General features: G+C 64.8%; 93 protein-coding genes and 1 tRNA gene (2 of these 94 only partly in view). 41 read left to right on the forward strand and 53 right to left on the reverse strand.

All coding sequences use genetic code 11. The features are described from left to right. Nucleotides 1–183, forward strand: partial view of a leucyl/phenylalanyl-tRNA--protein transferase gene (gene aat / locus LZC95_44390; GenBank protein ID WXA93480.1) — the 3' end only. The gene continues 486 nt to the left of window position 1, outside the view; only the last 183 of its 669 coding nucleotides appear in the window; its start codon lies off the left edge, out of view; it ends in the stop codon at nucleotides 181–183. On the opposite strand, the gene LZC95_44395 is transcribed toward aat, so the two are convergent. The 9 genes from LZC95_44395 to LZC95_44435 form a co-directional block, all read right to left on the reverse strand. Continuing rightward, nucleotides 180–521, reverse strand: coding sequence for a type II toxin-antitoxin system PemK/MazF family toxin (locus LZC95_44395; GenBank protein WXA93481.1), 342 nt, complete (start codon nucleotides 519–521; stop codon nucleotides 180–182). The two genes, aat and LZC95_44395, sit on opposite strands and share 4 nt — an antisense overlap. Further along, nucleotides 505–741 (reverse strand): hypothetical protein, encoded by a 237-nt coding sequence (locus tag LZC95_44400; protein WXA93482.1) that lies wholly within the window; start codon nucleotides 739–741, stop codon nucleotides 505–507. The genes LZC95_44395 and LZC95_44400 overlap by 17 nt, the downstream gene beginning before the upstream one ends. A 73-nt stretch (nucleotides 742–814) precedes the next feature. Continuing rightward, nucleotides 815–1,564, reverse strand: a complete 750-nt coding sequence (locus tag LZC95_44405) for a DUF4142 domain-containing protein (protein WXA93483.1) — start codon at nucleotides 1,562–1,564, stop codon at nucleotides 815–817. A 152-nt stretch (nucleotides 1,565–1,716) separates the two neighbouring features. Then, a complete protein-coding gene (locus LZC95_44410; GenBank protein WXA93484.1) occupies nucleotides 1,717–2,667 on the reverse strand; it encodes a diacylglycerol kinase family lipid kinase in 951 nt (316 codons plus the stop codon). Further along, nucleotides 2,664–3,686: an NAD-dependent epimerase/dehydratase family protein gene (locus LZC95_44415; protein ID WXA93485.1), complete on the reverse strand. Its 1,023-nt coding sequence runs from the start codon at nucleotides 3,684–3,686 to the stop codon at nucleotides 2,664–2,666. Before LZC95_44415 ends, LZC95_44410 begins: the two co-directional genes overlap by 4 nt. Before the next feature lie 8 nt (nucleotides 3,687–3,694). Continuing rightward, nucleotides 3,695–8,359: an AMP-binding protein gene (locus LZC95_44420; protein ID WXA93486.1), complete on the reverse strand. Its 4,665-nt coding sequence runs from the start codon at nucleotides 8,357–8,359 to the stop codon at nucleotides 3,695–3,697. Between the two features lie 64 nt (nucleotides 8,360–8,423). Beyond that, nucleotides 8,424–8,600 (reverse strand): hypothetical protein, encoded by a 177-nt coding sequence (locus LZC95_44425; protein ID WXA93487.1) that lies wholly within the window; start codon nucleotides 8,598–8,600, stop codon nucleotides 8,424–8,426. Nucleotides 8,601–8,843: 243 nt separating this feature from the next. After that, nucleotides 8,844–10,433 (reverse strand): nickel-dependent lactate racemase, encoded by a 1,590-nt coding sequence (locus LZC95_44430; protein WXA93488.1) that lies wholly within the window; start codon nucleotides 10,431–10,433, stop codon nucleotides 8,844–8,846. Beyond that, the gene (locus tag LZC95_44435) at nucleotides 10,418–11,125 is read right to left on the reverse strand and encodes an HAD-IB family hydrolase (GenBank protein WXA93489.1); all 708 of its coding nucleotides are present in this window, start codon (nucleotides 11,123–11,125) and stop codon (nucleotides 10,418–10,420) included. Before LZC95_44435 ends, LZC95_44430 begins: the two co-directional genes overlap by 16 nt. 77 nt (nucleotides 11,126–11,202) lie before the next feature. On the opposite strand from LZC95_44435, the gene LZC95_44440 reads away from it, so the two are divergent. Beyond that, on the forward strand, nucleotides 11,203–11,913 hold the full coding sequence (locus LZC95_44440; GenBank protein WXA93490.1) for an alpha/beta hydrolase: 711 nt from the start codon (nucleotides 11,203–11,205) through the stop codon (nucleotides 11,911–11,913). Nucleotides 11,914–11,916: 3 nt separating this feature from the next. Here the strand turns inward: LZC95_44440 and LZC95_44445 are convergent, their stop codons facing one another. Further along, nucleotides 11,917–12,678: a lamin tail domain-containing protein gene (locus LZC95_44445; GenBank protein WXA93491.1), complete on the reverse strand. Its 762-nt coding sequence runs from the start codon at nucleotides 12,676–12,678 to the stop codon at nucleotides 11,917–11,919. 121 nt (nucleotides 12,679–12,799) lie between these two features. Continuing rightward, entirely contained in the window at nucleotides 12,800–13,630 is an 831-nt protein-coding gene (locus tag LZC95_44450) for an endonuclease/exonuclease/phosphatase family protein (GenBank protein WXA93492.1), read from the reverse strand. A 121-nt stretch (nucleotides 13,631–13,751) separates the two neighbouring features. On the opposite strand from LZC95_44450, the gene LZC95_44455 reads away from it, so the two are divergent. Then, nucleotides 13,752–14,291 (forward strand): hypothetical protein, encoded by a 540-nt coding sequence (locus LZC95_44455; GenBank protein ID WXA93493.1) that lies wholly within the window; start codon nucleotides 13,752–13,754, stop codon nucleotides 14,289–14,291. A gap of 167 nt (nucleotides 14,292–14,458) precedes the next feature. Here the strand turns inward: LZC95_44455 and LZC95_44460 are convergent, their stop codons facing one another. After that, entirely contained in the window at nucleotides 14,459–14,857 is a 399-nt protein-coding gene (locus LZC95_44460) for a hypothetical protein (GenBank protein ID WXA93494.1), read from the reverse strand. 171 nt (nucleotides 14,858–15,028) lie between these two features. On the opposite strand from LZC95_44460, the gene LZC95_44465 reads away from it, so the two are divergent. Next, entirely contained in the window at nucleotides 15,029–15,400 is a 372-nt protein-coding gene (locus LZC95_44465) for a biopolymer transporter ExbD (protein WXA93495.1), read from the forward strand. A gap of 14 nt (nucleotides 15,401–15,414) precedes the next feature. Here LZC95_44465 and LZC95_44470 read toward each other — a convergent pair whose 3' ends face one another. Continuing rightward, nucleotides 15,415–15,732: an FKBP-type peptidyl-prolyl cis-trans isomerase gene (locus tag LZC95_44470; GenBank protein ID WXB00272.1), complete on the reverse strand. Its 318-nt coding sequence runs from the start codon at nucleotides 15,730–15,732 to the stop codon at nucleotides 15,415–15,417. Between the two features lie 360 nt (nucleotides 15,733–16,092). Between LZC95_44470 and LZC95_44475 the strand changes: the two genes are divergently transcribed. Next, nucleotides 16,093–17,223 (forward strand): hypothetical protein, encoded by a 1,131-nt coding sequence (locus LZC95_44475; protein WXA93496.1) that lies wholly within the window; start codon nucleotides 16,093–16,095, stop codon nucleotides 17,221–17,223. Nucleotides 17,224–17,226: 3 nt separating this feature from the next. Here LZC95_44475 and LZC95_44480 read toward each other — a convergent pair whose 3' ends face one another. After that, complete coding sequence (locus LZC95_44480) at nucleotides 17,227–17,964, reverse strand: metallophosphatase family protein (protein WXA93497.1); 738 nt, start codon at nucleotides 17,962–17,964, stop codon at nucleotides 17,227–17,229. A gap of 98 nt (nucleotides 17,965–18,062) precedes the next feature. Here LZC95_44480 and LZC95_44485 point away from each other — a divergent pair, with 98 nt between their 5' ends. Then, nucleotides 18,063–18,782 carry a DUF6278 family protein gene (locus LZC95_44485; protein WXA93498.1) on the forward strand — a complete coding sequence of 240 codons (720 nt, stop codon included), beginning with the start codon at nucleotides 18,063–18,065 and terminating at the stop codon, nucleotides 18,780–18,782. Between the two features lie 115 nt (nucleotides 18,783–18,897). Here the strand turns inward: LZC95_44485 and LZC95_44490 are convergent, their stop codons facing one another. The 5 genes from LZC95_44490 to LZC95_44510 form a co-directional block, all read right to left on the reverse strand. Then, complete coding sequence (locus LZC95_44490) at nucleotides 18,898–19,290, reverse strand: RidA family protein (protein WXA93499.1); 393 nt, start codon at nucleotides 19,288–19,290, stop codon at nucleotides 18,898–18,900. 35 nt (nucleotides 19,291–19,325) lie between these two features. Beyond that, on the reverse strand, nucleotides 19,326–19,742 hold the full coding sequence (locus tag LZC95_44495; protein ID WXA93500.1) for a hypothetical protein: 417 nt from the start codon (nucleotides 19,740–19,742) through the stop codon (nucleotides 19,326–19,328). Next, on the reverse strand, nucleotides 19,739–20,122 hold the full coding sequence (locus tag LZC95_44500; protein ID WXA93501.1) for a VOC family protein: 384 nt from the start codon (nucleotides 20,120–20,122) through the stop codon (nucleotides 19,739–19,741). The genes LZC95_44495 and LZC95_44500 overlap by 4 nt, the downstream gene beginning before the upstream one ends. Before the next feature lie 230 nt (nucleotides 20,123–20,352). Continuing rightward, entirely contained in the window at nucleotides 20,353–21,591 is a 1,239-nt protein-coding gene (locus tag LZC95_44505) for a hypothetical protein (protein WXA93502.1), read from the reverse strand. After that, nucleotides 21,588–22,367 carry an HAD family hydrolase gene (locus LZC95_44510; GenBank protein ID WXA93503.1) on the reverse strand — a complete coding sequence of 260 codons (780 nt, stop codon included), beginning with the start codon at nucleotides 22,365–22,367 and terminating at the stop codon, nucleotides 21,588–21,590. The genes LZC95_44505 and LZC95_44510 overlap by 4 nt, the downstream gene beginning before the upstream one ends. Before the next feature lie 131 nt (nucleotides 22,368–22,498). Here LZC95_44510 and dnaJ point away from each other — a divergent pair, with 131 nt between their 5' ends. The 3 genes from dnaJ to LZC95_44525 are packed head-to-tail and all read left to right on the forward strand — an operon-like array spanning nucleotide 22,499 to nucleotide 26,392. Further along, entirely contained in the window at nucleotides 22,499–23,623 is a 1,125-nt protein-coding gene (gene dnaJ, locus LZC95_44515) for a molecular chaperone DnaJ (protein WXA93504.1), read from the forward strand. 4 nt (nucleotides 23,624–23,627) lie between these two features. Continuing rightward, complete coding sequence (locus tag LZC95_44520) at nucleotides 23,628–24,302, forward strand: hypothetical protein (protein WXA93505.1); 675 nt, start codon at nucleotides 23,628–23,630, stop codon at nucleotides 24,300–24,302. A gap of 56 nt (nucleotides 24,303–24,358) precedes the next feature. Continuing rightward, nucleotides 24,359–26,392, forward strand: coding sequence for a DUF2791 family P-loop domain-containing protein (locus tag LZC95_44525; protein ID WXA93506.1), 2,034 nt, complete (start codon nucleotides 24,359–24,361; stop codon nucleotides 26,390–26,392). Between the two features lie 9 nt (nucleotides 26,393–26,401). On the opposite strand, the gene LZC95_44530 is transcribed toward LZC95_44525, so the two are convergent. Together LZC95_44530 and LZC95_44535 are read right to left on the reverse strand one after the other, a co-directional pair. Then, nucleotides 26,402–27,016, reverse strand: coding sequence for a Uma2 family endonuclease (locus LZC95_44530; GenBank protein WXA93507.1), 615 nt, complete (start codon nucleotides 27,014–27,016; stop codon nucleotides 26,402–26,404). Between the two features lie 249 nt (nucleotides 27,017–27,265). Next, a complete protein-coding gene (locus tag LZC95_44535; protein ID WXA93508.1) occupies nucleotides 27,266–27,490 on the reverse strand; it encodes a hypothetical protein in 225 nt (74 codons plus the stop codon). Between the two features lie 39 nt (nucleotides 27,491–27,529). Here LZC95_44535 and LZC95_44540 point away from each other — a divergent pair, with 39 nt between their 5' ends. The 3 genes from LZC95_44540 (at nucleotide 27,530) to LZC95_44550 (ending at nucleotide 30,256) form a co-directional block, all read left to right on the forward strand. Further along, on the forward strand, nucleotides 27,530–28,630 hold the full coding sequence (locus LZC95_44540; GenBank protein WXA93509.1) for a hypothetical protein: 1,101 nt from the start codon (nucleotides 27,530–27,532) through the stop codon (nucleotides 28,628–28,630). Between the two features lie 34 nt (nucleotides 28,631–28,664). After that, entirely contained in the window at nucleotides 28,665–28,988 is a 324-nt protein-coding gene (locus LZC95_44545) for a thioredoxin family protein (protein ID WXA93510.1), read from the forward strand. A gap of 152 nt (nucleotides 28,989–29,140) precedes the next feature. After that, nucleotides 29,141–30,256, forward strand: a complete 1,116-nt coding sequence (locus LZC95_44550) for a metallophosphoesterase (protein WXA93511.1) — start codon at nucleotides 29,141–29,143, stop codon at nucleotides 30,254–30,256. On the opposite strand, the gene LZC95_44555 is transcribed toward LZC95_44550, so the two are convergent. Beyond that, nucleotides 30,235–31,128 (reverse strand): EamA family transporter, encoded by an 894-nt coding sequence (locus LZC95_44555; GenBank protein ID WXA93512.1) that lies wholly within the window; start codon nucleotides 31,126–31,128, stop codon nucleotides 30,235–30,237. The genes LZC95_44550 and LZC95_44555 overlap by 22 nt on opposite strands. An 81-nt stretch (nucleotides 31,129–31,209) precedes the next feature. On the opposite strand from LZC95_44555, the gene LZC95_44560 reads away from it, so the two are divergent. Next, a complete protein-coding gene (locus tag LZC95_44560) occupies nucleotides 31,210–32,112 on the forward strand; it encodes a LysR family transcriptional regulator (protein ID WXA93513.1) in 903 nt (300 codons plus the stop codon). A 567-nt stretch (nucleotides 32,113–32,679) separates the two neighbouring features. Here LZC95_44560 and sppA read toward each other — a convergent pair. The 3 genes from sppA to LZC95_44575 are packed head-to-tail and all read right to left on the reverse strand — an operon-like array spanning nucleotide 32,680 to nucleotide 36,844. After that, nucleotides 32,680–35,229 (reverse strand): signal peptide peptidase SppA, encoded by a 2,550-nt coding sequence (gene sppA / locus LZC95_44565; GenBank protein WXA93514.1) that lies wholly within the window; start codon nucleotides 35,227–35,229, stop codon nucleotides 32,680–32,682. A 15-nt stretch (nucleotides 35,230–35,244) separates the two neighbouring features. Next, nucleotides 35,245–35,754, reverse strand: a complete 510-nt coding sequence (locus LZC95_44570; GenBank protein WXA93515.1) for a DUF2505 domain-containing protein — start codon at nucleotides 35,752–35,754, stop codon at nucleotides 35,245–35,247. 49 nt (nucleotides 35,755–35,803) lie between these two features. Further along, the gene (locus LZC95_44575; protein WXA93516.1) at nucleotides 35,804–36,844 is read right to left on the reverse strand and encodes a hypothetical protein; all 1,041 of its coding nucleotides are present in this window, start codon (nucleotides 36,842–36,844) and stop codon (nucleotides 35,804–35,806) included. 352 nt (nucleotides 36,845–37,196) lie between these two features. Here LZC95_44575 and LZC95_44580 point away from each other — a divergent pair, with 352 nt between their 5' ends. Both LZC95_44580 and LZC95_44585 read left to right on the forward strand, forming a co-directional pair. Beyond that, complete coding sequence (locus LZC95_44580) at nucleotides 37,197–41,366, forward strand: hypothetical protein (protein WXA93517.1); 4,170 nt, start codon at nucleotides 37,197–37,199, stop codon at nucleotides 41,364–41,366. Nucleotides 41,367–41,595: 229 nt separating this feature from the next. Continuing rightward, a complete protein-coding gene (locus LZC95_44585) occupies nucleotides 41,596–42,273 on the forward strand; it encodes a hypothetical protein (protein ID WXA93518.1) in 678 nt (225 codons plus the stop codon). Between the two features lies 1 nt (nucleotide 42,274). Here the strand turns inward: LZC95_44585 and LZC95_44590 are convergent, their stop codons facing one another. Then, nucleotides 42,275–43,207 carry a hypothetical protein gene (locus LZC95_44590; GenBank protein WXA93519.1) on the reverse strand — a complete coding sequence of 311 codons (933 nt, stop codon included), beginning with the start codon at nucleotides 43,205–43,207 and terminating at the stop codon, nucleotides 42,275–42,277. A gap of 165 nt (nucleotides 43,208–43,372) precedes the next feature. Here LZC95_44590 and LZC95_44595 point away from each other — a divergent pair, with 165 nt between their 5' ends. The 9 genes from LZC95_44595 to LZC95_44635 all read left to right on the forward strand — a co-directional run bounded on the left by LZC95_44595 (nucleotide 43,373) and on the right by LZC95_44635 (nucleotide 57,019). Next, nucleotides 43,373–46,105, forward strand: coding sequence for a response regulator (locus tag LZC95_44595; GenBank protein ID WXA93520.1), 2,733 nt, complete (start codon nucleotides 43,373–43,375; stop codon nucleotides 46,103–46,105). Between the two features lie 115 nt (nucleotides 46,106–46,220). Beyond that, the gene (locus LZC95_44600; protein WXA93521.1) at nucleotides 46,221–47,180 is read left to right on the forward strand and encodes a hypothetical protein; all 960 of its coding nucleotides are present in this window, start codon (nucleotides 46,221–46,223) and stop codon (nucleotides 47,178–47,180) included. A 149-nt stretch (nucleotides 47,181–47,329) separates the two neighbouring features. Then, complete coding sequence (locus LZC95_44605; protein ID WXA93522.1) at nucleotides 47,330–48,619, forward strand: response regulator; 1,290 nt, start codon at nucleotides 47,330–47,332, stop codon at nucleotides 48,617–48,619. Then, the gene (locus LZC95_44610) at nucleotides 48,616–49,017 is read left to right on the forward strand and encodes a chemotaxis protein CheW (GenBank protein WXA93523.1); all 402 of its coding nucleotides are present in this window, start codon (nucleotides 48,616–48,618) and stop codon (nucleotides 49,015–49,017) included. Before LZC95_44605 ends, LZC95_44610 begins: the two co-directional genes overlap by 4 nt. Before the next feature lie 12 nt (nucleotides 49,018–49,029). After that, nucleotides 49,030–49,839, forward strand: a complete 810-nt coding sequence (locus LZC95_44615; GenBank protein WXA93524.1) for a methyl-accepting chemotaxis protein — start codon at nucleotides 49,030–49,032, stop codon at nucleotides 49,837–49,839. Further along, a complete protein-coding gene (locus LZC95_44620; protein ID WXA93525.1) occupies nucleotides 49,836–51,872 on the forward strand; it encodes an Hpt domain-containing protein in 2,037 nt (678 codons plus the stop codon). Before LZC95_44615 ends, LZC95_44620 begins: the two co-directional genes overlap by 4 nt. An 11-nt stretch (nucleotides 51,873–51,883) precedes the next feature. After that, nucleotides 51,884–52,408 (forward strand): ribosomal protein S18-alanine N-acetyltransferase, encoded by a 525-nt coding sequence (rimI, locus tag LZC95_44625; protein WXA93526.1) that lies wholly within the window; start codon nucleotides 51,884–51,886, stop codon nucleotides 52,406–52,408. 9 nt (nucleotides 52,409–52,417) lie between these two features. Further along, nucleotides 52,418–55,270, forward strand: a complete 2,853-nt coding sequence (locus LZC95_44630) for a tetratricopeptide repeat protein (GenBank protein ID WXA93527.1) — start codon at nucleotides 52,418–52,420, stop codon at nucleotides 55,268–55,270. A 132-nt stretch (nucleotides 55,271–55,402) separates the two neighbouring features. Further along, nucleotides 55,403–57,019 carry a long-chain fatty acid--CoA ligase gene (locus LZC95_44635; protein ID WXA93528.1) on the forward strand — a complete coding sequence of 539 codons (1,617 nt, stop codon included), beginning with the start codon at nucleotides 55,403–55,405 and terminating at the stop codon, nucleotides 57,017–57,019. Nucleotides 57,020–57,025: 6 nt separating this feature from the next. Here the strand turns inward: LZC95_44635 and LZC95_44640 are convergent, their stop codons facing one another. The 3 genes from LZC95_44640 to LZC95_44650 form a co-directional block, all read right to left on the reverse strand. Next, nucleotides 57,026–57,472, reverse strand: coding sequence for a hypothetical protein (locus LZC95_44640; protein ID WXA93529.1), 447 nt, complete (start codon nucleotides 57,470–57,472; stop codon nucleotides 57,026–57,028). A 194-nt stretch (nucleotides 57,473–57,666) separates the two neighbouring features. Then, a complete protein-coding gene (locus tag LZC95_44645; protein ID WXA93530.1) occupies nucleotides 57,667–58,278 on the reverse strand; it encodes a hypothetical protein in 612 nt (203 codons plus the stop codon). 74 nt (nucleotides 58,279–58,352) lie between these two features. Further along, nucleotides 58,353–58,955: a hypothetical protein gene (locus LZC95_44650; protein WXA93531.1), complete on the reverse strand. Its 603-nt coding sequence runs from the start codon at nucleotides 58,953–58,955 to the stop codon at nucleotides 58,353–58,355. A gap of 207 nt (nucleotides 58,956–59,162) precedes the next feature. Here LZC95_44650 and LZC95_44655 point away from each other — a divergent pair, with 207 nt between their 5' ends. Continuing rightward, a complete protein-coding gene (locus LZC95_44655; GenBank protein WXA93532.1) occupies nucleotides 59,163–60,110 on the forward strand; it encodes an HDIG domain-containing protein in 948 nt (315 codons plus the stop codon). A 201-nt stretch (nucleotides 60,111–60,311) separates the two neighbouring features. Here the strand turns inward: LZC95_44655 and LZC95_44660 are convergent, their stop codons facing one another. From LZC95_44660 to LZC95_44685, 6 genes are all read right to left on the reverse strand, one after another. Further along, complete coding sequence (locus LZC95_44660) at nucleotides 60,312–62,396, reverse strand: serine/threonine protein kinase (protein WXA93533.1); 2,085 nt, start codon at nucleotides 62,394–62,396, stop codon at nucleotides 60,312–60,314. Nucleotides 62,397–62,424: 28 nt separating this feature from the next. Beyond that, nucleotides 62,425–63,123 (reverse strand): hypothetical protein, encoded by a 699-nt coding sequence (locus tag LZC95_44665; protein ID WXA93534.1) that lies wholly within the window; start codon nucleotides 63,121–63,123, stop codon nucleotides 62,425–62,427. A gap of 11 nt (nucleotides 63,124–63,134) precedes the next feature. Further along, complete coding sequence (locus tag LZC95_44670) at nucleotides 63,135–63,698, reverse strand: hypothetical protein (protein WXA93535.1); 564 nt, start codon at nucleotides 63,696–63,698, stop codon at nucleotides 63,135–63,137. After that, entirely contained in the window at nucleotides 63,695–63,994 is a 300-nt protein-coding gene (locus LZC95_44675) for a hypothetical protein (GenBank protein WXA93536.1), read from the reverse strand. Before LZC95_44675 ends, LZC95_44670 begins: the two co-directional genes overlap by 4 nt. Nucleotides 63,995–64,264: 270 nt before the next feature. Next, nucleotides 64,265–64,468, reverse strand: coding sequence for a hypothetical protein (locus LZC95_44680; protein WXA93537.1), 204 nt, complete (start codon nucleotides 64,466–64,468; stop codon nucleotides 64,265–64,267). A gap of 1 nt (nucleotide 64,469) precedes the next feature. Next, nucleotides 64,470–64,673: a hypothetical protein gene (locus LZC95_44685; GenBank protein ID WXA93538.1), complete on the reverse strand. Its 204-nt coding sequence runs from the start codon at nucleotides 64,671–64,673 to the stop codon at nucleotides 64,470–64,472. A 331-nt stretch (nucleotides 64,674–65,004) separates the two neighbouring features. Here LZC95_44685 and LZC95_44690 point away from each other — a divergent pair, with 331 nt between their 5' ends. Together LZC95_44690 and LZC95_44695 are read left to right on the forward strand one after the other, a co-directional pair. Continuing rightward, nucleotides 65,005–65,853, forward strand: coding sequence for a tetratricopeptide repeat protein (locus LZC95_44690; GenBank protein ID WXA93539.1), 849 nt, complete (start codon nucleotides 65,005–65,007; stop codon nucleotides 65,851–65,853). Between the two features lie 107 nt (nucleotides 65,854–65,960). Next, nucleotides 65,961–67,223, forward strand: coding sequence for a deoxyhypusine synthase family protein (locus LZC95_44695; protein WXA93540.1), 1,263 nt, complete (start codon nucleotides 65,961–65,963; stop codon nucleotides 67,221–67,223). A 20-nt stretch (nucleotides 67,224–67,243) separates the two neighbouring features. Here LZC95_44695 and LZC95_44700 read toward each other — a convergent pair whose 3' ends face one another. Continuing rightward, nucleotides 67,244–67,570, reverse strand: coding sequence for a PilZ domain-containing protein (locus LZC95_44700; GenBank protein ID WXA93541.1), 327 nt, complete (start codon nucleotides 67,568–67,570; stop codon nucleotides 67,244–67,246). Nucleotides 67,571–67,741: 171 nt separating this feature from the next. Between LZC95_44700 and LZC95_44705 the strand changes: the two genes are divergently transcribed. Next, nucleotides 67,742–69,988, forward strand: a complete 2,247-nt coding sequence (locus tag LZC95_44705) for a TIGR02266 family protein (GenBank protein WXA93542.1) — start codon at nucleotides 67,742–67,744, stop codon at nucleotides 69,986–69,988. On the opposite strand, the gene LZC95_44710 is transcribed toward LZC95_44705, so the two are convergent. From LZC95_44710 to LZC95_44720, 3 genes are read right to left on the reverse strand one after another with little or no spacing between them, the layout of a single operon-like run. Then, nucleotides 69,985–70,389 (reverse strand): hypothetical protein, encoded by a 405-nt coding sequence (locus tag LZC95_44710; GenBank protein ID WXA93543.1) that lies wholly within the window; start codon nucleotides 70,387–70,389, stop codon nucleotides 69,985–69,987. The two genes, LZC95_44705 and LZC95_44710, sit on opposite strands and share 4 nt — an antisense overlap. 14 nt (nucleotides 70,390–70,403) lie before the next feature. Then, nucleotides 70,404–70,772 (reverse strand): hypothetical protein, encoded by a 369-nt coding sequence (locus LZC95_44715; protein ID WXA93544.1) that lies wholly within the window; start codon nucleotides 70,770–70,772, stop codon nucleotides 70,404–70,406. A 23-nt stretch (nucleotides 70,773–70,795) separates the two neighbouring features. Then, entirely contained in the window at nucleotides 70,796–71,854 is a 1,059-nt protein-coding gene (locus LZC95_44720) for a hypothetical protein (GenBank protein ID WXA93545.1), read from the reverse strand. A 267-nt stretch (nucleotides 71,855–72,121) separates the two neighbouring features. Between LZC95_44720 and LZC95_44725 the strand changes: the two genes are divergently transcribed. The 3 genes from LZC95_44725 to LZC95_44735 all read left to right on the forward strand — a co-directional run bounded on the left by LZC95_44725 (nucleotide 72,122) and on the right by LZC95_44735 (nucleotide 75,136). Further along, the gene (locus LZC95_44725; GenBank protein WXA93546.1) at nucleotides 72,122–73,381 is read left to right on the forward strand and encodes a sigma 54-interacting transcriptional regulator; all 1,260 of its coding nucleotides are present in this window, start codon (nucleotides 72,122–72,124) and stop codon (nucleotides 73,379–73,381) included. A 46-nt stretch (nucleotides 73,382–73,427) separates the two neighbouring features. After that, nucleotides 73,428–75,011 (forward strand): serine/threonine protein kinase, encoded by a 1,584-nt coding sequence (locus LZC95_44730; protein ID WXA93547.1) that lies wholly within the window; start codon nucleotides 73,428–73,430, stop codon nucleotides 75,009–75,011. Between the two features lie 51 nt (nucleotides 75,012–75,062). Next, nucleotides 75,063–75,136, forward strand: a tRNA-Gln gene (locus LZC95_44735). Between the two features lie 94 nt (nucleotides 75,137–75,230). Here the strand turns inward: LZC95_44735 and LZC95_44740 are convergent. After that, the gene (locus LZC95_44740) at nucleotides 75,231–76,097 is read right to left on the reverse strand and encodes a hypothetical protein (GenBank protein ID WXA93548.1); all 867 of its coding nucleotides are present in this window, start codon (nucleotides 76,095–76,097) and stop codon (nucleotides 75,231–75,233) included. A 337-nt stretch (nucleotides 76,098–76,434) separates the two neighbouring features. Continuing rightward, nucleotides 76,435–76,884: a hypothetical protein gene (locus LZC95_44745; GenBank protein WXA93549.1), complete on the reverse strand. Its 450-nt coding sequence runs from the start codon at nucleotides 76,882–76,884 to the stop codon at nucleotides 76,435–76,437. Nucleotides 76,885–77,087: 203 nt separating this feature from the next. Here LZC95_44745 and LZC95_44750 point away from each other — a divergent pair, with 203 nt between their 5' ends. The 3 genes from LZC95_44750 (at nucleotide 77,088) to LZC95_44760 (ending at nucleotide 84,520) form a co-directional block, all read left to right on the forward strand. Then, entirely contained in the window at nucleotides 77,088–79,283 is a 2,196-nt protein-coding gene (locus LZC95_44750) for a prolyl oligopeptidase family serine peptidase (protein WXA93550.1), read from the forward strand. Nucleotides 79,284–79,454: 171 nt separating this feature from the next. Beyond that, nucleotides 79,455–82,136 (forward strand): protein kinase, encoded by a 2,682-nt coding sequence (locus tag LZC95_44755; protein ID WXA93551.1) that lies wholly within the window; start codon nucleotides 79,455–79,457, stop codon nucleotides 82,134–82,136. 356 nt (nucleotides 82,137–82,492) lie between these two features. Beyond that, a complete protein-coding gene (locus LZC95_44760) occupies nucleotides 82,493–84,520 on the forward strand; it encodes a prolyl oligopeptidase family serine peptidase (GenBank protein WXA93552.1) in 2,028 nt (675 codons plus the stop codon). 40 nt (nucleotides 84,521–84,560) lie between these two features. On the opposite strand, the gene LZC95_44765 is transcribed toward LZC95_44760, so the two are convergent. Continuing rightward, nucleotides 84,561–84,893 (reverse strand): hypothetical protein, encoded by a 333-nt coding sequence (locus LZC95_44765; GenBank protein WXA93553.1) that lies wholly within the window; start codon nucleotides 84,891–84,893, stop codon nucleotides 84,561–84,563. A gap of 512 nt (nucleotides 84,894–85,405) precedes the next feature. Here LZC95_44765 and LZC95_44770 point away from each other — a divergent pair. Next, nucleotides 85,406–85,798, forward strand: a complete 393-nt coding sequence (locus tag LZC95_44770) for a DUF6184 family natural product biosynthesis lipoprotein (protein WXA93554.1) — start codon at nucleotides 85,406–85,408, stop codon at nucleotides 85,796–85,798. A gap of 13 nt (nucleotides 85,799–85,811) precedes the next feature. Here LZC95_44770 and LZC95_44775 read toward each other — a convergent pair whose 3' ends face one another. From LZC95_44775 to LZC95_44785, 3 genes are read right to left on the reverse strand one after another with little or no spacing between them, the layout of a single operon-like run. Next, the gene (locus tag LZC95_44775) at nucleotides 85,812–86,927 is read right to left on the reverse strand and encodes an acetate/propionate family kinase (protein ID WXA93555.1); all 1,116 of its coding nucleotides are present in this window, start codon (nucleotides 86,925–86,927) and stop codon (nucleotides 85,812–85,814) included. Beyond that, nucleotides 86,924–89,281, reverse strand: coding sequence for a phosphoketolase family protein (locus LZC95_44780; GenBank protein ID WXA93556.1), 2,358 nt, complete (start codon nucleotides 89,279–89,281; stop codon nucleotides 86,924–86,926). Before LZC95_44780 ends, LZC95_44775 begins: the two co-directional genes overlap by 4 nt. Before the next feature lie 14 nt (nucleotides 89,282–89,295). Then, complete coding sequence (locus LZC95_44785; GenBank protein ID WXA93557.1) at nucleotides 89,296–90,468, reverse strand: SRPBCC family protein; 1,173 nt, start codon at nucleotides 90,466–90,468, stop codon at nucleotides 89,296–89,298. Between the two features lie 124 nt (nucleotides 90,469–90,592). Here LZC95_44785 and LZC95_44790 point away from each other — a divergent pair, with 124 nt between their 5' ends. Both LZC95_44790 and LZC95_44795 read left to right on the forward strand, forming a co-directional pair. Next, nucleotides 90,593–90,736: a hypothetical protein gene (locus LZC95_44790; protein WXA93558.1), complete on the forward strand. Its 144-nt coding sequence runs from the start codon at nucleotides 90,593–90,595 to the stop codon at nucleotides 90,734–90,736. 15 nt (nucleotides 90,737–90,751) lie between these two features. Then, nucleotides 90,752–91,201 (forward strand): universal stress protein, encoded by a 450-nt coding sequence (locus LZC95_44795; GenBank protein ID WXA93559.1) that lies wholly within the window; start codon nucleotides 90,752–90,754, stop codon nucleotides 91,199–91,201. Nucleotides 91,202–91,231: 30 nt separating this feature from the next. Here LZC95_44795 and LZC95_44800 read toward each other — a convergent pair whose 3' ends face one another. Next, entirely contained in the window at nucleotides 91,232–91,663 is a 432-nt protein-coding gene (locus tag LZC95_44800) for a CBS domain-containing protein (protein WXA93560.1), read from the reverse strand. A gap of 61 nt (nucleotides 91,664–91,724) precedes the next feature. Then, the gene (locus LZC95_44805) at nucleotides 91,725–92,369 is read right to left on the reverse strand and encodes an HAD-IA family hydrolase (GenBank protein WXA93561.1); all 645 of its coding nucleotides are present in this window, start codon (nucleotides 92,367–92,369) and stop codon (nucleotides 91,725–91,727) included. A 92-nt stretch (nucleotides 92,370–92,461) separates the two neighbouring features. On the opposite strand from LZC95_44805, the gene LZC95_44810 reads away from it, so the two are divergent. The 3 genes from LZC95_44810 to LZC95_44820 all read left to right on the forward strand — a co-directional run bounded on the left by LZC95_44810 (nucleotide 92,462) and on the right by LZC95_44820 (nucleotide 97,157). Then, the gene (locus LZC95_44810; GenBank protein WXA93562.1) at nucleotides 92,462–92,902 is read left to right on the forward strand and encodes a pyridoxamine 5'-phosphate oxidase family protein; all 441 of its coding nucleotides are present in this window, start codon (nucleotides 92,462–92,464) and stop codon (nucleotides 92,900–92,902) included. A gap of 35 nt (nucleotides 92,903–92,937) precedes the next feature. After that, the gene (locus LZC95_44815) at nucleotides 92,938–93,597 is read left to right on the forward strand and encodes a CPBP family intramembrane metalloprotease (GenBank protein ID WXA93563.1); all 660 of its coding nucleotides are present in this window, start codon (nucleotides 92,938–92,940) and stop codon (nucleotides 93,595–93,597) included. A 143-nt stretch (nucleotides 93,598–93,740) separates the two neighbouring features. After that, a complete protein-coding gene (locus LZC95_44820) occupies nucleotides 93,741–97,157 on the forward strand; it encodes a serine/threonine protein kinase (protein WXA93564.1) in 3,417 nt (1,138 codons plus the stop codon). On the opposite strand, the gene LZC95_44825 is transcribed toward LZC95_44820, so the two are convergent. Next, complete coding sequence (locus LZC95_44825; GenBank protein WXA93565.1) at nucleotides 97,105–98,010, reverse strand: hypothetical protein; 906 nt, start codon at nucleotides 98,008–98,010, stop codon at nucleotides 97,105–97,107. The two genes, LZC95_44820 and LZC95_44825, sit on opposite strands and share 53 nt — an antisense overlap. A gap of 93 nt (nucleotides 98,011–98,103) precedes the next feature. Between LZC95_44825 and LZC95_44830 the strand changes: the two genes are divergently transcribed. Continuing rightward, nucleotides 98,104–99,597 (forward strand): glycosyltransferase family 39 protein, encoded by a 1,494-nt coding sequence (locus LZC95_44830; GenBank protein WXA93566.1) that lies wholly within the window; start codon nucleotides 98,104–98,106, stop codon nucleotides 99,595–99,597. On the opposite strand, the gene LZC95_44835 is transcribed toward LZC95_44830, so the two are convergent. The 5 genes in view from LZC95_44835 to LZC95_44855 are tightly spaced (at most 35 nt apart) and all read right to left on the reverse strand, a layout consistent with a single transcriptional unit that may run on beyond the window. Beyond that, entirely contained in the window at nucleotides 99,590–100,471 is an 882-nt protein-coding gene (locus LZC95_44835; protein WXA93567.1) for an SDR family NAD(P)-dependent oxidoreductase, read from the reverse strand. The genes LZC95_44830 and LZC95_44835 overlap by 8 nt on opposite strands. Before the next feature lie 6 nt (nucleotides 100,472–100,477). Further along, a complete protein-coding gene (locus tag LZC95_44840) occupies nucleotides 100,478–103,273 on the reverse strand; it encodes an SRPBCC family protein (protein WXA93568.1) in 2,796 nt (931 codons plus the stop codon). 14 nt (nucleotides 103,274–103,287) lie between these two features. Continuing rightward, nucleotides 103,288–104,739 carry a lipase family protein gene (locus tag LZC95_44845; protein WXA93569.1) on the reverse strand — a complete coding sequence of 484 codons (1,452 nt, stop codon included), beginning with the start codon at nucleotides 104,737–104,739 and terminating at the stop codon, nucleotides 103,288–103,290. Nucleotides 104,740–104,774: 35 nt separating this feature from the next. Further along, a complete protein-coding gene (locus LZC95_44850) occupies nucleotides 104,775–112,142 on the reverse strand; it encodes a polyketide synthase dehydratase domain-containing protein (GenBank protein ID WXA93570.1) in 7,368 nt (2,455 codons plus the stop codon). Next, nucleotides 112,132–115,343, reverse strand: the 3' portion of a protein-coding gene (locus LZC95_44855) for an SDR family NAD(P)-dependent oxidoreductase (protein ID WXA93571.1). Its footprint extends 2,791 nt past the window's final position; only the last 3,212 of its 6,003 coding nucleotides appear in the window; the start codon falls outside the window, past its right edge; it ends in the stop codon at nucleotides 112,132–112,134. Before LZC95_44855 ends, LZC95_44850 begins: the two co-directional genes overlap by 11 nt.

The following is a 115,343-nucleotide window of genomic DNA, read 5'->3' on the forward strand; positions in this document are numbered from 1 at the left end:
CGCACCGACGCCTCGAAAATCGCGTTTGCCACCTTGGCCGAACGCCTACGCCGCAACGGCTTCACCCTCTTCGACGTGCAAGTGATGAGCGATCATCTCGCATCACTCGGCTGCATCGACGTCTCCCGCAACGAGTACCTCCGCCGCCTCGGCCACGCGCTCGACGTCGACGCGGTGTTCTAGAGATCCAACAACGAGCGAAGGAGCTCGTCCACCGCCACCAGCGACTTGATGGAGAATCGACCAGCCATCTTGGGTTCGAATCGGCTTAGATAGGCACTCGTCAGATAGCTAGGCAACACGACTTGAGGATCCGAAGTCCCTGCTTCTTTTCCGGAGATTCGGATCGCCAGCGGATTGTTGTCGTAGACATCGAGTGCTTCGTCCAAAGGAGCGACAAAAACAGTATTGAGTACTTGCCGAAAGCTATTGGACTGGAGCACGACGAAACGTTCGAGCTTCGCCGAGGACTCGAAGCCGATCCGACGCCGAAAAACCAGAACATCACCGCGGCTCGCCACGCAACTCCTCGAGGGCGTCCATGATGACTTTCTCTCGGGCCAAGTACTCAGGCGTCCGAGCGGCCTTGATCCTCGCGATGAGATCTTGCCGCTCGGCATCGGCGAGAGCCTTGAGAACGAGCTCACGCAGGTATTCACCTTCGCGTTGCTTCGACTGTTTCGCGAGCCTTGCCAGGCGCTTTCGCGCTTCGGACGGGATGTTGAGGTTGATGCGCTCCATCGTGTCCATAAGGATAAGATGGAGGACATCTTCGAGGATGTCAAAAATGTCCCCGACTACGGACCTCAGCCGATCAACGTGCGCTCAAGGAAGCCTGAATCGACTGGGCCTCGCGGAGGTGGCCTTCGACTTTGGTGCGCACGGTTTGGAGGTGGGCGCGGACTTCGTTGTTCTTGGCGTTGGGTAGGAGCTGCTGGTCGATCGCATTGAGGACGTCCTTGTGCGCTTTGACTTGCGCGTCCATGTAGGAGCGATCGAAATCGGCGCCGCTTTGGCTGCGGAGTTCGACCAGGGTGCGCTGACCTTCGCTCTGGAGCTGCATCCCGATGGAGCTTTCGGCGGGCGTGAGCTTGAGGCTCTTGGCGATGTCGTAGCCCTTGGCGTCGGCGTCCAGGTGATCGTGCACCATCATGGCGGCGAACTGCTTCACACGCGGGTTCTTCGCCTTGGCTTGCGCGAGCTTGGCTTGATCGACCTCGCCCGTGTTGGCCACGTGCACGGCCTGGAGGATCTGGTCGTCCGCCATCGCGGTGGTCATCGCATTGCGATCGGCCACACCCCCGGTGGGAGGCAGCGCACGGCCGGCAGGATCTTGCGCGAGGTTCGAGTCGTATGGGCCCGGATTGGGGCTCACCGTGGGCGTCTCGGGCGGCGGCTGCTTCCAATTGGACTGCGGCGAATAGGTGCTTCCTGGCGTTTCCGCGCGCGGGCCGGTCGTGTCGGCGGACGTCGTCTCGGGCACTTTGGGCTGCGAGCGATCCTGGGAGCACGCGGCGAGCGTGAGTGCGATCCCCCCTAGGGATGCGTACCGAAGCAGAGTCATGTTGGCCTCCTCGAAATGGCGTTTTTCGCAATGTCGTGATGGCGACGCGCCCCATCGGTGCATATGCAGTGCCGCCGAGCGTGACCTCGCAAAACGAGGCGCCAACGCCGCGCACGGCATCGAGGAAAAATGCGACAGCGAGGCGCGAGTGCTCAGCAGCGCAAGGTGATCGCTTGCGGGCGCACTTCGATTTCGAGCGGGAGAACCCCCACGGGCTCGCCATCGAGATCGATGAGGAAGACGCTGCGTGCGTCTTCGTTTTCGAGGTCCATGAAAATCTTGTCGCAGGGCAAGTGCACGACGCCCGGCTTGCCCAAGTGCTCGCCTTGGTAAATCTTCTGCGAGGTCATCGCGAAGGCGAACTTCGACGGCCCACCGATGGAGACCACTTCGAAACGGCCATCGTCGATTTCGGCCATGGGCGCGACCTTCATGCCCGAACCGAAGTAGCGGCCGTTGCAGACGGCCAGCATGTAGCTCGCGATGCGGTGCTCCGAGGTCTCGCCGGCCCACGAGAGGCTGGTGCGCAGCCGCCCTTCGCGCGAGCGCGCCAATGCCCGCAGGGATGCGCCGAAGTACGCGGCTTTGCCGCCGAGGGCGCGTGAGGCGTTGGCCACGTACTGATCGACGAGACCGCCCATGCCCACGGAGAGAATGTTCACGAAGTAGCGCTCGCCGCGGGTGCCGTCGTGCTTCGTGTAGCGCGCGTAGCCCACGTCGACCTTGCGCGTGCGGCCCGACGCGATGGCGGCGATGTATCGGTCGAGCCGGTGCTCGATGCCGAGCACACGCAGGAGATCCCCACCGGTGCCCTGGCCGATGATGCCGACGGCCACGTGTTCGCGGCGCGCGGGATCGGCGGCAAGGACGCCATTGACGACCTCGTTGAAGGTGCCATCGCCTCCGACGGCCACGATGAGGGACGCGCCACCGTTGGCGGCATCACGCGCGAGCTCGATGGCGTGCCCGGCGCGCTCGGTGAAGACGGCCTCGATGGGGCCGAGCGCGTTTTCGATGGTGCGGCGCATCGCCGGAAAGGACTGGCCGGCGCGGCCGCCGCCGGCGCGAGGGTTCACCACGAGGACGGGGCGCGGATCGCTCACGACGGCGCCGCCCACGAGGAAGCTGGCCAGACCACGCCGCGCTCGCGCAAATCCTCCACGGTGTCCGCGAGGGTCTTCTGCGGATCGCGCACCTGAAAGCCGAGCACGGTCTCGGCCCGCGTCGCGTCGACGTACCAGTAGTACTGCGCCATGTCCAAGCTCACCGGGTCCACGGCCACGTCGAGTCCCAGGCGCGAGGACACGCGCCCGAGCATCTCGGCACCACGCCGCGCGAGCAAGGGCACACGCGGCGTGGGCAGCCACGGCGCCTTCACGCCGGAGGCGCGCTCGAGCCGCTCGAAGAAGGCGCGCAGGGTCAGGTTGATCGCCGAAAGCAGGTAACGCTGGCCGCCCTCGCCTTTCTCCATGGCGAGGCGCATGCCTTCCGCGGCGTCGCGCGCATCGACGAAGGAGAGACCGCCCGCGGGCACGGCCGGGATCTTCCGCTCGAGGAAGAGGCGCACGTCCTCCACCGAGGAGCCGCGCACGTCACCCGGGCCGAGCAGCAAGGTGGGATTCACCGACACGACGGAAAACGCGCCCTCGACGTGGCGCTCGAGGGCCGCCTGCTCGGCGAAGAGCTTGGAGCGATAGTACGGCCATCGGGAGATGAGCCCGAGGGGCGTCTCGTCTTCCTCGCTACCGACGTGCTCGGGATCCTCGCTCACCGCGACGGTGCCGCTGGTGGAAGCATGCACGACCTTGCGAACCCCCGCCTCTTTGCAGGCATCCAGCGTGATCTTCGTGCCCTCGACATGAAGGCGGCGCAGCTCCTCGGCGTCCTCGGGCTTGCGCGACACCTTGCCGGCGCAATGGAAGAGCCCTTCGCAGCCAACCGCCGCATCACGCACGCTGCCCGCGTCGAGCACATCACCGCGACGGACCACCACGCCCAGCGATGCAAGAGACGGCTCGTCGTGGCGGCAGAGCGCCACGACCTCGTGCCCGTGCCGAAGCAGCGACGTCACCAAGTGACGGCCGAGAAAACCGGTTGCACCCGTTACGAGATAGCGCGCCATGGTCGTCGTCAGGAAAGCTGGAAGGCCTTCTGGAAGGTGAAGAGCAGCGAGACGTCGTTCGATTTGACCGCGCCCGAGAGAAACTCGGCCGGCCCCGGCAGGTACGATTCGCGCACGATCCGCGTGAAAATTTCCGGCGTGGTCTTGAGGACGCAATCGGCCGTGCCGCCCTCGGGCTTGCCCAGTTTGATGCGGCACGATGCACCGTCGATGTGCACCGTCCACTTGGCGAACGCATCGCCGCCCAAGGTGAAATAGAAAGACACGGACTTGTCGACCTGCCCCGGGACGAAGCGCTCCTCGAGTTCGGAGAAGACGCCAACCAGGGGATGCTCGCGTTCCTTCTGCAGATCGCTCGCGGTGGAGCGCGCCAAGTCGAGCACCTGGCCATCGGAGAGCGCGAGCACGGCTTGGCGGGCCAGCTTGGCGACCTCGCGGGCGGCGTCCTGGGCGCTCATGCCCGCGGTGAGCCGGCGCATGTCCGCCACGGTGAGCGGCGGGCCAATGCGCGCGACGATGTTGCGGCGCGTGGGCAGGAAGGCGCCTTTCTTCATCGATTCGAAGGTGCCGCCCAGGTACACGGGAAGGATGTCTACCCCGTGGGTGAGGGCGAGGTAGCCGACGATGGGCTTGAACTCGCCAATCTCGCCGGTGGTGCTGCGCGATCCCTCGGGGAAGATGAGCACCGTGCGGCCGCGCTCGATGACGTCGGCCGCCTGACGCAGGCCCTGGCGCAGACCATTCTTGCGATCGAGCGCCTTCAGGTTGGTGAAGTTCTCGAAGAAAGCGCGCCGGAGCCCACCCTCGAAGAAGTAGTCCTGCGCCGCGAGCGAGACCACGTCCTCGCCGTATTTGCCGAGAGCGTGGCGCACGAAGCCCATGTCGAGGTGGCTCGAATGGTTCGCCGCCACGATGGTGTTGCGGTTGTGCGGGATGAAGGCTCGGCCGGTGACCCGCGGCTGCATGACTTGGCCGTAGAAGGCGTCTTGCAGCTTGCCGATGACGGCCTTCGCCGATTCCTGCACGGCGGGCGGCAGCACCAACGGCGCGGGCTCCGACTTCTCGATCTTCTTCGTGTCGCCCACACCGGCGCGACGCAGCGGCCCGGTCGTCGTGGTCTCGCCGGCGAGTTTCTCGATGTCGGCGACGGTGCGGCAGCCTTGCAGGGCCACCGGATCGAGCGTGCTGCCCTTCGACTCGAGGGCCTCGAGCAGCTCGGTGAGCATCAGCGAATCGAACCCGAGATCGCCTTGAAGCGCCGCCTGCGGCGTCACCTCGGTGATGCTTCGCCCGCTCACGGCGACGATGGCCTGGCGCACATGACCGGCAGCGGCGGTCGCCTCGTCCGGCGGGGCGGTGGCGGCGATCATGCGGCGCAGGATCGCTTCGACCTCGTTCCGCTTGATCTTTCGCGTCGAGGTGCGCGGCAACGGCGCATCGTACAGGTGCACGACGGAGGGCTGCTGCCCGTACGGCAAGGTGGCAATCGCCTCGCGCAGCGAACGCATCGCGCGATCGAGGCGCACGGCGCGCGGTGCATCGTCGTCCGGTGCGGGCACGGCGAGGCAGGCCACGCGCTCGCTGCCCTTCGACTCGACGCCCACGATGCAAAGCTCGGTCATGTGCGCCACGGGGCCGAGACGCCGCTCGACGTCCTCCGGGTACACGTTTTCACCCGTCGACGTGACGATGACGTCCTTGAGGCGCCCCACGATCTCCAGGCGGCCCCTTCGATCGAGCTTGCCCAGGTCCCCGGTGTGGAGCCAGCCGTTTTCATCGATCGCGCGACCCGTCGCCTCGGCGTCCGTGTAGCCGGCCATGACGTTCGGTCCGCGCGCGATGACCTCGCCCACGCCGTGGTCGTCCGGGTTCTCGATCTTGATCTCGACCCCCGGGATGGCCGTCCCCACCTGCCCGGCCGGCGAATTCGGCGACGACTTCGACACGGTGAGAACCGGCGCAGCCTCGGTGAGGCCGTAGCCCTCGGTGAGGCGTAGGCCGAGGCCCGAGAAGAGATCGTGCGTCTCCTTCGGAAGCGCGGCGCCGCCCGAAATGAGCCATTTGATGTTGCCGCCCAGCGCCTGGTGCACCGGCCCAAAGAGAATGCGCCCCGCATCGACGCCCAGCGTTTTGCCCAGGAGGCGATTGAGCTCCGTGGCCCACTCGAAGGCCGTCTCGGCAAAGGCGCCTTGTGCGCGCACCTGGCTCAAAATGCGCCGCTCGAGCATCTGCCAGAGGGCCGGAACGCCGACCATCGCGGTCACGCGGCCCGACTTGAGCCCCGTCGAGAGCCGGTCCGCGTTCAATTCGTCCAGGTACGCGATCTTCGCGCCGCGCGAGAGCGGCAGGAGCAAACCGCAGGTGAACTCGAAGGTGTGATGCAGCGGCAGAACGCTGAGCAGCCGGTCCCCCGCCTTCAGCGGAAAGATGGGCGCCAGCGCGGCAATCAGCGAGGTGAAGTTCGCATGCGAGAGCATCACGCCCTTGGGCGTGCCGGTGGTGCCGCTCGTGTAGATCAGGCTCGCGATGTCATCCGGCGTGATCTCCGGCGCATCCTCGGCGGCGAGCAGCTCGGCGCGATCGTCGGCGCATGCTTCGAACGATTCGTGCAAATTCCACACATCGAGCCGGTCGATGACCAGCTCGCGATCGGCCAGCGCAAAGCGCGCGCCGCTCTCGGTGACGATGTTCGCCACCATCGGCGTCTCCATCGCCGCATCCACGGGAACGGCCACCGCACCCGCGCACAGGATCCCGAAGTACCCGAACGCCCACGAGGGATCGTTCTTGCCCGTGAGGATGACGCGATCGCCTTTGTTCACGCCCGCCCGCACCAGGCGCAACGCCAGGGCACGCGCCCGATGGTGCAGCTCCCGGTACGTGAGGCGCGAGAAGCCATCCGCCTCGAGCCGCTGCAGCGCGGGAAGCAGATCGTGCCGCTTGGCCATCTGATCGAGCAACGTGACCAGCGTCTCGTGCGCGCGCAGCGGCTTGACCGGCCTTTTGAGCTTCTTCTCCATCTCGGGGAAGATCCACTTCTCGAGGCCGGGCATGTGGACCTTCATCATGTAGTCCGCCCAATCGAGCGACTCGGGATGCCAGAGAAGCTTCGCGCGGTCCGCCTCGGTGAGGCGCGCGTAGGCGGCCCGCGTGTTCGTGCAGTCGAACGGCCCGTTGTCCTCCGTGGTGAACGGGGCGTACAGGCGCATGATGTCCGCGATTTTTTGCTCGCGCGCCCTCACCTTGTCGAGCCCGACCGACGCCGGCTTGAGCGCGGGCACCTGCGCGAGCGCCTTGGAGAGGCCCCCCGCTGCCGCGGCAAGGAACGGAGAGCTGAACGTCTCGAACTCTTTCATCGGCACCGCGGTGAGCTCGAGGTGCGATTGCAGGAAGTTGAAGAAGGGATTTCCCTTGCCGCGCCGCTGGTAGTACTTGCGCTTGTAAAGCCCCGTAAGCTCGCCGAAGCGCGCCGCGGTGCACGGATTCCGATCCGACGCCCCGTATTGGTACACGGCGGGATTTTTTCCCTCGAGGAGCTCCGCCAAGGAGAGGATCATTCCCGAGGTGACCATATCGGTCGGGATGAAATCGAGCGGCGTCTCACGCGCCGGCGTCAGAACCTGGCCCTGAATCGCCATATAGATGATCGGCACCGAGGTGCTGATGCCCTCGTTCCAGCCGGTGAACGGAAAGCTCAACGTGGTTTCGCAGCACGCCGGGCGCCCGATGGTGAAGGGCAGCCCCGAGCGCGCGATGACCTGCTCGCCGATGCTCTTCGTGTAGGTGTAAATGTTCGGCCAGCCCCAATGGGTGGCGCGATCGGTGCCGGCCTCGATGAGGAGATCGCTGATGAACTTGCGCTTTACGCGCGCGAGCTCGTCCTCGAAGGCGGGCCCTTCGCTCGGTTCGCCGCGCTTCAACAGGTTCTTGCGCGCGTGCTCGGCGAATTCGCTCTGGCGGAAGGCGTCCTCGCAACGGTGCTTCGCTTGCGCAACGAGATCGAGGCACTCGGCGATCTCGCGCTCCGGATCCCAGAGTTCGGCACCGAGCTCCTCGGCCCGTGGGAAGGGGTACGTGCGCGGGTCGACTTCCTTGATGGGTCCGCGACGGCGACCCGCCACGTAGCAGGTGCTCGTATGGAAGAGGGGGCAGTCCCCGAGGGCGCGTGCGAGGGCAACCAGGTTTTGCGCGCCAAAAGCGTTGGCATCGAGCGCTTCGTCCAGCGGCGGGTTGAAATCGACCACCCCGGCCACGTTGACCACCGCATCGATGGTGCCACGCAGTTCGCGCACCAAGGCGTCGTCGATGCCGCAATGCGGACGTCCGACGTCTCCGTCGACGGGAACGACCTTGTCACGCAAAAACGATTCAAAGCGGCTGCCGTGTTTTTCGCGCAGTGGAGCGAGGGCGTCGGAGGTGGCCACTTTGGACCAAAAGCGCTCTTCGCTGGTCATCTCCTTCGACGACCGCACGAGGAGGAAAATCTTCCCAATCTCCGGGTAGCGGTCCAGGAGCATCACCCAAAAGACTTTGCCCAGGAAGCCGGTGCCGCCCAAAACGAAGAAGCGGGCGCCATCGAAGAGCGCGGCAATGTCGAGCGGAGCACGCTCGGCCGACTCGACATGGGTCGGTGTTATTCCGTTCTTGTAGGACTGCTCATTTTCGCTGTGCATACGGCGGCGGGGGATGTCCTACAACACCCATTTCAGCCTGGCAACGCCGCACCGGACACGCGCGTCAGGGGTATCGGTGCAGGTGCGCCGCATCCACGCGTCCCGTCCCCGCACCCATGCCCGTGCCCGTGCCCGTGCCCATGCCCGATCGCCCATGTTTTTCCGGTGCACGGGAGCCGGACACGGGCATGGACACGCGGGAGCAAAGATAGGTGTGGGTTGCATGTACCGAAACGGACATGCCGTGTAAGCCTCGCACCCCTCCGACCTGTTCCGATCGGTCGAGCCCTCGATCCGAAAACAGATCCTCTCCCCCCCGTTTACGGCGAACTCGAATCCCGATTAAGTAGTCGGCATTCACGATTTGCGATTTCGTCACTTTTTGCTCGAAGTGACCAATATCGCGACCATGGCCAGCACAGTGACCAGTTTGAATCGAGCGTAAAATCCCGACGCGAAGTGATATAGGACGCGTGCGTGATGCTCACGTGACGTCGGCGATCAGAATCGGTGCGTAGTGCATCAACGTGATTTCGGGAGAGGGCGGTGCCGTCTCCTTGGCCATGTCGATGGCATCGGTCATGGTGCGCGCGGTCTCGTAGCCGAGTAGCTTGGGGATGTATTCGTTGTCGGCGCCGACGACGATGACCCGCCCGAGGTGCTGCCGGCCTGCCTCGCCCCAGTACCACATGAAAAATGGGTGCGCAGGATGGTACGCGTGTCCGGTGCGGTACATCTGAATGTACGCCGGGTTGGCCGCGAACTTCGCCTCGTAGCGCTTGTGGAGCTCCATGGCATCGCGCGTTTCGGGCAGCAGGTTGTGCACGAATTCGATGTATGGCGCGTGGTGGTCTTTATCGAATTGGTCGGTGCACGGATGCGTGATGATGAGGGTGCCGCCCTTCTTCACCAGCGGCTTTCCGCGGTACGAATTGAATAGGTAGCCCTGCGCCATCACCTGCACGAGCAATGGATTCAAAAATGAATTGACGTTGTAAGGGCTGATATACGGAATACCGCTAACGAGGATATCCGCCTGGCCCTTAACAGGCACCGCGTACTGCTCGAAGCACTTGGCCAAGGTGCGCTCGTGCACCGCCTCCGTCTCGCCGGCGAACACGCCGGTGACGCCGTAGGGCGAGGGCACGCGGTTGAAAATCGCCTGGCGCGCGGGCTGCGGGACTTTCGACAAAGTAAAGACGAGCGCCTTCATCGCCGCGCGCTCGGCCGGCGAGAGATCGTCCTCGTTCTTGGCGAGGAACTCGAGCGGCGTGTCGAACATGCGGTTGTTGATGGTCGTCTCGATGGTGAACACGTTGAGGCTCTTGTTCACCAATCGGCCCATGCGCTCCACGCTGGTGTTCAGCGCGCTCGCCTTCGGGTCCATGTAGCTATGGCAATCGCGCATGATGCGCGGATTGTGGTGCGCGCGCAGGCTCTTGTACCCGCAGAGCCCCACGCTGACGGATTTGTGGCCGCCGTCCATGGGGACGAGGTTCAAATTGACGTAGATGAGGAGATCCGCTTCGACGGCCTTCTTATTGAGCTCGACGGTCTCACCGTGATCGGTGACGCCGACCTCCTTCATCCCGTGCGGATCCTCCGCGTCGTGGTTGTAGAGGCGGTCCGGGTAGTACGCGTTGAAGATGCGGTCGCCGACGATGTGACGGATCTCGTTCGCGGTCATGCGGCGGTGCACGGCGGTGGCGATGATCATCTCCACGTCCTCGACGCCGTGGTCGGCGAGCATGCTCAAGACCACGGTGAGGACGCGCTCGCGCACGTCGGGGCGGCGCATCGGCGGGAGCGGCAGCGAGATGTCGTCGATGGCGATGACCACCTTCATGCCCGGACGCAGGCGCGCGTGCAGCGGATCGGTGCCGTACGGATGATTGAGCGCGTAACGGATGGCCGCATCCACGTCCTTGAGCGGCGTCAGCGGCGAGCGCGGGTAGATGACCCGCGTGCCCGGGGGCATGTCGACCTCGACGAGGCGATCGCCGGCGAAGAGGGTGCGCGGGGCGCTCTTGCGATCGAGGGTGACGACGAGCGGATGACTCACGAATGCCTCCATGGAACGAGACGCGAAGTGCGGCGTGCATGCTTCGCCTCGAGAGAGATGACCGGCCAGCCGTACGTGTGCGCGAGGCGCTCGAGACGGCCATCGGGGTTCACGGCGGCGGGGTGACCCACCACCGACAACATCGGTACGTCGGAATAGCTGTCGGAATAAGCGAAGCAATGATCGAGATCGTGGCCGCCGGCACGCGCATGCTCGCGCACGAGGCGCGCTTTTTCCGGTCCCGCAACGACGGGCCGCAAGAGGCGCCCGGTGGCGTAGCCGTCCTTGATTTCGAGCCGGTTGGCGATGACGTGCGTGGCGCCGAGGTAGTCGGCCAAAAGCTTCATCAAGAAGTCGAGCGCGCCGGAGACGAGCACCACGTCGTGCCCCTGATCGCGGCATTTGCGCACGAGATCGCGTGCCTCGGGGTAGAGCGCAGGCTTGAGGACCTTGTCGAAGGCTTCGTCGGCCAAGACGAGCAGTCGGTCTTGGCTCATGTCCTCGTAGACCGAAAAGAGCAGCTCGTTGAAGGCGCGGCGGTCGCGCATCTCGGCGAGGACCATGCGCGGGCTCTGGATGGCGGCGCGCGCAAGCCGCCCGAGGCTATGCACCGGCGTCTTCTGATTGAGCAGGTAGAAGACGGTGGGGTGAACGAGGTTGGTCCGCACCAGCGTCCCGTCTACATCGAAATAACTTGCGGTCACGGCGCCGAGTTTCTCGCCCGCGCGCGCGGGGACGTCAATAGGCCTCGTGCCCGAGAGCGTGCGCTACAGTGCGGGGCATGACGGAGCCCGAGGAGCAAAAGGTCGGCGTGGGGGACGAGGCCGTGACGGCGATTCACTATGCCCCTGCGGCCGAAGCGCGCGCACGACTCATTCTGGCGCATGGTGCGGGGGCGAATCAGCGGCACCCGTTCATGGTGCGAACGGCGCGGGCCCTGGCCGGAATGGGGGTGGGGGTGACGACCTTCAATTTTGGCTACACGGAGCGCGGGCGCCGTGTTCCCGATCCCAAGGATGCGCTGGAACGGTGCTTCCGGCAGGTGCTGCACGCCGAGGCGCCGCGCGGACCGGAGGTTCGCGGCTTGCCGCGACCGACTTTCAACGCAGCGCCGATTTTCTTGGGCGGAAAGTCGATGGGGGGCCGCATTGCCTCGCAGGTGGTGGCCGCGGGCGGGCTCGAGGTGGAGGTGCGGGGGCTGGTGTTTCTGGGCTATCCGCTGCATCCGCCGAAGAAGCCGACCCAGCTTCGGGTGGCCCACTGGCCCGAGGTGAAGGTGCCGCAGCTTTTCGTGCAGGGAACGCGCGACGAATTCGGGACGGTGGAGGAGATCACGGTGCATGTGCCCAAATTGGGTGCACCTGCAACGATTTTTCCGATCGAGCAGGGAGACCATTCGTTCGCGGTGCCGAAGAAGCTGGGCATCCCGCAGGACGAGGTGTTCACGCGCGCCTTCGAGGCCATGGCGGCGTGGATGCTGGCGCGGGTCTAGCGCCTATTGGGGGTTGGCGGCGCCGGGGGTGGGGGTGCTGGTGAACTTCCAATCGGTGCCAGCGACGTTGGTGTCGCTGCCGTTGGGAACGCGGATCAGCGAGCCGACGGTGTCGTTGTTGTCCTGCGCCGTCGTTTCCGTGCCCTCGGACAGATTGCATGGCTCGGTGAGGGCCCCCTCGTAGGACAACGAGTCGATCACGCGGTGCGTGGCTCGGTCCATGATGGCGACGGCATCGCGCGGGCCATTTTGAATCGTGTTCGGATCGACCAGAAGGAACGGCGCGGTGGTTCCCGCATCGATGTTCCTCGTGCCGATGACCAGGTACCCGTCCTTCGGCAGCGTGCCGAGGGGAGTCAGGTCGATGTGCTTGTAGTCTTTGCCGCTGGCCTCTCCATTGAAGAAGACGACCTCGAGCCCGTCGAGGCTCCGCGGGGCGGCGCTTCGGTTGTAGATCTCGAGAAACTCCTGCCCTTCGTCGCTCCCCACGGAGTCGTAGTCGATCTCGTTGATGACGAGATCCTGACTGGGCCCGCTCGATGGCGTGCACGCGAACGAGCCCCCTTCCCCGGTGTCGTTCTGCGAATCGGTGCCCGTGTCGGCGAGGTTCGGATCGCCCGGGCCGCTGCCGCGATCCGGTTTGGTCCCCGTGTCGCCGTCGCCGTCGTCGTCCAGCGGGGGCGTGACGCCGCTGGCGGCGCATGCCGCGAACGCGACCAACGTGACCAGAACGGCGAAGGTCGGAAGGGAGCGTGAAAATCGCATGCGGAGACCTCGCGGGTGGCGCGGGTGGCGCGGGTAGGATGGTGCGGTGTGAGAACTTACACCGAGGCCAACCATAGCGCGCGAGCTCTGCGATGCACGCAGGTAAAGTCTCGCGAGATCTTTACGTCGACAGTGTCGTCGTCACGCCGAAGTGATCGCTCGCAAAGACGCCCTCGTGCGGCTCGCGAAAGCAGACCCGCGCCTCGAGCGGCTCGCCGCGCCCCTGTTCGTCGGGGCCGCGGACGAAGATGTAGTCGATGCGTCGATCCGGCTCCCGGGCGACGGCGGCGAACGGATTGGAGCGCACGAAGGTCGACCCCGGGCTCCCGTCGCCCGCGACGCCGAAGGCATCGGCAAAGTAGACGCTGGAGCCCCCGAGCGAGGTGCGTCCGCGCAGGAAGCGGATCTCGTCCGAGTCCGGCTCGGCGTTGAAGTCGCCCATCAGGATAGGGGGAAAGCCTTGGTTGGGGGCCACCAGGCCACGGATCTGATCCGTGATGTAGCGGACCTGCACCTCACGCACGTGACCTTCGTCGAGCTTCCAATTGAGATGCGTGCAGAATACAGGCACCGCGCCATAGGGCGATTTGATCTCGGCGAAGAGCAGGGACCGATGCTCGTCGGTCTCGACGCGCGGGAGCGGAAAAACCAGGGTGCGAAGGATGGGCCAACGCGAAAGGATGGCGTTGCCCATGGGGTACGGGCTCTCGACGTTACGGCCGAAGCAGGTGGCGTAGTCGAACCCTTCCGCAATGGCGCGCGCTTGATCGAAACCGAACTCGGTGGAGGCTTCGGCATCGGCCATGGCCGACGTCGGTTTGATCTGCACGACCTCCTGCAGACCGATGATGTCTGCATCGAGCGTGGCAAGTTCGTTACGAATGGTGACGAGCCTTTTGTCCCAAGGCTCCATTCGATTCCAAATATTGAGGGTGACGATTCGCAAAGACACGGCGGATCTTTCGAGTACGAGGCGCACGCGGTTCCGTCAAGCCGCGGCAGCCCCATCTTGCCCTGGAAGACGGATTTCAATGCGCGAGCATGGCACGGACACTGCTCTCTTTTCGAGTGTCATGAACGCTCTCGAGGTCCACCGCCACGTTCGCGCAGCGCTCACTGCCGCAGACGAACTAAGCCGCCATGAACATGCCGAGCAGGCGGAACGCGCGTCACAAACGCTGGCCGCGTTGCGCACCACCTTGGGTGGGATCGATCTTGCGCTAGGGCGCTCGCATCGAGCCAGCAATGAATTGGTGGACGAGCTTCACACGTTGACGTTGAAGCTGCGTCGGCTGCAAGAAGTCCACGACCGCGTGCACGTGAACGAGCTCCTCGACGAGGTTTCCATGCTGGAAAAGCGGCTTCGTGAGCGCGCCATGAGCCGCCCGTCGACCCCGAGTCCATTGCCGCTGGAAGATCGCGCGAGCAAGCCCGCGCAGCCCGCTGCCAAGCCGCGCGCCTCCCTGCTCGCGCGCCTGAGCCTCGGCCTCGTGCCCAATCGCCCGCTGCGCGAATTGGCTTTATGGCGCGTCCTCGGCCTCTGCGTCGTCTTCGTCGCCGCCACGGTGACGATGCTCGTCACCCGCCAACGCCAACGCCGCGACGGCCGCTAGAGAAGAAGAGAAGATTCACAGGGAGGCGGGGAGACGGGGAGTTTTTGTTGTTTGGATCCAACTGGGCCCAGTTGCGACGATCGTGCGGGTCTCCAACTGGCCAATCGCGCCGATCGATCCCCTAAAAACTCCCCGCCTCCCCGTCTCCCTGTGAATTTCTTCTAGCCTTACGCGCGGAGGGCGCGGCGTTCCGATACTGGGGCGAAGCGGGGTGGGATGACGATGCGGTCGATCAATTGGGTGAGGCTGCGCGGGTCGAAGATGCGCTCGGTGGTGGAGCCCGGACGGAAAACGGCGAAGTCTTGCCCGCGGGCGGCGATGATCAGGTACGCGATTTTCGAGAGCGAGGCGCTTCGTATCAACGTGGGATAGAGCGCGGTGGCTTCGGGGACGGCGGCGGAGACGAAAATCATGTCGGGAAGACGGCCGGCGGCGCGCAGCAACTCGAGCGCCTGCTCGGCGCTGGAGGCCGGACAGACGACGTACCCGGAGGCGCGCAGCAAACGCGTAAGTCGCTCGCGCGCGGGGACATCGTGGTCCACGACCATCAAATAGGCACGCTTCACGCGAACCTCCTTCTCTCGTCTCCCTTGAATAGCAACCGACGTTCCGCACTCCCCCAAGGTGCGTGTGCAAGCACAAAAGTGCTCTTTTTCCCAGGATGTCGGGCTCTGCCTTGTGGCAAGCTGCTACGCTCCGCTCAACCAACCGTGCGCGCGCATGGTACAGGTGTGCCGATGCAACGCCCCACCCGCTCCGGCAAAAGAACACACGTCAGCCGTGTGCTCGCGGCTGCAGCGTGCGCGTTTTCGCTGAGCGCTTGCGATGGCGCGCGCAAACCGTCTCCGGTGGAGGCCACGGGCGATCCGGACGCGCTGCACGTCTACGTCGGACGCGATGGGGTGACGTTCATCCAAGGAGAACCGCTCCTTACGGACGCCAAGATCCTCACCCGTGCCGAAGAGTTTCACGCGAAGAATCCGCATGGACGCGTGGTGGTGCAGTCGCACGAAGCCGCGGTCCACGGCCGCACGGTGCGCGTGCTCGATCTCCTCAAGGAGGCCGAGATTCAATACGTCGCCGTCGGCGTGCGGCCGCAGTCGCGCTAGTCGCGCTAGTCGCGTTAATCGCGAATGACGTCGACGAGCTCGATTTCGAAGACGAGGGTGGCGCTGGGCGGGATTTTCGGCGGGGAGCCCTGGCGTCCGTAGCCCAGTTCGGGCGGGACGGTCACCCTTCGCAGGCCGCCGACCTTCATGCCGGTGACCGCCGTGTCGAAGCCCTTGATGACGGCGCCGGTGCCAAGTTGAAACTCGAGCGGCGTGTCACGGCGGCGCGAGCTGTCGAACTCCGTGCCGTCGGGCAGGGTGCCGACGTAGTGGACCTTCACGGTGTCGCCGCGCTGCGCTTCCTTGCCGGTGCCCGGCTTGATGTCCGACATGAGAAGCTTCGGGCCGGCGGCGCGACCCGCCGATGCCGCTTTTTTCGAGCCGGGGCCGCTGCCACCGGGGGGGAGCGCCTCGTCGTTCGAAGCGGCCTCCATCTCGCGGCACCGAATGCCGTCCCACTTCCAATTGTCGCCACAAATGGCGTCTGCCGTGGGGCCGATGAAGGGCGGCGGCGTGACTTGCCCAGAGGGCGGCGGCGGAGGGGGCGGCGGCGGCGAGGTGCCGTCCTGGTTCAGCGGCGTGGCATGCGCCCACTCGCGCGTGGCGCACGCCAGGGCAGGAACGGCGGCCAACACGACGCCGAGAACGAAAAGCTTACGCAAAACCATGAGAGACGGGCCACTCTAGCGTGGATGCGTCGATTTGTTCTGCCAATGGTGATCCCCGCCGTCGCGATCGCCTGGGGCTGTGACAAAAGGGAGCGCCCGCCGCACCAAGAAAGCCCCTCGGGCGCGGCCGACCCCGTTTCGCCCGAGCGAATTGCCCGCATCCTCGGCAAGGACGCCGCGGCGTTCGTGGTGCCCGAGGAGCCGCCCCCCAACGCGGGGGACTTGAAGGGCGATCTCGAGCGCTTCACCACCCTCGATGCATGCGTCGCCGAGCGGACCGCGGCCGTGGATCCGGTGGTGGGCGATGCGCTGCTCGGCATTGGCTACGACACCTTCGTGCGCGATGCCTGCCGCGTGCTCGATGCCACCAAGGCGAGGGACGCGCGCCGATGTGCCCCCATCGAGGCAAGTTCGCTGCGCCTGCGGTGCGAGGCCTTCGTGGCCATGGCGGCAGGAGCACCCGACGCGTGCCCGCCCGACGTGGCAGGCGATCGCACCCGCGGCCGTGATGCCACGTGCGTGGCCATTGCCGCGCGCGATGGGCGACTCTGCGCCGGCGAGACCCCGGCCAAGCGCGGCGCGTGCGAAGCGCTCGCGAGCGGCGACGAGAAAAAATGCGACGAGGCCGATCGCCGCACGTGCGCGCGCAGCGCCTCACGCTGGAAGACGATGCTCGCCGGTGCTTCCGCTTCGCCGGCGCCTGCGCTGCCCGCGGCCAAGGGGACGCTGACCCTCCATGGCGCGGAGGGCACGGCGGATCCGCCCCAGGCCGTGACCGATCTGTCGATCGAGGTGGAGCGCGGCATCGTTCTCACGCGCGAGCTGGGCCAGGTCCGGTGGCGCGTGGGCTCGCTTCAGGAGCTCGGCAGTGTTCCGCACTCGGTCTCGCCCGGTGCGCGCCCGCGCATCGGCTTCGAGCTTTCGCTGCTGCGCGACGCCCCGGGCGATGCGAAGGTCGAGCGGCTCGAGCTGGACATCCCGGGAGGCATCACCATCGTGGCCCCGAGCGTGCGCTCATCGCTGAAGGCGCACGTCACGAAGCTGGAGAAACGCCGCGGCGGCGAGGCGCACTTCGTCGTGGAAGGCACCGTCGGCAGCACGCCGCGTACGTACGCGGTGCACGTCGAGGTGACGACGTTCGTCAGGGATCTTTGAGCGCTAAACGCCCATAGGCAGGCGGCGCGCGAAGTTCGGGTCGAGGCGGGCGCGCAGGACCTTGTCGACGGCGAGCTCGATGTCGTACTCGATGCGCTTGAACTCGAACCGCTTATCCTTCGTGTCGTAGACGGTGTAGCTCGCGCGGTTGTCTCCATCGCGCGGCTGGCCCACGGAGCCGACGGACACGATGTACTTGCGGTCGGGCTCGAGCTCGAAGTCGAGGGGCGAGAGCTCCTCCACCGAGTTGCGCGTGAGCGCGAAGACCTTGCAGAGGTGCGAGTGACCGATCAGGGTCAGATGTCCAATCTTGTCGTAGATGCCGAGGCACTCGCGCGCTTGCTCGGGCGCGAAGATGTACTCGAACTCCTCGAGCCGAACCGGCGAGCCGTGGCAGAGCAGCACGTTGATGGCCTCGAGCCGGTGCTCGTACGGCAACGACTTGAGCCACGACATGTTCTCTGCCGAGAGCATGGCGGCGTGCGCATCGAGTGCGTGGCGCGCGGCTTCGTAGTAGTACGAGTAATCCATACGTCCCGAAACGGCGGCGTCGTGGTTGCCAAGGATGGTGACCTTGGCCACTTCGCGCACCAGATCGGCACACTCATTGGGGGAGCCGCCATAGCCGACTGTATCGCCAAGGCAGTAGTAGGCGTCGATGCTTTCCCGACGGTAGGCCTCGAGAACAGCGCTCAGCGCTTCATGGTTTGCGTGTACGTCGCTGAAGATCCCGATGCGCATCGTCGATGGAAAGACTAAAGCTGCTTCGTGGAAAATGCACCTAAAGAGCAGGCTAAGAGCTCGACGGTGCAAAAGACGGCGTAAACGAGGAGGTTCGCGTGGGTGACGAGAAGTCGGGGCGCTCCCCAGGTGGCAGCGGCAGCAATGGCAGCGGGGACGATACCTTTCTGAACGGGGTTCCCGAGCGGGATACCCTGGTCGATCGGCCGCATTTGAACGAAGAATCCGACGATATGAGCCCCACGGATCCCCCGCCCCCCGAGCCCGAGTTGGAGCCGATGCCCGCGAACGTGGCGGAACTTTGCGCTGCCTGCGTTCGATTCGTCGCTTCGAAATATGGCGTACCACTCGATTTTTCGCCCGACACGCTGAGCCTGCTCGATCAGTACATTCGCGATGCCCGACCCGAGGTGGCGCAGAAGCCCGAGAGCCTCGACCTGCTCCAGGCCGCGCTCGGCGCCTACCTCGGGGAAGTGATACGCCGCGTCCACCACGGCATCTGGGACACCGACGGCGAGTACGAGGCGTGGCGCGTGCTCATGACACGCGTGTATCTTGCATTCAATCCCATTGGGATGGTGCGCGAGGCGCTGCTGGGCGAGCAGGCCCCCGGATGGAACGCGCACCTCGAGACGGACGCCGGTGAGCGCGATGCTCTGGACGAGCGGCTCGCCATTCTTCCCGAGGTGGAAGAGGACGAGTTTTTCGCGCCCACCACGCGCTTCGACGTCGTCGAAATCGCCGTCGACGCCCTGGCCGCGCACATGCGCCAATCGGGCCTCGGCGACGTCCGCTTCTCCCGCGACGACTACGAATGAAGAATTCACAGGGAGGCGGGGAGATTTTTTGGGGGTTCCGCTCGCCCCGCGGCAGGCGTTGGAAAATTCAAAAACTCCCCGTCTCCCCGTCTCCCTGTTCAATCATCTTCTGGGGTTAGACCGGGGCGACGGCGATGCCTTCGATTTCCAATAGCCAATCGGATTCGATGGTCTGCGTCACGATGACCTTCAAGGCGGGGCGTGCGTCGCCGAGGATGCGGCGGCGGATGCGGCTATTGGCGTCCGCCTGATCGCGGCTCGTGAGGTACGTGTTGACCTTGACGAGATGCTCGGGCCCCATGCCCGCGGATTTGAGGATCTCGAGAATGTTGTTCCAGGTGGCCTCGCACTGACCCTCGAAGTCCCGCGGCACCTGGCCATTGGGAAGTTCGGGAACGGTTCCACTGATGTAAAGCGTGCGATTCGGCCCTTGCACCTCCACGGCGTGGCTGTAATTGCCCACCGGCTTGTAGATGGTGTCCGGGTTGCGGTGAATCTTCGTGGTCATGGCTTTCACCTTTCGCGAACGACTCGCGTTCATCGCTAGTCAGGGCTAATGCTCCACGGAGGAACGCCACCCACGGCCATGGCCGATTCCGCGCCCCCCGCGTCCAAGACGGCCGACGCAAATGCGCCGACCGTCGTAGGATAGTGAGGCATGCAGCCTCCGCAATGGACGGCGGTGAAATCTCCATCGTTGCGAAGGGACATCCATGCGGCGCGTCCTTCTTCGGCATCGATGGCCTCGAGCAGAAGCGCCGCATAGACACGCCCGCTGGGCGAGCCTTCGCGCAATAGCTGCTGCAGATCCTCGCGGGCAGCCGCGCCGGCGCGGCGCACGTCCTCGTACGCGATCATTTCCGGGAGTCTTTGCGCGGCAAAGCCCACGGTGTGAATCGTCACCTGCGAGGCATGGCGCAACACGTCGAGCGCCGCCGTCCATTGCGAGGGAGAGGTCATGCCCTGGAGGGAGCCACAGGCAGCGGCTTCGGGCAACTCACCTCGCAGAGAATGTCGCCGGGCACCTTGAAGTAAAACATGACGCCGCGGTTGTTCTCGAGGATGTCGCCCACGTCGACGCCGCCGTCGAGTAGCTTCGCGCGTTTTTCGAGCACGATGGTCACGTCGTCGACGCGAAAGCCAATGTGAAAGCCGGCGGGGTACGTCTCGGCGTCGTCCTTCTTGCGCTGCAAAACGAGGACGAAACCACTGCGATCCGAAAGAACGATGACCGCCGTCGAGTTGCGGTTGGTTTGGATCTCGAAGTCGAAGTGCCGCTCGAAAAAGGCAGCGGTTTCAGGGACGTTGGAGACCTGCAAATCGGCGTGATTCAGTTGCATGGTGGAAAAAACTCCGGGCGAAACACACACGTGTTTCCAGCGCCGAGGTACCTCACCCGTCCAAAAAGCCCCAAAAAGCCTGGGAAAAGACAGGGGGTAAAGTGCTCCCACCACGGGAGTGGCCGGGGCTCACCTGGAACCGGCCTGCCGTTTTTCGACAGGGCGACTATGGATCGCGCCTGCGCCGTTGGCAACTCCCGCCGCTCCTCTTTTGGTTTAGGGAATTTGGTCTAGGGAACGGAGGCGTCGGTTCCTCCCGGCTCGCTCAGACCGGGAAGCGTGACGGGGCGCGCGGGGTCGACGACGTCGCCGAGGTACGTGCGCCACTCGACGGAGCCGCGGCCCTTCGCGAGGGCGGGAATTTCGACGCGGCCACCCGGCGCCACCCAGGCGATGGGAATGCCGTCGAGCCATGCGAACTGCAGGACGTCGCTGGAGTTGAAAAGCGTGAGCGCGGGGCGACCCTCGGGAGGGTGCTCGCCGGTGCGGAGCGCGTGGAGCTCGGGGCCCGTGAGCAGGATTTCCGAGCCTTGACCGGGCAAGGGGCTGGTCACGAAGGTGGCCGTGGGCGGCGGCATCAAGAGCGCTGTGGCCGAAAGATCGAGACGCCGCACGATGGTCGTGGCGGTGAAGACGAGGGCGCCGCGCGTGGTCCAGCGCAGCTCCGCGAACATGGGCACTTCGTCGAGGCTGCAGAGGGGCGTGGACGGCGGCGCGTTCATCATGTCGAGCAGCGCGCGGCAAACGAGGATGCCCGAGTCGCCGGCGTCGGCCACGCGCGCGATCTCGAAGGTGGCATGGGCCGCGCGATTGACGACATCGACTTTGCGCGTGCGGTAACCGAGCCGGCGGGCGCCCTCCCCGGTGCCGTTCACGTCGGCGGGCGAGAGCGGCGCCACGTCGAAACGGCGTTCGCCGAGCAGTGCGTGCAAGGCGCCGGGCGATGCGATGCGATAACTCGCCCCGTCGGGGGTGAGGACGACGTGCCCGTAGCGATCGACGCGCGCGCGCAGCTCGGTGCCCATCGGCAGCACGAAACCGTGGCTCGCGATGGACATGCGAAGACGCGAGGAGCCCAGATCCAGCGTGAGGCGCGGCTCGGTCTTTTTTCGCGCCGTCTCGACGGCGGCGGCCGCGTACTCGGGCCCGCGCGGCAGCGGCGGCAGCTCGGCGTGCAACGTGGCCGCCATGGTGTAGCCGCTCGAATCGCGGGTCGGCAGGGAATCCGCGGTCATCGGCTGATCGGGCCGCAAGGGCTGTGCGGGCGGGCCCGCATCGAGCGACGACGCGGCGCTGGCGCTCGCCGTGGGTGCGACGGCGAGCGGCGCAGGAACCGCGTTGGCCTGCGGGCTCGCCGGCGTGTCCGGCGGATCGCGCGGCTCGGTGGTGGGGTTGCTGCGGCACGCCGCAAGGCACGCCACCAAAGGCAGAACGAGAAGAACGAGCGGGACGAGCGTCCCGCGTTTCATCGGACGAAGTCGGCAATCACGCGCACACCCGGCCCGAGCGGCGGTGCATGCGGCATGTGTTGCGTGTCGACCAGGACGCTCTCGCAGTCCGGGTAGGCCTCTTTGAAGACATTGCAGTTGCCCGGCTCGTTGTCGAACGAGGCGATGACCCGCCCTACGCGCACAAGCGACGGCGCCACATCGCGCTTGAAGGCTTCGTCGGGCATTTCGAAGGCGGGCTTGAGCACCACCTGCGTCCCGGCCACGCCAATGGGAAATCCCAGATCGCGCAGGCTGCGGAAGGTGCCGAGCCCCATGAGCGGCAGATCCCGCCCCGTGAGGTACACCAGGGTGGCCCCAGCGTCGTAACAGTCCTTGGCAAAGGCCACGGCCCCCGCGAGCGCGACGTCGTGCACCAGGTGCTCGTCTCGGAAAAAGCGGACTCGCCAGTATTCCTGGGCCTCGGCCACCAAATCGGGACGGGTGACCCCGAGAAGCCCGAGGGTCTCCGTCATGAGGTATGCCAGCGAGCTCGGGTTCGCGTTGCGAACCGCCTCGGCAAACTCGGCCAATTCGGGCTCGCGGGTACCCCATTCCTCGCCCAACTCGCGCAAAATGGCGCACGTACGCGGGCGGTTGTCCATCAGGGTGCCGTCCAGGTCGAAGACGACCACGGGCGCGGGCTCCTGCCCCGGCGTGTGCGCGCAGTGCTCGAGAATTCGCCGCAGCAGCGCACTCTGTTCGACGGGAGAAAGACGCGGATAAACGGGCTTGGAACCGTTGGAAACAAACGACATCGGGAACTTGCGGATACCAGCTTGCCGTTTGACCGCGCAATCCGCAAGAGCCGAGCCCGCAACGACTCCTGCGTGGCGACGGGCGGGGTCGCTTATGCGCCGCCCATGTCTATGCTAGTCAAGTCGGGCTCATGGCGCAGGTTCAGAGGGATCACTACGAGGTGCTTGGCGTCGAGCGAAACTCGTCCGCCGACGAGATCAAGGCGGCGTTTCGCAAATTGGCCTCGCAACACCACCCGGACCGGAACCCGGACGACCCGCAAGCCGCGCTCCGCTTCAAGGAAATCGCCGCCAGCTACCAGGTGCTTTCCGACCCGCAACGGCGCGCCCTCTACGATCGATTCGGGCACAACGCCGAGGCCTCCGGCTCCCCGTTTTCGGCCAGCGGGCCCTTCGCCGGTGGTGTCGTGGACATCAGCGACATCGCGGTCGACGGGCTGCTCGGCGATCTGCTCGGTGTCTTCGGCGTGGGCCGGGGCGACAAGGGCGACATCAAGCGGGAGCTGGAAATCTCCTTCGAGGAAGCCGCCTTCGGCTGCGAGAAGAACCTGCAGTACGAGCGCGTGGTCACATGCGGCGATTGCCGCGGCACCGCGTCGGCGCCGGGCCACGTGCCCGAAACGTGCCCTGCCTGCAACGGGCGCGGGCGCGTGCGGTTCCAGCAAGGCATTCTCCCCATCGCCGTCGAGCGCACGTGCTCGCGTTGCCGGGGCAGCGGCAAAATGATCACGCACCCGTGCGGGACATGCAAAGGCAGTGGCTTGGTGTCGAACAGCCACACCTTGGTGGTGACGATCCCGCCCGGTGTCGATTCGGGTCAGACGCGCCTGGTGAGCGGTGCCGGAAATCGTCCACGCCCCGATCGCGCGCCTGGGGATCTGGAGATCATCATCGTCGTGCGGGCGCATCCATTTTTCCGCCGTGCGGGCGACGATGTGGCGTGCCAGGTCCCCATCACTTTTGCGCAGGCGGCCCTCGGCGGGGAAGTGGAAGTGCCCACACTGGATGGCAAGGGGAAGCTGCGGGTGCCCCAGGGCACACAACCTGGGAGCCTCCTTCGCATCAAGCAAAAAGGAATGCCGCGCCGGAGCGGAATCGGACGTGGCGATCAGCTCGTAGAGGTTACAATCGAGGTTCCGACCTCTCTCAGCGAGCGACAGCGCGAGCTGCTCGGACAACTCGCGAAGGAGCTGGGGGAAGACGTGCAACCCCAGAGGAAAACCTTCATGGAGAAGCTCAAGGATCTATTCGGCTGACTTCATGCGACGTCCCTCCGGCTATTCGGGAAATCTCGTCAATGCACGCGAAGTCGGGGAATACTTCGCCCTTCGTTCCGAGCTGCAAGAAGCCTCGGTTTTAGCGTTCCGCCTGCTCGCGACGGATCTCGAGGCCCATCGTGCGCCTGCCGCGCTGGTACGCGCCGCCAAGCGGGCGGGCCGTGATGAAGAGCGCCACGCGCAGATGACCGCCTCGCTCGCCCGCCGGCATGGGGCCAGCATCGTGCCGCCGAAGTTCGACAGGCCGGCCGCTCGGCCCATCGAGGACGTGGCCATCGAAAACGCGGTCGAAGGGTGCGTGCGCGAGACCTTTCTCGCGCTGATTTCGTCGCGGCAAGCCGAAACGGCGAAAGATGACACCATCCGCGCCGCGATGAAGACCATCGCCCGCGACGAATCGGAACACGCCGCCCTCGCATGGACTTTGGCGAGCTGGCTCGAGCCCCGCGTCCTCGGCGACGCCCGCGCCCGTTACGGCAAGGCCGCGCGCACGGCGATTCAGGACCTCCGCACGGAAGCCTACGCCCCCTACCCCGAGCCGCTGCGCCGCGTCGTAGGTCTCCCCTCCGTTCGAGACGCCCTCGCACTCATCGACAGCCTGGATCGCACCATGTGGCAGAAACTGGCCCTGTCCACGAACGGCGTAGTGACCAAATAGACACGCAAACGCTGAGCGTGGGATAGACTGCGGGCGTGGATGGCGAGGGAGTATCGATGTCTAGCTCAACGCGGAATGCGCCCGTCGGGGCGGTTTGGCGTGAGCAGCTCCTCCGCTCGTCCGAGCAAGCGCTCGAAGATTTGGCGGTAGCGCAAACGGCGGAGGTCGTGTTTGTGCGCGCGGAGGGGGAATCCGTCGCGAGCGGGTATGCGGACGAGGTCGAAGAGAGGGCGCTTGCGCAGGGATTCGTCACCGCACAGATCGGGGTGGCGACGGAACGAAGCTTCGAGTCGATGGGCGCGCTGGTGCGTGCGGTGTTGCTCGCACTGCGTGTGCCAGGTCCACGCACGGGCCGCGGGCGCGGCCTGCTGGAGTTGCTCGATGCCTTCGCATCGCGCAACGGGCGCAAGGCGCTGGCCCTGTTCGACGAGGGTGTCGAGATCACCGGCGCCGTGGGCGATCTGCCCGCGCTCGCGCGGGCCTACGTGGCCGCCGCATCGCAGCCTCGCACCGAGAAAAAGCGCCTGCTCGCATGGCTCGAGGGCACGGAGCTCGCGCGCGCCGAAGATTCGCCGCTGGCCATGTCGGCGCTCACCGAGCGCACGGCCAAGCGCGCACTCGCACAGGTGACGCACTTGATGCGGGTGCTCGGGCATCGGGGAACCCTGTTGGTCTTCCGCAATGGTGAGACCTTGTTGCGGCTCCCGCCGGCCCGCCGCGAGACGGCCTACACCGTGCTGCGCGAGCTCGTCGACAACGCCGACGGTGGCCATGGTCTGTACGCGACCCGCATCGTGTTGATCGGCGCGACGGCGCTGTTTCAAGGCACGCGATCGCTCGCATCGCTCAAGCCGCTCGCCACCCGCGTGGCCGCGCTGCCGGGATCGCCCCCGCTCACACCGCCGCATCGGCCGCTCATCGACTTGATGATGCCGGCCTCGTTCGACGTGGATACGCCGCCCACCCCGGCGACGCCCGATGAGTCGCACGACGCGGAGCTTCGCGGGATCATTCGAGCATGCCACGGGCTGCCACCGGTGGAATCCATCCTGTCGATGAGCGTCGGGCAGGAGAGCATCGATCGGACGATCGATCAGCTGTTCGAGCATTCGTCGATGGATGGCTCGGTGTTCGCGCTTTTGACGGGCGAATACGGGTCGGGCAAAACGCATCTCCTGCTGCACCTGGCGGCGCGTGCGCTCGCGGAGAAGCGGCCCGTGTTCCGGCTTTCGCTCGAGCGGCTCGATACGGACTTGGGCAATCCGCAGCGGCATTTACGGCGCGTGCTCGAGACGTCCATTCTGCCGGGAAAGCGCCGGGCGACCGCCATCGATCGACTGACGGCGTGGACGCGCGATCCCGAGGCGCTCGAGCGGCTCATGAGCGCGCTCGAGGCCATCTCGCTCCTGCAGGGCGACGCAGCCGCGGCTGCGCAGCGAGCACTCGCCCGGGCGAAGGGCGCCAAAGCGCGCGGCGCGGCGCTGGAGGCGTTCCTCGGCGCCGTCGATCTGGTCGACAAGTCGGGCGCGGCGAACTACCGCCAGGATGCGTACGGGCGCTTGCTCGTGTGGGTCGAGTTGCTCGAGCGGCTCGAGGGCTGTCAGGGCCCGGTGGTGCTCATCGACGAGGCGGAAAACCTGTACAAAATGGGCATTTCGCGCTCGGAGCGGCGCACGGCACTGCGCTCGCTGTCGTTCTATTGCGGCGGCACGCTTCCGCGCGCGTGCGTGGTCATGGCCATCACGCCCGACGTGCTCGATCAACTGCGCAACGAGTCGCAGGAGCTGCTCGACGAAGTGTCGGCCCAGAGCACCGTGCTCGATGCGGAAGACGCGACCATGCTGCGCCGCCGCCTCGTGCGGTTGAAGCCCATCGCCGTCCCTGCCCTCGGCCGCGAGCACCGGGCCACCTTGCTCGGGCGCGTCTACACGACGCACACGCGCGTGCGCGCCCGCCGGCCCGAGATCACGTGGGCGCAATACGCCGAGACCTTGCTCGCCCGCGAGGAACTGACCCCGCGCGAACTCGTGCGCTACGCCGCCGAGTGGCTCGAATCCTCCTGGTGGAGCCGCAAACCGCGCAAGGGCTGAACGGCGTTACTACTTGCGAAGGATTTCACGAAGCTCACGAAGAGCTTCGTGCTGATCTTCTCGGGTCGCGAAACGCGCAATGAGCTCGAAATCGAGCTCTGGCAAAAATGTGCTTCGCTCGATGCGAGCGTAGTCGCCTTCCTGCAAACGATACAACTCGAAGGAGGGTGGCTTGAAAATCCAGACTTCGGGCACCTGAAGGCCATTGTAGACGCGCAGCTTGTTCAAAAGTGGATTCGTGTAAATGACCTCGAGCACGATGTCGGGGAGCTCGCCATCCTTCATCAGCGAGCCAACCCGACAACATTCATCGGGCTCCACGCCGCGCGCGACGGCTTCCCTCTGAAATGTCGTGGAGCCGTACCCCACCATCGGCAGGTCCCGCTCCAAGGCGTAGAGTTCGACAAGTCGCGCGATGTTTTTTTTCCAAAGCTCGTGCATGCGGGACGTTGTCATGAGCTCGAGCCCCCCCTCGCAGTAGGTCATTCGAAGACCAGGCCCGTCGAACAGCTCGCGAAAGATGACGTACTGTTTCCACGAAATCCCCGTGAGCAACATCCGCTGCTGCTCGGGCAGCGCCTGCGGAAACGGAGGTGTCATGGGCAGCGAAGCGGCGGCAGCCATGGGTCGTAGTATACGCCTCGTCGAAAACTTGGCCATTTCTCGTGCTCTGCGGGATCGATCGGCGCATGAAACCGCGAGCCCCCGCCCCATCGCGCAAGAGCAGCACGCCTCCATCGAAAGAACGACGTACGCCCGGCGATCGGCGCGCGGGCGGGGATCGACGGGAGATGCCTCCGCGGCCCGAGGGACGGCGGGCGAACGGCGGGCGCAGGCAAGGCGATCCCGAAGAAGCTTGAACCAGGGTGGTGGCTATTTGCCTTGGGCGCGTTCGCGGGCGGCGCGGGCCTTGAACTCGGCCGTGCTCTCGTCGACCTGGCGCCACGTGTAGCGCCCACCCGAGCTGGGGGCGACGAAGTCGGTGGGTTCGCTCTCGGGCGACTGTTCTTCCTTGGCCTGGCGACCGGCGAGAACGACCACCGCGACGACGGCCCCCACGACCGCGGCGAGCGCGATGATGCCGAGCAAAAAGAGCATCCCCATCCCCTCCGATTTGCGTAGTACGACATTCTCACTGTGACCACTCGGCAGAAAAACGCCATCGTCCTGGTGCTCGCCGTCCTCGGGACGGTCGCGGCGCTCTACTTCATGGAAAAAGATCGCAACGCATCGGCACCAACCGGTGCACGCGTGCTCGCGGCGATCCCGGCGGATACGTTTCTGCTCGCAACCGTCGATGTGGCACCGCTGCGGCATTCGCCCCTGGTCGAGCCGCTTCGGGCGCTCGGCTCGAAAGGCATGGGCAAGGACCTGCAGAGTCAGTGCGGATTCGATCCCATCGAGCGGCTCGATACCCTCGCCGTCGCGCTGCCCGAGGCCGAGGGTGCGGGCGACTTCGGCATCGCGAGCGCGGGGCCGATCACCGAGGAGGAGCTGCTGACGTGCGCGCGCACCGTCATGGAAGCGCGCGGCGCTCATTTGGGCACGCACAAAGCCGGGGCGTTCGTCCTCGCCGAGGACACGGGCATTCTGGGTGGCGTCTACGGCAAGCTCGCCGTACGCGATTCGGGGCCTTTTCTCCTCGCACGCGAACCGTGGCTCACCGCCATGATGGATGCGTGGACGCGCAAGAAACCGCGCGTGGAAACCAACACGCGGCACATGGATCTGCGCAAATCGCTGGAGACGGCCGGAAGCGCGGGTGGCGCTGGCAAACCAGCTGTGCTGGTGACCGCGCTCCTTCCCGTCAAGCTGCGCGACCGGCTCAAGCGTGAGATGGGCGGCGAAGTTCCCAACGCCACGATGCTCGGCGTGCTCGGGGTGGAGGCCGCCGGCGTGGCGGTTACCCTGAGCCCCTCCAACGTGCTCGATTTCGCCGCCGAGCTGCGCTGCGAGACACCGCAGGCCTGCGCCGAGGTGCGCGATCTCATCACGAAAAAGCGTGACGAATGGGTCGCGGACGTGCGCGTGCGCCTCATCGGACTCGGCGGCGTTCTGCAAGGGCTCACGGTGGAAGCGAACGGGACTCGCGTGTCAGCACGCACGCGCATCGCGGCGGACGATGCGCGCCGCTTGATCGAGCGCGCACTGGATCTTTCACGAGCCGGCTCCAATGTCGCGAATGCCGCCACTGGTACGAAGGCTGCGCCTGCACAGAAGGACGCGGGCGCGCACTGACAAGGCAGCGTTCGCGCGGTAGATTGAAGCTCGCATGGCCGGGGAGAACGTGATCGAACTGACGGACGCGACTTTCGATCGCGAAGTGCTCGAGGCCGAGCTTCCCGTCCTGGTCGACTTCACAGCGACGTGGTGTCAGCCGTGCATGACCATCGGGGCGATGGTGGCGAAGATCGCAGATGAGAACGTCGGACGGTACAAAGTGGCAAAAGTCGACATCGACGATTGCCCCGAGATCGCCAAGCGCTATGGGATCCGCGGAGTTCCCACGGTGATGGTGTTCGAGAGCGGTGAGAAAAAGCGACAGTACGTCGGGATGACGAATCGAGAAATGCTCCTCAAGCTTCTCGAAGCCTGACCTCCAATTACATGCAAACGACCGATACGAGCCAGGTGCCGCATGCACCCGAAGCAAGCCGGCCTTCCCTGCCGCCCACCTCCGGCCGCCCGTCGGCCCCGTCACTTCCTCCTGCAAAGCGCGCTCAACGCGCGATAGGAAAACGGCCGCGCATGGGGACCTTTTTGCGCGTGCTGATCACGGTCACCGCTGTGGCGCATCTCCCGGTGGCCGCCGCGTTCGCCGAGTTGCTGCGCCGCCTCGGCGCGCCTGCGCCTTGGGCTCTCGGATTCGTGCTTGCGGCCGGCGGTGTGGCGCTGTTCATCGGGCGCTCGGGCGCGGGGCTCACGGATCGACGGCGCTCGACGATGTTCTTGCGCCTGGTGGACATTCCGTTCTTCGTGCATTGGTGCGCGGCGATCTTCGCGCTCATTCCGTCGGTCGTGGCCACGCTCACCATTCCGTGGCTCGGCGTGCCCATGACGTTTTACATGGCGGTGTACCTGACAGGCCTCGCCGTGGCGGGCTACGGGATCCTCATCCGGCGCCGGTGGTTCGTGGTGAAGCACGTCACCATCCCGATCGAGGGGCTCGACCCGGCGCTGGATGGCCTGCGCATCGCGCACCTGTCGGATCTGCACATCGGGGCCATCACGCCGAAGTCGTGGGGCGATCGCTGGGTGCGGGCGGCCAACGAAGAAGGCGCGGACGTGGCGGTCATCACGGGCGACATGGTCACGAGCGGCGTGGATTTCCACCAGGACATCGCCGCCGTGGTGGGCGGCTTGCGCGCGCCGCTCGGTGTGTACGTGTCGATGGGCAACCACGATTACTTCGGCGAGGGCGAGCCGCTCATCTCGATGTTGAACGCCGGGGGCGCCCAGGTGCTGCGCAATGAAGGGCGCGTGCTCTCGCGCAACGGGAAGAGCATTTACCTCGCAGCCATCGACGACACCTGGACGCGGCGCGATGACATGTACAAGGCGCTGCAAGGGCGGCCGGCCGGGGTGCCGTGCATCCTGCTGGCGCACGATCCGGAGAAGTTTCTGCACGCGGCGAAGGCCAATGTGGACTTGACCTTGAGCGGGCACACGCACGGCGGGCAAATTGCGGTGCCGTTTCTCGCGCGCTTTCTCTCGCTGTCGCACCTGACGCACCACTTTCACGTGGGCATCTACCGCAAGGGGCGCGCGACGCTTTACGTGCACCCCGGGCTGGGGACGACGGGACCGCCGGTGCGCATCGGCGTCGCCCCCGCCGTGGTGATTCACACGCTGCGCGCAGCCTGAAGGACTTTGGGCTTCCTGGAAAGGGAGCCGACGCCGAAGAGCACCCCGAAGATGACCGCGATGGCGCCGGCGACGTCGGTGGCGTGAAGCGACTCTCCGAGGAAAAGGACGCCCGAGCCCATGGCGAAGAAGGGGACGAGCATCGAGAACGGGGCCACCGTGGAGGCGCCGTATTGGCGAATGAGCGAGCCCCAGACGCCGAATCCGAACAACGTCGACACGAAGGCGATGTACACGAGCGCGCCGGCCCCCGTGATGTCGATCGATTGAAGGGCCGCGATATCGACGGCGGGGCCTTCGACCAGCAGCGAGAGCACCACGAGCACGGGCGTGGCCGCCGCGCTCACCCAGACCATGAAGCGCAGCATGTCCGGCGCCGCCGCTTTACGCAGCGTAATGTTGGCCACGCCCCACGCGGCCGCCGCCGCAATGCACAGGACGAAGGCGTGCGCGGGGCGATCGGGACCGAGGCGCACGGCCACCAGCGCCATGCCCAGGGCCGCGATGACCATGCCCGCGATCTGACGCCCGGAGAGCCGCTCGCGCAGCAGCAGGACGGCGAAGATCATCGTGAAAAACGCTTGGCTCTGCAGCACCAGGGCCGAGAGGCCTGCGGGCATACCCGCCGCCATGCCGGCGAAGAGCAGCGAGAACTTCACCACGCCGAGCGCCAGCGCGACGGCAAAGACCCAGCGCCACGCCACCTGGGGGCGGCCGACGAAAAAGAGAGCCGGAATCGCCGAGAGACCAAAGCGCAACGCGCAGAAGAGCAGCGGCGGAAAATGCCCGAGCCCGATGTGGATGGCGACGAAGTTGAAGCCCCAGAGCGCCATCACCAACACGGCGAGCGCAATGTCCCGAGAACGCATCATGCGCTTTACGATGGGGTCCGCTATCGTAAAGAACCATCGAATCTTTCTACGCAATTGCTTTAGCAAAGCTACACTATCGACATGATTGAATTGGGGCGTCTTCGGGCACTGTCCGCGGTGGCGACGTACGGAACCGTGTTTGCCGCGGCGGATGTCCTGCACTGCACGCCGTCGGCGGTGTCGCAGCACATCACCAAGTTGGAACAGGAAACGGGGACGAGCCTGTTCGAGAAGGACGGCCGCAAGCTTCGCCTCACCGATGCAGGGCGGCTGCTCGCCGAGCATGCGGGGCTCGTGCTCGCGGCGGTGGAGCGCGCGGAGGCGGCGCTGGCTGCGCACCATGCGACCGTGTCCGGGCGCGTGACCATTGCGTCGTTTCCCACCGGGTGCCGTGCGCTCCTTCCCCAAGCCTTGAAGCGGCTCGCCAAGGACCATCCGCAGCTCGAGATGCAGATGCTCGAGTCCAATCCGCACGAGAGCCTCGACCTGCTCACGCGCGGCGAGGTCGATCTCGCGGTGGTCGACGAATGGCCCGAGGTGCCCTTTCCCTTCCCGCCCGGCGTGGCCCAGGCCGAGTTGGGGCTCGATTATGCGGACTTGGTGGTGCCGGCGAATCATCCGCTCGCGCAGCGGAAACGCCCGGTCAAACTCGCGCAGGTCACCGAGGAGCGATGGGTGGCTTCGACGCCCGGAACCAGTTGCTACGATTGGCTTACGCGCATCCTGCCAGCCGTGCGTCCCGCGTTCCTGGTCGAGGAGTTCGAAACGCAATTGACTTTGGTGGCCACTGGCCTTGCCATTGCGGCCGTCCCCCGGCTCGCGCGCATTTCCGTGCCGTCGGGGGTCGCGGTTCTGCCCATCGATCCCATGCCTGCGCGGCGCGTGAGCGTCGTCTGGCGCAATGCCTCACAGGAGCGTCCCGCCGTTCTTGCGACCGTGGCCGCGCTGCGCAAAGCCTGGGAGAAACGCGTCACCGCAGCGTAAGGAGTAAAAGTCGATTGATCTGTAGCGCTCTCGCGAGTCGTTTGCAGTCGAGCAGCGGTAGCGGGACAAGCCCGGCGAGGCCGGCGCTCTAGCCCGTTGCGTGCGGCAGGATCGCCAAACGAAAAGGCGATCCTGGCTTTCTACACCACACATCGCGCCGGTCCCGCCGGTTCTTTCCCGCTGCCGCGGTTCCAGCACGAGCAAGTTCCACCCCTGACACGTCCAATCGACTGTCGCCTTAACGTGTACCGCCGACGTACCGATGTACCGCCTCCAGACGGTACACCGGCACCGGATTTCGCGTATTTCGGACATCGTCGAGCTGGCATGCAGGTTGATTGCATGCCGGCCGATACATGGATCTGAGGTACTTCAAATCGCGAATAGGCATCAGCGTCATGGTCGCAATGGCGGCCGTGGTCACACTGATGATGTTCACCCGTTAGACCTTCGAGCACGAGCGCGTGCGCGTGCAGGAGCACGAACACGTGAACGAACACGTGCACGTGCTCCTGGTCGTGGTCGTACTCGTGTTCGTGCACGCGCTCGTGCTCGATCTTTTAGCCTCTAGTCGCCGTCCTCGTCGTGGCCCTCGCCCTCCACGGGTACCCACTCCATGCGTGCCATGGGGATGTCGCCCTTGAAGACGACCATCGGGGCCAGGGCGCGGGCGACGTCGCGCACTTGGACGGGGAGCCCCTCGAGGGTCATGAGCTGGGCGCGCCCCAGGCCCGCCAGCTTGAGCGCGCGCTCGAAGAGCGACGGATCGGGCGCGGGCAGCGTGCGGAGGGGCGCATCGTAGGGTAGGCCACCCAACGCCCGCGCCTCGGCAAGGGCCTCGCGCAGGCCGCCCATCTTGTCGACGAGCTTGCGCGCAATGGCTTGTTGCCCTGTCCACACGCGTCCTTGCCCGACGGCGTCCACCTCGGCCTTGGTCATGTGGCGACCCTCGGAGACGCGCTCGAGGAACTTGTCGTAAAACTGTTGCACCTTGACCTCGAGCGCGCGGCGCTCATCTTCGGTGAAGGGGCGGTAGAACGATTCGGCGTCCGCGCGCGGTGCGGATTTGTACGTCTCGACGTTGATGCCAATCTTCTTGAGCAACTCGCTCACATCGGCCTTGCCGTAGAAGATGCCGATGGAGCCTGTCACGGTGAGCGGCAGGGCGTAAATCGTGCGGCCCGCGGTGGCGATGTAATAGCCGCCGCTCGCCGCCGACGAGCCCATGGAGACGATGAGCGGCTTGCGCTTGGCGAGCTGCGCGAGCTCGCGCCACATGACGTCGGCCGACATCGACGAGCCGCCGCCCGTCTCGATGCGCAGCACCACGGCCTTCACCGTGGGGTCGTTTTTCAAGGTCTGGATGTTGTCGGCAATCGTGTACGAGCCGACCAGCTTCGTATCGAGCAGCGGAATCGTCTCGGAGCGGCCGTCGACCATGTCGCCGTCGACGAGCAAGAGGCCGATTTTGCCGCGCGGACCGAAGGACTCGGCAGCCTTGGGGCCCTCCTCCCATTCCCCGAGGCTCGTCGAGTGGCCGACCATCTCGCTCATCACGCGATCGAGCTCGTCGTCGAAGGCAAAGCCATCCGCGAAGTGGACGTCACGCGCCTCGGTGGCGACGAATGGGCCCTTGGCAATGGCCGCGCGCACGGCGGGCACGCTCATCTTGCGACCGAGGGCGACGTCCTTCTCGAAGACCGCGGCGTACTGATTGAGCAGGTCGGCGTGATCGTGCGCGGCCGTTTCGCTCGGGTGCTCGTTGGTGAACATCTCGGGCGCCGTCTTGTGGTCGCTCACGCGGAGCATGTCCGCGCGAATGCCCAGCTTGTCGAGCATGCCCTTGATGTAGAGGTACTGCGTGCGCAATCCGGCAAAGCGAAGCCCGCCCGCCGGATTGACCACCGTGCGATCGGCGTTGGCGCAGACGTAGAGCGCCTTGGCGCCGTTGTCCTCCCAGCTGCAGAGCACCTTCTTCTTGCGCGCGCGAAGCACGCGCACCGCGTCGGCCAATTCTTCCGCATGCGCGTACGACGTGGCCGGCTCCGCGCGAAGCACCAGCGCGACACCGTCGACGGTGGGATCGTCCGCGATTTTCCAGAGCTTGCGCAAAAGCGCGATGTGCGAGCGCGGGCCCGGCGTGCTCTCCAGGCGGATCGAAACGGAGCGCGTTCCCAGCCGCGGGATGCCGGGCGAGGTGTACCCCGAGACGGCGAAGGTGCCGTAGCCCGCGATGCTGTCCGAGCTGCCAAGCCCATTGCCGAGGAGAACGCCACCGCCCGCCGTGAGCCGGCCATACGCGAGCTCGAGCCCCGCACTCGCCACGAAGCCGCGCCGCTCTTCGTAGGGAAGATGCGCCGCCTCGACGTCACCGCGCAGGCGGCCGATGTACGGAATGTCCAGGCCCAGCGTGGCCCGCGGAATCCATTGGCTCGAGCCGGACAGTTGGCTCCCGGCCAAGTAGCGCATCTCGAAGCCGAGCTCGAACTCGCGACGTCCCGTGGGTCGCAACGCGGCGCCGAAGACGTAGTTCGCATCGAGAAGGGGCTGCTGGTTCGGCCCCAACGGTGCGGTGGCCGGGCCGTTGAAGTTGTTCGCCACGATGGCGATGCCGAGCTGGCGCAGGGGGCGGAACGTCACGCCGGCACTGAGACCGGTCAGGTCGTTCAAGTAGGCATTGCCCGAGTACGAGTGCTGAATGCTCAGGCCGAACGAGAGCGAATCGGCCAGCTTGTAGCCGAGCGCCCACGTGACCCACGTCATGTCCTCGCCGTTGTACGGGAAGCCCAGCTGCCAAGGCGTCTGCAGGTAATCGACGCGCAGGCCCGTGCTCAGCCCGAGAAGCAGCGGCGTGGCCGCGCCCACCGCGTGGCCGCAGCCGACGTGCTGGGGCGCATCGAAGCAACCGATGCCCGTCCACCGAAGCTCCCACGAGGGCAGGTACGCGAGGTTCGCCGGGTTGCGCGCGATGGCCTCCGCCGTGTCCTCGCTCACGATGCTGCGCCCCGGCGATGCCAGGCGATCCGCGCGCGTGGGCATCGGTTCGCCCGCGTTCGACGTGGTGGACAATCCAAGGGCCGAAACGAGGACCGCCGCCGCGGTCAGACGCTGTCTCATGGTGCTCTCACGCTCTTACACGAGCGTGGCCAGACCGCGTAAGATCTCGGCCTCGGCGTCGAAAGTCTTTTTGACCTCCGCCACGATCACCCGCTCGCCCAGGTTCTTCATCACCCGGGGCACGTTCAAGTCGACCTCGCCCTTCACGACGCGGCTCGTGACGCCATTGCCGCCGGACACGAGGGAGTACGTTCCCGATGCGCGAAAGTATTTGTGCCACTCCGGCTTGGAGCTGGGCGTGATGACCCATTCGGACGAGTGCGTGTCGATCGAATAGGTCGACCGCTCGTCCCATGCCAGCATGTCCAACGTCACGTACGGTTGAGCGAACGCTGGGACTTTGACGTTGGGCTTGTAGTTCCAGATGCGCTCCAGCACCCGGTTCTCGAAGCTGTGGGTCTTTTGCTTCACGCGTTCGACGTTGGGTAGCCCCTTCGCGACCTTGTCGATCAGGTTCGGCGACAGGATCGCTAGCTCGAGCGCATCGAGCGGGGCCTCGAATTCGTGTGTGATTTCGAACCGCATCGGGTGGGCCGGAGCATAGCCGGGTTAACCGCAGGTTCGACGTGAAACGTCACTCGCCGCCGGGATTCGCCAGCTTTCGAGCGAAAACGATGGCGTCTTTGCGCTCTCGACCGACGACCAGGTGGTTCTGCAGAACGCCCGTTCGGCGGAAGCCGTTGTAGACAAAGGCAGTCGCCAGGCCCGCATCGTCACTCGGGGCCAGGGCGAAGCAGCCAACGGTCCCGTCCGCAAAGAGGCGCTCGCAGAGGCCCTTCAGCGCGATGGCCGTGGCCACCCTCTCGCCCTCGTTGCGCGGCGAGCTGAGGATCTCGACGAAGGCGTTGCCGAAGCACGGCTGCGACTCCACCGACGCCAGCAACTCGAACCCTGCACGGCCTGTCGCGGCGAAGTACCTCCGCTCGACCCCGCGCCCGAACGCCTCGAACGCGGTGAGGGCTCGCCCCGATCGAAGCGCGGCCGCCAACGGCTTTCGCGTCGCCGCCTCTTGGATCTCCGTGAGCTTCACCGCGGGCAGGGCGCGCTCGGCGAGCTCCTTCACGTGCTTCTTGGCACGCAGCAGCGTCTTCTCGGCAAAGTCGAGCGCGGAGGTATCGACCGGTGCGTCGACCTCGTCGTCCGGGAGCCGCTCCGGATCGAGCCAGGAACGCGAAGCGATGCTCGAACGCGGAACCGTCCGCGCGAGCGATCCCGGATCCGACGGCTGTGCGCGGGATGCTGGAGCGATGATGCGCCGCTCGCTCTGCGCCGGCACACGGGCCTGCGCTTCGACGGAGCACCCGAGAAGGAACGCGTCACTCCGCTTGTAGAAGGCGGGGATGTTCCCCTCTTTGGTGAACCCGAGCTTGACCCAGGTGGACACTTCGTCGCGCTCGACCACGGTGTAGACCTTCTCGACGCCCTCGCGGCGCGCGAGCGACAGAACGAAGGTGCGCTTGGCCGGTGTGGGACCCGCGCGAAAATCAATCACGCGCATCGTCTTCGTGCGCCGCTGCACCAAGAGGCAGAGCGACACCGAGTCGTTCTGAAAGAAGATCTCCCCCTCGGCCTTCTTGTCCGCCTTGTCCGCCGTTGCCCAAGCCTTTGCTGCCATGTCCCCTTCCCGCCCTCGCCAGCCTCTCGACCGGCTGCTACGTCCGCCCCGGAACGTGTTTCAACTTTGAAATGTGGGTACCACGGCGCTCGCTTCAGGGTCAACGGGTTGAGCGAAAAAGCCAGCAATTCACGACAGATCCGCTGCACCTCAACTATGAAATGCGAATTCGTCTACGCAGCTTTCCACCGTAGACAACGACCCCATCCATAAGATATTCCGGATTGACAAAGGTAGTAGGGGGCCGGGGGGTTTCATCTTTCGCACTCACGCAACGCAACCACGTTTGCGTCGGGGCCGAAGAAGTCCTCATCAAGGCTCGTGTGCCGGGTGGCTGGAAGGAGCTTTCGCCATGGGACGCCGATTGCGATCGAGCCCGCGCTCGCGGGATCACCGGACGCTGTGGATAGCCGTTCTTCTTCTCGTCGCCGCTATATCGGCGATGGCGATGGGCGGCTGTAGTGGGGATTCCAAGTCGAGTTCTCCGGAGGAGTCACCGCAAAAAGCCAATCAAACTTCGCAGAATCCTGCGCCCGCCGTGGCCAAACCGACCGATAAAGACGTTACGGTCGATATGCTCGTTCCGTCCCAAGTCTCCATTTCGGAGCTGGCCCTGATTGGCCAGGAAGTCGATATGGGGGAGCGCTCGCGCGTCATTACGCGTCATTCGCGATTTGCGAGCGTGGGAAATGTCGGCCCGGCGTTTACGAAGCTAGCCGCCAAAGCCGAAATGGGCTCTTTGTTCAGCGTCGGCTCGGTATCGCTGCGCGATGGAAGCCATATTCACGGGCACCTGCGCACCGAAGGCAATATCCAATCCGAGGGGCATTTCACGGTGGACGAGAGCGTGGTGGAGCGTCAGCCCGTCGCCACGCGACACCTCGTCCGTCGCGCGAAATTCGCGAGCAGTCGCGATCAAATTCGCGTGGGAGAGGGTCAAAAATTATCCACCCCCGTGAACCCTGGATATTACGTATCACTCCGGTTGGGCCAACGGGCCGAGGCCACATTGACCGCCGGTAGTTACTATTTCGAAAGCTTCGTTCTGGAGGCTGGCGCAAAACTCAACATCGACGATTCGAAAGGGTCGATATTCGTCTTCGTCGAACGGGAGTTCGATGACGCAGGTACGATTGCGCGCGTCAATGGCGGTTATCCACGTTGGCTCGTTTCCTATGTGGGCACGGGCACGGTGTTTTTGCGCAAACCGTTTGCCGGCAGCGTCATTGCACCCCAAGGGACGATTTCGCTGGATGGAGATCCCATTTCCCATGGTCGCCACGAGGGGTCGTTTTACGGCAGAACCGTACGGGTCGGCCCGGACGCGGAAATCCAACTTCACGACTTCCCGTGGATCATCCAGCGGGTGACCTTCGACAAGCCGGCCACCTGCAATGGGGAGAGCGTCCATTTAAAGGTGGAGGCCCAGGAGCCGGCCGCCCCGGGGACGCCCGCGCGCGTCTCCCTCGATGGAATGCCCATTGCGGAGATGTACGATCAGGTCGAGAGTGCGCCCGGGCAACACCTTTATACCATTCACGCCACCGCGGCCGATGGGACGAAGGAATCGCAGGTTGCTCCGATTGACGTGGCCTCGTGCCCGACCACCGCGCCCAAGCTGCCGAAGCTCTTCGCGCAGGAAAACGTATTCCATACGGATACGGCGGATTTCAGCGTGGTGAATGCGAAGGAGTTCGAAGATCCCTCCACGACCTACGTGTGGGACTTCGGCGATGGGCAGACCGTCTCGGGGCCGCTGGCTGCGGTTTCGCACGACTATTCGGACGTCCTTCCGGTTGATGTCGATTACCGAGCCTTCGACGTCACGGTGACCGTCAAGCGCACCGGCGTGGCCGACGCGTCGGCGAAACGCACCTTCGTTCTTTGGAGCACCTATGCAACGAGCCGGGCGCGCGGGGTGCTGGAGCCGCCGGCGACTGCGCTGGATTCCCAGCTCAAGGCGGATGGCACGGATTTCGTGGCGCAAATCGAGTTGAAGAACCTCGAGGGTACGCCGTTGGAATATACGCAGCGGCAGATCGATCAAATCCCGTGCAATGCGGACAATGCGATTGCCTACGGCGGGAGGGAACCCATTTCTCTATCCATTCCCGCCAAAGGGAGTGTGACGCAGACGTTCCGAATTCCGCAGGCCAGTGTGAATTCGGCGAATTGCGCGGTGGCGGTTCATTATTGGGGCGCGGTGGGCGCTCTCAAGGCGCACGTGACCGTGCAGTTCGAGCGGCCCGGCAAGGCAGGGAAAGGGGCGCGCGTACCGCAGCAATTGGCCAATCTGTTGAACTACGTGAACGATCATCAATTGGTGGCCTCGCTCACCGGGCCGGCAAAGCCGAGGGCCAGCCTCACGGCCACGTCGAATCGGATCAGCGAGGAGCAGTTCGCAGCCCTTTACCGCGAGCGGAAGATCCCGGCCTCGGCGCTGCAGTACCTGACGCCGAAGGCGGGGCTCATGTCGGAGACCACGCCACGCGAGACGTGCGATCCGGACAATCCGGGCGCGCCGCCCCAGCCGGGCTTCAGTTGCCAGCCCACCGGGCAGTGGGAGGGTACGGGGCCGGGCGAGCAGCCCATGGATGAGCACATCGAAAATGCGCTCAAGGGCGATGCCATCGTGGTGCGAAGCTGCACGGGGATGATTGCACCGCTGCTGGGCGCGGTCGATCCGCCGCAGAAGTACACGCACAGCGGGATCATGACGAAGCACCGCTTCGAGATCACGCACTCCACGGGCGACGACGATTACCTGGTGAAGGAGCATCCGAGCGGTGTCTTCGGGCAGCCGACGGACGGGTTCCAGGAGTATGCGTTGCGCTACCTGTGGCCGGGGACGATCACGGCGTCGGTGCGGGAAGCCTTCGCGGGAGAAGGGCGGCTGGTGAGCACACCCGAGGGCAAGCCGTGGCGGGTGCGCGGCTTCGAGCGGCTGCAGGTGCGCTGCCCGGGCGATGCCCAGATCGTGTACCCGCGCGTGCTGAAGCCGCCGCCCGAATACGAGCAAGAGGTGCGCCCCAAGCTGATGGCCGCAGCCGACGCGGCCAAGACGATCCACGGGCACTACCGCTTTTACTCGTATTCGAATGCACCGGATACGGAGACGCCCGATCCGAATGGGCCCGGGCCGGTCTCGGGTTCGTCGGGCATCGAGACGTACGGCAAGGTGCCGACGGTGTGTTCGTCGTTCGTGCGTCTGGCGCTGAAGAAGGCGGGTTTCGTCGTCGATCAAGACAAGGCGCTGCCGAAGCCGAGCGATGTGACGAACGGGCCGCCCGACGGCATTTTCTTCTACGACGTGCAGGAGCGAAAGCACGCGGGCAACGTTCTGTACTCGGGCCTGTACGATACGGTGCAGTACCAGCTCTCGCGTGCGGGCTCCTCGCTGGTGGACGATGCATGGTGGGGCGGCTCGAACTCGTACAATGGGCCGCTTTGGAATGGGGCGGGGATGCTCTCGAGCTTTTTGGCATCGAGCGGCCCCATCGCCGGGTGGCTCACGGATGCACCGAACGACATTGCGAATCAAATTGCCAACTGCTTCGCGTCCGACTTTTGCTCCGAGGCCGCGAAGGACAGCGACGCATGGCGTGAGCCGGGCAATGGCTTCGCCGTGAGCCCGGACAACCTGGTGGACCACTTCGATTCGCCGGCCACGGGTGGCCCGTACGGCTACAGCGAGCGCATGATCTACCGCGGCAAGGACTACCGCCAGGTCTTCGAGTGGCGTCCGGCCGAGGGGACGATGCCGCTCGACATCCACGTGTTCACGCAAGATGGATACGCGGTGCCGTTTGCCCAGGTCGAGGTGCGGGGCTTCACGCCGAACCCCGTGACGGCCAACGCCATCGGCGTCGTGCTCGTGGAGGGCGTGCCACGCGGCAACATCATGATCCATGGGCAGAAGTTCATCGACAACGAGCTGCGCGAAGGCGACGCGTGCTACGTGCCGGCGGAACCGAGCAACCCGAACTCCGCGACGTTGCGGCGGGTCGACTGCAGCAACTTCTCGCAGTACCTCGACAACGAGGTGTACTACGAGGCGCGGGTCTACCTCAAACCGCCACGCGCCGAATTCCGCGCGGTCGTCTTCGATGGCATCGTCGATCTGAAAGACTGCGACTGCGGAAGCGCCGACGAGTGGAACCATCCGGTGATGCACCGCGTATGCCTGGTCAACCCGCTCCACCGGGACGACGACGTCGGTATGGAGCCCGGCGAGCTATGCTCGGACGAGGTGGGATTGCGCTTCCACGCCCACTGCCAACTCCAGCCGGACAACCGCACGGTGCGCATCTGGCAGGACTACTGGTTCTACGAGAACGTGAGCCCCACCTGCGGGGGCAACGATCTCGAGGACGAGCGGCACCATCAATTCGACGTGCTGCAGGATCAGACCTTGTGGCCCGCGCAAGAGACGCTGGTCAACGGGGGGACGTGCGGATTCTCGAGCTGCGATGACTTCGCGACGATCCGCAATTTGAGCATTTTGAACCGGCGGGCGGATTAGCCCGAAGAAGAAGAAGGAACCGCCAGGACGCCAGGATCGCCAGGGGTGGAGGCCGGGAGGTCACTCCACCCTAAATTAAATTTTGGGTTTTCCGTTCCGAACCCTCTGGCGGCCCTGGCGATGTACCCCTGGCGATCCTGGCGTTCTCTCTTCTGCGGTGAAACCCCTGGCCTCGCGCGGCGTAGTGCGTGGGGTGCGGGTTTTCATTTTGGCACTCGTGGGGGGGGTGATGGGGCTGCCGAGAATGGCCGAGGCCTGTGGGCTGACGCCGCCGATTGGGCCGAATGGGCTTCCGGCGATTTGCCATGGGGAGGCTTCGGAGATTCGGTTTCACGGCGGGCTTGCACTTGGCGGAACGTCGACGGCCCTCGATTTTCCCGGCGGGCGAGGCGATCTGCTGCAGGGCGCGGGGGTCGCGACATTCGACGTGATGCCGCTCGATGGGCTCACCTTCAGCCTTTCGGGCGGCGCGTCGTTGGGCGGGCGCGTCGATTACGGCGGCGCACGCTACGATTTGCAACCGGGGTGGCTCGCGGGGGTCGGCGTGGCGTACCGCTTCTTTGGCCGCAACGGGTTGCCCTTCGTGCAGCCATCGTTCACCTATTCCATCGCGCGCACGACGAGCGAGGCGCCCGATGGAACCGAGGCGGCATTCACCTCGAAGGACTGGCGCGCCGGGCTCGCCGTGGGAAAGGTCGTCGGCGGCTTCGCGGCGCCGTTCGTGGCCGCGCGCTACTTCGGCGCCGGAACCGATTGGAACGTGGCCGGCGGCCACGGCGGCGACCATTATCGCTACCACGTCGCCGCCGGCAGCGCGTTTGCGCTGTCGGAACATTGGGACGTGGTTGCGGAACTCGCGTTCCTCGGCGAGCGACGCGCGACCCTCGGCGTCGGGTACACCTTCTGAGCTACATCAGCCGCGCGACATCGGCCGGCGCGGCGCCGAGCTTTTCCAAGGCCTCGCGAAGGCGCTCTTTCTGGATGGAAACGAGCGTGGGCATGCCGCCCGAAAGGCCCAGAATCGACAGAAAATCGAGTCCGCTGTCGAAGGGCGCGGCCAAGGTCAACGTGTCGCGATCGAGGACCATGGCGATGCGCGCGCGCGCCTGCCCCATGAGGAGCAGCAACGTCTTGTCGTAGCGCCCGTGGAGGTCTGTCGCCTCGAGAAACGCGACATTGGGCGCCGGCCCCGTGAGGGGCACGATGGCGTAACGCATCGCGATCTCGCGCGTGGTCTGCTCGATGGCCGAAAGCTCGCTGGCCGCCTCGTCGATGCGCTCCCAGAGCGAGGCGTCGTTCAAGCCCGAGGCCAGGTGCCGCACCACGATGCCGAACAGCGCGAGATCCCGCGGCCGGGCGCGCAAAGCGCGATCGAAACGCGCCCCGATGGCGCTCGGCGTCCCAATGCGCGTGTCGATGGCCCGGGCGTCGGCATCGGCGCCAGGGTACGGCTCGACGCCCTGGCGGATCCATTTGGCGGCGCTGCACAAGCCGTCGAAATCGTTGTGGCATACGACCGTGTCGACCGGGCCGATGCGGGCCACGACGTCGGGCGTAACCATCTCGGGGCATGCCCCGTGCTCGGCCTTGGTCGCCAGCACGAAGCGCGGATCGAGCTTGTACTTCGCGTGAAGCACGTGATCGTGGTGGTCCACCCAGCCCGCGAGCCGTGGCCCCAGCTGCTCGATGAACGGACGCGTGATGTCGTCGAAACCCTTGCCCGAAGCCTCCGAAGCGAACGCGATGTCCAACACGACCACGCGGCCCTTGAGCTCCTTCACCTTGGGTAACTTGCGTGGACTGGCGAACGCAAGGGCTGGATACAGCAACGGCGCATTCATCTTACGCGACCGTACTGCAGCGACGGCGCGCTTGGCGAGCCCTCGTCATCGACTTCGACCCCGCTTATTCAAGTGCGAACCCCCAGGGCACTCGCGCGGGACCCGCGCTTGCGTGCGCTCGCGCCGTGACAAGCGTGAGGCGCTCCGATATTCTCGTAGGAAATCATGAGCACCAAAGTCCTCGTGTTCGAAAGCGACGCGGCCTTCGCGAACGAGCTTCGAACCGAGCTGGGAAAACTCGGCTGTTCGACCCTCGTCGTGGATGACGGGAATGCAGGTTTGCAGCAAGCGGCGACCACCAAGCCCGACCTGATCCTTCTTTCGATCGAGCTCCCTAGGATGAATGGGTTTTCGGTCTGCAACAAGCTCAAGAAGGACTCAAACCTCAAGGACATTCCGCTCATCATCATGTCGAGCGAGTCCAGCGACGAGACATTCGAGCAACACCGCAAGCTTCGAACCCGCGCGGAGGACTACGTCCACAAGCCGATCAGCTTTGGGGAGCTCGCTGCCCGCATTCAGCCATTCGTGCCCCTCTTCTCGTCGGCGCCGGCGGCCTCGGGCCAATATGCCTCCGTGTCGGGACCGCCCCCTGGTTTCGCGGCCTCGAACCAGCCCATCGTCATCGACGACGACGTGGAAGAAGAGCTGCTCGCCGAGGAGGAGGCCGCCGAGGAGCCCCTCGAAACGCGCGTGCAGAGCCGGGAGACGTTTTCGGCGGACGTGGAAGCGCTGACGGATGCCGCCTTCCACCGCATCACGGGCGGTGAGTCGAACGGAGCCTCGACGTACGCGCAACCCGTCGAAGAGCCGCAACCGGAAGAGCGCTACCCGAGTGCGCGCCCCCCGGCGAGCGGGCGACCGCCCTCGAGCGTGCGGGCCGTGCCCGACGAGAGGCTAACGGCGCGCATCGCCGAGCTGGAGCGCGAACTCGCGGGCGCCAAGGACGAGGGTACGCAGCTTCGCGAGGAGCTTTTGCGCGTGCAATCGTCCGAGGGTGAAACGCAGCGCCTGCAGCGCGAGGTGGACGATCTCAAGGGCCGTCTTGCCAGCAAGGGCGGCGGCGTTTCCAGCCGCGAGTTCTTGGACCTGCGCGAAAACCTCAACAAGAAGGACAAGGAGATCCTCAGCCTCAAGGAATCTCTGTCGCGCAAAGATCGCGAAGCCTTCGACGTACGCGAGAAGTCGCTGGCCCTCGAGCGGGCCAAGGGGGAGCTCGACGACGCGCTTTTGCAGCTGGAACGCGAGCTCGCCGACGCCCGGGACCGCATCGAGCAGCTCTCGGCCGACAAGGACCAGGCCAAGAAGGCGAGCGAAGACCACCGTGCGCGCATGCAGCGTGCGCAGGCCGAAAGCGAGGCGCGCGCGCAGGAAGCGCAGGATCTTCGCAACAAGCTGGCCGAGCAGGTCGCGCGGGCTGAAGGCGAGATCACCGCGCTCAAGTCCGAGCACGCCACCTACGTGAACACGCTCACGCAAGAGCACGAGGATGCGGCGAATGCGGCCTTGCAGGCCGCCCACGACGAGCATCAGGGTGCGCTGGCCAACCTGCGCAACCAGCACGCGAACGAGCTCGCGGAGGCCGACGCCAAACGGCAACGCGATCTCGATGGCGCCGAAGCGCAGCGCATCGCCGATCTCGACCATCTGCGGCGCGAGATGCAGCACGAGCTCGACGAGCAGGCCGAGCAAGCCATCCGTGAGCGGGCTCGCGCGGTATCCGAGCACGAAGCCGAGTTGCGCGAGCAGTACGCGACCCAACTGCAAGGCGTGCAGGCGGCCCATGCCGATGAAATCGCGAGCGTGCGCAGCGAGCATGCGGCGCAATTGGTCGCGGCCGAGGCACGGCGTACGACGGAGCTCGCCGAGGCGGAAGCGCGCCGCGAGAGTGAGCTCGATTCGCAGCAGCGCGTCTTCGCGCAGCGCCTGCGCGCGCACCAGCAGGAGATGGAGGAGGCCAAGGTCGCCGCCCTCGCCGCGCTGACGCTCGAGAAGGATACCCACATCGCGAACCTGGAAAGCGATCGCGATCAGCGCATTGCCGATCTGGAGCGTGACCGCGATCAGCGGATCGCGACCTTGGAGCGCGATCGCGACGTACGCATCGCCGATCTGGAACGCGACCGCGATCAGCGCATCGGCGACTTGGAGCGCGATCGGGACGAGCGCATCGGGATCCTGGAGCGGGATCGCGACGATCGCATCGCATCGCTGATCAAGGAACGCGACGACCGCATCGCCGATCTGGAGCGCGATCGCGATCAACGCATCGGCGACCTGGAGCGCGATCGCGATCAGCGCATCGCGACCTTGGAGAGCGAACGCGATCGAAAGCTCGAGGAGCTCACCGAGCATTACGAGGGGCGCATCCGCGAGGCGGAGCAGGCGCACTCGACGCGGGTCAGCGAGCTGGAGACGGACCGCGACACGCGACTGGCGGCCCTCGAAGCGCGCTACACGCAGGAGCTCCAGGAGGAGCGCACCCAGAGCGCGGACGCCCGGGAGCAGGCAGCGCGCGAGATTGCTGCGCTCACCACGGACTTGCAGAATACACGCGAACAGCTGTCGGCGATGACGGCGGCCAAGCGTGAGAACGACGCGACGAACGGCGCTCGCATCGCAGAGCTCGAGCGTGACCTCGCCGGCCTGCGCAGCGTCCGCGAGGGCCTCGAGAACGAGGTGGCGAGCCTGCAGGCGAAGAAAACGGAGCTCGAGACCGAGCGCGCGAACCTACAATCCACGCTGGAGAGCACCCGCGAGCGGCTCGCCAATGAAACGGCCCGCGCGGATCGGGCCACGGAAAAATGGAGCGCCGACCGGGTATCCCTCGAGCGCGCCAAGGATGCCCTTGCGGTTGCGCTGGCCCAAATCGACGACGTCGAAGCGAGATCGATCTGATCTCCCAATCTGATAGCCTTGGGGTATGGGGAGGCTATCGAGGGGAAGTGGGCGTATTCACATACGAATCGTCGCCGGCTTCGCTTCGCTGATTTTTCTAGCCACTTCGAGTTGCGTGGCGCTTTTCAGCCTGGACGATCACCAGGCGGACGGCGGCGGTCCAGGCCCGGGCAACGACGGCGGTGGTAGCAACGACGGCGGAAACCCTCCGACCGATGGAAGCAACCCCGGGAACGACAGCGGCCCTCGCGACAGTGGCACGGACGCGCCTATTCCGGAGTGCACCGGAGGCGGGCCGCGTTTCACCAACGCGAGGCTGATCCCCGGTCTCGAAAAAGCGGGGATCCATCAGCACAGCGTCCGCGGCGTCGGCGACGGGGCGGGGGTGTACTTGACCAGCGAGCGTCCCGCCGAAGGCATCGATCTCGGCAGCCACGTGTTCGGGGCCACGCGCGGTGGCTCTGGATTCAGCAATCCCGAGCCACCGCCCGGGACGAACATCAACTCGACGGATTTCCAGCGTCACGCCATCGCCACGGGCGATGACATGTCGATGTTCTACATTCAGCTCACGGGCACGAACACGTTCGGAGCCATTTGGCGCGCCAAGCGCTCTTCCGCCGGGGCGGCCTACGGAACCGAGGGCGCGGTGCAGGGGCTATCCGGAACTTCGTACGGGGACGTTTACGTCACGAAGACCGGCGCTCACATGTACATGACGAAACAGAACGGGTCCTTGGACATCTTCCATTCGACGCCACAAGGCACGGGCTATGCGGCGCCTGCCCTCGTCGACGGAGTGAATTCCCCCAGAGACGACTATGCGCCCGTCGTCAGCGACGATCTCAAGACGATGTACTTTGCACGCGAAACCGGAGGGCAAGTCCGCATCCGCGTGGCCAAGGGGCAGAGCGGCACGGGGTTCGCAGACGATAAGGAAGTATGCGGGCTCAATCCGTCGAATGAAAATACGTATCCGACGTGGATATCCCCGGATGGCAAAACGCTCTACTACGTGCGGTATATTGGCGCGACCGGTATACGCGAGCTCTGGCAAGCCGAGCTCGTGCCCTAGCTGGTACCCTGAGGGGGAGCCGGCCGCGCGTCACACGCAGCGCGTCGACACCTCAACGATGACGTCGAAGAAAGAGCCTTTACGATTCTACGTACCCACTCTGGCTCTTCGCCTATACTTGGCGCTCTGTGGTTTCAGCCTCCCCATTCGTGGCGGCCTCCAGCCCGCGCATCCTCGTCGTTGACGATAGTCCCACCGTTCGCAAGGTGGTCGCGTCCATTCTCGAGCGAAATGGGTACACCGCATACACCGCGCCCGATGGGGAAGCGGCGCTTGCCGCCCTAGCGAATGGGTCGTGCGATCCCGAGTTGGTGCTCGTCGACTTCGTGATGCCGCGCATGAACGGGCTCGCGTTCTGCCGGGAAATGAGAAAGCGTTTTCCGGATCGCAAAATTGGTGTCGTGCTGATGAGCGCCAAAGCCGATCGCATCCGCGACAGCTTTTTGCAGCAGGCGGGCGCGCTCGACGCGATCAGCAAGCCATTCGATCCGCAGGCGCTGCTCTTGGTCGTCGACAACGTGCTTCGCAAAGTGGAGCACGCCCCGACGCCCAGCGCGACCACGGAGACGGAGATCGCGCCGCCGTCGATCTTGCAGCCTCCCTCGGAACCGCCGCAAGCGGCGGTGGCGGGCGAAGGCAAAGTCATTCTCTCGGGCGATCTGACGCTGCCCATCGGCGCCGTGTTGCAGATGCTCCAGATGGAGAATCAGACCGGCGTGCTCGTCGTCGAGGGCGAGGTCCGCGCGACGGATGCAACGCGGACGACCACGCGCCGCACCATCGCGATCACGTTGCGTGAGGGGCTCATCGACTTGGTGCAGTCGAAAACGGGGCCTGGGACCAGAACGGCCTCCAACGCGAGGCCTGGTGCAAGTGGGGACGAATTTCGGCTGGGGCGCTACTTCGTCGAGGCCGGATTGGTCACGCCCGAGGAGCTCGAGCAAGTGCAGGCCTCCCGCGGCGCGAACGGCACGAAGCTGCTCGGCGACCTGCTCGTCGAGTCGCGCAAAATCTCCCTGGGCGATCTGCGCGCAGCACTCATCCGCCAATCGAGTGAGCTCGTCTACGAGGCGCTGCGATGGCAGTGTGGTCACTTCGAATTCCGTCGGCGGCCGCCCCCTTCCCTTGCGGCGGCCTCGCGCCTCGGGCTGCCGGCCGCGCAGGTCGTCATGGAGGGCTTCCGCCGTGTCGACGAGTGGCGCGTGATCGAAGCGCGCGTCGGCCGCTTCGACGAGGTCCTCGTGCGCGATCCCGTAGCCATTGCGGCCTTGGGCGAAGGCCGCCTCGCCAAATCGGAACGCGCCATTTTGGACGCCATCGACGGCCGGCGCGCCATCGGTGAAATCGTCTCGGCGGCGCACATGTCGAGCTTCGAGGGCTGTCGCATCCTGTTCCAATTGATCGAAGCGCGCCTCGTTCGCCGGCGCCCGGCACCATGAGCGAGCGTCCGTCGGGCGCCAAACGCGGTGGACTGCTCGTGCGCATCGACGGACAGCCGTTCTTCCTGCCCGCGCACGCCACCGTCAGCATCGAACCGGTGCCGGCCATCGTCCGCGTGCCCGGCGCGCCCGCGCAGATCCTCGGCATCGCCACCCACGAAGGCGAAGTGCTCCCGGTGATCGCCATCGGCGCCGACCGAAGCGTCATGGTCGTGTGCCGCTACGGTGGCGAACTGCTCGGCATCGTGGGCGCCAGCGTGGTCGGGGCGGGCATCTTCGAGTCGACCACGGGCGCCGACTCGGTCTTCTTCCTCGGCGAAACTGCGGAAGACATTGACTTATCGGAGGTTTACAACGCCCTGCAAGGAGGCGCTTGGGCGGGCCGCTGGGGAGGCTGATAGTCTTCGCTCATGCCGATCGAACGATCCAAGCGTCACTTCATCCGACTCCTGCGTCGTTCGGCCAAAGGCGCCGCATCGTCGGCGGCCAGCCGCAACGCCGCCGAGGAGAGCGCGTTCTGGATGGCCCACGAGCGCGCGCTCAATCGGTCGCGCGAAGCCGCCGAGGCCGCGCAACGGATCGCCTCCGTCGTCGCCAAGCAGCGCGCCACCGTCGACGCACTGGCGGATCGCTCGCGCGCCGTGTCCGCGCGCGCGCAGGAGCTCTCGGCGACGTTTGCGCGCGTCGCGGACGTGTTCGACCGCCTCGGCCTGGTTGCCCTCAACGCCGGCCTCGAGGGTGCACGCCTCGGTGAATCGGCGGGCCGCGCCGTCCTCTTGGTGAGCGACGAGGTGCGCACGCACGCCCTGCGCGGCGCCGAGGCGGTGCGCGAGCTTTCGTCGGCGCTTTCCGAGATGGGCACCGATCTTTCGCAGCTTCATACGAGCTTCGAGGGCCCGCGCGAAGCGGCCAGCGAGATGGCCCAGCACGCGGCACTGGCCGCGGGCGCGGCGTCGGATGCCGAGCGGGCGCTCGCGGAGATCGAAGCGCGCATCCGTCAGGCCACGGGCAGCGATCCCGAAACCGCGCGCGCCCTGTCCGAGGCGAACGAACACGTGCAATCGCTGATGACCAGCTTGGGCACCTTGGGGAGCAAGCTCGCGCACGACGAGCTCATGTCGGCGATCCGCCCGATGCTGGAGCCGATCGCGCGCGTGCTCATGGACGACGAGGCGGAGCAGGAAGACTCGACAGCGACGGAAAAGAACGAGGCCACGTGAGCGAAGTCGTCGATCCGGAGCTAACACGGCTGCTCATTCTGGAGCTGCGGCGCCACTTGCCGGCGCTGGAGAAAAAGCCGCCGAACCTCGACGTGTGCCGGCGCACCTTGCACGCGCTCAAAGGCTCGGCGGGGCTCGCCGGCGAGAGCGAGCTGGCTGCGTCGCTGCAGCGGCTCGAGCGCCGCGTGCGCGAGGGGGAAATTCCGGCCATCGTCGAGGCGTCGCACTTGGTCTCGCGGGCGGTGGACCGCCTTTCCAGCGGGCGGCGCTTCAGCGGCTCGGCGTGGCCCGAGCCTCCCTCGGACCTGCGCCCCTCGACGTTGGATCCGCTGGTGCGCACGCAGTACACCGAGGAAATCTCGGATCGATTGCGCGAGATCGATGCGGCGCTGGCCTTCGCGGGCGATCCCGTCGATGCCGCCATGGCCGCGTACCGCCACGTGCACACCATGAAGGGCGCGGCGAGCGCGGTGGGCGACGAGCCAATGAGCTGGTTCTGCCACGGCCTCGAGGAGCACCTGAAACGGGCGACGGTGCGTGAGACCGCCGTCGCAGCGTTGCAGGAGCTCGGCGGCTTTCGCGGCGTGCTGGGCGCGCTGCTCGACGATCCCGAGGCGGCGCTGCGCACCTTGCGGGGCATGCCCCTCACCTCGCGGCATAGCACCGTGCCGGCGCCGCGCGCGTCGCAGCGGCCCGAGGAGGAGCCGCGGTCCATCGCCGTCGACGATGGAACCATTCGCGTGGAGGCGCAGTCGATCGATCGGCTGCTCGATCGCTTCGTGGTCATCGGCCTGGCGCGCGAACGCATTTCGGGGCAGCTCGAGCGCGGGCGCGGACGGGTGCAACGAATGCGGCGCATGCGGGCGGATCTGTCGGAGGCGCTGCGCCTCATCGGACCGCCGCGGCCCTGGGGTGCGCCCGCGGCGGCGCTCAAGCGCATCGATGCCGCCATTTCGACGCTCACCGATGTGAGCGACGAGACGGAGCGGTCCATCGGCGACATGCGCGGAGGCGATCTGGTGCTCAAGGACAGCGTGAGCGACGCGCGCTCGGAGCTCTCGGCGATGCGGCAGACGCCCGTCGGGCAAATGTTCGCGCGCATCGCCAGCGCGGTGGAGGCGGAGGCGCGGCGTTCGCGTCGCGAGGTGGTGGTGCGCATCGAGGGCGCCATCGACCGGCGTCTCGCGGAGATGCTCCTCGAGCCGTGCCTGCAGATGGCCCGCAACTCGGTGGCCCACGGCATCGAGCCGCCGCAGGCGCGCCTTCAGCTGGGAAAACCCGCCGCGGGCACGATCACGCTGTCGGCACGCAAGGGCGGGAGCCGGCTCACCTTGACGATTTCCGACGATGGCCAAGGGGTGGACGTGGCCGCGGTGCGAAAGCGGGCGGTCGATGTGGGCGCGGTGGCACCGGCGCTGGCGGATGCGGCCGACGACAACACCTTGCTCGCGCTGCTGTTTCTGCCGGGCTTCTCTACGCGCGAGACGTCGGACCTGCTCGCGGGACGCGGCATCGGGCTCGACATTGCGCTGAGCTCGATCCAGCGCCTGCGCGGGGCGCTGCGCCTCTCGAGCCGGCACGGCGAAGGCTTCGCGGCCCGCGTGGAGGTGCCCATCGAGACCGGTCTGGTGAGCGTGCTCTGGGTCGGCGCCGGCGGCGACGAATACGCGGTGCCCGCCGCCAATGCGCGTGCCGTGCGAAAGACGGAGGCGGCGGATCCGCGGGTGCCGCACCTGTCGGCGTGCCTCGAGGCGCGTACGAACGACCTGGCGGCGCTCGCGCTGGACATCGGGCTGTACGACGATCCGCCGTATGCGGTGGGCATCGATTCGGTGGGCCGCACGGAAAAGGTGCTCGTGCGTCCGCTGACCCCGCTGCTCGCCACGATGGGGCCCTACGCCGGAGCCATCGTGCGCGAAGACGGTTCCTTGCGCTTGGCCATCGACGTGTATGCCCTGGCCCCGCGCGCACGGGCCCTCGGGGCCGTACCGGAAGCGCGCACCAGCGTCTTTCCGCTCCGCGACGAGCTGTAGCTATACTCTCGATGCAGATGCTACCCGCGCACGCGCCGTCGGACGTTCCGCCCATCGAGAAGATGCGCACCGAGGACATCGCCGACGTGCTCGCCATCGACGCCGCGTCGTTCCAGGGCCATCGCACCACGGCGGACAACCTGCAGGAGGAGATGGCGCGGCCGTGGTCCCATCTCTGGGTGGCCCGCGCGCCGGGCGGCAAGATCGCGGCGTTCATCGTGCTGTGGCACGTCGCCGACGAGGTGCACGTGCTCAACGTGGCGACGGATCCGTCGTGGCGGCGGCAAGGCTTCGCGCGGGCGTTGATGGAGCACACCATCACCTTCGCGCAGAGCCACGAGGTGCGCCTGCTCATGCTCGAGGTGCGCCGCTCGAACACCGCGGCCATGGCGCTGTACCGCGCCCTCGGGTTTTCCGCGATGGGGGTGCGGCGCGGCTACTACTCCGACGGCGAAGACGGAATCGAAATGATGCTCACCTTCGATCCGCAAACGAAGGAAATCGTCCACCAGCCGGACGAGATCACCATTCCTTGACGAGGACCGATGCGACCCAACAAGCTTTTCCTCTTCTTGACCTGCGCCACTCTGGCTTCCCTGCCCTTTGCATCGTCCCCTGCCGATGCGCAGCCGGCTTCACGCGCGCCCGCTCCCGCGACGCCACCGGCATCGACCGCCGCACCGGGGACGTTGGCCGCGGCGCTCGAGGCGGTGAACACCACGGATTACGCGCGGGCGGAGAAAGAGCTCTTGGCGCTCCGCGGGACGGATCAACCGGCGGCGCAGGCCGCGCTCGCACGCATCATGCTCGAGCAAGGCCGCTTCCCCGAGGCGGACAAATACGCGCAGCAGGCCGCCCAGAATGCGGCGCAGCGCGGCTATGCCGTGGCGATTCGGGCCGAGGTGCTCTTTCGATCGGGCAAGGTCGCCGAGGCGATCCGCCTGCTCGAGCCTTTGAAGAACGAAAAAGGCGCGGGCGGAAGGCGCGCTCGCCTCGCATTGGGCGAGTTCCTCATCGCAGCCGGACGGCGCAACGATGCCGAGCCGGTGCTGATGACCATCATCCAAGACTACAACGACAACTCGGTCGGTGACCGCGACGCCGAGGGCCTCGCCACCGTCGCCCGCGCCGCCTTTTACCTGCGCAGCCCGAAGGACGCGAACAACGCCTTCAACGAGAGCGAGCGCGTCGACAAGAAGAACGTATCGACGCTTCTCTGGCGCGCCGAACTCTTTCTCGACAAGTACGATCCCGGCCACGCGGAGCAAGTCGTCAAAGAGGCCTTGGCCATCGGCCCGAAACGCGCGGACGCGCTGGTGGCCATGGCCCGCGTGAAGCTCGAGCAAACCCTCGACTTCGACGCCGCCGAAAAGCTCATCAAGGATGCCCTGGCGGTGAATCCGAAGCACGTGGGCGCCTTTGCCGTGCGCGCGGGCATCGCCCTGCACGATATGGATCTCACCGGCGCCGAGCAAGCCATCGCCGCGGGCATGCAGGTGAACCCGAACGACCTGGAGCTCTGGAGCCTGCGCGCGGCCACCAAGTTCCTCGGCGACGACCGCCCCGGTTACGAAGCCGCCAAGAAAGAGACCTTCGCGCGCAACAAGGAATACTCGAAACTTTATGCCATCGTCGGCGACTACGCCGAGTGGGAGCACCGCTACGACGACATCGTCACCATGATGCGGGAGGCGACGAAGATCGATCCCGACGACGAAAAGGCTTGGGCCCAGCTCGGGCTCACGCTTCTGCGCAGCGGCGACGAAACCGGCGGCATGGATGCGCTGAAGAAGGCGTGGGGAAAAGACCACTTCAACGTGCGCGTCTTCAATACGCTCAATCTGTACGAGCAGCAAATACCGAACAGCTACGACAATACGCAATTTGGCATTTTCAAAGTTCGGTATTCCAAAGAAGAGAAACCGGTCCTCGAGCGCTATGTGCCGCGGCTCTTGGGCGAGGCGTGGGGGTCGATGAAGGCGCGCTACGGGTTCGTACCGACGAATCCCGTGGGCGTGGAGCTCTATGCGACGCGCGAGCAATTCAGCGTGCGCACCAGCGGTTTGCCCAACATCGGCATTCAGGGCGTGTGCTTTGGCCGCGTGGTGGCCGCCATGAGCCCGCGCAGTGAACCTTTCAACTGGGGCACGGTGCTGTGGCACGAGCTGGGGCACGTCTTTGCCATCCAGCTCTCGAAAAACCACGTCCCGCGGTGGTTCACCGAGGGGCTGAGTGAATACGAGACCATCGCGCGCCGGCCCGAGTGGAAACGCGAGCTCGATCCCGAGCTGTACTTGGCCATTCAACGCGGCACCCTGCCCGGCGCCGTGGACATGAACCGCGCCTTCACCCACGCCGAAGGAGCCTCCGACGTCACGGTGGCTTATTACGCGGCAAGCCAAATGCTCGTCTACACCGTCGAGCAATACGGCATGGCCAGCGTCGTGAAGGCGCTCAAACTATGGGGCGAGGGCGTGCGCACGGCGGACGTCATCCAACGCGCCTTCGGCGTTCCCGCGGCGACGTACGACAAAGCGTTCCGCGAGTGGGCGGTCGCGCGCATGTCGCGTTACAAGAATCAATTCCTCTTCGACGATCATCCCAAGTCGGTGGACGACGCCAAGGCGGCGCTGGCCAAGGCCCCGCAGGATGCCTCGGCGCACGTGGAGCTCGGGCTGGCGTACGCGCACGCCCGCAAAATCGACGACGCGAAGCAGGAGCTGGAGAGCGCGCTCAAAATCGACAAGGATCACAAGAAGGCGCACTTCCTCCTGGCCAAGCTGGCGAAAAAGGAAAGCGACGTCGCGCTTGCGCACCTGCAGGCCATTCAACGAGCGGGTGGCGATGGGTTCTACGTGCAGATGGCGCTCGCCGACATCGCCGAGGCGAAGAAGGACAAGGCCATGTACCGCAACGCCCTCGAGAGTGCCTACCATTACGACCCGAGTCAATCCGAGCCGTTGAAGGGCCTCTACGATCTGGCACACGAGGAGAAGCGGGATGCGGACGAGCTCGACCTCCTGCAAAAGCTCGCACCGCTGGAGCAACACGATCGAAAAATCTGGCGCATGCTGCTCGAAAAGCTGGTCGCGGCCAAGCGCTGGGAAGAGGCACGCGCCGCCGGTGAATCGGCCATCTTCGTCGATGTGGAGCATCCCCTAACCCACATTGCATACGCCCGCGCACTCTCGAATTTGGGAGACCGCACCAAGGCCATCTTCGAGCTGGAAAGCGCACTCGCCTGCGCAGCGCCGCCGAAAGAGAAGGCCACGGCCCACGCCCTGCTCGCGGCCGAGTACGCAGCGCTCAAGAACGTTGCCGAGGCCCGCAAGCATCTGGCGGAAGCGCAGCGCATCGATCCGGACAACGCCGACGCCAAAGCGGTGAAGATCCCTTGACCCGCTCCCGCTCCCCCTCCCCTCCCGATCTCTCCAACGGGAGCGGGATCGGGAGCGGGAGGGGGATGAGAAAAGCCATTAACGGCTGTGCAGTGCTCGCGTTATCGTTAATCCGATCAGGAGGGTGAGGACATGTTGACCGGCCGCATGATGGACTTCCCGCTCACGGTGACGCACATCCTCGAGCGAGCACGAGCCTTCTTTCCGAACGTGGAGGTGGTGAGCCGTCGCGCGGATCGCTCGCTCGACCGGAGCACCTACGGACAGGTGTACGCGCGCGGGCTGCGGCTCGTGGCGGCGTTGCGCAAGCTCGGTGTGCGGCCGGGCGATCGCGTGGCGACGCTCTCGTGGAACCACGCCGAGCACCTCGAGGCCTACCTCACCATCCCCGCGATGGGCGCGGTGATGCACACGCTCAACCTCCGCCTCGCGCCCTCCGAAATTGGCTACATCGCCAACCACGCGCAAGACAAGGTGCTGCTCGTCGACAAGTCGCTCTTGCCGCTTTATACGAAGTTCAAGGCCGATGTGCCCTCCATCGAACACGTCATCGTCGTCGATGGAAAGGAGGACGGGCTGCTCGAGTACGAAAAGCTGCTCGCCGAGGCCGATCCCGCGGGCGTGACGCTTCCGTCGCTCGACGAGAATTCGGCGGCGATGCTCTGTTACACCTCCGGAACGACGGGGTCGCCAAAAGGTGTACTCTACAGCCATCGTTCCACCGTGCTTCACGCGCTGGTCGCATGCATGCCCGACAACATCGGCATCCGCGGCGACGACGTCGTCTTGCCGGTGGTGCCCATGTTTCACGCGGCCGCGTGGGGTCTGCCGTACGAGGCGGCGATCACCGGTGCGAAGCTCGTCTTTCCGGGGCCGCACCTGGATCCGGAGTCGCTGCTCGATCTGATCGAGCGCGAGCGCGTCACCTTCGCGGGCGGCGTGCCCACCATCTGGCTCGGCATTTTGGATCGCCTGGACCGCGAGAAGGGGCGCTGGGATCTTTCGTCGTTGCGGCGCATGATCGTGGGCGGGGCCGCGGTGCCGGCGTCGATGATCGATGGCTTCGCGAAGCGGCACGGCATCGAGATCATCCATGCCTGGGGCATGACCGAGATGAACCCGCTGGGAACCGTCGCGCGCGTGAAGGAGCAACTGCTGCGCGAAGGCACCGACGAGCAGCGCCTCGGCTACCGGGCCACGCAAGGCTTCGCGGTGCCCTTCGTGGAGCAGCGGCACGTGAGCGACGAAGGCGAGATCTTGCCCTGGGACGGCACCAGCATGGGCGAACTCGAGGTGCGCGGTCCGTGGGTCGCGTCCTCGTACTATGCGGACGAGGGCAAAGACCGCTTCACCAAGGACGGCTGGTTCAAGACCGGCGACGTGGTGCGGATTTGCAGCGAGGGTTACGTGCGCATCTGCGATCGCTCGAAGGACGTCATCAAGTCGGGCGGAGAGTGGATCAGCAGCGTGGCCTTGGAGAACGCGCTGATGGCTCATCCCTCGGTGCTGGAGGCGGCCGTCTTTGCCGCGAACCATCCGAAGTGGAGCGAGCGGCCGGTGGCGGCCATCGTCTTCCGCGAGGGCATGCGCGCCAGCGACGAGGAGCTCGCGGCCCATCTCGCTTCGAGCTTTCCCAAGTATTGGCTTCCCGATGCCTACGTCGAGCTCGCGCAAATCCCGCGCACGTCCACGGGGAAGTTCCTCAAGACGAAACTGCGGGCCGACTACGCGTCCATCTTCGAGAAGTGACGCCCGTCACTGCTTCTTCGCGGCGGCGGCTGCGTCCGTCGGGCGCGGTCGCCGTGCGGGCGGGTGCGCCGGCGGGCGTGCAGCAGGCTCGTCCTCTTCGGGATCGCGCACCGCATCGAGCGCACGCAGAGCCTCCATTTTGAACGAGTCCCAGTCGGATTCGTCCACAGTGTCCAGGCGGCCCTCCAGATCGGAGAAAATGGCGCGCTCCTTCTCGAGGGCCTGCAGCGCCTTGTAGACGGTCGCCTGGCTCGCGCCGCGGGTTCGGTCGGCGAGGAGCTCGAGCGCGTGCGTCTTACGCGCGACACCATCGGATGCGCTTCGAAGCAGCAGGCCTACCGCGTAGCGCTCCTTCGCCTCGTGCTCACTGTACGCGATGCGCCGAACGCGAACGCCGTCGTGTGTCCGCTCCGAGGGGGGCGCGTCGCGGTTGGACGCGGTGCCCTCGGGCACCTTCGGCGAAGGTGCGGAGTGTCTCGCGTCGGAAGGTACTGCGACGTCGCGTGGCGCTCCGCCACGGGGCGCGCACGCCGAACAGAGCGTTCCCAACAAGAAAACCATTACGAGCCATCGGTATTCGCGCTCCTCCACCTGCCGCACGAAGACTGCGTTTGCAGCAGTCGTGCCTTACCGGATCCGAAACCGATTCACTTTCCGCAAACGAAATAGCCTTTGATGCTCCGGCTTCGCATGCATGTCTCGCCGGTGTCGGCGCATTCGTTCTCGGCGGCATTCGGATCGCAAAAGAGGACGTAGATCTCCTCCTGCGAAGGACGTCCCACGCAGCGTCGTCGCGGCGTGCACTCGACGGTGCTGTAGCTCGCAGTCCGCTCACTGTAGACGCCGCAGCAGACCTCGCCTTTGGCGCAGTCGTTTGCGCTGTCGCAGCCCACTCGGACGCCGCCGCACAGCGACAAGCCGCGCACCATGCACGAACGCAGCGTGGAATCCATGAAGGTCGACACGCAGCAGTATTCGCGTTCGCGGTTGCAGTACGTGGGCGCGTTCTCGATGTCTCCGCAAACGACGCCGGTCGGCAGCGACCCCGTATCGGGTTTGCCGGAATCCAGCGGGAGGCCTGCGTCGGCGTTCCCGCCCGCATCGCTGCCCCCTCCCGATCCTCCGCCGGGGGGCGTATTGGATGACGCACCCTGACTCGGTTCCTCGAGAAGCTCCGAACCGGTCGCACCGCTGCATGCGGCGATGCTTACCGCCATGGCGGCGGCGAGAACGGACGAACGAATGGCCAATGCTCGCATGATGCTCCCCTCATCATGTCCTGCGGCGCCTGCAGCACTGCAGACGCCCTGTCTCTAGCTTGCTTCTCTTTTTGTCATCGGCAGTAGCGGTAGATCCGGTTTTCAGAATCGATGCCCGTGCACTGTTCGCTGCCGCGGCAATCCGCGTCGGTGGTGCAAACCTGGAGCGAATCGGAGTCGCACCGCTCCTGCTCGCACGAGATGCGATCGAAGTGCTGGTCGCTGCCGCTGCCTGTTAGATGCCCGCAACAACGCTGGCCTTGCCTGGGACAATCATCATTGCTGTCGCATCGGGCGGGAAACTGATCCGAGTTGGGGCAACCTGCGGCCTGGCCGCACGCGTAGGTCTTGGACCCGAGAAAGTTGGTCGAAATGCAGCAAAGAGGCTGACCGCCACTGCAATACCGCTCGGGGCTGTTGTCGTAGCAGCGCACGCCTCGGCTCTGCGGGCCCGAGTCCGGCGGCTCGCTCGCGTCGGTTCCGGTGTCGCGTCCCTGTCCAGAGTCGCCCCCGCCGCCGCCATCTTGCCCCGGTGGATTGCCACCGCCATCGCCACCGGAACCAGGGCCGGTGCTGTCCAAGAGATCACTCGAGTTCGCTCCACCACAGCCCACTGCGGTGCCAAGTCCCACGCCGACGGAAATGGCGGCGAAGCGCAATATGTAACCAAAGTTCATAGGTCCTCCAACCCCTCCCACCGGCGTGGATCCACCGACGCGCCCGGAAAAGCTCGGTCGACGTCGCCAGTTTGCCATGGCACGACTATTTCGCAACGCATGGCCCAGCGCCCGGGACTCTGATAAAAGCGTCGGCCCCTTACAACCCGTCCGCTCCCCCCTCGGGGGAGGGTGACGTTTCCCTTCGCGAGTTTCCAAGTTTCAACCATGCCGATGGCGACCCCGCACGAAGTTCTTCCGCCCAGCGCCGACCGCGCGATGGACGCGCTTGCCCTTGCCGCCTTTGCCGCCGAGACGGGTCAGACGAAGTCTATCGTGCCCGCAACAGCGATCGATTTCGACGCCGCACTGAAGCTCGATCCGGTCAAGGTGCGCAGCCTCCTCGATCGAGTCGTGATGGGCCAAGATCCCGAGCTCGGGCTCGACGTGCTTCTCGAGCAGAACGCGCTGCGAGCACTCTTTCCCGAAGTGGAGGCCATGGTCGGTTTCGGCGATGGCGAGTGGCGCCACAAAGACGTGTGGAAGCACACGAAGCAAGTGGTGCGTCAGGCGGTGCCTCGTCTGGAGGTGCGCTGGGCGTCGCTGTTCCATGACATCGGCAAAGTGAAGACGCGTTCCATTACGCCGGACGGAAAGGTCCACTTCTTCGGCCACGCCGAGGTGGGCACGCGCATGTTCGACCGGCTCGATCGGCGGGTGCGCCTGTTCTCGCCGGACGCCGCGCTCAAGGAGACGGTGCGCTTTCTCATTTTGCACCACCTGCGCGCGAACCAATACGAGCCCTCGTGGACCGACAGCGCCGTGCGCCGCTTCGCGCGCGAGCTGGGCGCGCACTTGGACGATCTCATCTGCCTCGCACAGGCGGACATCACCACGAAGCGCCCGGAAAAGAAGCGCAAAGGGCTTTCGCAGATCGCCGAGCTGGCCGAGCGCATTCGCATCCTGGCAGAGGAAGACGCCAAGGTGCCGCCGCTGCCGTCGGGCGTGGGCGACGCCATCATGACGGCGTTCTCGCTCAAGCCATCGCGCCTCATCGGCGAGATCAAGCGCGCCCTCGAGGAGGCCGTCGCTGCCGGCGAGGTGCCGTCGCACGAGGCGTGCGAGGTGTACGTCGAGTTCGTCCGCGCGAACAAAGAGCGCTTCGGCCTCGGGTAAATCAACGAACACGATCCTCGAACAGCGTCACGAAAAAGAAGAAGAACCGCCAGGACGCCAAAAGAGAGGCGCCAGGATCGCCAGGTGAACCAACAATAAACTCCTAATTTTGGGGATTTATTGTTGGTTCAGTTGGCGATCCTGGCCCCACTGGCGTCCTGGCGATTTCCTTCTTCCTGTTCGAGAATCGTGCTCGTCCATTCAGCGGCTGCGCGATTCGATTTCGGCGATGGTGCGAGGGAGCATGCCCTCGCGCTGGAGGCACGGGTTGCTGTAGCACGTGCGGCGGTTGAGGAAGCCGCACGCGTAGCGCCCGTTGTAGCTGCGCAGAAGATCGACGGTGCGTGCATCGCCATCGGTGCGCGCGCGCGGGAGGAGCGAGCGTTTCTCCTCGCAGGAGCTGGCGCCGCGCAGATCGAGCGTGATGAGGAGGGCCGGGTTGGCCAGCTTCCGCGTCTGCGAGCGCAAGAGGGCCAGACGTGCGCGCTCGGCCACCACCTTCGATTGCGAGGCCCATTGGCCGTAGGCGAGATCGTAAAGGATGTCGGGCCCGGCGCTCCCCATCTTGCTCTCGAGGAGGGAAAAGGCCATCTCGGAGACGTCCTTCTCGCGGGCCAAGGTCGCGTTGCGAACGTCTTCGTCGAGCTTCAGATCGTCGATGGCCGACGGCTCGAGCTGAAGCCAGAGCTCGGCCTCGCGCAGCGACGCCTTCGGATCTTTGGTCGCGGAGTAGGCCTTCTGCAGGGCGCGGTGGATGTCCGCCCGCTCGGGGTGCTCTTTCTCCAGCGGCGTAAGCTTCTCGATGGCCGACGTGGCATCGCCCTTTTCGATCAGGTCGAGCGCCGCAGCCACCTGCGTGTCGATGCCCGGATCGCCGCCCTTCCCTGCAGCGCCACCCTGCGCCGTCTCTCCACCGGCCACGGCCGCGTCGGAGCTGTCCTCGTCGGACTTTTTGCCCAGGTTGGCGACCATGGCCACCAGAAAGACGAACGCAATGAGCCCGATCGCACCGAGCCCCACGAAGACGAGGAGCTTCGGATTTTGCCGGAGCTGCGCCAGGCGCTCGCTCGGCAAGAAGCCCTGCTTCGGAAGCACCGGCATCTCCATGCTCGGTCCAGCGCCACCCTGCCCCGCTCCGGACAACACTTGCGGACCGCTGGCATCGGGCTGCGACCCGAACGCGTCGCGCGGAGAAGACACGAGGGATGGACGCGGGTTCGCGGTGCTGCCGGGATTGGCGCTCGGCACCACGCCGTAGGCGGAGAGCCAGATGCCGTCGAGCGCGTCGATGAGGTCCTTCGCATCGCGGAAGCGGTGCGCGGACTCTTTTTCGAGCATGTGAAAGACGATGCTCTGCACCTCGGGCGGGATGATCACGCCGGGCGCCTTCTGCGAAAACGGAGGAACCGGTGCGGTGACGTGCATGCCCAGCAAGGTGACCTTGCTCTCGTGATCGAACGGGCGCTCGCCCGCGAGCATCTCGTACGTCATGATGCCGAGCGCGTAGATATCGGCGCTGGGCGTGACGTTCTGCCCGAGGGCTTGCTCCGGCGCCATGTACTCGGGCGTGCCGTAGACCATGCCGAGCTGCGTGAGCGCTTGGCCGGCGGGGCCGGCTCGATTGTGCTCGTCGCGCGAGAGCTCGGCGACGGGGACCTTGGCGATGCCGAAGTCGAGCACCTTCACGAAGTCCGGCTCGCCGTCGCGATCGATGAGCATCACGTTCTCGGGCTTGAGATCGCGGTGAACGATGCCGAGTGCGTGCGCGCGCTGGAGGGCGGCAGCGATCTGGCGGAGGATGCGCATCGCGCGACCCACTTCGAGCGGGCCGGCGGCAATGGCGTCGCGCAAGCTCCGGCCCTCGACGTACTCGAGGACGAGAAAGAAGGAGCCGTCCTCCAGCTTTCCGAAGTCGGTCGCCGTGGCGACGTTGGGATGATCGATGTGCGCCGCCGCCATGGCCTCGCGCTCGAAGCGGGCGACCACCTCGGGAAGGCGGCTCATTTCGGCGTGCAGCACTTTGACCGCCAGCCGCTTGCGCATGTGGGTGTGTTCAGCCTGGTAGACCGCCCCCATCCCACCTTCACCTAGGAGCTTTTCGATGCGGTAGCGGCCGCTGATCACGGTCCCGAGCAACGATTCGGCAGGTCCCGAACGCCCGGTCTCTTCTTCATAAGGAGGCGGTTGCACGTCTTCTTCGGCGGCGAGCGGAGGCCCGGACGGCTCATCGCCCGGGACGAGGGCCTCGTCCTCACTGGCGGAATCGGTGGGTTGACTCGTCGACATAAAGCCCGGGGAGAACGATTATCACAGCTTATTGATCGAGGCTCAAACCCAGGACGGCAAACGGAACAACCGTATCACTGCCGATGGGCTCGACTTGGCGATTGGAGGCGGGGGGGCCTGTGAGAAACGCCCCGCGCCCTGGATCTTGGTAGAGGCTGCCCGTGAAAGCGAACCCAAATCGGGTACCTACCTCGAGGGTGATCTCCCACGGTCGCCAGACACGGTACGCAATGCCGAGGCCAAACGGGATCTCGACGTGCCCGCCGCCGGCCCCGGCCACGAGACCATCCGAGGCGCCGGCGTTGGTCGCGAACGACCGGTGGTAGCTGCGTGCATAGACCCCGACGTAGCCAGCGCCCAAGAACGCCCACGCGTGCCACTTCCCGTGCGGCCAGGGCGATGTGACTTTCACCCGCGCGCCCGCGGAGGTGACGTTGCGTGCATCGCCGCCGTCATCCGTCGGTGAAAGGTCGTGGGAAAGATACGCACCCACGCGAACCAATGGGAAGAGCGCCACATGGCCTTGCACGCCCGCAATCGGTCCGAATCGACCGTCGCCAGGACCGCCGGTATAGATGCGGCGTGCGACGCCGGCATGGGCGCCCGCGTCCCAATGAAGCTGCGCGTGCGCCGTGCGCGCGGGAAAAAGGACGAGCAGCGCGCCGGCTACGATGAACGCGACGAGTGAGGCAAACGAGCGTGGAGTCTGCGGGGAGAAGGTCGCCAACGAAGGCGAGCTTACTTCCGATTCGCCAGGGCGAAACCGATAACGCCAATGGGGATGCGCAGTTTGCCGAAGATGGCCGGACCAATGCCGCCGTCGCCGAAGCTGCGGTACTGCGCTTCGACTCCGAGCACGCTCCAGCCCACCGCGAGCATGCCCATGGGACGCGGCTCGACGTCGACACCGCCCCCCGCTTGGATCCACACGCCGCTCGAGAGGTGCATCTGTTCGATTTGCACGCCGAAGGTGCCGGGCGTGAAGTTCGATAGGTCGTAAAACACCCGCCCCATGGTGAACCATTGGCCGTGCACCCACATGACACCGCCGCCAATGCGTCCGAACGAAACGGTGCGCGCGTGGTTGTCTCCGTACGCGCGGCCAAAGCCGCCCTCGATGTTCGCGTCCCACGTCACGACGTGCGTGCCCAAGGAGTCGAGCGTCACGACCTCCTGCTTCGCGGGCTTCTCTTGATTCGCAGGTTGCTCTTGCTTCGCCGGTTGCTCGGGCGCGGACTGCGCAGCCGCAACGCGCGACAACGAGAGGACGGTTGCGACCACCATGACGCTTCGCCGAATCATTCCTTCGCTCCTTTATCCTTGGATGTCGCCGCGCGGATGTCCGCCATGGCGAACCCCGTATCTCCCACGCCGGGAATGGGCGCGCCCTCGACGGCTTTGGCGGCGCAGGCCGCGAGGGATTCGGTCGGTGTCTCCGCAGGGTGCAGTGCGTTCGACTGCACTTTGAGACGAAGACGCAGATAACCGTCCGTCTTGGCCAACGAATCGATCTCGGGACAGGCTTTGGCAATCCGCACCAGCGCATCCGCCACGGGCGCAGGCGACAGTGCGTGGCCGCCCGTAACTGCGAACGCCATTTCCATTTCCGGTCGCCCTGGACCCGGTGCGAGTCGAACCGAAATGGGTTCACCATACTGAACGTCAGTATTCGGTTTTGAGCACGCACCCGCGAGAAGCGATAAAGACATCAACAAGGTGCGGGTGGCGATGGTGCGGGCAGTCCTGAACGCGATCATGCACTTTCAATTCCTGAAACGATTCGTACGACAAAAGCAAAGAGGCCAGCTTTTGGGCTGACCTCTTTACCATCAACGCCAAGCTTCACCTATCGTGAAGGCTGCGTTTTATCAGGGCGACTCGGAATCCGCACAGGACGTGAGGCCCGCGTCGGAGACCTTGCACACGTACGCCTTGCGGAGCGCTCCAAAGAGGAAATAATCGTTCCGCGCGACCACGGCCTTGTCACCCGAAACGGTGACACCCGAATAGCCGCAGCCAACGGTGCTGCCAACGCCGACGAGGGCGAGGGCCACTACGATAGCGCGCAACATGTCACGGATTCTCGCTGGTCTGGCAGGCGGTGAGGCCCGCGTCGGAAACCTTGCAAACATACGCCTTGCGCAGGATGCCGAAGAGGAAGCCGTCATTGCGCGCCACAACGACCTTGTCCCCCGCCGCGCCGACGCCACCATACGAACATCCCGCCGCGCTGCTGAGAGCTGCCACGGCCAGGAACAGAGCGATCCCTTTTTTCATTGCGATTTCACCTCGAAAGAACGTTTGATACCCAACGGGGGAGACGAGATCGCCCCCTCAAGTTGTTTCAAGAACGCCAGCGAAAATATGTAGAAGCGGCTAGCGCGCTCAAGGGCATAGACGACTGCGATAAATCAAGTCAAGTTAGTTTTGACTTAAATGGGAATGCTTATCCGAATCTCAATGCTGTCGCGTTCTTACGACCCTGAGACGCAACCTCTTCCCCGAAGTTGCGTGGAAAAAGAAAAGAACTGAAAAGAAGTGCGGCAACTCGTACGCTGGAGGAGCTGTTCACGAAACAACACCGACGAACCAACACCCGAGATATTCAATGGCAACCTTTGAAAAATTGGCTTCTTTGCCCGAAGACGAAATCGACGTTGGTCTCGGCACGATTCTTCTCGCGCGCGACGTTTATCCGGACCTGGATATCGAACGCACGCTGGCGCGCTTCGATGAGTTGGCGGCCCCCCTTCAGGAACTCCGGGTGGACGGGCACCCACTCGCCCAGGCCAGCCTTACGCTCCAAGCGGAACATCTGCGCGAGCACCTCCATGTTGCCTGTGGCTTCAACGGCAATGAGTCGGATTACTACGATCCGCGCAATAGTCTCATTTCCGATGTGCTGGAGCGCAAGCTGGGGATCCCCATCACATTGTCCGTCGTTTATTGTGAAGTGGCCAAGCGCCTTGGCGTCCGCGCGCGCGGGGTGAGCTTTCCGGGGCACTTCTTGGTGCGCCTCGACTCGGCCCACGAGCACGAGAAAGGACGCCAACCCGTCCTGGTCGATCCGTTCTTCGGTTGCCGGATCCTCGGTCCGAAGGAGCTGGCCGAACTCCATGCAAAGGTGATGGGCGATGCGCCAATCGCGCCGGAAGCGTTGGCGCCTGCGTCGGGTCGCGCGATCCTGCATCGCATTTTGGTCAATTTGCGCGCCGTGTATTTGGCGCGGAATGACATTGCGCGCGCCATGCTCACCATCGATCGCATTCTTTGCCTGACGCCCAATGCCACCGAGCCTTTGCGCGAACGAGGGCTGCTCTCGGCACGTCTGGGATCGCGCGAGCAGGCCCTGGCCGATCTCGAGCGCTTTCTGGAGTTGGCGCCCCAGGCGGAAGACGCGGCGCAAATCCGCGAGCGGCTGGCCGAGTTGAAAAAGGCGAGCGCACCGCTCAATTAGAAGGGCCGATGGCGGGGGTGTGACGCTTGGGCAAATTCGGGCGGGCGCGGGCGGACGCCACGCTTGACGTAAACGTCGAGACGAGTCGATATGCTCGGGATCCTCCGATGCCCACGCCGAAAGCCACCACCCGTCGCCCCCGCGCCCCGAAGAAGGGCACCGCTCCGAAGGTTTCCTCCCCGCGCAAGGCCTTCGAGACGGCCCGCACCGTGCATCCGGTGGGGATCACGGGCAAGGAGCGCCCGCACGACATCATCACGAACATGTTCCCGGCCTACGTCGGCCGTCAGGAGCGAACCGCGTTCGAGTTGATGCGCCGGAGCATCACGGAGGACTGCTGCACCTTCTTGACGATGTCGGGGGCGATGACGCCGGCGGGATTGCATCAGTCCTGTCTCATCCCGCTGCTCGACCGCGGGCTGATCGACTGCATCACCACCACGGGCGCCAATCTTTACCACGACGCCCACCGCATCATCGGGCACCGCATTCGCGAGATCGAGCCCAACGCGGGCGACCTTCAGTACCGGTTGGCGCGCATCATCCGCATCTACGACTTGGGCTTCTGGGAGGAGACGCTTCTCGAGACGGACAAGCTGTTCTCGGCCATCCTGCAAAAGCCCGAGTTCCAGAAGAAGATGACCACCCCCGAGCTGCATTACCTGCTCGGTAAGAACATCGCGCGCATCGAAGATGCCCTCGGGGTGACGAGCCCCTCGCTCCTCTCCACGGCATACCGCTATGGGGTGCCCATCTTCGTGGGGGCGGTGCAGGACGGGTCGATCTTCCTCAACATCGTCAAGTTGAAGAGGCTCCTCGGGCCGGCCTTCAAGCTCGAGATCGACGTGAACGACGACGTGTTCGAGATGGGGGCGATGCAGCGCCATTGCTTCGGTGCCCTCGGCAAGCCGATGGCCATCTGGATCTTGGGCGGCGGCGTGCCGAAGAATTACACGCTGCAGGGTGAGCCGCTGCTCGATCAGATCCTCTCGGTGCCCACCCATGGCTTCGACATCGACGTGCAGTTCTGCGTCGACCCCGTCGACAATGGCGCGCTGAGCTCCTGTCCGGCGGGCGAGGGCCACACTTGGGGCAAGGTCTCCGCCGAAAGCGTGGCCACCGGATCCGTGTACGTGCACTCCGATGTCACGGCGGTCTTTCCATGGCTGACGTATGCGCTTCTCTCGGACCCGCGCATCCATCGTCGCCACCGCCGCCTTTATGACGCGCGCGAAAAGGCCGTGGCCAGCCTCCAGGCCGAGGTCGAGAAGCGCCGGAAGAAGCTGATGCCGACCCTGGACTTCCCGCTTCCCAAGGAAAAACCGGGCAAAATGGCCAAAAAGAAGGCCAAGACCAAGAAGAAGCGTTAGAGCCGCTCGAAGATTTCGGCCTAACCGTCGAAAACGAAGGCGGCAATGAGCTCGAAGAGGGCCAGGACCTTGGGGGCGTCGGTCGGTTCGAAGGCGACGCCAAACCGGGTGGGCTCCAGGCGGCTGGCCGGCCGGACCCAGGCAACGCGGGCGGGAATTTCCAGGGGATCCCAGAGGCTGGGGGCGATGAAGGAGAGGACCACGCGGTCGTCCCGCCGCAGGACGGTGCCCGGTATTTCCAGGCCGGCGCCGCCCAGGCTCATGTTGTGGACCCGGGCTTCGGCCTGCCAGCCGGCCATAGGGTGGACGATCCCCACGACAAAACGCACCGGCTTGCGCTCGTGCACCCGAAAAGGGCGCTCTAGGCTGTCACTCGACCCATGCCCCATCGGCTCGTCGGAGGCTACCATCCTCCTCCCTATTTCTGGGGACCTTCTGGGGGAGAATCAGGAACACCATTGGCGTAACGAACCGCAAAGCGGTTACCATGGCACGGCGGAGCGAAGAGAGACCCATCCATGACCCAGGACACCCGCAAAGATCCGCGTGCGAAGATCGTCAGCTTGAATGTCCGCTACAAGAGCGCGACCGTCGACGAATTCATCGAGAATCACTCGCACGACGTAAGCAAGGGCGGCATCTTCATCAAGACGTCCACGCCCTTTGCGCAAGGAACGCTGCTCAAGTTCGAAATTCGCCTGGCCGGTGACCAAGCCGTCATCGCGGGCGTTGGTCGCGTGGTGTGGAAGCGGGAGCCTTCGCAGGCCAGCGCCGAGCGGCCGGGTGGCATGGGGGTCAAGTTCATCAAGATCGACGAGAACTCGCGCGCGGTGATCGACAGATTGGTCGCCGCCAAAGAGGACGCGGGCTCGGCGTTCACGTCGGAGCTGAAGGAGCCGTTGGCGGCCCTGCGCGAGCGCACCACCGCGGGCGCGGGTCAGGTGCCCGGCGCCAAGGTGGAGCGTCCGGGCAAGTCGACGATCATGGGCATGGGATCGCTGCACCCGGAAAATGTGCCGGCGACCAGCGCGCCAAGGCCTGCCGCGGGCAATCCCGCTTGGGGAGGCGCCCCGCAAGCAGGACCTGGGGCTGCGGCTCCGGTCAGTGCGACGGCGCCGAAGACCGCGCCGAAGGCCGGCGGGTTCTTCCCGGCGACACAGCCCGAGCTGGAGATGCCGCCGCCCGAAGAGCGGACCATGATGAAGCAGGCCGAGGAGCTGCTGGAAGAAGCGCTCAAGGGTGCCGGCGGATCCATGGAGGAGGTGGGGAACAACCCGCTCTTCGCGTCGGCCAAAGCCTTGCCGGGAACGGCGCCCAAGCCGCTGTCCAATCCGCCGCCGCCCCGATCAGGGCCGCAGCCTTCGATCGGGAAAACCGACGCCGTGCCGCCGCCACCGCCGTCGGCCCCCGCGACGGTGAAGCCGCCGTCGGCGCCGCCGCCGCGCCCGGGCGGGATCGTGACGCCGTCGCCGCTTTCGGCGAGCCTTCAAGAGAGGCTCGGGGTCGGTGGGCCGCCGCCGGCGCCTCCGTCCGTGCCGCGACCTGCACCCTCAGGAGCGGCCCCGCAAGCGGGTCCTGGGGCAGCGCCTGCGGCGACGGCGCCGACTGCGCCGTCGGTGCGTCCTCCGTCGGTGCCCGCACCGCCTCGCCCTGCGCCGGTTGCACCGTCTGCACCGCCCGCGGCGGTCACGGCGATGGTGGACGATCTGCTCTCCGATCCGTTGCCTCCGGTGCCGAAGGCGCCGTCGCTCCCTGCGGAAGCATTGAAGACGCCGACCGCGGTGCTCTCGGAGCCGCCGCCGAAGGCTGCGTCGATTCCACCGCCGGCCGCGTTGTTCTCGTTGGAGAAGAAGGTCGACGAGGAGAAGAAAGACGAGCCGGCAACGCTGCCCTCGTCGCTGGTCGTCGAGTCGATCCTCAAGTCGACGCCGCCGCCCGACGTCCTCGCCAAGGACAAAGATGGCGTGCGTGCGCCGTCGGAGAAGCCGCCGGCCATCACGCGTCCGGTGAGCGAGCGGCCGCCGCCCGCGCTGTTTGCCACCGAGCCTTCCACCTCGGCGAAGGTCGACATACCGCCTCCCGCAGCACGCGCCGTGAGCGAGCGCCCGGCGCCGCTCAAGTTGATCGAGCCGCCGGAAGAGCGCCCGATGGGCATTTCGGCGATGGCGAGTCTCTCGGCGGATGCCGCGGACGCGTCGTCGGCGAAAAAGCCCAATTGGCTTCTCTGGGGTGGTCTCGCCGTGGTGGCGGCGGGCGCATTGGTCTTCTTCTTCACGAGCCAAGGCTCCTCGACGAATGAGACGACGCCTCCGGCCAGCGCATCGGCGAGCGCAACGCCGAGTGCATCGGCTCCTCCGCCGCCTGCGCCCGCGGAGACGGCGACGGCTGCGGCCGAAGTCGATGCCAGTGCAACGACTGCCGCCGAAGTCGACGCCGCGGCGCCGAGCACCGCGCATGGTGCAGCGGCAGCGACGGCGAGCGCAACGCCGACCGTTGCTACGGCAACGGCTGCCCCGGTGGTGAAGCCCCGACCTGCGCCGAAACCGAAGGACACCGCCGCCGAGGAGCCTTCCTCGCCGCCGGCACCGACGGCGACAGCAACCGCCACGGCTACGGCAACCCCGACACCGACGCCTGCGCCCACCGCGACGTCGACGGGCACGTCGAGCGAAGGCAGCACCACCGCGCCGACGAGCAGCTCCAAACCGGCGAAGCCGCCGACCCCCAAGCCGGCAGCCTCGGACGAACTAGAGAATCAACTTTAGCGAATGCCGCAAGACGCCGTGGTAAAGGACTGCGGCGTCTTGGTGCATGCGCACTGGCGCTCGTCGTCGGTCATGCAGAGGCCGTAGTCGGCGGCGCCGCCCACGATCATGCAGTGCGGTGCGGTGCCGGGGCATGAGCGCGGCACGATGCCGCCGCACGACTCGTGCTGGGGCGCGCAGAAGTCGTGCTCCCCGTTGCCTTCGCACTTGAGGCCTTGCGGGCAATCGTTCGTGCCGGACTTGCAACTGTCGCCCAAGCGCCCGCACGCACCACCGTCGCCGCCGGGACTCGAGTCGGTGCCGGCGTCGCCCTTGATGTCGTTGGAGCTGTCACTGCCGCTGCACGCGATGAACGCGAACGCCGCGCATACCACGCTGCTGAATCGAAGAAAGCCATTCATAGGAGAACCTCGTTTCAAGGACACGTTTCGCCAAAGGCTATGCACTTGGTCTGCCCTCTGTTCTTGCCCATGCAACAGAGCTGACCCGCTTTGCAATCCGAGCAGCGATCGCAGCTGCCCCCATCGGCGCAGAATTCCCCCCCACACGCCACGGTCCCGCAGCATGACGGAAGACCGGGGGGCGGATTTCTGTCCACGCACACGTTGCCGATGCCCCCATCGGTGGAAGATCCCCCTTCGTGGCCCGCGTCGGGAGCATCGATGCTCGCATCTCCGCCATCGGCGAGCTCCTGCTCGAACCGGAGCTCCGGCACCGAGCTGCACGCAGCCATCATCGCGCACGTGAGTGCTGCCACCGTGGCTCGATCGAAACGATGCACCATCGCGTCGAGTGTACAACGCCCGATCAAAACGTGGTCGAGAGGACGAATTGGCCTCCCGAAGGTGCGACACGACCCGAGATGTTCCAGCCGCGGACCGATGCTTGCGGCGCGCGGTTCGAGGAGGGCGCCGACAAGAGGAGATACGTTCCCACGCCCAGGCCAATCACACCGACCCCCGCGAGCACCGCCGCCACGGTGCCCTTCGTCTGCGCGCTATCACGTTGGCTCTGTAGCTCGTCCTTGTTCACATTGCGCGGGCACCGACCGTCGGGGCATGTGTCCTCCAGCGACGAGATGTCCGACTCGCGCATGACCAAGGTCACGGCAGCGCCGACCAGAAAGGCGGCTCCGGCGCCCGCGGTGATCCACCCGGCGAGCTTCCGCCCCGATCCCGGATTGGACTCCGACTCCGGCGCAGAGGTCATCATGGGATGGGGCGCGCCATCCGGGGGCGGATTCTGGGGCTCTGCTTTCACATCGATCGCGCTCTTCCCGTTGCTCGCTTCCTTGGGCTCGACGTTGGGCACGAGCACGGTGGTGCGGGCTCGCTCGGCCAAGGTCACCTGCGTCTCGAAGGCTGTTTTTCCTTGGGTGCTCGCGGTGATGGCGTGCGTGCCGGGGTCGAGCGCAATGGGCTTGTCCAGCTCACTCGGTTGGACCGGCTGACCATCGATGGCGACCTGGGACTTGGCGCGCGCGTCGGCGGCGAATACCAAGGTCACCTGCGGGATGCGCTCGTTGAGCGAGCCCGTGTGCTCTTTGGCAGCGCGCACGACATCTCGATCCTTACCGTCAGCGCCGAGATCGATGGCCGCTTGGTAGGCGACCATCGCCTCCTTCAGTTTGCCGAGACCCTCCAGGCACGTTGCAATGCGGTAGCGGACCGGAACGGTATCTCGCACCTTCGCCACCCGCCGAAACTTCTCCAAAGCCGCGGCAAAGTTCCCTTTTTCCTCGTCTTTCAGGCCTTCGGCGAAGAGCTTACGGGCGGAAGCCAAGCTGGTAGTGGCGCCATCATCTTCCGTCTTTTGCGCATAAGCCGGGTTGGGAACCGTGATGGGCATCAGAGCCAGCGCAAGCATGACGAGACCGCAGGCTGGAGTCCGTCTCGGGAACATTTTTGCCAAGGGTACGCGCCTGGCGCGTCGAAGGAAACGCACTCGGACATCAGAAAGGAAAAAGGCTAGAGACACGCCCTCGTTCACACGTACGATATCTTCTTCCTACCCATGACCGATCCATCATCGCGAGGCGAAACAGAGGTTAACGTTGGTCTTCGTCCGCGGACGTTGGTGGCCATTCCACGTTTGACGGCCATTGCAGGACCGGCCAAAGGACGTGCATTCGCAATGGCCAATGCGCTCGCGACCGTTGGCCGACATCCCACCAACGACATGGTGTTGGACGATCCCCGCGTGAGCGGTGTGCATCTCCAACTGCAACGCGTCGACGATCACATTCGTCTGCGCGATGCGGGCAGCACCAACGGCACGTGGCTCGGACAGCACCGTGTGATGGAGATCGAGCTCGGCGCTGGTGCAGAGATCACCGTCGGGTCCACCGTGCTGCAAGTCGATCTCGACGATGCAGCGACGACGTCGCCCGTCAGCGTTCACGACTCGTTCGGTATGTTGGTCGGACGCTCGACGGTGATGCGCGAGCTGTTCGCCACACTGGAGCGAATCGCCCCAAAGGAGATCGGTCTCCTCATTCAAGGTGAGACCGGGACGGGCAAAGAGGAGGTCGCGCGCTCGATTCACATCAAGAGCATGCGCGCGAACAAGCCGTTCATCGTCATCGATGCCACGGCGCTGCCCGAGACCTTGGCCGACTCGTTGCTCTTTGGACACGAGAAGGGCGCGTTCACCGGGGCTGCCGAGCGGCGGGTCGGATTCTTCGAAGCGGCCGACGGCGGCACCATCTTCCTCGACGAGATCGGGGAGCTGTCCGCACCGCTGCAGTCCAAGTTTCTGCGCGTGCTCGAACGCCACGAGGTCACGCGCGTTGGCGGGCAGACCCCCATTAAGGTGAACGTGCGCGTCGTCGCCGCCACGCACCGCGATCTGCGTCACGAGATCGAGGCGGGTCGCTTCCGAGAGGACCTCTACTATAGGTTGGCCCCCGTTCGCATTCTGCTACCGGCCCTTCGGGATAGACCCGATGACATCCCGGTGCTGTGCGAGCGGCTACTCTCCTACATCGGCGATGGGCGTTCGAGCCCGCTTGTCATCGATGCATCGGCCGTGCAATTCCTGTCGTCGCAGCCGTGGCCTGGAAATGTACGTGAGCTGCGGAACGTGCTGGCGCGTGCCGCTGCTTTGGCGACGGACAATGTGATTCGGCGCGTCGATGTCGCTGGAGAAGGCTTCGGATTCCGCGGCATGCGGGAAGAGCGGACCCCCCTCGACCTCACGGGCACTTTTGGTGCCGCGAAAGAACGCGCCATCGAGCGATTCGAATCGGCGTACCTCGCGGCATTGATGAAGCGTTGTGCCGGCAATCTTTCGATGGCATCGCGCGAGGCCGACCTGGCCCGACACCACCTCCGAGAATTGCTTCGCAAACGCGGGCTCTACGGCATACCTTGGGATCGCGAAACTGACGTGTGAGCCTCGCGTCCAAAGTAAGGGCGTGGAATAATCTTAAGGCCTTCACATGGGTAACGCCTTCCACATGGTCTCGCCGCCCGTAAGAGAGCCTTTTCAGAAACTCCGTTCGCACGATCGGCTCGGCGGCAAGTACATCCTCATTCGGCGCATCGCGCTCGGTGGGATGGGACAGATCTGGATTGCGCGTAACGAGATGACCGATGCGGAGGTCGCACTCAAGGTCCTACGCGCGGACATCGACAAGCGGATTCAAGTCGAGCCCCGCTTTCGACACGAGGCGCGCCTCGGTGCGATGCTCTGCCACCGCAACATCGTGCGCATCTTCGACTTGGTCGAGGAGCCCGATGGTTCGCTGGTTCTCGTGATGGAGCTTCTGCGCGGCGAGACGCTGCGGCGGCACTTGAAGAAGAAGGGCCCGCTCTCCGCCGAGGAGGCGATTGCGATCCTGCTGCCGGTGCTGTCGGCGTTGGAGCACGCACACGAGATGGGCGTGGTGCATCGCGACATCAAGCCGGCGAACATTTTCCTCGCGGTCGATCCGGACGGGCACGTGGTGCCGAAGCTGCTCGACTTCGGGATCGCGAAGGTGCCGCAAGCCGGCGGTGGGGTGCAGACGCTGGATGGGCGCGTGCTCGGAACGCCGCGTTACATGTCGCCGGAGCAGATTCGCTCCGAGGCGAACATCGACGGGCGGAGCGATATTTTCAGCATGGGCGCGGTGATGATGGAGATGCTCACGGGGCAGTCTCCCTTCGTGGCGGAGACGCCGAGTGCGTCGCTGGCATCGGTGCTCGAGACGTTGCTCGATCCGGATCCGCGGATCGATCCGCGTCTGTGGTTGGTGCTGCAGCGCGCGCTGGCGAAGCGTCCTTACGAGCGATACGCGCATTGTGCGGAGCTCGCGCAGGCGTTGCGAGAGGCGATCGGCGTGAGCGATCACGCGCTGCTGGCGAACTTACGACGCAGCAAGCCACCGCCGCGCATCTCGACGACGTTGAGCATCCATCGACCGGACGAGCCCGTGCGCAAGGGCATCGTGACGCCGGAGAACGGGATGCGGATCCCCGGCGATTCGGTGGATGAGGATTACGACTCGGAAGAAGATGGTAGCGACTACGCGATCGACGTGATCTCGCAGGGCTCGGAAAGCTCGTCGAGCGAGTCGATCTCGGGGTACCGTTCGAGCCAGCCCTCGGTGCGCACGCGCCAGTTGGGCATCGCGGAGATCGCGAGCACGGTCGACGAGAACGGCAAGGAGCAGCACCATCTGCGGATTTCGCGGGGTCGTTTGATCGCGTGCGGCGTCGCCGCGGTGGCGATCTTGACCTTGGTGTTCTGTGGCGGCCTCTATTTCCGCGAGGCGCACGACCGGGTGACGAACCGCAATGCCGCCGCCGCGACCCCGCCCCCACCTCCTCCTACGGCAGCCGCCCCATCGGTTGTGCCCGCTGCAGCCGCTGCGGGCGGAGTGGTACCGGCCACGTCGTCCTCGTCGGACACGGCTGAGCCTGCAGCCGGCGATGCACCGGCCATGAGCAACGGTTCAGGTCGGCGCGACCCACCGTCTACGCGGCCGATGCGATCGCCGCGCCCCGCAAAAAAGGACGTCGCCAGGACCCCAGGGTTCTGATGGATCTAGCGAGAATCGCTAGGTCGATGTAGCTTGCGCGAGCTTCGTTATTCGGGCGTCGTCCAACGGCAGGACAGCGGATTTTGGATCCGCTTATCGGGGTTCGAATCCCTGCGCCCGAGCCACTGCTTCTGGTGAAAACACCGAAGCCATCGCTCGGGCTTCGTCGGTCCTGGGCTTCGCACGGTAACGAGCGAATCGCGGCGAGCGGCGAGTTGGCTAGAGGCCGTAACGCTCCTTGAGGTAGGTCTCGACCTTGATGACGTCGTCGTCGGAGACGGTGGCGTGGACGCCGATGAGGGTGGCGATGTCACAAAGGAGCCATTGTGATTCGTTTTGTGCGCCGATTTTCGCTGGAACGCCGACGGCGCTCACGTTGATCGGGGCCAGGGTCATTTCGCCCGCGGGTTGGAAATCGACCCGGAGTTGGAGCTTGCTTCCGAGGCGACGAAACGATGTCAGGTGCGGTTCGCCGTCGGCGTAACCGCCGGGCTTCCTCGTTTGAATGCGACTCGGGTTGCTCGTTCCCATGAGGAACTGGCTGACCCTTCCGGCGTCCGTATCCGCCAAGGCGGTGACGACCATTTGCACGCCGGGATAAGGATCCGGGAATCCATTCTTCGTGTAGAGGTCCGCGTGCTCCGCGTCGTCGACACCGGTGTAGCGAACCAGAGTGAAGAAGGCGAAATCGTCCGTTCCCCACTGGAGCGACGCCGAGTCCTCGATGATCAGGATCGTTTTCGGCCCGAAGGAGACGGCTCGGCGGCCGTTGAAGTCCGTCGTCTTTGGCTGGCGGGCAGCGTCGGGCTGCAATGCGTGGTTTCCCTTTCCAGACTTATCGGTCCATTGGGTCACCTTGCCGTTGCTGCCGGAAACGATATCGCTCTCGAGCCAAAGGGCAGGAAACAGGTTCGCCGGTGTCCAAGACGACGCGTCGGGCTCCGGGATGATCGGGCCTTGGTCACGCCCGGCGTCGCTGGAGGGCGCCCCACCATCGTCCGAGGAGCACCCGCTGCTTTGAATGAAAAGAGCGCTGAGGGCGGTCAAAGCGACTGCGGACGCGAACGTCACCGAACGACGTAACATGGCGAGCATACGGCGCCCATTTGGGGCCACGACGGCTGCCTATGCAAGCCCATTGAAGGGGCGACGCCGCGCCCCCTTGCCTCATAGGCCCGGCAGAAGTTTGCGACGACATTTCAGCTGGCGAAGCGCGTGACATCGATCAGCTTGCCACTCGGTCCGCGGTCTGTCCGGTCCCGACTAGCCTCCGGGCGGCACGAGCGACCCGCTGCTGCGAGCCGCTCGATTGCTCAAATGCTTCGAATCGGCAGCGCCCCGTCGCAAATCCGATTAGGCCGGATGTAGCGGCTCAGCGTCAAGCGGCCCACTCTCTCTCTCTCGGCGTGCAGAGTGGTGACCTCTATGCCATTTTCCGCACAAGGGCTCGCGCCGACAGGGCGATGGCCAACGCCGTTGCGTGGCCGGCTCCGCACACCGCAAGCACGCACCGTACGCGATCCGGCCGTCCGACGAACGATTCGAGTCCCATCGAGAACTCACCACCGCTGCCGTCGAGAATGGCCGCCACCGCGCCAAGGCTCGCGGCAATGCAGAGGGCCGTCGCCCGCCACGGCGTGGATCTGACGACGAGACCGAACGAAACGCCCGTGCCGTCTGAGGTTTCCTGCCGGTTTGGGTGTGCGGTCGTGGCCAGAATCATCGTGATGAATACGGCCACGAATTGAAGGCCAAGCATGTACGGGGCTATCTCGGTCACACGAAATGTCGGGCTCCAGGTTTCGAACAGCGGAAAAAATCCGCATGGCAAGGCTACATCGGCCGCCACGGCCGAGAGTTTCCTTCGATCCATTCGGAACCTTGTTTGTATCGGCGAGGGAACTCGGGGCCCCCATGGAGGACTCTCGTTCGCCTGCGAATGATACATTGCGACCCAATGACAGAGGAACGCGGCTGGCTTCATCTGGAGGAGACGGGTGAAAACGCCATTGTGAACGACACCGGCTATCGAGGGTGGAATGGATCTCGGTCATATCGCACAGCCATCGGTGCATCATGAATGTTCTCAAGTCGATTTCGTCTTCGGTGATTCTGTTTACTCTTACATGCTGCAGTTCGAGCCCTCCTGCGGCCGCCCCTGTGACGGAGTCCACGAAGCACGCGAAGCCTCATATCGGTGAGTTGTCGCCACCGCTTACTGCTATCCGCCCGGTGGTCGACACCTATTTTGGTGTCGACGTGACCGATCGATACCGTTGGATGGAGGACCCGAAGTCCACGGAATATGCGGCTTGGCTCTCCAATCAAGAAGCCTATGCCCGAGGGATGCTCGCGCACGTGCCCGGGCGCTCGGTTCTTCGCGATGACCTTCTCGCTGCGATGAAGAGTACCGACGAAATCGTCGATGTGCGAGAGACGGATCTTGGGGTATTTCTGGCCCGCAAGGCTGCCGGCGCGCCTTCCGCGACCTTGTACTTCCGCCCGCGGAGTTCATCCGATGAGAAGCCTATTTTCGAGCCGTCGAATGCCCCTTCGGTCGGGACCTCCTTGGACTCGTTCGTGCCATCGCCGGACGGAGCGTTCGTCATTATCCTGACATCGAGCGGCGGTACCGAGGAGCGGACGCTCCACGTCATTCGCACCAGCGATGCGAAAGAGCTCCCGGATCGAGTCGAACATCTGCGGGAGATGGAAGTCGCTTGGCTTCCAAATGCGCGAGGTTTTACATATACGCGTTATCCTCACGGTGCCGACAAGGCGGACCCCTTCTCGCGTTATCGGAATGCCGAGGTAGCCCTTCATCTATTGGGTAGGTCAACGGACGACGACCGAACAGTGTTTGGCGGCGCATCTCTCGCTGGGGCTCCCGAGGATTATCCGGAAATTGTCATCACCCAGGGAAGTGATATTGCCCTGGGGCTCGTTCACCATGGCGTGGCGAGAGAGCTCTCCATTTACGTAAAGTCGGTATCCCAATTGTCGACCACGGGCAATTGGCGCAAGATCGCTGCGCCCGAAGCGCAGATTACACAGGTGGCCGTACACCGAAATGGGTTGTATGTGCTGTCTTTCCGAAATGCCGACCGCGGGCGGATCTTGCGTACGCGAGCCAACGCTCCGGACATCGCCGGTGCCGCAACGATCGTGCCGGAGAGCGACGATGTTCTCGAAGAAGTTCGGCCGGCCGGAGATGGCATATTTTCGCTAGTACTCCGTCGAGGGGTACATCGACTCCTTCACATTAGGAGCGATGGCACACGGACTGAGGCAGCGTTGCCGGCCGAATTGTCCGTGGAGACCTTCTGGTCACGTCCTCCCGCCACCAGCACGGTGATGCGCGTCGAGTCGTATACCGAATCCCCGATCTGGATGAAGTGGGACGCAGAACGCGATTCGGCTCCTGTCGCGCTCCCATTCAATCCGCCCTCGAGAACATTCGCCGGCGTGCGCGTCGAGCGCACTACCGCGACGAGCAAGGACGGTACTCGAATTCCTATCACGCTCCTTCTGCCCAAAGGGAGTGCACGAGATGGAAAGCAGTACGTTTGGCTTCTTGGCTATGGTGCGGGTGGATATACTCTATCACCCAAATTCTACCCATTTCGTGACGCCTGGTTGAAGCGCGGAGGTATTTGGGCGCTCGCCCACGTTCGCGGCGGAGGAGAAAACGGTGCCGAGTGGCATCGGGCAGCTATGAAGGGCAACAAAGAGCGCTCGATTGACGACTTCATTGCCTGCGCTGAGAAGATCCTCGCCGATGGATACACCACCTCACGACACCTGGTTGCGAATGGAGTGAGCGCCGGAGCGATGGTCGCAGGTGGCGCGATGACCCGACGTCCGGAGCTCTTTGGAGCCGTCGTCTTGACTTCGGGAGCGACGAACGTGCTTCGAATCGACACCTTGCCGTCGGGAGCGGAAAACGCAAAAGAGTACGGTTCCACGACAACCAAAGACGGTTTCGAGGGCCTCCTCAAGATCGACACCGTGCAGCGCGTGCGTGATGGTGTTTCGTACCCACCCGTTCTCCTCCAGGTTGGCGCAAATGACCCCAGACTACCCACCTGGCAATCCGGAAAACTTACGGCACGACTTCAAGCGGCATCGAGCAGCGGGCGTCCTGTATTGTTGACGGTTGTCGCCAACCAAGGACACCAGAGCACCACAGCGGACCAGTACGTCCAACGATACACGGATGCCTACGCTTTTGTCTTTTGGCAACTTGGACACCCCGACTTTCAACCGCGATGAGTGATTGGGTTTTATCTCTTGGTGGCTTCCCCACCTTGCTCGACATCGCACATCCATGATTTTCGCCTCCTACCCTCCCCCACCCCATTTCCAGTTCGTGGCGTTGCGCAAGCGGAGGGCCTCTGTGTGCTTGACTGCGTGGAGGGGCCTGGCATCGTTCGAACGCGAAGCATGTCGTCGTTTTCCAGCGATTCCTTGACATATCGCGCTCTCCAACGCATCGGGACGAGTCTCTGCGGGCGCTATCGCATTTCGCACTTACTTGGAATCGGTGGCACGGCGGCCGTGTTCGCAGGGGTTCATCGCAACGGACACGCGGTGGCGATCAAGGTACTGCACGACAAGCTCTCCTCGGATCCCGAGATGGATCGCCTCTTTCGGCGAGAAGCTCTGCTCGCGAACAAGATTCAGCATGCCGGTGTCGTGCCGGTGATGGACGATGACGTGACCGACGACGGCTCGACGTTTCTCGTGATGCCCCTTCTTGTGGGCGAAACCGTGCGGGCTCGTGCACGGCGGAATGGCAATAGGCTCCCGCCCGAGGAGGTTGCCGTCATAGGACACTCCCTTCTCGACATCCTGCAAGCCGCGCATGCGGCCAAGATCGTTCATCGCGATATCAAGCCAGAAAACATCTTCATCACGCGCGAAGGCGAACTCAGAATGCTCGATTTCGGCATCGCGCGTTTCTTCGAAACGACGGATGCATCGATCACCCGATCGGGTCGAACGGTGGGCACACCAGCCTTCATGGCGCCCGAGCAAGCGCTCGGGCGTATCCGCGAAATCGACGGCCGCACGGATCTGTGGGCTCTCGGTGCTACGTTATTCACCCTTCTCTGCGGCAGGTTCGTTCACGAGGGTGACTCAGCCAACGAAATCTTGGTGCTTGCCGCAACGACGAAAGCTCGTTCAATTTTCGAGTATGCAGCGGATGCCCCCGTCGGCCTTTGCAAGGTGATCGATCGCGCACTGGCTTTCGATAGAACGGATCGATGGGCCGACGCCGCAACGATGAAACAGGCGCTCATCGAAGCTTGCGAAGCCGCCTTTGGGCGGGCTCCTTCCATGCTGCCTCCCTTATCTCCAAAACTCGGATCGACCGACGAAATTTGCGATGCGGCAACGGAACCTCCCGCTCGATTGGCGTTGGATATCTCTCGCCGAAGCGCACGATCGCCCGTCGTGCGGAGCAACCGCGAGACACCACCGAAAGGGTCTCGAGCCATGTGGCTGTGGCTAGGGATAGGAGCCGTCGCCCTCGCTCTCGTCGGCGGTGTCTTCGAAATCGTCCGACAACACAATCCCGACTCATCAAACAGCGCCGGCAACGAGCCTGCAACCCCACTCGCCACACATCTTGCAGCATCCCGAAACGCTTGGATGAATGCGAACATCGAGCGTGCGAAGAGCGAAGCGATGGAGGCGCTCCGCATCGACGAATCATCGGCCAAGGCACATATTGCGATGATAGGTACTAGCTCATTCTGGCCGACTACCGATGATCGATCACATTTCAGCGCCGCTCAGGAGACTCGAAGACTCTTGACGCCAGATGAACGAGACTACCTCGAAGCGATCGCTCCTGCGATGTCCCTCCCACCGAACTTCAGCCTCGCCGCATCACGACTCGAGGCGATCCATCGGCGTCGACCACAGGCGATTGAAGTCACGATAGCGCTCGGCCAGAATCTCGTCCGCACAAAGCAATTCGAGAAAGCATTTGCCCTTTTGAAGCCCTTGGCGGATCTCCCCGATGCAGAAGGCATCGTCCTTGCGCTTTTCGCGCTTGCGCAGGCAATGCACGACGATGTCGAAATGGCGCGTGAGACGTACCGTAGGTGCCTTGCAAAATTCCCAGCTAGCTCTGTTTGCGCATGGGACCTTGCGGAGCTCGAGCTGCTCGAGGGCAACTGCGCTGCCGCCGAGAGCGTCGCACAGCAGAATTTGGACACCCATCCCACATCTTCCGCATATCATCAACTTGCTAACGCGCTCGCGGCTCTAGGAAATAGCACCAACGAGATTCGCAACGTTTTGGAGAGAGAGCTCTCGCTTCAGAATGAAGCCAACAGGAACCTCAATCGACTTCAGCTAGAGTTCGACATAGCTCTTTACGAAGGACGACTTCGTGATGCGCTCGACTTGGATATGCAGATCGAAAGGATCGTCACGGGCGTCCACAGCAGTAACAATGCAGATTTCCAGGCGAGCTATTTTGCAACGAGCATGGAGTTGAAGGCAGAGTTGGGCATGATATCATCGGCGCAGGAATCGTTTGCTCGTTATAGAGAAACGAGACATACCATTCCCTATAGTTCCTATGGCGGTGACCAGGAAAACTTCGTGAACTCTCGCGCGGCGGGGCTCGGTCTCATCCCGTGGAGCGATTGGAAGCAAATGCGCGACCTAAACGTCGCAAAACAGTCAGACCGAGCAGCTCTTGCAGATTGGAATCAGCGAGTCTGGCTGGACTCTTTTGTCGTTCCGGCGCGCGATATCGAGAGCGCGAAAGAGGCGCTCGATGCTTTACCCAAGTACTTACCTATCCTTCATCGCACTGACCGTTGGCCGGCCTACGATGCCGCGATTGGAAATGTATTCAGGCTAACCGGACGCCCGGCGGAAGCGACCCGACATTTCGAACGAGCACTCTCCAGCTGCCTGCGATTCGATTATCCGATGGACTACATTCGGGCTCTCTTACGGTTCGGCGATATGCTCGCAAGCACGGGCAATCAAGAACGCGCCTGTTCGTCCTATACGAAGCTGCTCGAGCGTTGGCCGGTGAGCAGCGGAAGTCGCTCATCAGTCATCGCTGAGCGCCGGAAAAAGGACGTTTGTTCGAAATAGCGTGACTCACGACGACGTCGACGTCCAGGAGCGAGCCGTCGAGTCCAGGTGACTGCCTTCCTACCGAGCTATGCGCCTCCCGTTCCGTTTCGAGATGTTCACCTTATACCTCGGGGCCGCGCAAACCGTCGGATGACCCTGTTCACCCATGCTAAAAAGGCCGGTAAGACATGAGGCCTCCCATGAGATTGAGGATATGTATTCTTGTAAGCGCGCTCTCAGCTCTAGGTTGCGGGGGGAATGCGCGTTCCTCGAACAACAGGCCTTCAGCAAGCATCGAGGCGACTGCCCGTCCAAGTATCGGGAATGCCTCCCCGGGCCTTCACGTCTCGGCTTTGCAGTACCCGACAAGCCGCGTGGACAATACCCGAGACGTTCTATTCGGAACGACGGTCGAGGACCCGTACCGATGGCTCGAAGACGGAGCTTCTCCCGAGGTCACGCGCTGGATCGCGGAGCAAGATGAATTCGCGAGAGCCAGGCTCGCCGGGCTGCCGGAGAGGGCGGCCATCGCAGCGCGGATGAAAGAGCTGTCGTACGTCGAGAGCGTCGAGTCACCTGTGAAACGAGGCAATCGGTATTTCTGGTGGAAACGCGGTCCTAAGCAGGAAAAGAAGGTGTTCTACTGGAAGGAGGGACCAGATGGCGCGGAGCACGTCCTCCTCGATCCGAACACCTGGTCAACGAATGGGAATCTGTCCCTCGTCGACGTATTCGTCTCGTGGGACGGAAACTGGGCAGCGTACAACACGTCGACGAACAACAACGACGTGACGACGTTGCGGCTGATCGGGGTGCGAACGGGCAAGCGCTCGGAAATCGACACCATCGAGGGCACTCAATTTGGCCCGATATCGTGGAATGTCACGAACGATGGATTCTACTATCGCTTCACTCCGAAGGACGCTGCGGTTCCTGCGTCCGAGCAAATGGGCACCGCCGAGTTACGCTTTCACCGACTCGGCAACGATCCCAAGCACGACCGTCTGGTTCACGCTCGTACGGGAGATCCGAATGCATTCTTGTATGGGGCCAGCACGCAAGATGGTCACTGGCTGTTCGCATACATTTCGCGCAATTGGTCGTCGAATGACGCCTATATCCAGGACCTTCGCAAACCGGGGGGCTTTACGTCGCTGGCGGTGGGCGCGAAGGCGCAATACGACCTCAAGGAATATCGCGATCGAATTTACATCTTGACCAATGAAGGAGCCCCACATTCACGCGTTTTCGTCGCTGACCCGGCGCGGCCCGTGCGCGCCGCGTGGAAGGAGATCGTGCCGGAACGGTCGGATGCGGCCCTCGATAGCATGGAGATCATCGGTGGGAAACTCGTCCTCGGCTATTTGAAGGATGCGACCAGTCGTCTCGAGGTCCACGAATTGGACGGAACGCTGACGCGCGAGATTTCGCTCCCGGAGCTCGGCCACGCTACGGTCTCGGGAAGTGCGGAGGATCCCGTCGCGTACGTTCAATTCGAGTCATTCACTCACCCGCGCGAGATCTTCGAAACCAATGTCCGTACGGGTGAGACGAAATCGTGGTACAGAAGCAAAGTTCCGGTGAGCCCCGAGCGGTTCGTCGTGGAGCAGGTTTGGTACCCGTCGAAAGACGGGACCCGCATTCCGATGTTTCTCATTCACGCGAAGGACCTAAGAAAAGACGGCACGGCCCCCGTCTATCTCTACGGATACGGTGGATTCAATGTCTCGGTCACCCCCTCGTTCAACGCCTCGTTCTTTCCGTGGCTCGAACGAGGAGGCGTCGTTGCACTGCCCAATCTGCGCGGAGGCGGCGAGTTCGGCGAGCCATGGCATCGGGCCGGTATGTTGCACAGCAAGCAGAATGTCTTCGACGATTTCTATGGGGCGGCGGAATACCTCATACGAGAGGGCTATACCCGGCCTGAAAAGATGATGGCTCGCGGCGGGTCGAATGGTGGGCTCCTCGTAGGGGCCGCCATCACGCAGCGGCCCGATCTCTTTCGCGTCGTTCTATGTGAGGTACCGATTTTGGATATGCTCCGCTTCGACTCGACGCCGGCCGGGAAACTCGCTGCTGAAGAATATGGGTCCCCGAAGAAGGCCGACGACTTCCGCGCGCTCTTCGCGTATTCGCCGTATCATCATGTCATCGTCGGCAAACGGTATCCGTCGACGCTCGTTCTCTCTGCGGACAGCGACGATCGCGTCGATCCGATGCACGCGCGCAAATTCGTGGCGGCGATGCAGGCACGCTCCGCAGGAGGGCCCGTTTTCCTCCGTGTCGAGCGAAACGCCGGACACCTCGGGGCCGACCTCGTGGGAGCATCGGTCGAACGCATCGCGGACATGGAAGCTTTTGCGCTCTCTGAACTGGCGCGGCCGATGCCTGCCGCGCATTGATCGGGAAACCTGGTGCTGCACGAAAAGCGCCCGAGGGCGGCTACGTCGGGAGCGACGGCTTTCGACCAAAGACGTTACGTACTTGGGCGAAGGCTTTGTGTGCGACTTCCCTTTGCCAGCTCGGCAGCTCTTCGCGTTTGGACAGCATGTTCGCGAGGAACGAGAAGATCAGGAAAAGGTCGCTCGCGATCACACTCTTACCCGAGAAACCGTCCAACGATGAGAAAGCGACGGCGTTCGATGGGTCGGCGCCTTCCCGCAGGATCGAAACGACGACTACCGCGTCGCAGCCGCCCGCACGCATTGCGCGCAGCTCCTCGAACGTAAAACTGCCGCGCTCGACCGTGTACTTGATGCGGTATCGATTGGACATGGGCTCCTCGTTGTCAAAACGACTCCTTCCCTCTCATCTGATGCACGAAGCCGACACGGGAGCATGCGTTCAATGGTATTTTCTTGACGCAAGGGCGGCGACTTGCCTGGATTATCTCATCCGCCGCCGCGGTCATCGGAAGATGCCGGTGCCATCCGCAAGGCAAAAGCCAAATCCAATGCACCGACTTGAGCAGCATCGGCGCATCTCCTGGCACCCGCTCGACGAAGCCTTGTCGTTTTTCAAACGTGCGAAACATGAACGCAGCGCAACCCGGCCTCCGATGCAACGGCGAGTCGGCTGCCGCAAATGACGTGACCATCACATGGTGTTCGAACGCTGCGCTCTCATGGCCCTCGTGCGCAACGAAGCTTTGGCAAACGCAAGGATAGAGAGCGCACGTCGTATGCAGACGTCCCAGCCGAGCAGCGAGAGCGAGAGCACGGACCGAGGCGAAGGAAAGACTCACGTACGCTCCTTGCTCCCCATTGCTCGACGAAAGGAGAGCGTCAATGAAAGTAAGTCTCTTCGGTTTTGCAGTCGCGTTCGCGATCGTGGGTTGTCACCACGATGACGGCATGCACTCGAGCGAGACCACGACGACGGCGGGGTCGTATCCGGTGACCAACGAGGCCGCCATCGAAAACATTACGGCAGCGCGGTGCGATCGGGAGCTTTCGTGCAACAACATTGGTGCCGGCAAAGATTACGACAGCTTCGCGGCGTGCACGCGTGAGCTGCACCACAATGCGCGAGCCAGCTTCAATGCGCAGGAATGCCCGCATGGCATCGACGATCGCAATCTAACGAATTGCCTGAGCGATATTCGAAACGAGCGTTGCGGCAATCCACTCGATACGCTCGAGCGGGTCACTTCTTGCCGAAAGGGCAAACTCTGTCGTTGAACGTGGCGAATGGCTACGTCGGGGCAGAATGAAGCGCATCCTCGACCCATGCATGGGCGTGCCGCGCGATGATGCAGTCTTCGTCCGTGGGGATGACACGGATTGCGCAATGGCTGCCGTCGTGGCTGATGGTGCCGCGGCCATGTTCGTTCTTGGTTTTGTCCAAAATGATGCCGAATGCGTCGAGATCGCGGCAAGCGATCTCGCGCACGATGGGAGCATTTTCGCCAATTCCTCCGGTGAAAACGAGGAGGTCCATGCCCCCGAGCGCAAAGGCGAGCGCGCCGATCGCTTTGCGGATGGCATAGCCGAACATGTCGATCGCGAAACGCGCGCGAGGATCGCCCGGAGCGCGCTCGATGAGCACCTTCATGTCCGACGTGCCGCCGATGGCCAAAAGCCCCGATTCGTGGTCGACGATGCCTTGTAGATCGTCAATCGTCAGCTCGTTCTGGCGCGCGAGGTGGAGCAGGACCCCAGGATCGAGATCCCCGGTGCGCGTTCCCATGAGAATGCCCCCCGTCGGGGTGAGGCCCATCGTGGTGTCGACGGATCGCCCATCGCGCACGGCAACCAGGCTGGCGCCGCTTCCCAGATGCGCGATGACGACGCGCGAAGGGATGGCGGCACCGAGCTCCGACACGATGTACTCGTAGGAAAGGCCGTGGAATCCATAACGCCGGACTCCTTGTTCGTCGAAATGTCGTGGCAAGGGAAAGCGCCGCGCCTTCTCGGGCATGCTCGTGTGAAAGGCGGTATCGAAGCAGGCGATCTGCGGTACGCCGGGAAGGCGCTTGCGGATTGCCTCGATCGCCGCCAGCGCAGCCGGCAGGTGCAAGGGAGCAAACGGCACCGCGTCCTCGAGCTCCGTGAGGAGCTTCTCGTCGATGAAGGCAGGCGCGGCGTGGTGCGGGCCGCCGTGCACGATGCGGTGACCGACCGCCGCCGGCGCGCGCTCTCCGTTGGCCTCGAGCCGCGCGAACAATGTATCCAGGGCCATGTCATCCTGCGCACCATTCCATTTGGCCACGCAGCGAGCCGTCCGCCCGGCAAACTCGTAAAGGGCGAGCTTCATCGAGGACGAGCCCGCGTTGATTGCAAGGACGAATTTTCGAGCAGCTTGCATCATGCAGCCTTCCACACCCAATCGCGGATTTCGGGCATGTCCTCGAAGTGCTCGCGAACGTAGTTTGCGTGATGCTTCAGAATGGCACGGCATTCGTCGATCAGACGATCGGCTCCCGGCGGCGGGTGGCGGGTGCGCCGGAGCGCTTCCATGACGAGGTGGAATCGGCTGGTGTCGTTCAAGACGACCATATCGAATGGTGTAGTCGTCGTTCCCTCCTCGCGGTAGCCCCGTACGTGAAAGCGCGAGGCGTGCGTGCGTCGGTGAAGAAGCTGGTGCACGGCACCCGGATACCCGTGGAAGGCGAACACGACGTCGATGTCGGGGGTGAAGATGTCGACGAATCGCTCCTCGGTCATCCCGTGCGGGTGCTCGTCGGGTGAGAAGAGCGACATCAAATCGACCACATTCACCACGCGCACGCGCATTTCAGGGGCCCTCGCCCGCAACCAGGCCACAGCGGCCAGTGTTTCCATGGTCGCAATGTCCCCGGCGCACGCAAGGACGATATCGGGTTGGCCGACGCTGCTCGCCCACTGCCAAACCGAAGCACCGCGCTCGCAGTGTTCGCGCGCTTCGTCCAAATCGAGCCATTGGAGCTGCGGCTGCTTGTCGATGATGATCAGGTTGACGTGATTTTTGCTGCGCAAGCAATGATCCGCGACCGACAGGAGGCAATTGGCATCGGGCGGCAGGTACACACGGGCCACCGTTCCCTTTTTCGAAATGATCGTATCCATGAAGCCGGGCCCCTGGTGGCTGAAGCCGTTGTGGTCATTGCGCCAGCAGGTGGACGTGAGCAGGATGTTCAGCGAAGGAACGGGGACCCTCCAAGGAAGCTCCTCGCACGAGTCCAGCCACTTGGCGTGCTGGGTGGCCATCGAGGCCACGATGAGCGCGAACGCTTCGTACGTGGCAAAGAGGCCATGGCGGCCCGTAAGAAGGTATCCCTCGAGCCATCCTTCGCAATTGTGCTCGCTGAGAACCTCCATGACGCGCCCCTCGGGTGATACCCGTTCATCGGTTGGAATCGTGCGCTCCACGAGGCAGCGCGACTCCACCTCGAACACCGCGCCAAGTCGGTTCGAATTGGTCTCATCGGGGCAGAACAGACGAAAATTGCTGGGGTTCTTCCGGTACGTGTCGCGTAGAAGTTGGCCCAATCGCTGCGTCGATTCGTGGCGCTCGGTCCCGGGGGAAGCCACCGGAATGGAATAGGTCCGCGGATTCGGAAGATCGAGCGGAACACTGAGGCGGCCGCCGTTGGCGTGCGGGTTCGCCCCCATGCGTCGATCGCCCTTCGGGGCGAGCGCGGCCAAATCGGCGCGAAGCCGGCCCTCCTGATCGAAGAGCCATTCGGGACGGTAACTGCGCATCCAGCTTTCGAGCATCGCCAGGTGCTTCGGGTTCGTGCGCACCTCGGCGAGGGGCACTTGGTGCGCGCGAAAGGTGCCTTCGATGGGCTTGCCGTCCACCTCTTTGGGGCCCGTCCAGCCTTTGGGCGTACGAAGCACGATGGCGGGCCAGCGGCGACACTCGGTCGCGTGGCCGGCCGTGCGCGCATTGTTTTGGATGAGATCGATCACATCGACGCATGCGTCGAGGGTTCGCGCGAGGGTCGCGTGCACGCGCATGGGGTCGGTCCCAGCGACGAAATGCGGATCATAGCCGTGGCCAGCGAGCAGCCGGCCGATGGACTCGTCCGATGCACGCCCCAGCACGGTCGGACCGCCAATCTTGTATTCGTTCAGATGCAATATGGGCAATACCGCACCGTCGTGCACCGGGTTCAGAAAGCGCACGCCCTTCCACGAGCCTTCGAGGGGTCCCGTTTCGGCTTCGCCGTCGCCCACCACGGCAACCGCAAGCAGATTGGGGTTGTCGAACGCAGCCCCAAAAGCGTGGGTCAGCACGTACCCGAGCTCCCCGCCTTCGTGAATGGAGCCCGGCGTCGGCGGGCTCACGTGGCTCGGGACACCGCCGGGGGTGGAGAACTGGCGGAAAAACGCGCGCAGCCCCATCAGGTTCTGCGTGATGTTCGGATACACCTCGCTGTAGGTCCCCTCCAGATACACGTTCGCGAGCAGCGCAGGACCGCCGTGGCCGGGTCCTGCGAGGTAAATCACATCGGCATCGCGCTCGCGAATGATGCGATTGAGGTGCGCATAAATGAGATTCAGCCCGGGCGACGTTCCCCAGTGCCCGAGCAGCCGCGGCTTGATGTGCGCGGGCCGAAGCGGCTCGCGCAATAGGGGATTGTCCTGGAGATAGATTTGGCCAACGGTAAGGTAATTGGCAGCTCGCCAATAGGCATCCAAAGCGGTGATCTCGTCGGTGGACAACGTGCGCTCGATCATGGCTTCTCCTCATTTCAGCGGATGGCTCGCGAGATCTCGTGGCCGTGGGCGCTGGCTTTACCTTGCTCGAGCAAGGATTTGAAACGCAGCATGTCCTCGTCGAGCGCGGTTTTGGGATCGACTCGGAACATCGACGCGATGGTGTGGCCCAGGTGGCCGGCGACGTTGTATCCGAGACGAATGTCGAGGCGGGTCGCGCGTCCTTCGTCGATGGATTCGAAGCGAACGCTTCCCGCATGCTTCACGGGGGCGCCGTCGGCGCTTTCCCACGCGATGAACTCATTCGGCGCAAAGGCCGTGATGACGGCATCCCATTCGATGGTCGTGCCCAGCGGTCCGCGCACCTCCCAATGCGAACCGTGGTCGCCGGTCTTCGTCACGCGCTGGACGTGGTCCATGAACGCGGGAAAGCGCCGAAAATCGGCCCAGTACGAGAACACTTGTTCGATGGGGGCGTGGATGATCATCGTCTTTTCGAAGGCGATGGCCCGGCGTCGCCCGCCGAGGCCCAGCCATCGGGTAAGCGGCGCGTCGGATAACGCGCGCCCGAAGAGCAGCGTCCCCAACGCGACGGACATCAGCCCCGACGCCCTCGACCCGCGCATTCCGCCGCGCACGATGGCCGCCGCACCGACGAGGGCAGCGAGCGCACGCAAACTCGGTGTCCACCGATGCTCCGGGGCGCGTTGCGCCGTGCCCGCTCCTTGAAGTGCGGAAACCCCGCCGGGGCGCCGGTGCACCTCGAGCTGATTCGCCACGGTGCGTACGCCGCGCGTCTTTTCGACGGAGCGCAGGAGCGGCCGCACCTCGGCACGCAAAATAGGCCCTGCCACGATGACGTGCCCGTCGCAGGCCGCCACCTTGATGGCGTGCGGATTCGAGACGACCCTGCCCAATTGTGACCGGACACGCGCGACGAGCTGCTCGTCGGAGAGCACCTCGTGGCGGAGCACAGCCTCCGCCTCCGCTACGGCTCCGGCGGCGCGGTGTTTCGCGTCCCGTGCGGCCTTATCCGCGACGTCCGTGAAGCGCGTTGCCCAGCTCGTGACCTTGTCGCTCCAGCGTGCACGGGAACGCGCATTCGCGAGCGAGCTCACGGCAGACGCGACCAACGCGCCCGAGCCGGCGGCGACGGCCATCGCCCTCACGTCGATCCGGCGACGCCTCGGATGAAGAAATTCCAGCATGGCCCTTACCTCCACCTTGGCCGCGTGCAGAAACGATTCCCTTCAACGCGGCGCAGCTTGTCGTGTGGACCTACGCATACGCGCACGGGCATTGCAGTTCCAGCGCAGCGATGGAGGAACAACCATGGGCAATGCCATACGCATGACAATCATCGCTGCGCTCGTGGCCGGAACATTTGGCCTCTTGATCGCCATGGCCGTGCGATCTCCCGCAGACACGGCGCCTGAAGGCCGCGACGGCGGCCACGTGAGCCATATCGCTCGCTGACGAAAGGAGGAATTCGTGAGAGGGTACACACATATCCTAATTCCAGTCGACTTCACGGAAACGACGAGCGATGTCATCGATACCGCCATCGCCATTGCGGAGAAGTTCGACGCCAAAATCACCGTGATGCACGCCTTTTTCGTGTATCCCTTCGCGTATGCGGGAGGGTTGTACGTTCCCTCCGAAGACATAACGCGCAAAGCACAGGAGGTCCTCGACGCGACGAGAAATGACATTCGACTGCGCTACCCAAACACGGATAGCGTGCTCGCCACCACCGATGCGCGCGATGCCATACTTGAAATTGCCAGAACGCGCGGCGCAGACCTCATCGTCATGGGCACACACGGACGGCGCGGTGTTTCGCGGGCTCTACTCGGGAGTGTGGCCGAGCACGTCGTGCGCTTTTCCCCCATTCACGTCTTGACCGTCTCGCGGCGCAACGAACCCAAGGAAAAGACGTAGCCGATTGCCACACCGTCGCAAATTGCGCGTTCAGGCTTCCGCGATTCGAAGTCCGATGGGGTGTTCGAGCGCGCGCAGAACGTCCACGTAGCTGACGATTCCTACGACCTTGCTGTCACCGTCCACGACGGGCACGGCGCCCACGCGCTCGTAAAGCATTCGATCCACGGCCTCTTCAATCTCCGCGTCGAGATCGACGCTGATGACCGCACTCGTCATGAAGTCGGCCACGCAGCGGTTCGAAAGGGGCACGACGGAATCTTCGACCTCGGCGTCCGCGGTCAATGCGCGCATCACGGGCCCGAGGTCGCGATCGCTCAGGATGCCGACGAGACTGCCCTCGTCATCCACCACGGGAAGGTGACGAATGTTCAACGATTGGAGCGCATCCACGGCGTCGCCAATGGCATCCGTGGGGTGAACCGTCCTGGGATTTTGCGTCATGATTTCGGTTACGGTCATGCTTGGCCTTCGGGCGCATAGTTCGTACCCAGAACGCACCGGCTTCATCGCTGAGTTGGTTTTACACGCGAGCCACGAGATCGAGATCGGTCAAGCGCTCGAGGATGACGGCGGCGCCGAGTGCCTCGAGTTCGTGGCGTGGGGTGACCCCGGTTAGAACGGCGGCGAAGGCGGTTCCGGCGCGGCGTGCGGCTTCCACGTCCATGACGGCGTCTCCGATGTAGAGGCACTCGTGGGCTTGGACCTCGAGGGCTTCGAGCGCGCGGTGGATGCCCTCGGGATCGGGCTTCGTTCGGGTGACCTCGTCACCGCCAATGATCACGCCGAACAACGATAAAAGCTCCTCCTTCGCCAGGATCTTGCGGAGCGTCGCGCCGGTTTTGGTCGAGACGATCCCCAGACGAACCTCCCTTGCCGCAAGGCTGTGCAAGGTTTCTCGGACACCCGGAAAGAGCTCCGTGAGGCCAACCATCACCTCGCTCGCCCGCTCGAGATAGAGCTCTTTGAATCGCGCACGGGCGGGCTCCTCGTCGATGCCACTGAGGCGCGAGAACGTGTCGGGCAACGAGAGCCCGATGGTTCGACGAATCACGTCGTGGGAAGCAACGGGAAGTCCCATGACGGTAAGTGCGTGCGTGACACAAACAATGATTCCCCGAGACGCATCCGCCAATGTGTAATCGAAGTCGAATAAAACGGCTTTCATCGATTTCCTTTGCAAATTCCGACACGAGATCGTCGTGGTAAGCTCAACGGTCCCTGCGGTTGTAGGGTCGACCGCCCCGGGAAGGAACGGCCATGGCCATTTTGATGGAGCACGATTTCGATGTGGACGCGGTGTTGAAGCGACCTCTCATGGCGCATCTCGCCACCGCGTCCACGGCGGGCGCCTGCGACTCCCCGGTATGGTTTCTCTGGGAAGAAGGTGCCATTTGGCTCGTTGGAACCTCGAACGACAGCTTCCCCAAGCGCCTCCGTGCCAATCCAAAGTGTGCCATTGGGGTGGTGGACTTCGATCTCGAGCGGGGTGTCCTTCTGCATGTCGGCATGCGGGGCTGCGCCGAAGTGCTGCCCATCGATCGTAATCGCCTTCACAGGCTTCTCCGACGCTACCTCGGCAATGATCCGCGCGGCTGGGGCGAGACCTTTCGCACCACGGTGATCGAGCCGCTCGATCTCATGGTCCGATTCGTACCGGAAACCGTGGTGGCGAGGGACCAGTCGTACTTCAAGTCGTAAGCAATGTTCCCCGGATGCCGGCCGATGGGAATCCCATGAGCACCCTCATTGGAGAGCGACGCGGGCCGATCGATCGCGTGCTCGTTCTTTCGGTATCGCTCGGCGTCGTGTACGTCGCGCGGCAGGTGGTGACGCCGCTCTGGCGCGCGTTCATCGATCCTTGGTTTCATTCGCTCCCGCGGAATGCACATACGGTCGCCGGGCACGTCTTGGTGTGGACCCTGCCGATGGCGATCTACAGCGGCATCCTGCTCGCATTCTTCATTCGCACGAGGCGCTTCCAGCCGCTATCGCTCACGCGCGACATCCGGCGCGCCATCACGGACGCGCTCTGGGCGGCGCTCGTCGGCGTCCTCACCGTGATGGTCGTCGTCAAAGCGATGGGCGTGCCCTTTCGTTTCAGGGTCGACGGTTGGGCGCTCGCGGCCAATGTGGTCTCGAACGGTTACGAGGAACTCATTGGACGCGCCCTCGTCTTCACCGCCGCATGGTATGCGCTTGGTTCACGCGTGGCGGCTGCGCTCCTCTCGGGGCTCGTCTTCGCGCTCATGCACGAGCAGTATCCATTGCCGCTGCGTGCGGTCGTTGCGTTCGGCGGCTTCGTGTGGTCGTGGATCTACGCGCGAACGGGGAATTTTCTGGCGCCCTGGCTATCGCACCAGCTGGCTGACATGGTGATCGACGTGCTTCTCTAGCGACGCGCGTGATCGAATCGATCTCCACTGTCCCATATCTGTCCCGTATCTGTCCTGCATGTGTTCCAGGGCAACCTCGAGGAGCGCGGCCATCTTCAAGGGCGACAAGATCGAGCTCGAGTGATAGGCTCGCGTTCGCCGGCGTGAACAATCGCCTAGCCAATGGGGCTCGATCGAGCGAGCGAAATGCTCTCTTTGCCGGACGATTCCAAGTCGAGGGCGAAGCGGGCGTTGGAGGAATGAGCGTCGTCTATCGAGCGCTCGATTTGTCCACCGGTGAGACCGTGGCCCTCAAGGTGCTCCGCGAAACCGGCAGTGCTGCGTCGCGGCGCTTCAACGCCGAGGCCATGGCGCTCGAAAAGCTGCGGAGCTCGGCGATCGTTCGCTACATCGACCACGGCATCACCGACGACGATCAATTCTATTTGGTCCTCGAATGGATCGACGGTGAATCGCTGAGCGCACGCCTGCATCGAGGCCGGCTCGACATCGCCGATACCTTGAAGCTCGCGCGCCGCGTCGCCGACGGCCTCGCCGCTGCCCACGCACTGGGGATCCTGCATCGCGACATCAAGCCGAGCAACATCTTGCTGCCCAACCGCGACGTGGGCGCCGCCAAGATTGTCGACTTTGGACTCGCCCGCACCATGGGCGATCCCATTTTCGAAGAGGGCGTCTCGACGGTGACCGCCACGGGACGCATCGTCGGAACGCCGGGCTACATGGCCCCGGAGCAAGCGCACGGCATTTCCGACCTCGACGAGCGTGCGGACCTGTTTTCGCTCGGGTGCCTTCTTTACCGATGCCTGGCCGACGTCGAAGCCTTCGAAGGTTCGCGCGCCCTCACGACGCTCGCCAGGCTGGTGCTCTTCGAGCCCTCGCGCGTGTCGGAGATGCGTGCGGACGTTCCGCCCGAGCTCGACGAACTCGTCGCGGCATTGCTGGCGAAGAAACGCGCGCAGCGGCCAACCTCGGCGGTGGCCGTGCGTGAAGCGCTCGATCGCATCACGTGGGACGCCTCGGAAAGCCCGCCGCGTTCGGACGCGCCCAAATTGCGTGACTCGAAGGCGCCGCAGGGCACCGTCTTCGGGCGCTACATCCTCGAGGGCCGTCTGGGCGCCGGCGGAATGGGCGAGCTCTTTCGCGCGACGGATACCAAGTTGGAGCGGCCGGTGGCCCTCAAGCTGCTGCGCGGCTCGCCCGATCGTGCGACGTCCGCGCGCTTGGTGCGCGAAGGCCGTGCGGCCGCAGCATTGAGCCACCCGAACATCGTGACGATTTACGACGTGGGGGAGCACGAAGGCATTCCCTTTTTGGCGAGCGAATGCATCGACGGCAAAGACCTGCGCGCGTACGTGCGCGATCCGGCGGTGGAGTCCGAGCGCAAGATGCGCTGGCTGCAGGAGGTCGCGCGTGCGCTGGGCGCGGCGCATCGCGCGGGCGTGGTGCACGGCGACGTGAAGCCGGACAACGTGATGATCGCCGAGCATGGCACGGTCAAGCTCGTCGACTTCGGGCTCGCCACTGCGGTGCCGGGATGCGTGGTCGGCACGCCGGCGTACCTGGCCCCGGAGCAGATTCGCGGTGAGCCGCTCGACGGGCGCGCGGATCAATTTGCGTGGGCCGTCATGGCCTACGAGCTCATGACCCAGCGCCTCCCCTGGCCGGGCTCGGATCCCGTGGCGAGCATGGCCTCCGTGCTCGAAAAAGAGCCCGATCTGGAGGGCTTGCCCCCGAAGCTCGCGCCGGTGGTGGCGCGTGCGCTGCACAAGCGCCGCGACGAGCGTTTTCCCACGATGGAAGCGCTGGTCGCGGAACTGGAGGCCGCATCGAGGCCGCCGGCCGCGCGCCAGCGCCTCGGATGGAAAGGGCGCGCGCTCCTTTTGGCGGCCATGCTTTCCGCCGCGGGAGTCGGGCTGGGCCTGGGTTCGCGCGGCCCTCGGCCTGCGGCGCCGACGGCTGCCGCACCGGCGCACCCCACATCGGTTGTCGCGCTTCCTCTTTCATCCTCGTGCGCGCCCGCGGCGGTGGCCGTGCACCGGGAAGGATTGAACGCGCTGCGCTCGGCGAATTGGAAGCAAGCGACGACGCTTTTCGAAAAGGCGGCGCAACTCGATCCGGCGTGCCCCGAGACGCAGCTTCGATTGACCGTCATTCCGCGAAAGCGCTGGCCGCGGGCCCGCCAGATCGAACAACTCCGCCGCACGCTTCCCATGCGCGACGCCCTGAGCGAGCGCGATCGGCTCGTGCTGGACGCATTCACGATGTTGATCTCGCCCGAGGTTCCATCGGAAAGCGAAGCGGTGCGGCTTCTCGACGAAGCCGTTCGCCGCTTTCCCGAAGATGCGGAGCTTCGCGTGCTGGCAACGTTGCGACGCTCCGCCGTGCCCATGCTTCCCGCCCAGCTCGAAGACGCGCTGACCACCATCCGGCACGCGACGGAGATCGATTCGGGCTACGCGGATGGCTGGCAACTCCAAGCCACCGTGCTTTGCCGGCTCGGGCGCCACGAGGAGGAGATTCGCGCGCTCGATCGCTGCCTCGAGGCAGCGCCCGGCGCGGTGGATTGCATGGAAGACCGCAGCGTGGATCTGCGCCGCGTCGGCCGTTGCAGCGAGGCGACTTTGCAGGCTCGCCAATGGGTCGCATGGGACGGGGAGCAGCCCTGGGCGTACCAGGAGCTCGCCGACGCACTGGTGGGCAGCGGCGCCTCGCGCGAGGGCATCGAGGAAGCGCTCCAGATGCGATGGAAGCACCTTCCGCCGGAGGCCCGTGAGTTCGCCGAGCTCGAAGATCGGGCGCGGCTCGCAATCTGGACCGGCCAGTTCGAAACAGCGCTCCGGACCGCGGAAGAATTGGAGCAGCGTGCCGCCGGCGCGCGAACCGTGGAGCCACATTTGCTCGCGGCGCTCGACTCGGTGGATGCGCTCACCGAGCTTGGACGCGACGCCGAGGCCGCCGCCGTGGCCGCGAAGTTTTTACGGCGCCACGCCGCGTGGATCCGCGGCGATGCGGTGACGCATTCCGAGTACACGAAGCCTTTTCTCTTCGCCGCGGCGCTCGAACACGGGCAGCTCTCTCCCGCGGAATGGCAGCAGGCAACGGACGAGTGGGAGCGCGCCAGCCAATCGAAAATTGACCCGTTCAAGCGATGGGTCGTGCGCTGGGGGACGGCGGTCGGCGGGCACATTCCAGCCACCGACGCACTACGCAGCGATCCGCGGGCCGACGGAGGCGTGATCCCCATGGTGGACAACGAGCCTGCGCTCATTGGCATGCTCGAAGCCTACGAAGGGCACATTTACCTTCTCGCCGGCGACATGGCCCGAGCGATACCGCTCCTCGAGAACGCATCGAGCACGTGCATGGGCCTGCGGCACGGCGCCATCCGTGTGCGGGCCCACCTCTGGCTGGGCATGGCCAAGGAAAAAGCGGGCGACGTTCCAGGAGCCTGCGAGGCGTACCGCTTCGTGCTCGAACAGTGGGGCGGGGCGAAGCCCTCGTCGGTCACTGCGCAGAAGGCGCTGCAACGCAGCCGCTCTCTTCATTGCTCGAAGTAGGAAACGCTTCGAGTACGTCATCGATGGCGGCCTTTCCGCCCGAGGACAAATAGTCCCGAAGCGGGATGAGTTTGCGCGCAATCCCGAGTTCGCGGCTTTGCCCCGTCGCGACGTAAGGCTCATAGGCATTGGCCACTTGGAGCTCTGCAAGGGCCGAGAAATCCTCGCGGGAGAGCTCGTTCGAAATGCCGCGGGCCGGCTCGAAGAAATCGACGCGGGTGACCGGGGCCCCCGCATCGCGGGTCCCGAAGGCGAAGTGGCAAGCGTTCATGAGGCCATACAGGGCAATCCAGCGATCGGTCTTCGCGCCGACCATGCGCGCGACGCGGGCGCGATCGGCGGGTGAATTGTAATCGAGCAAATCGATGACATTGTATTCCGTGCCATAAATGGCATGAAAGAGCCCCACGAAGGCCACTTCGTCGGGGTGCCCCCATTGGCGGAGAATCTCGTAAACGCCGACGAAATGGTCCATGCACATGGCCACGGAGTGGTCCACCTTCTCGAGCTGGAGATTCAGCATGAACATTTTGACCTTCGGCTCCAGGTCCGCCGCCCGAAGGCGCTGCAGCGCCCGAACGCGGCGCTGGTTGAACTCGTCGAGTGCCGCCGCATTCTGCAGGGCGGCTCGGTAGCCACCGGCCACGGCGGCCGCGCGCCGCAGGATGTTCGGGTTCGACGTAAGCACCGCCACGAACGTGTCCGCGTCGAGGTTTTCGGCGATGCGACGCTCGATGGTGGCGTTCACCTCGGCCTCGGTCGCCGTTCCCTCCTCCCCATCGTTTCCCTTCGAGCCGGCGCAACCCACGATGGACACATACGAAAGCAGCTGCAAAAACGCGCGTCGATCCATGGCATTGTCCTTAGCGCCGTCTCGAGACGCGATCCGTCACCGACGGTAACGATGTGTATCGATTCGTATCCGGCGCCGTGCAAAGATGCTCTCGTGCCCATCTTGCTCGCGGCGATCACGCTCGTCTTCCACCTTCTCACCATTCGCGGGTACGGCTACTTCCGCGACGAGCTGTATTACCTCGCCAATGGCGAGCACCTCGGCTTCGGGTACGTGGAGCATCCGCCGCTCATTGGCGTGGTGGCGGCCTTCGTACGCGCCGTTTTTGGAACCTCGTTGTTCGCGCTTCGCATCCTGCCCGCGCTCGCTGGGGCTGCGTCCGTCGGGCTCACCGCGCAATCGGCCCGCGAGCTGGGCGGCGGGCGGTTCGCGCAAATCTTGGCCGGCCTCGGTGTGATGTTCGCGCCCGTCGTGCTGGTGATCGCGAGCTTCCTGTCGATGAACATCTTCGACATTCTGTTCTGGGCCATTTGCGTCTGGCTGGTGATTCGAATCCTCAAAACGGACGACACGCGCCTCTGGCTCGCCTTCGGCGCCGTCGCGGGCGTGGGGCTCGAAAACAAGATCAGCATCTTGTTTCTCGGTTTCGGCGTGGGCGTGGGACTCGTGCTGGGGCGCCGTTGGAACGATCTGCGCAGCCGCTGGTTCTGGCTGGGAGCGGCCGTGGCGGTGCTCCTCTTTTTGCCTTATGTCATCTGGCAGCAGGTGCATGGCTGGCCGTTGCGTGAATTCATGAACCGTGCGCGCGAGCTCAAAAACGTGGCCCTCTCGCCGGTGGACTTCGTGCGCGAGCAATTCATGCTCATGGGGCCACTCTCTGCGCCCCTTTGGCTGGCGGGCCTCGGGTATCTCCTCTTTTCCCGCGAGGCTGCACGCTACCGCACCCTTGGCTGGGCCTACCTTGCCGTGCTCGCGTTGTTCATCGCCGCCGGCAATGCAAAACCGTATTACCTCGCCCCGGGCTATACGGCTTTGTTTGCCGCCGGGGGCGTCTTCGTCGAGCGGCTCACGGCGCAACGCAAACGGGTGCGCGCTGTCGCGATGGCGCTGGTGGCAGGCGGGGGTTTGCTCACCCTGCCCCTATCCAAAGCGGTATTGTCCGAGGACGCACTCGCACGTTACCTGAGCGCCCTCGGGATGCAGCTTTCGTCGGGCGAGCGGCAGGCCCAGGGGCGCCTTCCCCAGATTTTCTCGGACATGCATGGCTGGCCCGAATTGGCCGAGACCACCGCGCGCGTCTACCAGGCCCTCCCCGCGGACGAGCGGAGCAAGGCCTGCATCCTCGCGCAGAACTATGGCCAGGCGGGTGCCATCGATCTATTCGGCCCTCGCTATGGGCTTCCCAAAGCGATTTCCGGCCACAACATGTATTGGCTCTGGGGTCCCCGCGACTGCACCGGCGAGGTGCTCATCGTCGTGGGCGAGCGGCGAGAAAAACTCGAGCCGCTCTTCACCACGGTGGAACTCGGGACCATGTACACGTGCGTGGATTGCATGCCCTTCGAGAACGACAAGCCCATATGGATCGCGCGCGGCCTTCGCATCCCGATGAAGGAGCTCTGGCCGCGCGCGAAGAACTTCATTTGAGCTGCAGCATTTCGGACATGCCGAGCGCGCGAAGGCGCTCGGCTTGGATGCGATCCGTTGCGGCGTTGAGATCTTCCAACAACGACTTGGCCAGCCGCCCCACGACGGTTCGCAAGGGCCGCTTGCCATGCGGCATCTCGATGAGTGCCGTGATGGCGTCGGCGACCTCTTGCGGGTTGTCGGTGGAGGCGGCCGCCGTCATGCCACGAACGGCGGCCCCGAGCAGTTCCTTGGCGCGCGTATAAGTGGCCACGCGTGCCGTGTCGTCGGCCATGATAGCGTTTTTCGCCAGCGACGTCCCGTACCCGCCTGGCTCGACGATGACCGAATCGATCCCCTCCGAGGCCAGCTCGTAGCGGTACGTTTCGGCGAGGGCTTCGGCCGCGAACTTCGCCGCCGTGTATGGACCGAAGAAGGGCAGCACGTACCTCGCACCGGCGCTGGTCACCTGGACCAACAGCCCCGACTTACGTGCACGCAGAATGGGAAGCGCAGCGCGATTGACCCGCATCGGGCCGAACAAGTTCAGCTCGAAGGCCTTGCGCGCTTGCTCCAGGCTGAACGTCTCCAAGAGCCCGAACGCCGTGGCACCCGCATTGTTCACCACGACGTCCAGCCGCCCCGCGTCCGCCACGACATGCTCGATGCCTTTGCGGACCGAAACATCGTCGGTGACGTCCATCTCGATGGCCTGAAGGGCCACGCCCTCGCGGGCGGCGAATGCCGCCAGCTCGGACGCCGCCCCTGCGTTCTTTTCGGCGATTCCGCGCATCGACGCAAAGACGATGTGCCCTCGCCTGGCCAGCGTTTGGACGAGCAGCCGGCCGAAGCCGGTGCTCGCCCCCGTGATCAACGCAACGTACGGAGCGTTCATGGCACGTCAGATCGCGACGCTGGCCGCGATGCGATGTGGATCGAGGTAGGGATAGGGCTGTTTACCCGCCGCCTCGAGGGCGCGGTTGCGATCGGTGATCTCGTTGGAGATCTTTTGCAGATTCTCCTGGAAACGGCGGTGAATGTCCGGGAAGTCTTTGTCCAGCCCAGACGAATTCCAGAGCGTTTCGATGGCGGGCGTGGTCAGCAGCATGGCGAAGCTGACCTGGAAATTCGACACGAAGAAGTTCGGCAGCGCCTGGAAGTAAATGAAGTCCATCGTGATGTCGTCCTCGCCGTCGGGCATTTTCGCCATGGTGCAGTCGGGACGGTTCGGGACATACGACAGATAATCGATCTGCGGGAAATTCACCGCCGAGTGGAAAGCGCTCCCCTGGAAGATGATGTTCGTGAGCGTGCTCACGAGGTGCTTGCGCGACGTGATCGCCTTGGGGAAGCCGGGAATGTCCGCGCGATGCGGGTCGGTCATTTCCACCGCCCAGCGCTGGATGAGGGCATCACCCGCGACGGCATTGTCGTTCGCGTACACGGCATTCACGACCTCGCCGACATACGACTCGATCGCGCGCCAGATCTTGAACCCGTCGTCGCGGTAATAGTAATTCTGCACGCCGTCGGTTCCCTCCTCGTCGAAGCCACGCGCCGCGAGCTCCTCGGGGAAGGCGTTGGTATTGAAGCTGTACATCTCCCAGGCGGAGAGGAACAACTGCAGCGCCTGCGCCGTGCCCGGTGCGAACGTTCTGTCCGTGAAGGCACCCTTGGACGCGACGAGCGTCTGCCGCGCCATGTAATTGATGCCGATGGTTTGCTTGAAATGCGGCTCCAGCAATTTCCCAATCGGATGGGTCGTCTTGTAAAAGACGTTGTGGTGCGCAATGACGAAGGGCTCCATCGCCAGGTGCGCGATACCCAAGTGCGCTACGAACTGGTGGTACTGATTGTCCGCACAGGCAACTTGAATCTTCGCGTACAGGTAGCGGTTTTCCGGAGACGTCGACTTGGTGTACACCACGTTGAGTCCCTGATTACGGGTCAACTGGATGCCCACCAAATTGAGCTGGGAGTTCCCATCCTCGAGAAGCTCGCGGTATACGAGCACGATGGGTGCGTAAAACACCATATTCTCGTAGAGTTTGAGCTCCGCCAAAAGCGCATAATCGAGAATGAAGAGGCGCCGTTCCTGGATGAGTTCCTCCAGCGACTTGCCCTGCGCGCTGAGTGTCGAAAGGGCCGGCGGAATCTCCGCCAGACTTCGCACCATGCGGATCATCATGGGATGGAGGCCCTGAATGAGCTGACGGCAAAATTCCGCGTCGTCTTTCCAGTGGTCGACGACGGGGTTCGGCCGCTTCACCCAGCCGTGCAAGAACGACTCGTAGGGATCGTCGCGCCGCAAAAGCGCCTTCTTGAATCGGTCCACCAAGTCGAATTCCGAGTACGCATATTCGAGACCGCGCTGGAGCATGGCGCCCAATTGGCTCGGGACCAAAAGCTCCTGCAGCGGAAGGCCTTTGACCATGCGCGGAAGGTTCTCCAGGGGCACGTCGGGGATCTTCGGATTGCGCTGGTAGCGCTCGTATCCATAGACGTCTTGGTCCCCCTGCTTGATGCTCTCGATGACCTGCTGCGCGAGCGCCAGCGCCTGGCTGGCGAGGCCCTCGATGGTATTCTGCACACCGGCGGCCGCGCGCCCGATGTCCAGAAGCAGCGTGCCCGCGAGATCGGTGACGGATTCGCCATTGCGAAGGTGCAGCGCCGTGCCCATCGTCTGGCTCAAGTAGCGCTGCGCCACGGATTGAGCGTTTGCGAACGCCGTGTCCAGCATGCCGATCTCGAAACCGAGCTGCCCCAGCGGGGGAACGAACTTTCCAAGGCGGCTGCCCAAGGTTTTCGCCAGGGACATGGTCTCGCGCAGCACTTGGAACTCCGGACGGCACCGCAGGGCGATGAGCAGCTCGCCGGCCGCCGCCCCGTGGAGCATGACGGAGATCTGCTTCCACTCGGGGCCCACCTTCGACGGAAGTTCGACCCTTGCCGTGCCAAGCAAGGTGTCGCGCCCCAGGCTCGCGCTCCAGATCGAAATCTCGATGTTCCGATCCAACGCGCCGACGTTGAACTGCAGATTCTCGTTCCAGCGAGGGCGCGTATTCAGCGGGCGAACGCGGGTCCGCTTGGATTGCGAGGGACCGATGCGCGCCTCGACGTAGGCGTTCGGCGGCACGAGACCCCAGAGCGGGTGAAGCGACGCACCGACCACGCGCAGGTCGAGAATCTCCACCGCCGGATTGAAATACCGGGCCAGCGACTCGATGGCCCCGTAATAGGCCTGCCGCTGCGTGAGCTTGACGACCGGCAGAAACAGCGGATTCACCTTGGTCTCGGAGGACCAGCGCACCTCCGTTTCCAAGTCGTTGACCGCGTGCATTTGCACGGTGGTGATGACCCGCTCGATGGGAATGGGAACGTCGCTATCGACGAATTCGTACTGTTCGGTGTGCGTCGAATCGTCGCGCAGAATGAGCCGTTCCCGGTAGATGCGGCCATTCGACTTGAAATGCCGAATGGCGCCGACGACGTCGTGCCCCGGGGGCTGGAGCTTGACCCAATCGTAAATGGGCCACCAGCGCATGATCTCGGGCCCGAAAGGCCGGAAGAGATCCCAAACGAGCTTGATGGGCGCGCGCACGCTTCCGGCCACGATGACGTCCGCACCGGCGGGCTCGGGCTGCACGATGTCGTAGACAGGGGCTTCCGATACCTCGATCTGAGTCGAAGTCGACATTTTCAACATGGCGCTCACCTCCAGGCTCCAAAGTCAAAATCCGATGTACGACGGCGGGTGCGATCTCGATAAAGTGAGCGGCGTTTGAATAGGCTATGAAGAGCCAGGTAGTGCGGTACGAACTGCATCGCGACGCTGGCGGACACTCGGTACGCTCGCTTGAGTCCTGCAGAAACGGGGTTGAGAACTTTGGGAATACGGTGGACGCGCCATTCGGCGGCCTTCACCTCGGCGTCGGCGCTCGACATGCCGTCGAGGGCGTCGTCGTCCTCGACCGTCGCGGCCACTGCCGGCATGACCGCGCGTTTTACGTCACCATTGCCATTGCCCATCGCTTGCTTGGAGTGAAAGGCCTTGGCAACCTCCATGACGGCATCGCGAAGTTCGGGGTCGAATTGAAAGTGGACGTTGGCATCGAGCTCGCTCTGCAATTTGAGGAGTTCGGTGTAAGCCGCCGTGTGCTGGTAGATCATCTGCCCGAGATAATCTTTGAGGAAGGTGCACTGTTTGCTGCCGATGAGGGGCTTCGTCTCGTGGAGAATTTGCACGTAATCCCCGCGGGCCGCGAGGACCGTCGTGCTCCACAAGACGAGACCAATGAGCCAGTCCGGTGCAATGTCGGGATCGTAGAGTGCTGGCAGCTTTTTCAAGGCTACCTCGGCCCAGCCATGGGGAACGACGTCCAATTCGTTCCACATGCGGCACGTGGTCGCGCCCAGCTTCAAATCGTAATATTTTGCCCAATCGCGATTTCCGGGCGAGGGGCCGGCGAATGGATACACCTCGATGCGGGACTTGAGGTTGGGATCCCACGGCGGCGTTGCCACCTCGTCGGAAGCATGCTGCGTATCGGAGAGCCAGAGCGCGAGCGCCGGAGAGAGGGCGCCGCCGAGGCTGTGACCGGTGACGGTGACGGTGAGACGCGGGCTCGGATTGCGACGAACCTCGTTGGCCAGAAATTGATAAAGGGTCGAACCGGCGCCGGGGATGCCCCGGACGGGCCTCATGTTCTGCAGCGCTTGTAGCCCGCGCGCGGTACCCTGCGAGATCTTCGGTTTGAGCCCCGGCGGATGCGCATTGTAAGGCCAGGGCATCTGCCTTATCACGGCGAAGTCCTGGAGCACCCAATTGGTGATCGAGACGGGATTCGTCCCGCGGATCACGATGGCATATTGCGACGGATCGTGGACCCCTTGGACCACGAACATGAGATTTTCGTCGAAGATCGTCAAAAGCCCGTCGTAGCGCGCAGGACCCCAGATGACCTGCCAGTTGCCCGCGACAGGAGGCGTCTTCGCCAGAGCTTTGTTGATCTGTTTGAGGATCTGTGCCGAGGTTTTCGCGTCGTCCAGGATTTCGAAAATACCCAAATAGGATATGAACGAAAGCGTGAGCATGACCTGTTCACGGGTGTACGCCCCTGGGCTCCCTTCAGCATGCACCTCGTCGGCGGTGCCGTTCACCATCTTTGGACCTCCTTCTTAGTCGGTAAATAAGCGATTTAGGACGATTCGACCGAAGGACCCCTCGGGCCGAAAAGCCGAAGTGCAAGCGCAGCGAGCCACTGTTCCTCGGTGCTGCCGCCCAGCACGAGCTTTCCCGCTTTGGCGCCTTCGAGCAGGCGCTCGGTCAGCGCGGACCGGGGGGCTCGCGCGGAGTTCAACACGGAAAAGAGTACGGCGTCGCTCGCCACGACACCCGTAGCGCGGATCCATTCATGGACGGCGGATTTCAATTCGGCATTCGGCGCGCTCGGCTGCTCGTCGGAGCACGCGGGACCGAGGCCATTGATGGCATCGATGATGCACTGCTTTCGCTCTTTGAGCGGCAGGCGAATGATTTGCTGCGTCTCGATGGGGCGGCCCACCCAGATGTCTTGCCGGCCGAAGCCGACGGGGAACTCTTCGCGCTCCTCGAGGTCTTCCACGGGAAGTCCACCGCTGAAGCGCAAAGGTACGATGGGGCAGCCGACGGCGAGCGCCATGTCGAGGACCGTGGAGCTCATTCGGATCACGGGCTGCCGGCAAGAAAGCGAGCGTGTTCCCTCCACGTGAATCATGGCGCTCTTGCCGTTCGTGCGCATCTCCGAAGCGAGATTTTGCACGACGGAGATGAGCTCCGACTGATCCTCGCGGTTGAAGAAGGTCATCATGTTGGGATCGCGCACACCGGGGTACGTGAAGCAGTGGCGGATGAGGCCACCGAGCCACGAGGTGCGGTGTTCGGCCTTGGCCAACGTGATGGTGATGCTTCCGGTGAGCGCAGGAATGAGCACCGAGAACATCAGCGACTCGATGCCCACTTGGTGATTGGCGAGGTACAAAACGCTGCGGCCGCGGATCGATTCGATGGCGCGCGGATCGGTGAGGATGACGTCGCCGACGAAGTGATCGACGAGGCCGTAGAACAGGTCTTCGACGGGCCAGGCTTCGCAGGCGAAGTGTTCCCGCCAGAACCGGGTCACCGGCGAGATGTCCTTCACGGGGTCACCGGCAGGCGTGACCCGTGCGTGATCCGCAGCGCGCTCGAGACGGAGCGGGTAGCTGCGGAGCGGGCGATTCGTGGCCACGGCGGAGGCGAGATCGTCGGCCACGCGAATGTCGGCAGGGTGCACCTTGGCGCGGCGGGCGACATGTTCCTTGATGGCGACTTGTTCGAGGAGAGGGAGGTGGGGCGTGGTGTCGTAAATGCGGGTGACGTTGCCGGGGAGCCAATCGCTCTGTTGAACGGCACCGAGTTCGAGGCGGGTGCCGGAGTCCTCGTGTTGCGCGAGGCCGACACCGGGGACGTAGGTGCGATCGCGCAAGAAGGCGCGGCGGGCCTCCGGCGGGGCCATGCCGATGGGCCCCTTCGGCAGCAGGATTTCCACGAGGCGGAGCTCGGCGAGCACGCGACCGGCGGCGATGATTTGCGCATCGACCATGGGCCGGCGGGGATCGCCGTCGAAGCCGGCGAATCGGACTTCGATGCGGACTTCGCCCTTGGAGGGAAGCGGGCCGTAGAATCGCAAATAGGGAATGGCGTGGGGATAAGCCACTTGGTCATCGGGGATCTCCGGCGACCATCGGGAGAACGCTTCGTGCGGGATGGCGTGGGTCACCCCGTCGAGCAAGCCTTGGCGAAGGGTGCCCGGCGGAACGGCGTCGGCCCCGGCATCGAGCACCGCCGATGCGCCCTTGGGGCCGAGGCGGAGCGAGCGAAGCATCTGGAACGACGGCCCGTGAAAGAGCGATCCCGCTTCGTACGGAGAAGAGATGTTCTCGGCGTCGTCGAGGGGCGGCCACGGCTCGGGGAGGGTTTGCCCTTCCGGCACGTGCGCGGCATAGCCCGTGGCCACCGGCTCGAAGCGGGAAAGCGCGGCATTTTTCGACTCGCGCCATGCGCTCAAGGTGATGGCGAGGCGCTCTCGCCCGTCGCGTTCGTCGCGTTCGTCGCGTTCGTCGCGCACGTCGGTGCGAAGACGAACGGGCCCGCCCGGGAAGACGAGCCAGCGGTGGACGCGCACGTCGGTGAAGACTGCCCTTCCCTGGGCGCGCGCAGCCATGCGGTCCACCATGGACATCAGCGGCAGCGCAGGCAGGGTCCACGTCGGCCTGTGATCCTCGAGCCACGTGTCGTGGCTCGGATCGAGCACCTCCTCGCCGTCGGGCGGCTCGGACGAGGGCACGATGCGCATGCCGAAGTTCTTGGCGTTGTAGATGCACTTCCCATCGACCCAAAGCGCCGCGTCGGCGAGCACGTAACGACCGCGTTCGTCGGTGCCGACTTCGGTGATGTCGATTTCCGTGGTGATGAGGCGGTTGCTCGGCACGACCTGGCCGCGGTACTTCCACGACACCTTGCGATCGATCGCCACGGGCTCGAAGCGCGCGCCGGGGATGCCGTCCATCATGCCGCGCTCGATCATGAAGAACTGCAGCAGCTGGCAAAAGGCCTCGATGCCCAGCGATCCGGGTTGCACCGGATCTTGGAAGAAGTGGGCCTTGAAGAACCACTCCGCAGGGTCGACGTCCTTTTCACCGCGCACCCAGCCGAGGCCTTTGCGGCCGCCCTCCGGCTCGAACGCGGTGATGCGGTCCAGCATGCAGAGCATGCCGCCGGGGATGCGCGGGGCACCGTCGAAGTAACGTGCGGGGCGGGTACGCAGGTCGATGGTGTCGACCGCAGGTTGCGCCATGCGCGTGCGATCGTCGTCGGTCACGGGGAGGCCGCTCTGGTTCTCGAAGGCCTCCTTGGGGAAGAAGCCGAACACCGTGTTCATCTCGTAGATGCGCTCGGTGCCGAGGAAGCACTCCACCAGGAAGGACTCGATGATCATCCCGGCCGACTTGGAAATATTGATGATGCGGACCTTGGTCCGCAATGTCCCCGAGTCGGGGCGGATCTCGCGCGTGAGGGTGGCGGTGCCGTCGAGGTTGCGGAACATCAGGTCGATGTCCGTCGAAAGCGTGCTGCCGATGAAGCTCGCCAGCCAGCCGCAGGGCTGCAGTGCCGCCTCCATCAAGACGCAGAACGGCATGGTGCCCGCGAGGTCGAAGTACCAGGCGGAGGGAGGAATGTCGTATTCGACTTCCACCGAGCCACCGTTCTTCATGACGCCCATCTCGGCATCGACGCTCAGGACGCGCGAGACGAAATGGTACGGAGGTCCAGGAAGGCGCGCGACGCGGCGTGGACTGTCGAACCGCTCGTAGAAGGGACCGAAGGCGGTGGTGGGCCGGCCCCACGCGCACGCGAGCAGCGAGGCGTAGCCGAACGGGAAGCCCTGGTGGGTCGCCACCGGTTTGGGCTCCACGTAATTTTGGAGGCCGCCGAGCTGCTGCTGCGGAAGTCCGGGGGTGGTGGGGCTGGTGTACTTACCGAATTTCCAGGCCTCGAGCGGCCAATCCGGCACGAGCCGAATGGCGAATCGCGCGGCGTGGAAGGCTTTGACGCCGTCGACGGTGCAGAGCAAATCCGCCTTTAGCTCGGGGTGGGTACCGCCCGAGACTCCGTGGACGAAGACTTCGTACACGAGCAGCTTCGACGCGGGCGTGACCTGGCCGCGGCAACGCATCGACGAGGTGGTGCCCTGCGCGGGCTCGAAGCGCCAGCCGTCGCGATCGAGGGTGAATCCGAGGGCGGCCAAGTAAAAGGACATGGCCTGGATGCAGCCCTCGAACATGAGGGTGCCAGGCATGCACGGGTCGTTCTTGAAGTGCCCGTCGAAGAACCATTGGTCCTTGGTGATGGGCAGCTCGGCGCGGAGATAGCCACGTCCCCAAGGGCCACCGCGCACGGCGAGATCGGTCACCTTTTCGAGGAGCAGCATGCGGCCCGCCGCAATGCGCGGACTGCGAACGTGGGTGCGGGCCAGCTCGAAGCCGGGGCCGAAGCACTCGTAGATGCGGCCCTCGGAGAAGGCGCGCAAGTCGCCCGCATCGAAGCTCGACTTCGCGGGGTTCACCACGGGCGGGTCGAGTTTGGCGTTGGGGACGGGCTTGTCGGCGGCAGGATCCCAGAGGACGCCGGCCGAGTTCGCGAGCTCTTCGTCGCTGAAGAAGCCAGCCTGGCCGCCGCGCACGCGAAGTGCGGGCTTGCCGTTCACGCGGCAGTCGTAATGGAAGAAGAAGAGGCGTGTGTCGCCGTCCTGCGCGTGCCCGTCGATGTGGATGTCGTAATCGAGGACGTCGCCGGGCCGGGGCAGTTCACCTTGGTACGAGAGCTCGCACCCCAGCAAGCGATAGACGCGCTCGCCCCGGTTGAAGCGATCGATGCCCAGCCACGAAATGAGCATCAGGTCCGCCTGGCCCGATTCGATCATGATGCCCGCCGGCATGCGGCCGTCGTGCAAATACCAGCCGTCGGCCCGCACCGTGGTCTCGGTGCGAATGGTGCCCGTGCCCATCGACCCCGGCTCGGCCTCGATGCCGGTCACGCGGTCGACGAGCAAGAGCGGCGGCTCCGGCATGCGCACCTGACGCGCGTAGCGGTCCTGGCCTTCGAAGGCAGGCCCGAAGATGGAGGAGATGCGCCCCGATGCGTGCACTTCGAGCTCGGCGCGCGAGAACGTGGTCACCTTGTGCGGCACGGGCGCGGGCACCGGTACCGGCGCAGGGGCGAGAGGAGCGAGCGGCGCGCGTGGTGCAAGCGGTGCGCGGAAGCTCGGTGCCGGCGGGGCGGACGCGCGTGGAGCGCGGGCCAAGAAGTCGCTCATGATGGTTTGCTGCAAGGCAAGAAAGCGCTGGTAGGTCGCGGCCTGACCCGTGAGGTATTCCTCGTGCACGGCGGCGATGCGCGCTTGCTGCTCGCCGGCGTGGGCGAGCGCGGTGGCCAAGCGGGGCGCGACCTGCCGCGGGCGCGGGCCCGGTGCGGGGACGGCACGGGTCGGGCGCGGAGGGTCGGCTTCGGGCTCGTCGAGAATGGGCGCGAGGTGCGGCGCAGGATCCATGAATTGGACATCCCCTTCCATTGGGTAAAACAGCAAATCGCGACGGTGCGCGGCGACGGTGACGGTCGTCTCGCGGCCTTGCTGCGGGCGTGTTGCATCGACGGGGGGCAGCGGCTCCGCGGGACCGTGCGCGCGCACGGTGATATCGATCGAGGGGCCGAGAAGCGACGCCGTTCGGACGCGCGCCACACGGGCGCCCGCCCACGGCGTGACGGTGCGATCGGCCTCGAAACGCAGCCCGTGGTGCACGGACAGCACCGCGGCTGCCACGTGGAGCAAGCCTGCGGCGGCATGTGCGGTTCCGCGCGGCGCGAGGGGTTCGCGCACGTCGAGTGACGGCTCCGCCGTTTCATCGAGGACCGCGAGCACGCGATCGCCGTCAGCTTGCGCGTCCTCGAGGCGCTTCAGGATCAACACGACGGCGGCGTCCGCGGGCATGCGGTGCACCCCCAGTTCCGCGAGCGCGGTGCGGTGCACGGTCTCGTCGGAGAGATCCACCGCGCCGACCACGGCCGCGTCGAGCTCGCGCTTTTGCAGCGCGCGCACGGCGATTTCCAGCCCCGCAACGCCGGACGACTCCTCGGCCGACACGGTCATGCTCGGGCCCGCGAGATCGAGCTGGCTGTTGATCCGGTTCGCCGGGATGTTCGGCATCGTGCCCAACACGCCCGCAGACACCAGGTGCGACTGCGCAGCATCCTGCGCCGCGCTCACCCATGCCGGGTCGGCCTTCGTTCCCAGAGAGGACGCCCACCGCTCGGCCCATGAGGCGACCTTCCACCTCACGCCATAGCGCGCAACCTCGGGATCGGTGCCCATGCCGACGAGGACGGCCGTGCGCTCACGGGGAAGCGCAATCCCTCGCGCGGCTTCACGCGCGGCCTCGAGGATGAAAAGTTGCTGCGGCAACGTATGCGCGATGTCGTTGGGCGGAAATCGGAAGCCCTCGAGCGCGACGGTGATGTTCTGCCGCGCGCCCGTGCTGGGCTCAGGCGAAAAAAGCTGCGCTGTGAAATCCGTGAGGTCGCGGTCCTCGCCCATGGCGGCGAAGAGCCCCACGACGGCCACCGGCGACGCAGCCGCCGTTGCGGAGACGGCCTCCGGGATCGCGACCTGCGTGCGGGACCACGTCTCGACACCCGTCCATTGCTCGAGAAGAAGGTGCGCATTGTTTCCTCCGAAGCCGAAGGCGCTCACGGCCGCGCGACGCGGCGAACCCGTCCCCCACGGTTCGGGAGACGTCAGCAACCGAAACGGAGAATCCGTGAGCGCGTCGATGGGCGCTTCCACTCGGCGGGTCGGCGGCAAGGTGCCGGCCTCCATCGCCGAGAGAACCTTGAGCACACCGGCCATGCCGGCCACCGTGATCAAATGCCCGAGGTTCGATTTGATGGAGCCGATGGGCAGATCGCGCACGCCCTCGAAGACGCGGGACATGCTGCGCACCTCGGTGGCGTCTCCCACCGGCGTGCCGGTGGCGTGGCACTCGACCACGGAGATGTCGCTCGGCGAAAGATCGGACATCTCGTACGCGAGGCGCATCGCGCGGATCTGTCCCTCCTCGGAGGGCACCAATAGTCCGCGACCGCGACCGTCGTTGGAAAGCCCGACGCCGCGGATGACACCAAAGATGCGGTCGCCGGCGGCCACGGCATCGCGAAGGCGCTTGAGCACGACGAAGGCGGCGCCCTCCGCGGGAACGAGGCCGTCGGCGTCGCGATGGAACGGGCGACTTTGGCCCGTGCGGCTCATGGCCGAGAGCGCGCAGAAGCCGACGTGAATGAACAAGGTGTCCGATGCGTTGACTGCGCCGGCGACGAGGACGTCCGCCTTGCGGTCGTGAAGGCGATCGCACGCGAGCTTGATCGCATAGAGCGAGGATGCGCACGCCGCGTCCAACGCGAAGGCGCACCCGTCGAGGCCCAAGCCGCGCGCGGCGAGGTTCGCCGGCAAGCCGGACATGAAGCGATCGTACGCGAGCGGCCGCTCCACCCCGGCAATTTCGCGCGCCTTGCCGCGCAGGAAACCGCTGCCCTGCCGATCGAGCCAGACGCTCTCGGCGTAGCCGGCCAGCGCGCGCGTGGGAAAGGAAAGATTGCCCAGGATCAAGCCGGCGCGCGGCGAGCGGCCTTCGTAGCCGGTGGTGCGGAGCGCCTCGCGTGCGCCGTGCAAGACCCATTGGAAAACGGGGTCGAGCCGGCGCACGTCGTCGGCGGGAAGAGAGAAGCCGTTCGGGTCGAAGCCGGCACCGAAGCCTTCGACGTAGCCGCCAGCGTCGGACCACGCTTCGGTGCCGATGCGCGCGGAGTCCCAGCGGTCCTTGCGCACATGTGTGATGGCGCTCTGCCCGGCGAGCACGTTCTTCCAGAGCGACGCGGGAGAAAGCGCGCCGGGCAAAGTGCAGGAGCTGCCAACGATGGCAATCGGTTCAAATTGCATGGGCCGCGCTTTCTGGAGCCGCGTTGAGAGGTTCGCCGGGACGGAGCACATTTTCGACGCCGAGCAGCTCGCCCACGAGCCGGCCTTGCGCATCGACGAGCGCCACGTCGGCGACGCCGCGCGCATGGTGGATCTGGCGACCGTGCACGATGCAACGGATGTCGCCCTCGGGGAGGGCCTGATGGATGCGGTAGCGCGCGATGGCCATCGGCAAGGTGGCCCCGCCGAGCACGTGGCACGCCCAGAGACCGGCGAGCTGCAAAGCTCCGTCGAGGATCCCCGGATCGGTCTGGAAGGAGGGATGGCTCCAGCCGAGCTCGCGCACGCCGTGGAGGGTTCCGACCATGCCATCGCGCGAGACGCCTTCGATGGCGCGGATCATTTGGAACTTCGGCCCGTGGAAGAGGATGTGGCCGTCGTAGATCACCTTGGTCCACGGCCCGAGCGACGGCTCGGTCACCGAGGCCCGTTGCACGGTGGGTGAACTCGGCGCGAGAACGAGCGTCGCATTGTAGTGCAACGCGTTTCCGGCGCCGCGCAGCTCGGCCTGGAGCAGTTGCTCGCTCTGGCTCGGGCGAGGGCGGCACGTCACGGTGAAGACGTCACCGCCCGTGTCGTAGCGTTCGAGTTTGATCCCGCGAAGGACCTTGAGGTCACGCAGTTCGATGCACCGCGACTCGGGCCACCCGTCGTGCGCGGCACGCACGAGCCAATCGAGGGCCATCACCATGGGCAGAACGACACGGCTTCCCACGCTGTGATCGACCAGGAATGGATGCGAGCTTCGATCGACGCGCGCCTCCACGGAGGTGACGCGTTCCGGTGCTGCACCGAGCTCGCCGCCGATGACCGTGACCACTTCGTCCGGCGAACCTTGCACCTCCTGGACGAAGCGGTTTGCACCGTCTTCGATGGAGAGCAGCGGCACCTTGCGCTCCTCGAAGAGCGCTTTCAGTGCGGGGGTGACCATGCCGCCTTCCCAGGGTCCCCAGCCGATGGACTTCACCACGCACGCGCCCTGACGGCGGCGTCGCTCGGCGGAGGCGATGGCGTTGAGGACTTCGTTGGCCATGGCGTAATCGCTCTGACCGGGGTTGCCGGTGCGTGCGGCCACCGACGAGAAGAGCGCGATGAGCGCGAGCGGATCGCTCGCCGTCGCGTCGAGCAGCGCGCGCAAGCCGAGGACTTTGGTCCCGAAGACCTTGGCGAATTGCTCGGGGGTCTTTTCGGCGATGAACTTGTCCGCGAGCACCCCCGCACCGTGCACGATGCCGGTGATGGGGCCCCACGTCTGCCGGATCGAGGCGAGCGCTTCGTGAAGGCGTGCGGTGTCCTGCACGTCCACGTCGAAGTAGCGCACCTGGCCGCCGGCATCGTGGATGGCGTCGAGCGTCGCGCGGATCTCGCGATTGGCGACGATGCGCGCGACCTGCGCGCCCAACGTCGCCGGCGTAAGACTTTCACCGCGTGCGCGTGCATCGGCCAGGAGCACGCGTTTGAGGGACGCATCGTCGCGCTGGCCGCGGCATACCGCCGGTTCTTCGGTCAGCGGCGTGCGTCCGAACAGCGCCACCCGCGCACGCGTTTGGCGAACCAGCGCCACCAGCGACGAGGCAGTCACTCCGCGCGCGCCGCCGGAGACGACGAGCACGGATTGTTCATTCAGAACGCGTGTACCTGACGCGATGGCCACGGGTACACTGGCCAAGGTCGTTCGCGTGCCGTCGCCGTGCAGGCCGACTTCGCGTGCACTGCCGCCCTCGAGCAACTCGGCAGCCAGCACCTCGGCCAAGGCCTCGGCCGAGCGATCTGCGCGCTCCACGTCGATGGCTTTGACCGAGGCCTGGTTCCACTCGAGCGCGGCGGTGCGCGCCAGGGCGGCCACACCACCGAGCCATGCGCGCAGAGGCTCCTTGCCGGCGAGACCGAAGTCGCCGCCGGTGTCCTGCACCGTGACGAAGACGCCGCGCTCGTTCGAGAAGCGCTTCGCCACGGCGCGCGCTGCGTGAAAGGCCTCCGTGTCGACAGCCAGCGCCTCGTCGACGCTGGCCACCGGACGAAGCCCTCCGAGAAAGATCACCGCGTCGGCATCTGCGGGAACCTCCGCCACGACCTCCGCGGGCAGGCCCGCGCGCACCAGAGTGCGCGCGAGAGCCTGCGCCACGCCCGTGGCATCGTCCGTGACTACGACGCGCTTGGCGCCGAGCAAACCGGCTTGGGCCAAGCCCGCCGCCGGTGCCGGCCGCTCCTGCACGACGTAGCGCTGGGTGCGTGAAGTGCGCGCTTGCTCAGGCGCGCTGGGGAGAGGAGACGTTCCCCTCCCCGTCTGGACGAAAGGGCGGGCACCGCCTTCTCCAACGGCGCCGCGCTCGCGCATGTACCCCACGATCTGCCCCAGTGTCCGCAGGGCGGCCATTTCACTGGCCACGACCTCCGGCAGCCCCGGCGCACGCTCGCGCATGCCCGAGAGGATCTCGACCCGCTTGATGGAGTCGACGCCGAGATCGGCCTCGAGCTCCATGTGCATGCCGAGCATCTCGACCGGGTACCCGGTCTTGTCGGCCACGACGGTGAGCAGCAATGCTTCCAGATCCACACCCGGTGCGGGCGCGGGTGCCGCGACCGGCGCAGGCGCCTCCTTCGGTGCGGGCGGCGGCGGCGGCGGGGCCGCGTGCGTCACGACGGGCGCAACGGGCGCGGGCGGCGGCGCAGGTTGCGCCTCCACGAACGGCACCTCCTCCACCGGCGGTGGAGGCGGCGGCGGGGCCACGTACGACGTGATCAAGGCCGGTGCCGAGGCAACCGACACCGTGGACGACGGCTCGACCATCGCGGCGAGCGCCGAGTACGACGTTTCCGCCGCCTTGAGGAAGGCCATGTGGCTCTCGGCCGTGATGCGTTGGTACGTCGCATGCGCCTCGGCCATCGTGCGCTGCGCCTCCTGGTACGCCTGCAACCATGCCACTTGGGCATCGGGCGACCACGCAACGGGTTCTCGTTTCTCCACTTCCCGCGTGACAGGCGCGACATGCGCCCGCACCGGCTTGTGCATCAACGAGGACCCGTTCGTCCCGTTGGATCCATTCAGACCATTCGTTCCGTTCATTCCGTTCGCTCCGTTCGCTATGTGCACCGGCGCACGACGTTCTTCGACCACCACCCGCGGTTTGGGTTCTTCGACCACCACCCGCGGCTGCGGAT

This window comes from Sorangiineae bacterium MSr12523 (genome assembly GCA_037157775.1).
In the GTDB taxonomy this organism is placed as follows: Bacteria; Myxococcota_A; Polyangia; order Polyangiales; family Polyangiaceae; genus Pendulispora; species Pendulispora brunnea.

What these genes read in the sequence shown, in the direction of transcription:
- LZC95_44840 (WXA93568.1), bottom strand. Translation starts at nt 103,273, where the DNA reads ATGTCGACTTCGACTCAGATCGAGGTATCGGAAGCCCCTGTCTACGAC.
- LZC95_44670 (WXA93535.1), bottom strand. Translation starts at nt 63,698, where the DNA reads ATGATTCGGCGAAGCGTCATGGTGGTCGCAACCGTCCTCTCGTTGTCG.
- LZC95_44695 (WXA93540.1), top strand. Translation starts at nt 65,961, where the DNA reads ATGCCCACGCCGAAAGCCACCACCCGTCGCCCCCGCGCCCCGAAGAAG.
- LZC95_44575 (WXA93516.1), bottom strand. Translation starts at nt 36,844, where the DNA reads ATGGCAGCAAAGGCTTGGGCAACGGCGGACAAGGCGGACAAGAAGGCC.
- LZC95_44405 (WXA93483.1), bottom strand. Translation starts at nt 1,564, where the DNA reads ATGACTCTGCTTCGGTACGCATCCCTAGGGGGGATCGCACTCACGCTC.
- LZC95_44630 (WXA93527.1), top strand. Translation starts at nt 52,418, where the DNA reads ATGCGACCCAACAAGCTTTTCCTCTTCTTGACCTGCGCCACTCTGGCT.
- LZC95_44685 (WXA93538.1), bottom strand. Translation starts at nt 64,673, where the DNA reads ATGAAAAAAGGGATCGCTCTGTTCCTGGCCGTGGCAGCTCTCAGCAGC.
- LZC95_44850 (WXA93570.1), bottom strand. Translation starts at nt 112,142, where the DNA reads ATGCAATTTGAACCGATTGCCATCGTTGGCAGCTCCTGCACTTTGCCC.
- LZC95_44445 (WXA93491.1), bottom strand. Translation starts at nt 12,678, where the DNA reads ATGCGATTTTCACGCTCCCTTCCGACCTTCGCCGTTCTGGTCACGTTG.
- LZC95_44510 (WXA93503.1), bottom strand. Translation starts at nt 22,367, where the DNA reads ATGTCGTTTGTTTCCAACGGTTCCAAGCCCGTTTATCCGCGTCTTTCT.
- LZC95_44415 (WXA93485.1), bottom strand. Translation starts at nt 3,686, where the DNA reads ATGGCGCGCTATCTCGTAACGGGTGCAACCGGTTTTCTCGGCCGTCAC.
- LZC95_44555 (WXA93512.1), bottom strand. Translation starts at nt 31,128, where the DNA reads ATGATGCGTTCTCGGGACATTGCGCTCGCCGTGTTGGTGATGGCGCTC.
- LZC95_44675 (WXA93536.1), bottom strand. Translation starts at nt 63,994, where the DNA reads ATGGCGTTCGCAGTTACGGGCGGCCACGCACTGTCGCCTGCGCCCGTG.
- LZC95_44745 (WXA93549.1), bottom strand. Translation starts at nt 76,884, where the DNA reads ATGGATCGAAGGAAACTCTCGGCCGTGGCGGCCGATGTAGCCTTGCCA.
- rimI (WXA93526.1), top strand. Translation starts at nt 51,884, where the DNA reads ATGCAGATGCTACCCGCGCACGCGCCGTCGGACGTTCCGCCCATCGAG.
- sppA (WXA93514.1), bottom strand. Translation starts at nt 35,229, where the DNA reads ATGAGACAGCGTCTGACCGCGGCGGCGGTCCTCGTTTCGGCCCTTGGA.
- LZC95_44465 (WXA93495.1), top strand. Translation starts at nt 15,029, where the DNA reads ATGCAACGCCCCACCCGCTCCGGCAAAAGAACACACGTCAGCCGTGTG.
- LZC95_44500 (WXA93501.1), bottom strand. Translation starts at nt 20,122, where the DNA reads ATGCAACTGAATCACGCCGATTTGCAGGTCTCCAACGTCCCTGAAACC.
- LZC95_44505 (WXA93502.1), bottom strand. Translation starts at nt 21,591, where the DNA reads ATGAAACGCGGGACGCTCGTCCCGCTCGTTCTTCTCGTTCTGCCTTTG.
- LZC95_44590 (WXA93519.1), bottom strand. Translation starts at nt 43,207, where the DNA reads ATGAATGCGCCGTTGCTGTATCCAGCCCTTGCGTTCGCCAGTCCACGC.
- LZC95_44790 (WXA93558.1), top strand. Translation starts at nt 90,593, where the DNA reads ATGGGCAATGCCATACGCATGACAATCATCGCTGCGCTCGTGGCCGGA.
- LZC95_44610 (WXA93523.1), top strand. Translation starts at nt 48,616, where the DNA reads ATGAGCGAGCGTCCGTCGGGCGCCAAACGCGGTGGACTGCTCGTGCGC.
- LZC95_44775 (WXA93555.1), bottom strand. Translation starts at nt 86,927, where the DNA reads ATGATGCAAGCTGCTCGAAAATTCGTCCTTGCAATCAACGCGGGCTCG.
- LZC95_44780 (WXA93556.1), bottom strand. Translation starts at nt 89,281, where the DNA reads ATGATCGAGCGCACGTTGTCCACCGACGAGATCACCGCTTTGGATGCC.
- LZC95_44805 (WXA93561.1), bottom strand. Translation starts at nt 92,369, where the DNA reads ATGAAAGCCGTTTTATTCGACTTCGATTACACATTGGCGGATGCGTCT.
- LZC95_44725 (WXA93546.1), top strand. Translation starts at nt 72,122, where the DNA reads ATGGCCAATGCGCTCGCGACCGTTGGCCGACATCCCACCAACGACATG.
- LZC95_44740 (WXA93548.1), bottom strand. Translation starts at nt 76,097, where the DNA reads ATGTTACGTCGTTCGGTGACGTTCGCGTCCGCAGTCGCTTTGACCGCC.
- LZC95_44615 (WXA93524.1), top strand. Translation starts at nt 49,030, where the DNA reads ATGCCGATCGAACGATCCAAGCGTCACTTCATCCGACTCCTGCGTCGT.
- LZC95_44715 (WXA93544.1), bottom strand. Translation starts at nt 70,772, where the DNA reads ATGGTGCATCGTTTCGATCGAGCCACGGTGGCAGCACTCACGTGCGCG.
- LZC95_44800 (WXA93560.1), bottom strand. Translation starts at nt 91,663, where the DNA reads ATGACCGTAACCGAAATCATGACGCAAAATCCCAGGACGGTTCACCCC.
- dnaJ (WXA93504.1), top strand. Translation starts at nt 22,499, where the DNA reads ATGGCGCAGGTTCAGAGGGATCACTACGAGGTGCTTGGCGTCGAGCGA.
- LZC95_44635 (WXA93528.1), top strand. Translation starts at nt 55,403, where the DNA reads ATGTTGACCGGCCGCATGATGGACTTCCCGCTCACGGTGACGCACATC.
- LZC95_44815 (WXA93563.1), top strand. Translation starts at nt 92,938, where the DNA reads ATGAGCACCCTCATTGGAGAGCGACGCGGGCCGATCGATCGCGTGCTC.
- LZC95_44690 (WXA93539.1), top strand. Translation starts at nt 65,005, where the DNA reads ATGGCAACCTTTGAAAAATTGGCTTCTTTGCCCGAAGACGAAATCGAC.
- LZC95_44440 (WXA93490.1), top strand. Translation starts at nt 11,203, where the DNA reads ATGACGGAGCCCGAGGAGCAAAAGGTCGGCGTGGGGGACGAGGCCGTG.
- LZC95_44825 (WXA93565.1), bottom strand. Translation starts at nt 98,010, where the DNA reads ATGGATCGACGCGCGTTTTTGCAGCTGCTTTCGTATGTGTCCATCGTG.
- LZC95_44770 (WXA93554.1), top strand. Translation starts at nt 85,406, where the DNA reads ATGAAAGTAAGTCTCTTCGGTTTTGCAGTCGCGTTCGCGATCGTGGGT.
- LZC95_44525 (WXA93506.1), top strand. Translation starts at nt 24,359, where the DNA reads ATGTCTAGCTCAACGCGGAATGCGCCCGTCGGGGCGGTTTGGCGTGAG.
- LZC95_44680 (WXA93537.1), bottom strand. Translation starts at nt 64,468, where the DNA reads ATGTTGCGCGCTATCGTAGTGGCCCTCGCCCTCGTCGGCGTTGGCAGC.
- LZC95_44530 (WXA93507.1), bottom strand. Translation starts at nt 27,016, where the DNA reads ATGGCTGCCGCCGCTTCGCTGCCCATGACACCTCCGTTTCCGCAGGCG.
- LZC95_44520 (WXA93505.1), top strand. Translation starts at nt 23,628, where the DNA reads ATGCGACGTCCCTCCGGCTATTCGGGAAATCTCGTCAATGCACGCGAA.
- LZC95_44585 (WXA93518.1), top strand. Translation starts at nt 41,596, where the DNA reads ATGGGGCTGCCGAGAATGGCCGAGGCCTGTGGGCTGACGCCGCCGATT.
- LZC95_44455 (WXA93493.1), top strand. Translation starts at nt 13,752, where the DNA reads ATGAACGCTCTCGAGGTCCACCGCCACGTTCGCGCAGCGCTCACTGCC.
- LZC95_44580 (WXA93517.1), top strand. Translation starts at nt 37,197, where the DNA reads ATGGGACGCCGATTGCGATCGAGCCCGCGCTCGCGGGATCACCGGACG.
- LZC95_44480 (WXA93497.1), bottom strand. Translation starts at nt 17,964, where the DNA reads ATGCGCATCGGGATCTTCAGCGACGTACACGCAAACCATGAAGCGCTG.
- LZC95_44425 (WXA93487.1), bottom strand. Translation starts at nt 8,600, where the DNA reads ATGTCCGTTTCGGTACATGCAACCCACACCTATCTTTGCTCCCGCGTG.
- LZC95_44705 (WXA93542.1), top strand. Translation starts at nt 67,742, where the DNA reads ATGACCCAGGACACCCGCAAAGATCCGCGTGCGAAGATCGTCAGCTTG.
- LZC95_44755 (WXA93551.1), top strand. Translation starts at nt 79,455, where the DNA reads ATGTCGTCGTTTTCCAGCGATTCCTTGACATATCGCGCTCTCCAACGC.
- LZC95_44570 (WXA93515.1), bottom strand. Translation starts at nt 35,754, where the DNA reads ATGCGGTTCGAAATCACACACGAATTCGAGGCCCCGCTCGATGCGCTC.
- LZC95_44550 (WXA93511.1), top strand. Translation starts at nt 29,141, where the DNA reads ATGGGGACCTTTTTGCGCGTGCTGATCACGGTCACCGCTGTGGCGCAT.
- LZC95_44650 (WXA93531.1), bottom strand. Translation starts at nt 58,955, where the DNA reads ATGAACTTTGGTTACATATTGCGCTTCGCCGCCATTTCCGTCGGCGTG.
- LZC95_44490 (WXA93499.1), bottom strand. Translation starts at nt 19,290, where the DNA reads ATGACCACGAAGATTCACCGCAACCCGGACACCATCTACAAGCCGGTG.
- LZC95_44810 (WXA93562.1), top strand. Translation starts at nt 92,462, where the DNA reads ATGGCCATTTTGATGGAGCACGATTTCGATGTGGACGCGGTGTTGAAG.
- LZC95_44400 (WXA93482.1), bottom strand. Translation starts at nt 741, where the DNA reads ATGGAGCGCATCAACCTCAACATCCCGTCCGAAGCGCGAAAGCGCCTG.
- LZC95_44720 (WXA93545.1), bottom strand. Translation starts at nt 71,854, where the DNA reads ATGCTTGCGCTGGCTCTGATGCCCATCACGGTTCCCAACCCGGCTTAT.
- LZC95_44470 (WXB00272.1), bottom strand. Translation starts at nt 15,732, where the DNA reads ATGTCGGACATCAAGCCGGGCACCGGCAAGGAAGCGCAGCGCGGCGAC.
- LZC95_44660 (WXA93533.1), bottom strand. Translation starts at nt 62,396, where the DNA reads ATGTCGACGAGTCAACCCACCGATTCCGCCAGTGAGGACGAGGCCCTC.
- LZC95_44545 (WXA93510.1), top strand. Translation starts at nt 28,665, where the DNA reads ATGGCCGGGGAGAACGTGATCGAACTGACGGACGCGACTTTCGATCGC.
- LZC95_44730 (WXA93547.1), top strand. Translation starts at nt 73,428, where the DNA reads ATGGGTAACGCCTTCCACATGGTCTCGCCGCCCGTAAGAGAGCCTTTT.
- LZC95_44420 (WXA93486.1), bottom strand. Translation starts at nt 8,359, where the DNA reads ATGCACAGCGAAAATGAGCAGTCCTACAAGAACGGAATAACACCGACC.
- LZC95_44845 (WXA93569.1), bottom strand. Translation starts at nt 104,739, where the DNA reads ATGGTGAACGGCACCGCCGACGAGGTGCATGCTGAAGGGAGCCCAGGG.
- LZC95_44655 (WXA93532.1), top strand. Translation starts at nt 59,163, where the DNA reads ATGCCGATGGCGACCCCGCACGAAGTTCTTCCGCCCAGCGCCGACCGC.
- LZC95_44765 (WXA93553.1), bottom strand. Translation starts at nt 84,893, where the DNA reads ATGTCCAATCGATACCGCATCAAGTACACGGTCGAGCGCGGCAGTTTT.
- LZC95_44495 (WXA93500.1), bottom strand. Translation starts at nt 19,742, where the DNA reads ATGACCTCTCCCTCGCAATGGACGGCGGCGCTCGACGTGTTGCGCCAT.
- LZC95_44710 (WXA93543.1), bottom strand. Translation starts at nt 70,389, where the DNA reads ATGAATGGCTTTCTTCGATTCAGCAGCGTGGTATGCGCGGCGTTCGCG.
- LZC95_44835 (WXA93567.1), bottom strand. Translation starts at nt 100,471, where the DNA reads ATGAACGCTCCGTACGTTGCGTTGATCACGGGGGCGAGCACCGGCTTC.
- LZC95_44475 (WXA93496.1), top strand. Translation starts at nt 16,093, where the DNA reads ATGCGTCGATTTGTTCTGCCAATGGTGATCCCCGCCGTCGCGATCGCC.
- LZC95_44595 (WXA93520.1), top strand. Translation starts at nt 43,373, where the DNA reads ATGAGCACCAAAGTCCTCGTGTTCGAAAGCGACGCGGCCTTCGCGAAC.
- LZC95_44560 (WXA93513.1), top strand. Translation starts at nt 31,210, where the DNA reads ATGATTGAATTGGGGCGTCTTCGGGCACTGTCCGCGGTGGCGACGTAC.
- LZC95_44785 (WXA93557.1), bottom strand. Translation starts at nt 90,468, where the DNA reads ATGCTGGAATTTCTTCATCCGAGGCGTCGCCGGATCGACGTGAGGGCG.
- LZC95_44750 (WXA93550.1), top strand. Translation starts at nt 77,088, where the DNA reads ATGAATGTTCTCAAGTCGATTTCGTCTTCGGTGATTCTGTTTACTCTT.
- LZC95_44430 (WXA93488.1), bottom strand. Translation starts at nt 10,433, where the DNA reads ATGGAGGCATTCGTGAGTCATCCGCTCGTCGTCACCCTCGATCGCAAG.
- LZC95_44645 (WXA93530.1), bottom strand. Translation starts at nt 58,278, where the DNA reads ATGCGAGCATTGGCCATTCGTTCGTCCGTTCTCGCCGCCGCCATGGCG.
- LZC95_44535 (WXA93508.1), bottom strand. Translation starts at nt 27,490, where the DNA reads ATGCTCTTTTTGCTCGGCATCATCGCGCTCGCCGCGGTCGTGGGGGCC.